The following is a 115,343-nucleotide window of genomic DNA, read 5'->3' on the forward strand; positions in this document are numbered from 1 at the left end:
TAATGACTAATATTCTTAATGAGCGGACATTTCTTTGGGGACTGCAAATATATCCAGAAAATGAAAATTTCATAAATATTATTGCTTACATTGTGGAAGATTTAGTTAAATAAATTAATTAATTAATATTATAGAAAGAAGGGATTTAAAATGGAAAGAAACAATATTTTTAATTTTGCAACGTCAGAGCTGTCACAGGATGCTTTTATATGTTGGTTATGTAACTGGGTAAATTTTGATGACAATAGTTTATCAGAAGATGAAAAAAAATTAAAATCACTTGCAACTGAATTTATTGAAAAAATGTTAGGTGAAAAGCTCGAAGATAGGAAAGTGAATATAAAAAGACAATATCAGAAAATAGACGTACTATTGGAAATTCAGAATAAAACAGAATTTATAACTAAAGGGAATAATATAAATCCAATAGTAGACATGTATGTAATAATAGAAGATAAAGTGGGAACAGGTTTACATAGCAATCAGATTGAGAAATATAGAGAATTAATATCTGAAAAAAATGAAAAAGATAATGGAAGTAGGGCTAAAATAAAAGTAGTTTATTATAAAATATACGATGAAGATAATATGGAAAGATTAAAAGAGAATGGTGTGAATGTAATATTAGGAAGAGAAAACATCCTAGAATTATTAAAAGAATACAAGGATAAGATTAATAATTCAATATTTGAAAATTATCATAATTATTTGAGCAATATAGAAACAGATGTAAATTCATATGAAAAAAAGAACTTGGAAGACTGGAATTCAAACTGTTATATCGGATTTTTTAAAGAATTAAAAAACGAAAAAAATTTATTAGAACATGCTATTGGAAGACAAAAAGATTGTAGTTGGGGTTATGTGAATAACTCATCAGGTGGATTTATGGGAATGTGGTGGTTTCCTTTAAGTGAAGAAAAAATTAATAAATTAACAGAAACTTCTGATGAAGATATTTATTTACAAATAGAACAATATAATCAGAAAAATATAATTGCAATAAAATATTCAGTTCCTAAAAAAAATAAAAATAATAAAGAACTTTCAAAAGAAGATTTCGAAAAGAAAGTAACAATTGCTTCCGAAAAACGTAAGGAACTTTTTTCTAAATTAAAAAATAAATTAGAAAATGAGTCGAAAGATATACTAAAATGCGAAAATAAACCAGAAAATATAAAAAAATTTGAAAATATACTAAAAAATGAAAAGTTTCAGAAAAAATATTTTAGAGCAGGTCAGTATATGACAGTAGGATATTTAGAATTTGAAAATATTGATGATTGTAAAGATAAAATAAAAATCCTTCAATATGCTTTAAATCTTTTGTTAAAAGGGTGTGTAAAAATTTTTGTGTAAACCTCTAAATAATATATGATAAAATAACTATATAATATTTGGAGTTTTTTGTTATGGCTAAAAAGAAAATTGACAATAAAATTTTGACTTCTTAACAGCAAATGAATAAAATTTAGTTTCTGTTTTTTAAAAGAAAGTTTACCTTTTACAAGTAAAAAATAAATAATAAAACCTGCTTTAGAATTTTTTTTAATAAAAGCAGGCTTTTTATTTTTGATATATCTAAATGTTTAGAAGAATGTTGCTAACAAGTAGTTCCGCCAGTTTCTTTAATATCTTTATCATTTTTTACAATAGCTTCAATTGCAGCAATTAAACCTTTTACAATAGTATTTAATTCCATTGATGGTGTATTTTTTTTATTAATAACTTGTTCTGGTAAAAATGGAATATGAATAAATCCAGATTTTTTGTTTTTGTATTTTTTATTTATTAAATAAAGTGTACCGTAAAGAACGTGATTACATATGAAAGTTCCTGCAGTGTACGAAACTGAAGCTGGAATTTTATTTTTTTGTATGTTTTTTACCATAGCTTTTACAGGCAGATCTACAAAATATGCGTTTTCTCCATCTGGAAAAATTGGCTTATCAATAGTTTGGTTTCCTTCGTTGTCAGGTATTCGGAAATCATCAAGATTTATTCCAACTCGTTCAACGGAAATATCAAATCTTCCGCCTGCTTGTCCGATTGACAAGATAACATCTGGATTGTGCTCTTCAATAGCTTTTTCAATTTTTTTAATAGATTTTCCTTTTACTGTCGGAATTTCCAATTTGATAATTTGTGCTCCTGCAATATTATCAGGCAATTTTTTAACTGATTCGATGGCAGGATTTATGGGCTCACCTCCAAAAGGGTCAAAGCCAGTAACTAATATTTTCATAGTATTTTTTGTATGATTTTATAAAAATAGATTTAATTTATAATTTCATACTCTCCTTTCTAGATTTTTTTTTAATTTACTTGTTTGTAAAAATTTAGAAATCTCAATAAACATAGTATTTTCAGTTTTATTTTACTCCAAATAACAGCAGCATAAGTATAATATGTGTTACAAGCAGTAATAAAGCCATTGGAGCTTGGACTTTTATAATTCCATATTTATCTTTTATTTCCAAAATTGAAGCAGGGACAATATTGAAGTTTGCTGCCATTGGAGTCATAAGAGTTCCGCAATAGCCGGCGGTCATTCCTAAAGCACCAATAACAGCTGGATTTCCACCATTTTTGATAATAAATGGGATTCCAATTCCTGCAGTTATTACTGAAAATGCAGCAAAGGCATTTCCCATAATCATAGTGAATATAACCATTCCAATAGCATAAATAACGATTCCTACAAAGATATTTCCAGTTGGAACAACAGATGAAATGCTGGCGGCTATTACTTTTCCAACTCCAGCTTTAGTGAATACAGCACCTAATGCAGCAAGAAGCTGTGGCAAAATGGCAGTTGCACCAATTTGCATAAGAAGTTTTGAAGTATCTTCATTTGTTTCGCTGAATTTTGGTTTTATGATAATTGCAGCTGCTAGAAGAGCGACAAGTGACCCTCCACCGATACCTAATGCGGGTGGTATAGCAGTTTTTCCAATTTTAAATTGAAGTATTAGAAAAGCGGCAATTCCAATTAATACAGCTGGGATGAAAATTTTATTTTTTAATTTTTCACTTTGTGCGATTTTGAATTGTGAAGAAATATTTTCAAATTTTCCAATATGTAATTGTTTTGTTACAGTAATTATGGCAAGAATTACAAGAAGTCCGCCAGTAACCTTATATGGAATAGCTTCTCCAAAAATAAATATTATCCCAAGAATAGTCCAAAACAAAAATGTTCCTATTTTTGCCTTTTCATTTTTCAATCCTCTAATTCCAGTACTTATACTGACAAGTCCGCAAAGAATATAAATAATTTGTGTCAAAAGTTTTAAAAGAACTTTTATTTCCATTATTTTTTACCTCCTTTGCTCAAAATTATTTTTTTGTCATAAATATATACTTGAATAAAAGTAAAGATTATTGCAATTATTCCAATTGGTATTGAAGATAGCGCCAATTGCTTCAAAGATACAGCATATCCATTTTCCTTCAGTGTAGTCTGAATCAAAAGAAGTCCCGATGCACCGACAAATATGTTTTGTGAAAAGAAATTTCCATAATTTTCAATTGCAGCACTTAAACTTTTTAATTCTTCAGTTTGCTTTTCTGATAAATCCTTATTTTTATGAGCTTTTGCAGCAGCTTCAGACATTGGGTAAATAAGAGGACGTATAAACTGAATATGCCCACCAATTCTAATTGACAATGCACTCGCAATCGAACGGATTACCATATAAAGTCCTAAGATTCTACCAGCAGTTGCATTTTTTAATTTTTCAATTAAAGCTGCACTTCTTTCTCTAAGTCCATATCTTTCAAGCACTGCAATAACTGGCAAACTAATCAAAAAAATTGACATAAGTCTATTATCCACAAAAGCCTTTCCAATAATTCCAAGAATTTCAAAAAAATTCATTTTTGCAGCAATTCCAGTAGCTATACCAGCAGTAAGCACCACAGCCAGCACATCTAGCTTCAAAGAAAATCCCGCTACAATAATAACAATACCAATAAGTATCCATAAATTCATAAGTATTCCTCCTAATAAAGTTTATTATTTTTTTAAAATTATCATATAATCTTAATATGATTTTACCTTGAAATAGTGAAAATGCAATAGTTTTAGAGAAAAAATAGATTTCTAATTTTATACTGCTTTTTAAGTTTTGAAAAATAGACAATAAAATTAGTTTTAAATATTTTAAAGGATTGCATAGTAAAATGGGAAAAAAAATCAATATTTAAAAAAAGTTTTGTACTGAAAATAAATTTTATGTGAAACTATGGTATAATATTAACAAAAAATAAATTATGAATAGATATAAGGAGAAAGAAGTGGCAAATACAAAAGAATCAAATGAAACGGCACAAAGAGCAGAATTGCATCGTAAAATCTGGGCAATTGCAGATAATGTGCGTGGAGCGGTGGATGGTTGGGATTTTAAGCAATATATTTTGGGAATATTATTTTATAGATTTATTTCGGAAAATATGACAGAGTTTTTTAACAAAGCAGAACATGAAGCTGGAGATTTGGAGTTTAATTATGCGGATATTTCTGATGAAGAAGCCGAAGAAGATTTTAGAGCTGGTACTGTGGAAGATAAAGGATTTTTTATTTTACCAAGTCAACTTTTTGAAAATATAGTAAAAACAGCGAGAACCAATGAAAATTTAAATACAGATTTAGCAAATATTTTTAAAGCTATTGAAGCAAGTGCTGTTGGATTTGAGTCGGAAGATGATATTAAAGGATTATTTGAAGATGTCGACACTACGAGTAACCGTTTAGGTGGAACAGTTGCTGAAAAAAATACAAGATTAGCAGATATTTTAACAGGAATTTCTGAAATTAATTTTGGGAGTTTTCAGCATAATGATATAGATGCTTTTGGAGATGCTTATGAGTATCTGATTTCAAATTATGCCAGCAATGCAGGTAAATCAGGAGGAGAATTTTTTACTCCACAAACTGTTTCAAAACTTTTGGCACGGCTTGTGATGGAAGGAAAAGACAGCATAAATAAAGTTTATGATCCAACATGTGGAAGTGGTTCGTTGCTACTACAAATGAAAAAGCAGTTTGAGGAACATATTATTGATGAGGGATTTTTTGGACAGGAAATAAACATGACTAACTTTAACTTGGCTCGTATGAATATGTTTTTACACAATGTAAACTACAATAATTTTTCAATAAAACGTGGAGATACTTTACTTAAGCCGTTGCATAATGATGAAAAACCTTTTGATGCAATTGTTTCAAATCCGCCATATTCGATTAAATGGATAGGAGACGGAGATCCGACACTTATTAATGATGAACGATTTGCACCAGCAGGAAAACTTGCACCAAAATCTTATGCAGATTATGCGTTTATAATGCATTCATTAAGTTATTTGTCAAGCAAAGGAAGAGCAGCAATAGTATGTTTTCCAGGTATTTTTTATAGAAAAGGCGCAGAAAAAATTATTCGTAAATATTTAATAGACAACAATTTTGTAGATTGTGTAATACAGCTTCCAGAAAACCTGTTTTTTGGAACATCAATAGCGACTTGTATTTTAGTAATGGCAAAGAATAAGACAGAAAATAAAACGTTATTTATTGATGCAAGTAAGGAATTTAAAAAAGAAACGAATAATAATATTTTACAACCTGAAAATATTGAAAAAATAGTAAGTGAATTTAGAGAAAAAACTGATGTAGAATATTTTGCAAGATTGGTTGATAATAGTGAAATAGCTGAAAATGACTATAATTTGTCAGTTTCAACTTATGTGGAAAAGGAAGATACTCGTGAAAAAATAGACATCGATGTGTTGAATAAGGAAATTGAGGAAACAGTAAAAAGAATAGATGAATTAAGGGCTTCTATAAATGAGATAGTGAAGGAGCTTGAAAGCGAATAAGTAAGCAATATTGTGGGTGGGAATTTGTAAAATGTGGTAAAAGACTCTTCTGTTGATTGCCACTCGACAAAATAAAATTGAGGGAAAACGACTAAAAGAGGGAGAGAAATAATGAAATTTATGGAAAAACTTTTAGTGGGGGAAAAGGTTGAGTGGAAGAAACTGGGAGAAGTTTGTTTAGAAAAATTTTGGATAATGCCGGCAACTCCTAAATTTTTAGATAAAGGAATTCCTTATATAACAGGTAAAAATATAAAAAATGGTGAGATTGATTATAAAAATGTCAAATATATATCAAAAGAAATTTATCATTTGATAGCACAAAATAGAAATATAAGAAGTGGAGATATATTAGTTAGTATGATAGGAACTATTGGAGAAATAGGGATAGTGAAAAAGAATACAGATTTTTATGGTCAAAATTTATATCTGCTTAGATTAAATGAAAATTTTATATTAAATAAATATTTCTTTTATTATTTCACACAAATACATATAAAAGATAAACTTATTTCTAAAAAAAATTCATCAAGTCAAGGATATATTAGAGCAGGGCAATTAGAAGAATTAAAAATCCCAATTCCATCAATAGAAACACAAGAAAAAATTGTAAAAATACTTGACAATTTCACAAAATGTGTTACAGAATTACAGGCAGAATTACAGGCAAGAAATAAGCAGTATAACTATTATAGAGATATGTTGTTAAGTGAAGATTACTTGAATAAAATTTCTGAAAAATTTACAGAAAACCAATTTATAGAATGGAAAATATTAGGAGAACTTTTTGAATTTAAAAATGGTTTGAATAAAGGAAAGGATTTTTTTGGAAAAGGAACACCAATTATAAATTATATGGATGTCTATAAAAGGAATAAAATTTATTCAAATGATTTGATAGGTTTAGTAGAAACAACAGAAAATGAACAAAAAAGATATAGTATAAAAAGAGGAGATGTTTTTTTTACTAGAACTTCTGAAACAAAAGAAGAAATAGGAAAAACATCAGTTTTATTAGATGATGTTGAAAAGGGAGTTTTTAGTGGATTTGTATTAAGAGCAAGACCAATTACAGAATTATTATTACCAGAATATTGTGCTTATTGTTTTGAAACATATGAATTTAGAAAAAATGTTATCAGATATAGCACGTATACAACTAGAGCATTAACAAATGGGACAACACTTTCAAATTTAAAAATACCAGTCCCTTCAATAGAAATCCAAAATAAAATTGTAAAAATTTTAGATAGATTTCAGGAACTTCTTTCTGATACAAAAGGATTATTGCCTTTGGAAATAGAACAAAGAAGAAAACAATATGAATATTATCGAGAAAAACTCTTGACATTTGAAAGTGAAGAAGTGTATGCTCTAAGAACAGAACAGAACAGAACAGAACAGAACAGAACAGAACAGAACAGAACAGAACAGAACAGAACAGAACAGAACAGAACAGAACAGCGACAAATAACGAGTGAATTTTTTGAATTACTTAAAGAAGCAGCAAAAATTGCTGGAGTTGATATAAGTGATAAAGTTGAGTGGAAAACATTGAGAGAAATAGCAAAATATTCAAAAGATAGAATATCATTTGAATATTTAAATAAAAAAAACTATGTTGGAGTAGAAAATTTATTAAAAAATAGATTAGGCAAAATAGATTCAAATAATGTTCCCGCAGAGGGGACTTTAATAAAATTCAATATTGGAGATATTCTAATTGGAAATATAAGACCATATTTAAGAAAAATATGGTTTGCTGATGTTGAAGGAGGAACAAATGGAGATGTTTTAGCAATCAAGGTAAAAAATAAGAATAAAATATTATCTGAATTTCTTTATCAACTTTTATCAGATGAGAAGTTTTTTGATTATAACATCAAATATTCAAAAGGAGCAAAAATGCCACGTGGGGACAAAGAAAAAATAATGGAATATAAAATCCCGCTACCTCCACTGCCAGTACAAGAATATATCGTATCAATTCTGGATAAATTTGATGCTTTAGTCAATGATTTATCACAGGGATTACCAAAAGAAATAGAATTAAGACAGAAACAGTATGAATATTACAGGGAAAAATTATTGGATTTTGAAAAATAGACATTTAAAAGGGGGAAGATAAAGGAAGTGAGTTTAAATGTCGGAAAAAAATGCGATTTATGAAACATTAACTATTGCTGAGATGACGAATGGAATTATTTTGGCTAATTATGAAGAAATACTTCAAGTTCAAGATACATATCAGAGTGAAAAAGAACTTGAAGATGGGATGATAAGGGATTTAGAAAGTCAAGGGTATGAAAGATTTTATGGGAAGACATCGGAGGAACTTTATAAAAATTTGAAGATTCAAATTGAAAGATTAAATAAAGTTGCTTTTACAGATAAAGAATGGGAAAGATTTTTAGTGGAATATCTTGATTGTCCAAATGACGGAATGATTGAGAAAACTAGAAAGATTCAGGAAAATTATATCTATGATTTTATTTTTGATGACGGACATTTGAAAAATATAAAAATTATTGATAAAAAAAATATACATAATAATATTTTACAGGTTTGTAATCAAATTAAGCAAAAAGGTAAGCATAAAAATCGTTATGATGTAACAGTATTGGTTAATGGATTGCCGCTTGTTCATATAGAATTGAAAAAACGTGGAGTAAGTCTTCATGAGGCATTTAGTCAGATTGATAGATACGGCAAGGAAAGTTTTAATACTGAAAATTCACTTTATAAATTTGTTCAGATTTTTGTAATTTCAAATGGAACGTATACTCGTTATTTTGCAAATACTACGGCACAGAATAAAAATCATTATGAATTTACATGTGAGTGGGCAGATGCGAAAAATAAAGTTATTAGAGATCTTAAAGATTTTACAGCAACATTTTTTGAAAAGCGAACTATTTTAGAAGTTTTGACAAAATATTGTGTTTTTGATTCAAATGATAATTTGCTAATAATGCGACCGTATCAAATAGCAGCAACTGAACGAATTTTGTGGAAGATAGAATCTAGTTATCAAAATAAGAAATGTGGAAAAATTGAAGCTGGAGGATTTATTTGGCATACTACAGGTTCAGGAAAAACTTTGACTTCTTTTAAAACGGCAAAACTTGCTACAGAGCTTGAATATATTGATAAAGTGTTTTTTGTGGTTGATAGAAAAGACTTGGATTATCAGACAATGAAGGAATATCAGAAATTTCAGCCTGATAGCGTAAATGGAAGTAGGGATACAAAGGAACTTAAACGAAGTATAGAAAAACAGGACAATAAAATAGTTGTTACAACAATTCAGAAATTGAATGAATTTGTCAAAAAAAATCCAAGCCATGAAATTTACGATAAACATTGTGTCATAATTTACGATGAATGTCATCGTTCACAATTTGGAGATGCACAAAAAAATATTAGAAAATCTTTTAAAAATTATTATCAGTTTGGATTTACAGGGACACCAATTTTTCCTGAAAATGCTCTTGGAAGTGATACAACAGCTGGAATTTTTGGAGCTCAATTACATAGTTATGTTATAACAGATGCTATTCGTGATAAAAAAGTTTTAAAATTTAAAGTGGATTATAATGATATTAGGGCAAAATTTAAAGCGGCTGAAACAGAAACAGATGATAAAAAGCTCAAGGAACTTGAAAAAAGAATGTTGTTACATCCTGAGAGAATTTCTAAAATAGTAGAATATATTTTAAAAGTATATAATACAAAAACTCATAGAAATGAATATTATAATATAAAACAGAAACGGCTAAACGGATTTAATGCTATATTTGCTGTTCAAAGTGTAGAAGCGGCAAAACTTTATTATGAAGAATTTCAAAAACAGCAAGAAAATTTTCCTGAAGAAAAAAGACTGAAAGTAATGACAATTTATAGTTTTGCTGCGAATGAAGAGCGAAATGCGATAGGAGATATTCCTGATGAAAATTTTGAGCCAAGTGCAATGGAATCGACAGCGAAAGAATTTTTGGATAAAGTGATATCTGATTACAACGATTATTTTAAAACAAATTTTTCAACAAATGGAAACGAATTTCAGAATTATTATAAAGATTTGTCTAAAAAGGTTAAGGATAAAAAAATTGATATTTTAATTGTTGTGGGAATGTTTTTGACAGGATTTGATGCACCAACATTAAATACTTTGTTTGTTGATAAAAATTTGAGATACCATGGATTAATTCAAGCGTTTTCAAGAACAAACCGTATTTTGAATAAAGTCAAAACTTTTGGAAATATTGTATGTTTTAGAGATTTGGAAAAGGCTACAAAAAATGCTATTAAAACTTTTGGAGATGATAATAGTGTAAATATAATTCTTGAAAAAAGTTATAACGATTATATAAATGGATTTAAAGACGAGGAAACAGGGAAATCAGTAAAAGGATATATAAATTTGTGTAATGAAATAGTTGAAAAATTTCCAAAGCCTGTTGAAATTGAAAAAAATCAAGATAAAAAGGAATTTGCAGAATTATTTGGAGAATTACTTAAAACAGAAAATATACTTAAGAATTTCGATGAATTTGAAAATTTTGAGAAAATAATATCAGATAGACAAATGCAGGATATGAAGAGTGTTTATGTGGATATTTGTGAAGACATAAGAAATACTGGAAAAAATGATGAAAATAAAAATGGAGAAGAAGAAATCGATTTTTCTGATATTGAATTTCAAATTGATTTGCTTAAAACAGATGAAATTAATTTAGATTATATTTTAGAGTTAATTTTAGAAAAGACAAAAGAACATGATGATATTGAAACATTGAAATCTGAAATAAGAAGAATTATACGTACAAGTTTAGGAACTAGAGCTAAAGAGAATTTAGTTATAAATTTTATTAACAAAACAGATTTAAAAAAATTGAAAAATAATGGAGAAATTCTTGACGCTTTTTATAAATATGCAAAAGAAGAAAAGAAGGAAAAAATTGATGAATTAGTTAAAGATGAGAATTTAAAGGAAGATTCTAGAAGATTTATTGAAAAATCTATAAATAAAGGTTTTGTTGATTATGCTGGTTCTGAATTAGATAGTATTCTTCCGCCGACTTCACGAAGAAAAGGGGCAAGAGAGGTTAAAAAAAGGACAATATTGCAGAAAATGCAGAGAATAGTAGAAATTTTTATAGGGATTTAAAATAACAAATTCATTGATTATATTAGATATTTATTATTTAAGTTATGATAAATTTAGGGAGAAAATTGCATCAATAGATTGGTGCAATTTATGTTATAAAAAAATTTTTAATTCTTTATTTTTCTCTAATATATTGTATCTCAAAAATTGTTGTTGTCAAGATAAAAAGAATGCTGTATTTAATATTACAATTTATGATGGATAACTTTATAGTATGCGTTTTAGTTATAGTGAATTTGCAGAATTAATATTGGACTTCAGGAAAAAAAATTGATAGAATAAGTTCAAGAAGAATAAACGTACAACTGTAATTAAAAAATGATATATAAAATTAGGAGGGAATATTATGAAATATGTAACTTTAAACAATGGAGTAAAAATGCCAATATTAGGATTTGGAGTATTTCAAATTGATGATATGAAAGAATGTGAGGAAGCAGTCTATAATGCGTTAAAAGCAGGATATAGATTAATTGATACAGCAGCAGCATACGGAAATGAAGAGGCAGTGGGAAGAGCTATAAAAAAAAGTGGTATACCGAGAGAAGAAATTTTTGTTACAACAAAATTATGGGTAAGTGATGTAAATTATGAAAAGGCAAAATTAGCATTTGAAACATCTTTAAAAAAATTGGATTTGGAATATATTGATTTATATTTGATACATCAGCCATTTAATGATGTTTATGGAGCTTGGAGAGCGATGACAGAGCTGTATAAGGAAGGGAAAATAAAGGCGATTGGTGTAAGTAATTTTTATCCTGACAGACTTGTTGATTTTATTTTGAATAATGAAGTAGTGCCAGCTGTAAATCAGGTGGAAACACATCCTTTCAATCAGCAGGTCAAAGCAAATGAAATAATGAAGGAATATGGAGTTCAAATAGAATCATGGGGACCTTTTGCAGAAGGGAAAAATGGAATATTTACAAATGAAATTTTATCTAAAATTGGTAAAAAATACAATAAATCTGTGGCTCAGGTAGTTTTAAGATGGTTAATTCAGAGAAATATAATTGCAATACCTAAATCAACAAGAAAAGACAGAATTGAAGAAAATTTCAATGTATTTGACTTTGAATTGAACAGTGAGGATATGGGAAAAATATCTGAACTTGATAAAAAGGAAAGTTTATTTTTAAACCATGATGATGTAGAAATAGTAAAATGGCTTAATGGAAGGAAATAATAAAAATACGAGGGAGATTTCTTCCCTCTTATTTTTTAAAAATTTTTACTAAAACTATCAAAAAGTTTCTCAATTTCATTTTTTATATTTTTCTTACAGACACAGTAGAAAGTCATTTTTGCTTCCTTGTCAGCAATAGGAATTGAAATATTATTTTTGAAATTGTCTTCACGTTCAAGCGTGAAATTTGAACGGAAATGCAGTAGATTTTGCATTTCAGCTAATTCCTGATAAATAATCCTGTCATTTTGAATAAGGAAGTTCATATTAGGCATTTTTTCTAAAACTACATCCTTCCATATTCCTATTGGATTGAATAAGAGCATTCTGTCATCTGTAATATCTGAAAAATGTATTTTCTTCTTTTTAGCCAGCGGATGACTTAGAGGAACTGATAAAAATAATTGTTCAGTTTTATATTTTATGCAGAAAAATTCAGAATTATTAATAGGCTCAGAAAGTATAATCATCTGATAAATGTCATTTTTAAGTTTTTCAAATAGCTGAAGATTATTTTCTATTTTATGAAGAATATATTTTTCAGGATAAAATCTTCCAAATAATGAAATCATATCCCACAATGGAGCGGGAGCACATGAACCAATTGAAAAATTATTTTGAATCTGATTATTTTTATTAACTTTTTCTTCCATTTCATCTACAAGATTCAATATTTTTTCTGCATACTGGATAACAGTTTTTCCATTTTCATTTAATTCCATCTTATTTTTTTTCCTGTCAAAAAGTTCAACCCCTAAAGTTTTTTCTAGCTTTTGTATCGAACGGGAAAGTGCAGGCTGTGAAATATACAACTTTTCAGCAGCTTTTGATAATGTTCCATATGTTGCAAACGCAATAAGCTGTTTAAGTTGTTCCAATTCTATCATATTAATCACCTCATATAATTTTTATTTCTAGTATGCATTTTAATTATAGCACATTTTCTAAACGGTATTGTACTTTTATCTTAAATTTTAGTATTATAACTACATGAAGATAAGGAAATAAAAATAAGAAAATGAAGGAGATTATATATGAAAAAAAATTTAATATTATTAATGGCAATAGGGATATTATCAGCAACTGCAAGTTTTGGATTTCAGAAGCCTGTAACAATTAAAGAACAGGGAAGTTTTATGGCAGGGGGAACAGTTGTAACATCACCGGGAGAATATAAAGATTCGGAGCCTATGAATTTTGATGGGGAAACATTACATGGAGATCATGCTTATGTATTTTATCAAAAGCCAGTAAAAACAAAAAAGAATAGTATTGTATTTTTACATGGGTATGGACAGTCAGGAAAAAGTTGGGAAAGTACACCAGATGGAAGAGATGGATTTCAAAATATATTTTTGGAAAAAGGATACAGCACATATATTGTTGACCAGCCTAGACGTGGTAGAGCTGGACAGTCAACAGTTCCAAGAAATTTAACAGCAAGACCGGATGACCAGCTTTGGTATAACAATTTTCGTATAGGGCAATGGCCAGGAATATATGATAATGTTTCTGTACCAAGAGATAATGAATCTCGTGAGCAATTTTTTAGACAAATGACTCCTGATACTGGAGATTTTGACCAAAAAGTTATAAGTGATGCGATGGTAAAAGTTTTTGAAAAATCAGGAAATGGAGTTTTAGTAACTCATTCTGCTGGTGGAGGACCTGGTTGGGACACTGCCATAGCTTCTGACAAAGTAAAAGGAGTAATTGCATTAGAACCTGGAACTTTCCCATTTCCAAAAGGAAAATTACCAGAAGTTGAAAAAACAACAAGTCCATTTCCAGCTAGTGGCTATGAAGTGTCTGATGCTGAATTTAAAAAATTAACTAAAATTCCAATAGTTGTATATTTTGGTGATAATATTCCAACTGAATTAACTGATAACTGGGGTTTAGATAATTGGAGAATAAGAGTAAATTTAGCTAAAAAATGGGAAAAAATGATGAATGAAGCAGGTGGAGATGTAAAAGTTGTAATGCTACCTGATATAGGAATAAAAGGAAGTACACACTTTATGATGGCAGATTTAAATAATAGAGAAGTAGCAAATGCCATGGAAAAATGGATGAAAGAAAAAGGATTAGCAAAATAAAAATAGCAGAGTAATAAAAGCACATGAAAATCTTGATAAAGTTCATGTGGAATTAAAAAATGCTAAAATAAATAATTTTGACTCTTAAAATAAAATTTGGAAAGAAAAGAATGAAAAAAATAAAAAAATATATATTAACTTTTATAATTTTTTTACTGGGAGGAAATTTAATTATGGCAAATTCAGTAAATAATCTAAGTATTACTAAAAAAGAAAATTTAAAATATATCAAAGCAGATCCAAAATATTTTTCAGGAGAAGCAGAGTTTGCAATCTTACCACAAATTGATATATCTAAGGATAGTGTTGCAATAGTAGATTTTGAAGTTGGAGTAGTTAACAATTGGCATTCACATTCAAAAGGGCAATATTTATATATAACTGAGGGAGAAGGTAGAGTTCAAGAATGGGGTAAGGAAATTCAATATGTAAAGAAAGGTGATGTTGTATGGATACCAGCAGATGTAAAACATTGGCATGGAGCTGGGGAAACAACTTCAATGTCCCACTTAGTAATAACACCTGATACTGAAAATAATACAACTACTTGGTTTGAAAAAGTTGAATTAAATGAAAAACCAACAGAAGAAAGATTGAAAATTTCTATTGAGAAACATAAACAAAATACTTCTTTGACAGAAAAACAACTAGCTATTGTTTCAATAGCAGCTAATACGGCAAAAGGAGATTTAAATAAATTAAAAGTAGCTTTGAATAAGGGATTAGATAAAGGTTTAACTATTAATGAAATAAGAGAAATTTTAAATCATCAATATGCTTATATAGGTTTTCCAAGAGCACTAAATGGAATGCTTACTTTAAATAAAGTGTTAGAAGAAAGAAAAGTTAATGGTAAAAAAGATATTGAAGGGAAAGTTCCTACAAATAAGGGGGATATAAATTACTATGAATATGGAACAGAAACTTTAAGTATTTTATCTCAAAGAGATAGCAGTGGATTATTACAAAATTTTGATGGAGTTGACTATGCTTTAAAGGCACATTTATTTGGTTATTTATTTAGTAGAGATAATTTAAACTATGTAAATAGAGAATTAACAACAGTTTCAACCATTTCCACAATATCAGGTGGAGAGGCACAATTAGCTTCACATGTTAATTTAATAAGTAATCTAGGAATTAAAAAAAGTGATTTAGAAAAAGTTGTAAATATTTTAAATAAAGAAGTTGATAGTGATTCATCTAATAGATTAAAAGGAGTTGTTGAAAAATGAAAAAAATGTTATTAGTAGCTTTATTTTTATTACAAATTGGAACTGGAAATTTATTATTTTCTGAAACAAATGAAAATAAAAATGTAGTTAAAAAAATTGAAAATACTGTAAATCAAAATACTAATACAATAGCTACAACAGAAAGTGGAAAAATACAAGGATTTATTCAAGATGAAATATATACTTACTTAGGCGTACCTTATGCAAGAGCCGAAAGATTTATGGCACCTAAAAAAGTAGAAAAATGGAATGGTATTAAACAAACTGTAACTTTTGGAACATATTTTTCACAAGGTGAGAGTATGGTTTCAAGTGGAGGTTGGTTTGCAGGACCTAAATTAGAGATGAGTGAAAATTCTCATAACTTAAATATATGGACTCCTGGTATAAAAGATGGAAAGAAAAGACCAGTAATGGTATGGTTACATGGTGGAGGTTTTAGAAGCGGTTCATCTGCTGAAAATTATATTTTTGATGGAAAAAATTTAAGTAAAAAAGGAGATGTAGTAGTAGTTTCTGTAAATCATAGATTAAATTCACTAGGTTTCTTAGATTTATCAGCTTATGGAGAAAAATATAAAAATTCTGCCAATGCTGGAATTATGGATTTAGTTGCTTCTCTTGAATGGATAAGAGATAACATAGAAGAATTTGGAGGAGATCCTAATAATGTAACTATATTTGGAGAGTCAGGAGGAGGAGCAAAAGTTTTAACTCTTATGGCAACACCAGCTGCAAAAGGTTTATTCCACAAAGCTATATCTGAAAGTGGTGCAGTGGAAGAAATGGGTATGACACTTTTACCTGAAAAAACAACTAGAAGAGTTGCAGAATTAACTCTTGAAAATTTAGGATTAAATGCAAAAAATGTAGATGAAATTCAAAAAATACCTTATGAAAAAGTTATGGAAGCAACAGAAAAAGCCTTAGCAAAAACAGCTGAGGAACAAGGTTATAAAAATGTTTTAACTGGACAACCAGGACTTGATTGGGCACCTAAATTAGATAGCTATATTCCAGTAGAACCTGTAGGAGAAAAATATTCAGAACAATCAAGAGATATTCCTTTATTAATAGGTACTAACTTAACAGAATGGGAAACAATGCCATTTGTATTATCAAATAATAAAGTTGAAAATAAAAATACTTTTACTAATGCAGAAATAAAAAAGAAAATGCAAGAAAAATATGGTGATAGAGCAGAAGCAATAGCGAAAGAATTTAAAAAGGCTTATCCAGAAAGAAAAGCAGTAGATGCACTTTATGTTGATGCTTTATTAAGAAAACAAACATTGAAAACAACAAGATTAAAAGCAGATCAAAATGGAGCACCAGTATATAGTTATATTTTTGCTTGGGATAATCCTATGATTGATGGTATGGCAATGTCTTTTCATACAGCAGAAATTCCATTTGTATTTAATAATATAGATAAAGTTGAAGGAACTTTAAAAGGTAGAGGAAAGGATGCCTATAAATTAGCAGGAAAAATTAGTCAAGCTTGGATAAATTTTGCAAGAACAGGGAATCCTAATGCAGAAGGTTTACCAAAATGGTTACCATATAATACTAAAAATGGAGCAGTTATGATTTTTGATGATAAGTCAGAAGTTAAATATAAACATGATGAGGAGTTAATGAAATTATTAGCACCTGACTATAATTTCTAAAATATTATGAGAAGACTGAGTATATTAATTTTAATTATTATTAACTTTTTCTATATAAAAACTATAGAAGCAAGTGTTGGAGGAGAAAAAATGTTAAAAAAAGAATACTTAAATAAAGATAGTACAATAAAAGAACTTTTAACTTATCCAAGTATAAAAGAGTTTTCAAAATTTATTTTACCTCTTGAACATGGTTACAATCCAAACTCAAAATTAAAAGATATAGCTTATTTATTACCATATCATAATAATATAAATACTGATACAACTTTAAAGAGTATTAATTATATAATTGATAGAAGTGAAAAGGGTGAAGAGATATTCTATAAAATTTATACCGATAAAGAAATAAAAGAAGATAAGAGCAAAGCAAATACAGGAATATTTTTCTTTAAAGGAAATAAAAATGCACCTTTTGCTATAATCAATGCGGGTGGAGGATTTTCCTATGTTGGTTCTATACATGAGGGTTTTCCTTATGCAATAGAATTAAATAAAAGAGGTTATAATGCTTTTGTTTTACAATATAGAGTTGAAGATGGTTATAGGGCAACTCAGGACCTAGCAAGAGCAATATCATATATAATTGAAAATAAAGATTTATTTGAAGTTGATATAAATAATTACTCTTTATGGGGAAGTTCAGCAGGAGCTAGGATGGTTGCAGCAATTGGCTCAAGAGGTTTAGTTTCTTTTGGAGAAAAAAATTATACTAAACCCAATACAATAGTTATGCTTTACACAGGATTAGCTAGTTTTACACTAAATGATCCTCCTACATTTATGGCAGTTGGTGACAGAGATGGAATTGCTAATCCAAGAGTTGTTGAAAATAGATTTAATGAAATGAAAAAAGCAGGCTTAAAAGTAGAATTTCATAAATATAAAAATGTAGAGCATGGCTTTGGATTAGGCATTGGAACTTCAGCAGAAAATTGGATAGATAGTGCTATAAAATTTTGGGAAAAGCAAAGTGTAAGATATGAAAAGTGACTAACTTATGGTTGAGGGTATGGCAATGTCTTTCCACACAGCAGAAATTCCATTTGTATTTAATAATATAGATAAGATTGAAGGACTTATAAAAGGTAGAGGAAAGGATGCCTATAAATTAGCAGGAAAAATTAGTCAAGTTTGGATAAATTTTGCAAGAACAGGGAATCCTAATGCAGAAGGTTTACCAAAATGGGAACCATATAATCGTAAAAATGGGACAATTATGATTTTTAACGATAAGTCAGAAATAAAACATAAACATGATGAAGAGTTAATGAGATTATTAGCACCTGGCTATAATTTCTAAAATTATTATCAATTATGACATTTTTAATAGGAGGTATGGCAATGGCAAATTATAGAAATAATCCTTTTACATTTGTATATGATGGAGCGATTACAAAAAATGAAAAAGGAAAGGTAAATGTAGAAAAAGTAAGTTATAAAATTAATGGAATTGATATTGCAGCTAATGTATACAAACCTGCAAGTTATACTCCAAATGGTAAATTTCCAGCAATAGTAGTGGCACACCCAAATGGTGGAGTTAAAGAACAAGTTGCAGGGTTATATGCACAAAAATTAGCAGAACAAGGATATGTTACAATAGCTTTTGATGCTGCTTATCAAGGAGCAAGTGGAGGAAAACCTCGTTATGTAGATAAACCTGCAAATCGTATGGAAGATATAAGAGCTGCAGCTGATTTCATAACTCAATATCCTGGTGTAGATAAAAATAGATTAGGTTTATTAGGAATTTGTGGTGGAGGTGGCTACTCAATAAAAGTAGCACAAACAGATAAGAGATTTAAAACTGTAGCGACTGTAAGTATGTTTAATACAGGTGATGTTAGACGTAATGGATATAATCGTACACAAATGGATACTATACAAACTCGTTTAAAAGATGCTTCAGATGCAAGAGCACAAGAAGCAGCAGGTGGAGAAGTTAGATACACACCAGCTTTTGCAGATGGAATGACAAAAGAAGAAATAGCAGCATTACCATTTGAACTATATAGAGAAGGTTATGAATATTATGGAATAACTCATAAACATCCAAATTCTCAAACTAATAATACAGTTAGTAGCTTATTAGATTTAATGTCTTTTGATGTTAACACTAATGTAGATTTGATAAATCAACCATTATTAATGATAGCTGGAGATAAGGCTGATAGTTTATATATGACAGAAGAAGTTTTTAAAAATGCAACTGGAACAAATAATAAAGAATTATTTTTAGTAAAAGGTGCAACTCATATTCAAACTTACTGGAAGCCTGAGTTTGTGAAAGAAATTAGTGGAAAATTGACACAGTTTTATAATAAAAATTTATAAAACAAAGAATATAGAGTATATTTAAAAATAAAACAGGAGGCAAAAAAATGAAAAATTTTGTAAATAGAAATAGATTTTGTAAAGTAATTTTAAATATGGCGGTATTATTTGGATTTATTGCATGTGGAAATAATTCTTCATCAGTAAATAACCAAAATTCAAGAAAAAACGGAAATGCAAAAAAAGGGAACGGAAAAGTCTTAGTTGTATATTATTCACAGACAGGTACAACTGAAGGAGTTGCTAAAATTATTGCGAGAGAAACGAATGCAGATTTGGTTAAATTGGAAGTAAAAAACGAGTATACAAGTGATGATTTGAATTGGACTGATGAAAATAGTAGAGTTAACAGAGAACATGATAACCCAAATAGTAGAAATGTAGAATTGAAAAATGCGGTTATTCCTGATTTTTCTTCATATGATACCGTATTTATCAGGTATCCGATTTGGTGGAGAGAGGCTTCCTGGGTTCTGGATGATTTTGTTAAGAAAAATGATTTTACTGGAAAAACTGTAATTCCGTTTGGTACATCAATGTCAACAGGAGATGGGACTAGCGGAAACAGATTGAAAAAATTGACAAAAACAGGAAACTGGGTTGATGGACAAAGATTTTCCAGCAGTTATAATGAATCTGAGGTTGTAGATTGGGTGAAAAGCTTAAAATACTGAATAGAAACTGGAGATGCAGAGTGGTTTGAAGAAGTTTCAGATAAAGAATATGAAAAACTGAAAATTGAATTTTCTACTGATTTATGATACAATTGTACTATTATTATAAAATCATGGAATGGAGTTTGATTATGAATAAGGAAAGACTTGCAGCTTTTATGGATGCCGTACTTGCAATTATTATGACAATTCTTATATTAGAACTGAAAAAACCTGAAACAGCAACTTTAAAAGCACTTTGGAATCTGAGAGTAGATTTTTTTGCATATACGCTTTCATTTTTCTGGCTTGGAACAATGTGGGTAAATCTGCATAATGAATGGCATAAAATAAAATATATTACACCGTTAATTGTCTGGGTAAATGTAGTACTACTTTTCTTTTCCTCATTTTTTCCATATGTGACTTCTTTTGTCACTTCATATTATAACAGTAGTGTAGCGCAAGGATTTTATGGCATAATAGTTTTGGCTGTTACATTCTGCAACATAATCTCGTTGTATCTGATAGAAAAGGTGAATAAACATGATAAAGAATTGCAGGAATCATTAAAAACAATGATAAGATGGATAAAAGTTGATATAAGTATAAAAATAATTGGGTTAATAATATCGTGTATATTTTATCCGCCAGCAATGATGATAAGTGTTTATATTACTTTATTTGGAATTGCATTTCCGGAACAGTATAAGGCAATAAAAAGAAGAAGGGATTAATAGGAAAATCTAATACTGATCATGAAAATGTAAAGCATTGGCATGGAGCAACGAAAGACAGCTGGTTTTCACATATTGCCATTACAGCTGGAGATGCAGAGTGGTTTGAAGAAGTTTCAGATGAAGAATATGAAAAACTGAAAATTGAATTTTCTACTGATTTATGATACAATTGTACTATTATTATAAAATCATGGAATGGAGTTTGATTATGAATAAGGAAAGACTTGCAGCTTTTATGGATGCCGTACTTGCAATTATTATGACAATTCTCATATTAGAGCTAAAAAAGCCTGAAACAGCAACTTTAAAAGTCCTTTGGAATTTAAGAGTAAATTTTTTTGCATATACGATTTCATTTTTCTGGCTTGGAACAATGTGGGTAAATCTGCATAATGAATGGCATAAAATAAAATACATTACACCGGCAGTTGTCTGGGCAAACGTAGTTTTACTGTTTTTTTCTTCGTTTTTTCCTTATGTGACTTCTTTTGTCACTTCATATTACAACAGTAGTGTAGCACAAGGATTTTACGGGATAATAGTTCTGGCTGTTACATTTTGTAATATAATTTCTGGGCATTTGATAGGAAAAGCAAATAGAAACGATGAGAAACTACAGGAATCATTAAAAATAAGGATGAGATGGTTAAGTATTGATACAATTATAAAAATTATAGGGTTAATAATATCGTGCACCTTTTATCCGCCTGCAATGATGACAAGTGTTTATATTACTTTACTTGGAATTGTACTTCCCGCACAATATAAGGCGGCAAAAAGAAGAAAATAAACAATAGTATTCTTCTTCTTGACTTCACTTTGAAACAAGGATATACTTTATTGAGTAGAAATTAACAAAATGAAGCTGGAATAGATATTATGAGAAAATTACGTAAAGAATGAGGAATGACCTATCCTGAAGAAGAATAGAAAAGGAGATATTTTGTTATGAGAAAAATAACGAATTTTGTATTGTTTATGGTATGTTTTTTTCATTCAATACTGCTGTGTATGCTGTAGCTAAGGTAAATTCTGTAATACAGGAAATAAGAAATGAAAATGATTCACAGATGAGAGAAGAAGATGAAGAGATTAGGAGATTTAAATTGAATTTTTTAGGAAATAGGTTATAAGTTTAAAATAAAAGTGATATTAGCTTAAAATTTGTAATATCACTTTATAGGGTGTGTACAAAATTTTTGGTGCAGTATACTTATTTTTTCTTATATTTATTTCCATATTCGTTCATTAAATCAAAAATAGGTTTTAGTTCACTACCTTTCTTTGTAAGAGAATATTCTACTTTTGGTGGAACAACTGGATATACTTTTCTTGTAACTATTCCATCACTTTCAAGTTGTCTTAAGTTTTCAGTTAAAACTTTTGCACTGATTCCAACTATAGATTTTGTTAATTCATTATATCTTTTTGTACCAGTTAATAAATCCCTCAATATTAGTATTTTCCATTTATTAGCTATCATTGAAGCAGTATATTCAACTGGACATTCTGTATATATTTTTCTCATAAAATCACCTCTTGCATTCATTATACCATCATATGGTACTTTAAGTAAGTACAAAAAAAAGAGCTGTCTCAAAATAGTAAAATTTTAAATAATTCAAAAATACAGCTCCCACATTATTTTTTAAATTTTCTTTTTGAGACAAACCCTATTAATATATAATACCATCATTTTCAGTATATGAAGTTAATGAATTTTCTTTTACTTGAACACATACATAGCTGATACCTTCATCATCTGCGGCTGCAAATTGTCTTTTACCATTAGGGGATATTTTAATTACATTTCCTTTTTTTATTTTAACAACTTCACCATCTATTGTCAGAGTACCTTTACCCTCTGTAATTATGTATATTTCCTCATTTTCTTTATGCGAATGAACAAATGGTACGCTTACACCTGCAGGTAAACTGTTAAAACTTACTTCCGCTCCTGTTAATCCTAATGTTTGATGGAATTCTGTTCTTGCTCCATCCGCAATTCCTATTGAATAATTTTTCATATATGATTCCTCCTTTTTCTTTTGTATGTTTATTTTATAACATAATGAAACAAATGGCAAGAATGCACTTTTTTGTTATATAGTTACCTTTTGGTATAAATTGTGGAAATATAAAGAAAAATGATTGAATAAATCTTAAAAATAGCTCTATACACAGATTATATAATATATTACGACAAATAAAAAATGGAACGAAAAGATTTTCGTTGCAAAAAAAGTAGAAATGAAGTATAATTAATTTATAAAATGTTATTTTAAATTAAATATATGGATTGCAGTTATTTTTATGAATTTAAATAAAGTTATGATTAGAAGAATGGATGGTTTAAATGAGAAAAGATTATGAGGCAATTGAAATAGAAAATGAGAAATTAGAATTTAAGTTTTTAGAAAAGAAAATGAAAGAAGTAGTAGGAATAAAAGAACTAAATTTAGATATATTAAAAACATTGAATTTATATGAAAATAAAAAATTTAATATAGCTGCTGAACTTTTTGCAGACAATAATAATAGAAAATTTTCTGGAATCGATATAGTAGTTTTAGGTGAGAATATAGCAGAGAAAAATAGAAATAGGATATTATTTAGGAAAAATATTGAAAAAAAGTCAATACTTGAACAATATTTTGAAGTTATTAGTATATTTGAAAGAGGTTATGAATATGAAGAGATAGAAGGTGCTGAGTGTATAAAAAAAGAAAAAATTTCAAAAGAGGCTTTCAAGGAATCTGTTGCAAGTGCGATAGTTCATAGACTGTGGGATATAAAAGCAAATATAAAAATAGTAATGTCAAATGATAAAATAGAGATTATATTACCAGGAAATTTATCATCGGGAATGTCTGAAGATGAATATATGAGAGGATATACCTCAACTTTGACAAATCCCATAATAGCAAATATTTTTTATCAGCTAAGAATAATTGAAAAATTTGGAATAGGAATAAAAAAAATAAAATATGAATATCGAGAAAATATTGTAAAACCATCTTTTGAGACACATAAAAATAGCATAAGGATAACTTTGCCAATAATTAAAACAGTTCTAAGTAATTTAGTTAATAGAGAAGTAAAAGTTTTTGAAATTCTTAAAAAATATGAAAAATTAAGTAGGAAAGAAATCGAATATTTAAGTGGATATAGCAAATCAAAAGTCATAAGATCAGTAAATAGCTTAATTGAAAAAAGTATTGCTGAACAAGTGTGAAAAGGACGTTCAGTAAAATATCAATTAAAAAAATAGGACAAAAATTAATTTTTTCGTTGCAAAATGAAACGTAAAATGGAATGAAAAACTTTTCGTTGCAAAAATATTATAAAAAAACTTCTACTGAGGAATATTATTTATTTTTCCTAAATTTCAATATTAAATGCAATATTTTTTAAATTTCCTTAAATTTAATTTCATGTAAAAATTTTTCAAATGGTGTTACATAGTTTAAACATTATTTTTATTTTAGAAAAATTTTATGTAAATCTATTAATAGAGATAAATTATCCATAATTAATTTTTAAATATTTCATTTTAAATCAATATTCTAATTAAAAAAATGGACAAATAAAATTTTGTTTGGTATACTTTAAATATAGAAAATAAAAATATCTTAAAGTTTATTTACATGCATCTCATAGAGAAAATGAAACGGAAATGGGAATAGTAGTGTATGAAGATATTCCTGAGATTAAAGGGATAATCGCATATTCTGATGATGTTAATTCAGCATTGTATTATCGAGGATATACTTATACAATTAACCGATTCATTGCAGATTACGCAGGAGATATAGATGGAGAATCTTATGATTGTAGTACAGAATCTTCAAGAGCCTATGTAGAGTTATTAAGTAAAGGAGAGTATTGTAAATAATAGTTATAATAGGAAAGGAAAATTATGTTATACGAAATAGATAAAAATAAAACACTTCAACCACTTGAATTTTATGGTGTTGGGGATTTAAATAAAAATGAAAAAGATTTAGAAAATTTATTGGTAAAAAATCTTGAAATTTTATTTACTGAAAATAATCAATTAATGCCAATTTTTCAGGAAAGACAATATCAAGAAGAACCAGATTTATACGCTATAGATAAATATGGGGATTTAGTGATTTTTGAGTTAAAGATAGGTAATATCAAGAAAAATACAGTTAATCAAATTATGAGATATGCTCAAAAATTTGGAAAAATGAAATACAAGAAACTTAATGAATATTTTAAAAAATTTAATAAGAAATTTGATAATGATTTACAAAAGAGTCATCAGGATAATTTTGGACTTGATGAACCTTTATCTATTGAAAGATTTAATTTACATCAGAAAATGTATATTATTGGAAATTCATCAGATTTAGAATTAATTGAAACTATAGACTATTGGAAAAATAGAAAAGTAGATATTGATTTTCTTCCTTATAGAATTTATAAGATTAATAATAAAAACTATTTTGAATTTTTTGCTAAACCCTATGATTATAATCAAAATATAAAAGATAGAAAAGGAATAATATTTGACACTAATAAAACATACAATACTAAAGCTGTTTTTGATATGATGAAAAATGAGAAAATAAGTGCTTATGGAGATGCAAGAAAATTTATAGATTGTTTTAGAAAAAATGATTATGTTCTGTATTATCATAAAGGTTTCGGAATAATAGTAATTGGACAGATAATTTCTGAAAAACCACAAGAAAACGAAGAAAATAAAGAAAGATTTCATAAAGTAAGAATTTTAACGACAAAAATTGAAAATGAAAAGGAAATGAAATTTTTAAAACCTAGTGAAATTACTCAAATTCTTGAAAAAAATTTTTATTATGCTTCTACTGTTAAAAAGCCATATCTTACAATAGAAGAAGTGAAAGTTCTTGAAGATGAGTTATTAAGAAAATATCAAGAAAATGAATAACGAATAAAAAGCTGTTTCATAAAATAATTCCTATGAGACAGCTTTTAATTCAATAAAAATCTAATTTTCAAATTTCTAACTTTTTATAATTTTTCAATTTTTTATTTATCTTCATTTACTTTCGGAATGCTCTTCATTTCCCCTTTCAAAACAATCACAGATACAACAAAAGCTATGAAATCTGCTATTGGGAATGCGAACATAATTCCATCAATACCCATAAAATATGGTAAAATTATTAGTAATGGTAAAAGTGATATAATTTGTCTTACAAGTGACAAAAAAGCTCCTTTTGAGGCTCTTCCAATTGATGTTAAAAACATTGTAATAGCACCTTGAATACCATTTAGGAATATGAAGAATAAAAATACTCGCATATATTTTGTTCCGTATTGAAAGTAGAGTTTACTTCCGTTACCAAAGACAGAAATTATTTGAACAGGGAAAAGTTCAGCGATTGCAAATGCTACTAAAGAAATAATAAAAGCCACTTTTAGAGATAATTTTAAAATTTCTCGAACCCTTGCAAATTTTTTTGCTCCATAATTAAATCCAGCAATAGGCTGAGCTCCTTGCGTCAATCCCAATAAAATCGCTATAAATATGACATTTATTTTCATAACAATTCCAGCAACGGCAATAGGAATTTCACTTCCATAAATAGATTTCGCACCATAAATTTTCAATAAATTATTTGTCACAATTTGAACAATTAGTGCAGAACATTGGAAAATCAAAGGCGATGTTCCCAACATAAACAAAATCCAAATTTCTCGTATTTTTATCTTAAAATCCTTCAATTCAAATTTTACACTTTTAAATCTGAAAAAATATAGCCCTAACATAACTGCCGAGATAAATTGCCCAATTACAGTCGCCCAAGCGGCACCGTCCATTCCCATATCAAATCCAAACATAAACAGCGGATCAAGAATCGTATTTGTAATAGCTCCAACAACTATTGCAAGCATTGAATAAAAGGAATTTCCATCAGCTCTAACCATAGGATTTGCTCCTATCGAAAATAGTAAAAACGGTATTCCAAGAGATGTAATTTGAGTATATTCAATCGCATAATCAAAAATTTGATCAGTAGCTCCAAAGGCCGTCAACATTGGTCTTAAAAAAATATTAATTAATATGCACAAAATAATCCCGCTTAAAAGTAGCATTGTAGCCGCAGTTCCAGCCACGCTTTTTGCCCTTTTCGGACGCTTTCTTCCCAATTCCAAATTAAAATTAGTCGCAGCTCCAACTCCAGTCATAAGCCCAATTGCAAGACAAATCGTCGTAAGCGGAAAAGCCACATTTGTAGCCGCATTCCCAAGAAACCCAATTTTTTGCCCAATAAAAATCTGATCCACAACATTGTAAAGAGCATTGACCAAGTTAGCAATGATAGCAGGAACCGCAAGTGAAACCAGCAATTTTCCAACTGGTTCTGTACCAAATTTAGTTTTTTGTTCATTTATTGCTTTCGTTTTTCCCATTTTTCCTTCCTTTCCAAAATTTTTAAATATGATAAAATTCTCTTTAATAAAAAGAGAAAAATATTTTTTGTAACAAGAAAACTGAGACAAAATCCCAGTTTTAAGTCATCATATTAGCATGGTAAAAAATAATAACTTATGAGTATTTTACTACATTTGGTAAAGGTTTTCAAATTTTTTTATTTAATTCTGAATATTATGGTGAATTTTAGAATAAAAGAATTTATTGTAGCATAAACTGACTTTAAAAATAAAAAAAATTGATATAAAATATGTAGATTTTTTGTCAAAAATATTGTACAATAAGTAGAGGTGATTAGTATGATAGCTACAAATTATTCAAATGTGAGAAATAATTTAAAAAAATATTGTGATAAGGCAACTGATGATTATGAAACAGTCATTATAACAAGAAAAAACGATAAAAATGTGGTACTGATGAGTGAAGAGGAATATAATAATTTGATGGAAAATCTTTACATCATGTCAAATAAGAAATACTATAATGAACTGTTAAAAAGTAAAGCGGAAGCGGAAGCGGGGAATGTACAAATACATGATATAATTGAGGTGGAATAATGAATTTAACATGGACAGATATTGCATGGGGGCAATATGAAGAATGGCAGAGACAGGATAAAAAAATAGTCAAAAAAATAAATGAAATAATAAAAGACATCAAAAGAAACGGAAATGAAGGGATAGGGAAACCTGAGCCTTTAAAGCATGAACTGAATGGATACTGGAGCAGAAGAATTACTGATAAACACAGGTTTATATATAAACTAACAGAAACAAGTATACTAGTTATTGCCTGTGCAAATCATCATAAATAATAGAAATTACGAAAAATAAAGGCATGATTAAAAAAACAGACTTCTTTAAAATTGAGAGAAAATCTTAATTTAAGTGGTCTTTTTTTTGTTTTTTTGAAATTTATATAACAAAATTTGTAAATATTATTGTGTAGAGTCATTTTTAAGAAAAATTCTATTTAAAGAAAATTTATGAAAAAATAGGGTATAATATTACTATATAAAATTTAAAATATAAATTTTGTTAATATTGAAAAAATATAGAAAGGGCAAGTTATGAAAAAGATAATTTTAATTTTGGTAAGTATATTATTTTTAGTGAGCTGTAGTGGGAATATTCCTTTCTCGGAGGAGGAAAAAGGAGCTTTAAAAAAGGCAAAAATGGAAATTGCTGAAATGAAGAAAAATCCGACAATGGCAGAAAAGGAAAGAATTTTGCAAAAGGGGATAGAAGTTCAGAGAAAATATTTACGGATTGGGGTAGTGTATTTTAAAAGTGTGGAAAAGGATATTCCAATAGCAGATTATTATCTGGCAAGAAATTATAGTGCGAGAGGGGAAAATGAAGAGGCATTGAAATGGGCAAGAAAAGGCTCGGACAGAGGAGTGAAGGAAGCAAGTGCATTTGCAGGACATATTTATGCTAATCAGAGAGATGAAATGAATGCAAGAAAATATTATATAAAAGCAATGAATCAGGGAGATTATAGGGGAGATACCTTGTTTAGAGTGTGGGTATATGGAGAAAGGAAAGAAATTAATAGCGAAGTGGTGGAAGCATTTAAAAGAAATTTAAATAAAAATATTGAGGTAAAAAATGCTTTGGCTTTTTATTATCAGAGGCACGATCACTTTGATGAAGCTGAAAAACTGTACAAGGAGCTTGTCAATGAAAAATATCCGAATGCAGAAAGACTTTTAGGGGAACTTTATATATCAAAAAAAGATTATGGTAAAGCTGAAGAATGGTTATTAAAGGAATCGGAAAAATTATTTTCACATTCAGAAGACAATGTAAAACGGATTGAAGAAAAAAGAGCAAGATTATTACGTCTGTTAGCAAAAGTTTATGAAATGAAAGGAGATTACGGTAAGGCTGAAAATAACCTTTTAAAATCAAAAGAACTTGCACATAAGGAGCTTGCGTTAACGAGCTTGGCAGCGCTGTATGAAAAGCAAGGGAAATATAATCAAGCTATAAAAATAAATGAAGAATTAGAAGAATTGAAAAAAACAAAGAACAGAAAAAATTAAATCATAAAAGAAATAAAAAATAGAGAGTTTTATGAGAATAGAAAAAAACGAAAAAGAAATATTTTTAGAATTGCAAATATCTGAGAAAGAATAATTATTTTTTAATGAGGAATATTTTTTATAGGGTTTGGAATAGAGCAAGAAACATCATCTTTAGTTGATAATAAAATAGAAAAGAACAAAGGTAAAAAACCAAGAGAACAAACCTATGACAGCATCCGTGAATGGCTACTATTGTAACTGTAATTTTTAAAAATAAAAAATAAATAATTAGAATAAAAAAATTTAAAATTAGAAAATGAGAGAGAAAATTATGAATTTATGGAAAATAAGGAACCTTTATATGAAATATTTACCAATACTTTTACTTATAGCAACATTAAATATAGCTATAAAAAAATGTTCTTTACCCGAAGCAGAAGTAAAGAATAATGAAAGAAGCAGTGATTACAAAAAATATATTGAATTGTCAAATTTGGGAGACGGGGAAATAAAGAAAAAGAATTATAAAAAAGCACTAGAGTATTATGAAAGAGCTAGAGATTATGATAGTAATATGGCAGATGTAAGCATAGCAAATATATATTATAAATTTATAGATAAAGAAGAAGGTGAGAGACGATACAGAAAAGCATACAATAATGGAATTTTTGAAGTTGCTTATACATTAGGGAATATAGCTTATAGAAAAGGAAACTTTAATTTGGCGAAAGAATGGTATTTAAAAGGAAGTGAAAAAGGGAATGAAAAATCAAGTATAGAACTAGCAAAATTATTAATAAGTGAAAATAATGAAATAGAAGCTAAAAGATTTTTATTGAAAGTTGAAAATGGAAACGAAGCTGAAGGATTTTATTATTTAATGACCATTTATTATAAAGAAGGTAATAAAGAAAAAATTTATGAATTGAAAAACAAAATGCTTGGAAAAAAAGAAATGAATCAAATATCCGATGAAATGATGCTTAAAATAGGTTTGATGTTAGGAGACAAAAGACAAAATAGGTTATTTGAATCAATTAATAACGCGGATAGTTTAATAAGAATAAAAAAATATGAAGAAGCTAAAAGAGAGTATGAAAAAAGTTTAGAATATGGTTTTGAAGGGAATTATTTTTTAGGTAATATGTATAGTGAGTTAAATAAAGAGGCAGAAGCATTAAAATATTATAAAATAGCTTGTGAAAAAGGAAAAATAGGAATTGCTGCATACAAAATAGGCAATATTTATGAAGAAAATAATAATTTTATAGAAGCTAAAAAATGGTATCAAATAGGGATTGATTTAGGTGATTCACAATCATTAGTTTCATTAGGAACGTTAGAAATGAAAGAAGGGAATGATAAGGAAGCTAAAGAATTATTTTTAAAAGACACTAATAAAAAAAATGCGGAAGCTATACTTGGGATGATAGCATATTATCAAAAAAATAATGATGTTCAAAAAGCTAAAGAAATGAAAGAAAAAATAATAACAGAGAAAGGGTTATACTATAATGATTCAGATATACAGTATGCAGCATTACTAGCCATTTTACCTTATAATTAATCAGGAATGGAGTTTATTATGGAAACAATAAAAAGAATTAAACGATTTAAATGTTTAAAAAATGAAATTTATGAAATTAAAGATAAATCAAAAAAAATTGGAAATAGAAATTTTGTTATAATGGCATGTCGTTCTGGAAGTAAAGAAAAATCGAAAAAATTTGTAGAAGATAATTTAGTAGAAAATTTAGGAGAAAATATTAAAATTGGTGATGTTATAGGTGTAAGAAGAAATAAGGAGACAAGTGTCTGTATGACCTAAATGTCAAGGAAATTATTCAAAAGATAAGTTTATAGAAGGAATTTTATATGAAGCAGGAGGTCCGTGGGATGAAAAATATAAATGATGAAAAATTATTAAGTTTTGTAGAAAATGAAATTTTAAAGCATAAAGAGGATTATTCAGAAAAGGAAATAAAAAAATTATTAGAGATTTTCAATGAAATTATGAATGTTGTTCCTAAAAAAGCAAATAGCATAGGAGACATGTATATAAATTTCATAGGAAGTGATCATATGGCGGTGTATTATTTTGAATATATATGGACTATGGAATTATTAATTAAAATTTTAGAAAATTCATCAAAAAACAGGGCAAGAATTATATTTTGTTTATCTGTATTAAATGATTTGTATTATTTTGTACTTGATGATTCAGATAAATTTAGTAAAGACGAGTACTGGTCTGAATTTAGAAAAGTAAAAAAATTATTATATCCCTATTCAGATAAATTTTATGATGGATTACTTGAAAAAAATGTTGGGAATTGTTGTTGAAGATGAAGTTGTGGAAAAGATGGAGGAAAAAGAAGTAGAAGAAGAAAAGAAACTTACACCACAGCAGTTGAGAAAAAAATATTTTATTAAAAGAATGAAAAGGGAAGATAAGAAAGCGTGGATAAATGGAAATAGAGAGATGGGAATCAGTAACGTTTCAAGAATTTTCATAATGAATTATATTAGATATTGACAATAAAGGAAATCAGATATTTTCTGAATTTCTAAATGATTATATGGTAGAGTTTATGGAAGATGAGAAGACTTTGGATATTTTAGTTATTAAGGGGGATTGAAAAAATAATAAAATTTGTAAACACAAATACTCTTGTTTTTTTACAAAAAATGTGGTACTCTTATAATATAAAAATTAATTTTATAATAAATACAATTATGTAACTATAATTGTATAAAATGGAAAGGACGAAGAAAATGAAAAAATACGATGCAATAATAATTGGATTTGGAAAAGGTGGAAAAACTTTGGCAGGATTTTTGGCTGGGAAAGGTCAAAATGTGGCTTTGATTGAGAAATCGGATAAGATGTATGGAGGAACTTGTATAAATATTGGATGTATTCCTACGAAAAAGCTTGTTGACAGTACAAAAGTTCTTAAAAATAAAGGGTTAAATGGTATTGGGGAAAAGGAAAGATTTTATACAGAAAGTATAAATAATAAAAATACATTAATTGGTGCATTACGTGGAAAAAATTATGAAATGCTGGCTACAAAGGAAAATATTGATATTTACGATGGATTTGGAAGTTTTGCTTCAAAAAATGTAGTTAATATTGAAAGTAATGGGGAAAATGTTCAGATTGAAGGGGAAAAAATATTTATAAATACAGGTTCGACTACAATAATTCCTGGTATAAAAGGGCTCAAAGAAAGTAATCATGTATATACAAGCACTTCAATTATGGAACTAAAAGAACTTCCTAAAAAATTGACTATTTTGGGAGCAGGGTACATTGGACTGGAATTTGCTTCGATGTATGCTGATTTTGGGTCAGAAGTTACGGTTATTGATTTGGCACAAAGACTTATGCCTAGAGAAGATGAAGAAATTGCTGAAAGGGCAAAGGCTATATTTGAGGCAAAAGGGGTTAAATTTTTACTGGAATCAAAAATTGAGGAAATTGTTGATAAAAATGGAAAAGGATATGTGCAAATTTCGCAAGGAGCAAGCAAGAGTGAAATTGAATCAGACGCAATTCTTGTGGCAATTGGAAGAAAGCCTAATACAGAAGGTCTTAATTTAGAAGCGGCAGGAGTAAAAACCGACGAAAAAGGTGCGGTTGTAGTTGATGAAACATTGAAAACAACAGCTGATAATATTTGGGCAATGGGAGATGTGAAAGGCGGACTTCAATTTACGTATATTTCTCTTGATGACTTTAGAATAATAAGGGATAATCTTTACAATGGAGGAAACAGAACGGTAAACGACAGAAATGTAATTCCATACGGTGTATTTGTAAATCCGCCATTATCAAGAGTTGGAATGACTGAAAGCGAAGCGATTGCCAAAGGATATGAAGTAAAAACAGGAAGACTTGAAGCAATGGCAATTCCAAAAGCAAAAATAGAAGGTGTAACAGATGGACTGCTTAAAGCAGTTATAGATGCAAAAACAGATAAAATATTGGGATGTACTTTACTATGTAACACTTCCCACGAAATGATAAACATTGTTGCGGCGGCTATGAAAGCTGAACAAAAATATACATTCTTAAAAGATATGATATTTACTCATCCGACAATGAGCGAAGCTTTGAATGATTTATTTGGAAGCGTGAAATAAATTGAAAGAATTGATTGTGCTTATATTTTTGAATTTATTGATGCTTTATAGCTTATTTAGATTATTTTTTGGTTTTCATAAATTACAATATTGAAATTAAGGGAATTTTAGAAAAAAATAACATTTGAAATTATATAAAAATTTTGATACAATAAATTTAAATTATTTTGTATCAATTGTTTCTATTTTATGAACTATAAAAATAGAAAAGGAGGAGATGTTAAAATATGGAATTTTATAATTTTACTTATTTAGAAAACCAAAAATTTGTAACAGATAAATTTTTTCTTGTTATAATAATTTTAGTGATAGCGTTTATATTGTTTGCATTTTGGAAATGGTTTAAAGGAAGCATTTCGCTTAGAGATAAACAGCTTAGTTTGCTTGGATTGATGTTTATTTTCTTATTTGCATTATATCATTATGATAATTATAGAGCTAGAAATAATGAAGAAAAAGTTTATAAAAATTCGGCAAGTGTTATAAAAAAATTATCTGAAAAATTTAAAGTTAGCGAAAATGATATTTTTATAAACACGCCTGAAATAACAGAGGACACTGTTTATAAAATAAAAGACAAATATTATCAAATTCACTGGGTAGGAACTAATATTTTAGTTGAACAAATGACAGTTCCTTATGTGGATGAAGTAAAAATGCTTAAAGAATAATAGCATGGAAAAAAATATAAAAGAAAGGAAGATGATGTAATTTTGGATTTCATAATTCTTGTAGCAATAAAACTTACAATTGGATTTATTGCGTTAGTTTTGTTCATGAATTTAAATGGACGGAGCCAATTGGCACCAACATCAACAGAAGATCAAATAGGTAACTATGTTCTTGGGGGAATTATCGGTGGTGTAATTTATAGTCCAAGTATATCAATAGTTCAATTTTTGATAGTTCTTTTAATATGGGGACTTTTAATGACAGTAACTGATTTTCTAAAAAATACAAATAAACGCGTAAAAAAAATGATAGATGGACAAGTTGTGTATTTAATAAGAGATGGAAAAATGCTGACAGAAAATTTCGCACAAGCGACACTTTCAATTCCTGATTTTTACACAAAATTGAGAACAAAAGGAGTTACACAAATATCAGATATAGAAGAAGCTTTTATGGAATCAAATGGACAGCTTATCATTATACAAAAAGGTGAAAATGGTTACTCAAATTTATTGGTTTCAGAAGGAAATATACAGGAAGATAACCTGAAACATATTGGAAAAGATGAGAAGTGGTTAAAGGATGAATTAGCTAATTATAATGTTACAGATCTTAGTGAACTTTTCATTGTTGAATATGGTAGTGATGGGAAATTATTTATTGTTAAAAAGTAATGGATAATCAAAAGAAGAAAAATACTCAAACAGCGATGGAATTTGCTATCTGAGTATTTTTTATTTATTTTGTTAAAAAAATTAAATTTATTTGACAATAATTGACTCGTTTGATAAAATTTTATAGATAAGAAGCTTTAAATAAAAATTTATAATTTGGAGGTGGATGTTTTGAACGAGGAAGTCCCGGAAGAGAGATTTGAAAATTTAAATAATTTAAAATTTATGAATTTATGCAAATATGGATAAAGGGAATATCTTCGTATTGTTATTCTCCTGATTTTTATTTGCATATAAAGTTAAAAAATTGAAAATGCAAAAGAGAAAGGAGATTTAATGATGGAAAACAACATTATTCAAAAACTTATAGATGAAAAAAAATATTTTGAAATTAGAAAATATTTAAACGATTTAAACATTGTGGAAGTTTCAGAGCTGCTAAATCAGTTTGAATCTTCTGAATTAATAATGATTTTTAGGTTACTTTCCAAAAATAGGGCAGCTGATGTATTTTCGTATCTGGACAGTGAACATCAGGAAATGATTATTAAAACCATGACAGATGTGGAAACAAAAAATATATTTGATGAGCTTTATTTTGACGATATTGTCGATATTATCGAGGAGATGCCATCAAATGTGGTCAAAAAGATACTAAAGAATACCGATGCAAAAGATAGACACACAATAAATCTTTTGTTAAAATATCCTGAAAATTCAGCTGGAAGCATTATGACAACTGAATACATGGATTTGAAAAAGAATATGACAGCTTCTTCTGCAATTTTTAAAATTAGGGATGTTATGGAAGATATGGCAAATGTCTATACCTGCTATGTGATTGACGAAGGTAGAAGGCTGGAAGGAGTAATTTCCCTAAAAGAACTTATTACGAGCAAGGATGATGAACCGATTCAAAATCTTATGAATAAAAATGTGATAAGTGTTCATGCAAATGATGATCAGGAAAAGGTTGCGGAAATAATAAAAAAATATAATCTTATCGTACTTCCTGTGACTGATGATGAAAATAGACTCTTAGGAATCATTACGATTGATGATGTAATGGATGTTGTGGAACAGGAAGCGACAGAGGATTTTCATAGAATGGCTGGGATTTCGCCTGTGGAGGAGTCTTATTTAAAAACAAGCGCCTTTACAATGGCAAGACAAAGAATTAGCTGGCTTATTGTGCTTATGATTTCTGCTACATTTACTGGAAGAATTATAAGTAAATATGAAGATGTGCTGCAGTCTGTAGTTATACTTTCTTCATTTATTCCTATGCTAATGGATACTGGAGGAAATGCAGGTGCACAGTCTTCGACAATTGTAGTCCGTGCTTTGGCATTGGGGGAAGTTGATACAAAAGATACTTTTAAAATATTAAAAAAAGAATTTCTTATTTCATTTATAGTAGCTATTGTTTTGGCGGCAATAAATTTTTTAAGAATTATAACTTTGACAAAAACACCTTTAAATGTTGCAATGACAGTTTCAGTAACTTTAATTTTTGTAGTTATAATTTCTAAAATAATAGGTGCTTTTTTACCTGTTATCGCTAAAGCCTTTAAAATGGATCCGGCAATAATGGCAGGACCTTTAATAACTACGATTTTAGATGCGCTTACTCTTACTATTTACTTTAGATTTGCAACTATGTTTTTAAGTAATGTTATAAAGTAAATATTTTTATAAAATAATGTTTTATAAAATTTAAGAATATAAAAATTGATTGTCTAATCGAAGTTATATGATAACTAATATAGGAAAAATGAGGTGAGAAAAAAATGAAAAAAATAAAAAGAATAATTGAAGATCTTTTGAAAGAAAAAAAATATTTTGAGATAAAAAAAGAATTAGATAAATTAAATGCAGTTGAAATTTCAGATGTGATAAATTTATTTAAACTGCCAGAGCTTGTAATAATGATTTTTAGACTTTTAAAAAAGGATAAAGCAGCCGATGTATTTTCATATTTGGACAGCGAACATCAGGAAATGATTATTCACGCTTCAACTGATGTTGAAACACGAGAAATATTTGATGAACTGTATTTTGATGATATTGTCGACATTATCGAGGAAATGCCGTCGGATATTGTAAAAAAAATCTTGAAAAATACAGATAGAAAAGATAGACACTTGATAAATCAGCTTCTAAAATATCCAGATAATTCAGCTGGAAGCATTATGACGACTGAATATGTGGATTTTCAGAAAAATATGACAGTTCAAGAGGCGATAGGACAGCTTAAAAAAACTGGGAAAGACAAGGAAAATATTTATACTTGCTATGTTACTGACAAAAGCGGGAAATTGGAAGGCGTACTTTCATTAAAGGAATTAATTTCTAAAAAGGACAGTGCTGTAATTGAAGATATTATGAATACAAATTTTGTAAGTGTAAATACACATGATGATCAGGAAAAAGTTGCAGATTTATTTAAAAAGTACGATTTTATCGTTATGCCAGTTGTTGACCATGAAAATAGGCTTTTGGGAATAATTACGGTGGATGACGTTTTGGATGTTGTGGATCAGGAAGTTACGGAAGATTTTCACAAAATGGCTGGAATTACTTCACCTACTGATGATTCTTATTTAAAGACAAGTGTCTTTACGATGGCAAGACAAAGAATTGGGTGGCTTGCAGTTCTTATGATTTCTGACACAATTTCTGGAAATATAATACAAGGCTATGAAAAAGTTTTGGCAAAGTCAATAATTTTAACGGCATTTATTCCAATGCTTATGTCAAGCGGTGGAAATGTCGGTTCACAATCTTCAACGGTTGTAATCCGTTCACTTGCACTTGGGGAAATTTCTCCAAAAGATGCCTTTAAAGTGATTAAAAAGGAATTTTCAATTGGAATAATGGTTTCAATAGTTTTGGCGATATTAAATTTTATAAGACTTGTAACACTTGAAAAAACTAATTTTATAATTGCTTTTGTCGTTTCATTGACACTTGTATTTACAGTAATAGTTTCAAAGCTAGTAGGAGCACTGCTTCCACTTGGGGCAAAAATTGTGAAGGCTGATCCGGCGGTTATGGCAACACCTTTGATAACAACGATTTCTGATGCTGTAACACTTATAATTTATTTTAATTTTGCAACAATGTTTTTGAAACTTTAGTAAATTACGGAAATTAAATGTTTTAAAAATATAATTAAGTTTACAAAGCAGAAAAAATGTAGTATAATAAAAAAGTGAGTTTATTGGTATAGTACAATATAAAAATAAGCATATTTCAAATCGTGCAAAAATAAAATTAACTATTGATAAAGTGCGATAAATGTGTTATATTTAGATTGTAGGTATGTTATAAACTTATAGGTAAAATTAACATTTTGAAAGTTGGTTTTATTACAAATTTATGAGAGGAAATAAATGATGAAAATAGGTAGAGAGTTTTCTGATAAAAAAAGCACCGGGAGGAATATTTTAATACTGATAGTCATAATAATTATACTATTCGCACTAAAAAATAGAATTTCCAGTTCATTTTCCTTTTTGGACGGGATTACTAAAGAAATAGATTTTAAGCTTGTAAAAGTTAAAAGTATGTTATATACTCAAACTTTAAAATTAAAATCTAGAGTACAGGACATCAGTTACATCGAAGAATATGTAAAAAACAATAAGACAAGAGATTTTGAACTGCAAAAAAATAAGGTTCAAAACACAGAATTAGCATATTTAAAAGTTGAAAATGAAAATTTGAGAAAAATGCTTGATATGCGTCAAAAAAATCCCGCTGAGTTTATTGCGGCAGATGTTGCATTAGTGGAAAATATAAATTATTCAGAGAAGTTTTTTATCAATAAAGGTCAAAATCAAGGAGTAAAATTAAATTTACCAGTTATGTACAATGGTTATTTAATCGGAAAAATCTCAAAAGTTGATGCGGAATATTCAGAAGTTACTCTTTTGACAAGTAAAAACTCAAAATTAAGCGTAACTTTGAATGGTACGAATTTACAGATTTTGCGTGGAAATGGAGATGGAACCTTTTCAGTACAAAACTTTAATGAAGGTTCAGTTAACGAAAAGACATTATTTAACATAGAAACTTCAGGTGTGAGTGATGTTTTTCCAAAAGGAATAAAAGTGGGGACGTTTAAATTAAAAGATTTAAATGCGTTCAAAAAAATAAAAGAAATCAGATTTACACCAGAATATGATATTTTTCAAATCCAAAATGTAATGGTTTATAAATGGAGCAGAAACGATGTAATTGACAGTCAAATTCAGACTCAGGTAAATTTGGAAAAAGAACAGGATTCAGAGAAATCTCACGATTCAGTGCAATAAAACTTAGTTTAACTTTTAAAATAATTTTTGGAGGATAAAAGATGTTTAAAAAATTAACAATGAGTAAATTAGTAATATTAATGACAATTTTTATTTCAGTTTTTTCTTTTTCAAAAGATTTTTGGGAAAAGAGAAATTTTACCGTAAATGTGACTGAAGATGTGACAATTAATGGTCAAAATAGAAGCAAAAGATATATAATGAGCTACAATTCAGGAACATTAAAATTGCAAATTACAGCTCCTAGCGTGAATCGAGGTGAAATTTACACATTTAGCGGAAACACAAAAACTGTTTATTATCCTTCTTTAAAACAAACTGTTAAACAAAAAGTTGAAAAAGATGAAGCAAATATTTTGGCAGTATTTAACAAAATAGCGAGAATAAATGGTAAAAAAACGCAGACTAAAAATGGAGATACATTTCATTTTTCAGGAAATTGGCTAACTTCAATTACTAGCAAAGGATATACAGTAAATTTCAGCGATTATAAGTTGTCAAATGGCTATTATTTCCCAACAAAAATTTCTGTAAAAGACGGAAATTCACAAGTGATTTACAGATTATCAAATTTTAAATAAAGGTTTTTATGAAAATTTTTAAAATAAATGGAATAATTTTAAAAAAAAAGGAATATGGAGAAAATAATTTATTAGTTACTATTTTTTCTAAAGAAATTGGTAAAATTGTGGCAATGTCATTTGGAATAACAAAGTCCAAAAAAAGAAATTTAGCCGCATATAATCCGATGAATGTTGTCGAATTTACCATTTCTAAAAGAAATAATTTTTATTCAATAAAAGAGGCAAATATAACAAAAGTTTTTAAAAATATTTTGATTGACATTGAAAAATTGGAAATTTCGTTATATATTCTAGATAGTATAGATAAAATTTATGATGAAGTTGTGGAAAATGAAAGATTTTTTTTAAAATTGATAAATATTTTGAACTATATAAACGAAGCGATTAATCTAAAAAGAGGATATAAATATTATATTGTTTTGGCGTTCTTGCATAGAATTATGACTGAACACGGAATTTATGAAATTAGTGAAGTAAAATCACTATTAAAAAAAGAATTGTTTTTAGAATATAAAAAAATATTAGCTTTAAATAAAGATTTAAATTTTCAGAAAAAAGTTGAAGAGCATAAAAAAAATTTAAAAAAAATAGTTATTATTTTTGAAAAATACATAAATATGCAGTTGCAAGTGGAACTAAATGTACAAAAATTTATTTTGGAGGGAATTTATGGAAAATAAAAAGATAGCTGATTATATTCAGACGGACACGATTTGTTTGAATTTAAAATCAACCAGTAAGAATTCGGTTATAAAAGAACTTTTTGAAAATTTAAAGAAATGTGGTTTGGTAAAAGATGAAGAATTGGCGCTAAATGATATTTTTTTGCGTGAAAAAATGGGAACCACGGGAATTGGAAGGAAAATTGCTCTGCCTCATGCTAAAACTAAAGCTGTCAATGAGTTAATAATAACTTTGGGGATTTCTAAGGATGGAATTGAATATGAATCACTTGACGAAGATAAAGTAAATATTTTCTTTATGTTCTTATGTCCTGAAAATCAAACTCAGGAATACTTGAGAATACTTGCGAGAATCTCTAGATTTATTAGGGAAACAAGGTTTGTTGATTCTTTGTTAAGAGCAAGGTCAAATGAAGAAATTGAAAAAATAATAAGAGAAGAAGAAAATTAGGTGAAATTATGAGATGTCCGTTTTGTGGGAATGAAAATACTAAAGTAGTTGACAGTCGTGCATATTTTGAGGGGAATTCAATCAAAAGAAGAAGAGAGTGCGAAAAATGCGGTAAAAGATTTACTACACACGAAAAGGTGGCAGAGTTGTCGCTAAAGGTGATAAAAAAGAGCGGAGAAAAGCAAGTTTATTCTCGAGAGAAAGTCTATAATGGAATTATTCGTGCATTTGAAAAGAGATATTGCAATACTGAAAAAATTGAAGAAATTATAGATAGGATTGAAAGAGAAATTTTGACAGAGTATTCTGGTGAAATAAAATCGAGCATCTTGGGCGATAAAATACTTTCATATTTGATTGATCTGGATGAAATAGCGTATGTTAGATTTGCTTCTGTCTATAAAAAGTTTGATAGTTTGGACAGTTTTATTTTTGAAATTGAAAAAATTAGAAACGACAAAAAAATAAAAAATATAAAAAGTTGGGAGAGTAAATGAAAAGATTGATTTTTTTGTGGAATATTATTTTTGGATTGATTGTAGCGTATCAACTTTATGATAGTATAATAAGATATTCTGGTAGAAAAGAAATACAAAAAAATATTGCATCAGTTAACAAGGATATAAAAAAAGCTACTGAGCAAAAGAATAAAATTATCCAAAATACAAATGATCTTACAGATGAAGATAAATTTGAAAGATATGCGAGAGATAATTTGAATTTTAAGAAAAAAGGAGAAGTTGCTTACAAATATTAAGTAATATTGCGAAATATGGGAAATTTATTTGATTCAAAAAGTTTAAGTGAAGAAGTGGAAAAATATAAAATAGAAGATGAAAAGAAAAAATATATTTTTAGAGCCAATACAAAATATATATTTTCATCGTCTATTTTTTTATAGTAATTGTATTTATTGCATCAAATTCATTGTATAAAGGAATTACAGGAATTGAAAAATTATCAGGATTAAAAATTATTTTGATTTTAATTTTGTTTTTGTATGTTTTTATTTCTATTTTTTTGATATTTAGCTATAAAATCGTATTTGAAAATGGCGCTATTTTTGTAAAAAATTTGAAAATAGAAGTTTCAAATATAGAAAGCGCAACTGTAAAAGTGGCAAAAGTGAGTGCAGCAAAAATTGATAAAGTCTTGGAAATAATAACTTTTGATAATAAAAGAGTACAAATTAGATTAAATATAAAAAACGAAATACTGTTATTAAAATTATTAAAAAATCGAATTGGTAATAAATTGATTTTTAAAATATAAAAAATAAAAAAATAAAAAAATAAATTTTAAAAATATAAAATAAAAATCAAAAAAATTAAAAAAAAATAAGAAAAATATTTAAAAGAAAGGAAAGTGAGAAAGAAAAAATGGTGGAATTTTTTATTGCGTTTAGGCATATTGTGGAGAGAAAATTTCAAAGTATATTTTCCACGCTTGGGATTGCGATTGCTGTGACAGTTTTTATTGTGTCCCTGACAGTTTCAAATGGACTTGGAAGAAATATGATTAGTTCACTTCTTACAATGAGTCCGCATATTCTGATAAAGCACAAGCAAAAGAATTTTTTTGAAAATTATGACGAAGCAGTGGAGAATCTAAAAAAAGTTGACGGCGTAAAAGCGGTTATTCCAAAAATAAACAGTCAATCGATTATAAAGTCGCAAGGATTTGCAAGAGGAGTTTTGGCTTACGGGATTATGCCAAATAATGTAAAAAATGACTTAGATTTGAGAATAATTTCTGGAAATAATAATATTGAAGAACTAAATTCAATTTTGGTCGGAGAAGAGTTGGCAAAAGGAATGGGACTTAAAGTCGGTCAAGAAGTAAGTCTTGTTTCAGCGGAAAATAAAGAGATAAAGTTAATTGTACGTGGAATTTTTAAAACAGGATTTTTGGAGTATGATACAAATCTTGCCATTGTACCAATGAAAACTATGCAAATATTGGCAGAACAAGGAGAAGTGGCAACGGATATTTGGTTAAAAACGATTAATCCGCAGAAAGTTGAAAATGTTGAGAAAAAAATAATCTCAAATAATGTAATTCCTCATTCAGAATATGGAATTATGGATTGGAAAATGATTAATCAAAGTCTTTTGAATGCAGTTAGATTTGAAAAATTTGTTTTGGTCGCCATTTTAAGTCTTTTGCTGTTAATCGCAAGTTTCGCCGTATCGGTTATTTTAAATATGGTTGTCAGGGAAAAAATTAAAGATATTGGAATTTTAAAATCAATTGGCTATACAAATAAAAATATTCGTAGAATTTTTATGATAGAAGGACTTTTGTTAGGATTTTTTGGAATGGTAATGGGGAGCATACTTTCACCGATTGTTTTATTTATACTAAAAATATTGTTTAAAGTGTTTATGAGAAATGGAACTTATTATTTGGAAGAGTTGCCACTTTATATTTCAGCAAATGAATTAATTATAATATATGTCGTTACAGTCATAGTAATATTTATTTCAACTATTTTTCCAGCGTCAAGAGCAGCAAAATTAAAACCTGTGGAGGCTTTAAAATATGAATAAAATAATAGAATTAAAAAATATTAATAAAATTTATAAGACGAAAGTTGAAGAAATTCACGTATTAAAAGATATTAGTTTAACATTTAATAAAGGAGATTTTGTTTCCATTCAAGGAAAATCTGGAAGTGGAAAAACTTCACTTTTGAACATCGTGGGACTTTTGGATGAGCCGACAAATGGTGAGATTATAATTCATGGTGAAAAGGTTGACTATAAAAATGAAAATATGAAAAATATCATAAGAAATGAAAAAATAGGTTTTGTCTTTCAATTTCACTATTTATTAAATGAGTTTACAGCACTGGAAAATGTCATGATGCCGTCTTTAATAAATAAAAATATGACTCACGAAAAAGCTAAAAAGAAAGCGAAAGAGCTTTTGTCCCTTGTAAATTTGTCAAATAGAACTAAACACAAGCCAATGGAGCTATCTGGCGGAGAAAAGCAAAGAGTTGCTATAGCTAGAGCTATGATGAATGATCCAGACATAATTTTGGCGGATGAACCGACAGGAAATCTGGACACGGAAACGAGTAATATAATAAATGACTTGTTTATCAAAATAAATAAAGAAAGACAGCAGTCAATAATAATTGTAACTCACAGCTTGGAACTTGCAAATTTGGCAAAATATAAATATAAAATTGAAAATGGTAAATTTAATATGATTTTGCCGACGATAAAATTATAAAAAATGGTAGCTGATTATGAATAACAAGATATATCTTCATTATGATATGGACGCATTTTTTGCTTCAATTGAGCAGAGGGATAATCCAAATTTACGTGGGAAAGCGATTGCAGTGGGAAGTGGCGTTGTCACAACGGCAAGTTATGAAGCTAGAAAGTTTGGAATAAAATCGGCTATGGCGATGGCAAATGCAAGAAAATTGTGTCCACATTTAAAAGTAGTTTATCCCAGAAAAAATTTCTATTTTGCTGAAGGAAAAAAAATACAGGATTTAATAAGAAAAATCATTAAAATTTATGAATTTACTTCGGTAGATGAAGGTTATTTGGATATTACACAATTCATTTTTGCAGAAAATCAGACGGAAATAAAAAAAATTTCCAAAATTAAAAGATTTATAAAAAAATTTAAGGAATATATATACAAAAATGTGAATTTAACTTGTTCAGTTGGAATAGGTTTTAGCAAAGTTAGTGCGAAAATTGCAAGTGACGCTAACAAACCAAACGGATTTTTTATTTTTAAAAATAAAAATCATTTTATGAATTATATTTCTGAAAAAGATTTTTCAATAATTCCTGGAATTGGAAAAAAAACGAAAGAAATTTTAAACTTTCATTTTGGAGTGACAAAAGTTTCGCAACTTTATGAAATCTCAAAAGATGAATTAATTAAAAAATTTGGTGCAAGTAAAGGCGAATATATTTATGATGTCATTCGGGGAGAACATTTTGCTAAAATTAATGTTGACAGAAAGAGAAAGTCTTATGGCTATGAGATAACTTTTAGTCAAAATGTTGATGAAATTTATGAGTTGCAGGAAGAAATAAAAGCGCAAGTAAAAAAGATTTGTCAAAAGTTAAAAGAGCAAAAAGAATTCGTAAAAACGGTTACAGTAAAAATAAAATACTCTGATTTTGCTGTTCACACTCGTTCAAAGACACTGGAAAATGTAACAAATGATGAAAAATTAATGTATAAAATTGCGCTTGAAAATTTTAATTATCTTATAAAAAAAGATGAAGTGAGACTCATCGGAATTTATGTGAGCAACATTTTTAAAAGAAGCTATATCCAGTTAAAACTGATTGATGCAACTTGACAAAACATAAAAAAACTGATAGTATTATAAGAGTGGTTAATGACTTTTTGGTCATAAATAAACATTAAAATATCATAATTTTGAAAATGAAATGTTTTAATGATTTTTTTAAAAAGAAGGAGGTTACATCTTGGCAAGAGAAATTTTAGAAAAAATAAAAAATGCTGAAAGAGAAGCTGACAGTATTATTTTAAACTCCAATGAAGCTGCAAAAGATATTTTAAAAAATATTGACGCGAAAATAAAAGCTGATAGTGAAAAAATACTTTTGGAAGCATCAAAAGAAGCGGAAAGCATAAAAAAATCTTCAGTGGAAAAAGCCGAAGAAAAAGTTAAGTTTCTTTTAGACAGCGAAGCGGAAAACATAAAAAAAATTCTTGAAATTGATGACATAAAAATAGACAAAGTCGTTGATTTATTGGCAGAGAGGATTGTAAAATAATGGCAATAGTAAAGATGAGTAAATTTGATTTGGTCATTTTTAATTCTAAGAGAGCGGAAATACTAAAAAGACTTCAGAGATTTAAAGAAGTCAATTTTGTCGATATAAATTTAAGTGACAGTGAAGATGAAAATGATGAAATCAACGAAAATAAAATTGAAGATGTAACAAAATATGTGAACAATGAAGAATTGACACATATTGAAGAAAGACTTCATCAAGTGAGAAGTGCAATTTCTCTGATAAAAAAATATGATGTGAAAAAGACTCGTTTAAGAGATGTTATTAAGGGAAATGAAAATTACACATTTGATGAATTGTATAAAAAAGTTTTGTCGTATGACTGGAAAAAAGTATCTTCTGAATTAAATGATATTGGAGCTCAATATGCCAATATTAAGAGCAGAATTTCTAAAAAATACAGCAAGTACGATGAAATTGATTTATGGGAAAGACTTGATGTCAATCCGAAAGAATTAAAGCAATTAAAAAAAGTTAATTCTTATTTAGGAACTGTACCGTTAAAATTAAAAGGCACATTTATTGAGCAAATTTCAAAATTGAATAATACTTATTATGAAGAATTGAAAATTGTAAAAGATGAAGTTTATTATCTTGTAATCTCACTTATTGAAGAAAATGAAGCCAAAAAACTGTCTGAAGTATTTAGAGATAGCAGTTTTACTGTGGCAAATCTTGATATAGATGCAGTTCCTCAGGATTACAAAGATAAGCTGCAAAAAGAAATTTCTGAACTAAAAAAGAAAAAAGAAAATTAAAATCAAAAATCAAATCATATGGTGAAGATTTAACAGATTTGGAAGCAATCTATGAATATTTACAAAATAAAAAATTGAGAATCACCGAATCTGAAAAATTGGCACAAACAGAAAATACTAATATTATTAATGGTTGGATACCAACAGCAAAAAAAGATGAATTTGAAAAATTGATAAGAGAAGAAACAGATGGAAATTATTATTTAAGTTTTGAAGAAGCTAAAAAAGACGACGAAACGGTTCCAATCAAATTAAAGAATGGAAAAATTTCAACTAATTTTGAAACTCTTACACAGATGTATGCTTATCCGAGATACAATGAAATTGATCCAACGCCGTTATTTACACCATTTTACATCTTGTTCTTCGGTATGATGGGAGCTGATGTCGGATATGGATTAGTTCTTTTACTTGCAACAGCCATCACTTTAAAAATTGTTAATTTAAATGACAGTATGAAAAAATCAGTTAAATTTTTCTTTTACTTGAGTTTTTCAGTTATCTTTTGGGGATTTTTATACGGTTCGTATTTTGGTGCAACAATACCAAAAATGTGGCGTTTAATTGATCCTTCCAGCGAATATAATACACTTCTTATAGGTTCTATTGCATTTGGAGTTGTCCATATTTTTGTAGGACTTGGAATAAAAGCGTATATGTTGATTCGTGATGGAAAATCGCTTGAAGCAGTTTATGATGTATTATTTTGGTATATGGCACTTGCAGGTGGAATTGTATTTTTAATTTTCAAATTAAAGAATTTGTCGCCTGTCGTAACTCAAGTTTCAATGTGGGTAATGATTTTAGGAATGGCTGGAATTATACTTACGGGTGGAAGAGAAGCTAAAAGTGTCGGTGCAAAACTAGGTGGCGGACTATACAGTCTTTATGGAATCTCAAGTTATATCGGGGATTTCGTATCTTATTCAAGACTTATGGCGCTAGGGCTTTCTGGTGGATTTATCGCTTCAGCAATTAATATGATTGCAGGAATGATTGCGGGAAATTGGGCTGGAATGATATTTGTGCCTGTGATTTTGGTATTTGGACATCTATTTAATATGTTTTTATCATTCTTAGGTGCATATGTTCATACATCAAGACTTATGTATGTAGAATATTTTGGAAAATTTTACGAAGGTGGAGGAAGACCTTTTAAAGATTTTAGAACAGAAACTAAAAAAATAAATTTAAAAGACTAAAAAATTAGAGAATTAATCTATAAATAAAAATAATAAATAATTTTAGGAGGAAATAAAATGAATTTGAATTTATCACAATTTTTAGCACAAAATGGGGGTGCAATATTTGCAACATTAGGAGCGGCATTAGCAACATTGCTAGCAGGAATTGGTTCTGCTAAAGGAGTAGGATTAGTTGGTGAAGTGGCAACAGGGCTTATGAGTGAAGAACCAGAAAAATTTGGTAAATCACTAGTATTACAATTGTTACCAGGTACACAAGGGTTGTACGGTTTCGTTATTGGACTTATGGTTTTAGGAAAAATAACTAAAGATCTTACTGTTGCAAATGGTTTAGGAATTTTAATGGCTTGTCTTCCAATCGCAATCGCAGGATATGGTTCAGCAATCGCACAAGGTAGAGTAGCGGCATCAGGAATTAGCTTACTTGCAAAAAATGAAGAACAAAATACAAAAGGTATCATTTATGCGGTAATGGTTGAAACTTATGCGCTACTTGCATTCGTAGTATCTATTATGTTGTTAGGTAAATTTTAATTAAAGAAAAAAGTTAATTAAAAAATTTGCAAAAAAAGGAGGCAGACAATGTCTAACATTGACAATTTGACATCGAAGATTTTAAGTGATGCGAAAGCTGCTGGAGAGCAGATTGTGAGTGAAGCACAAGAAAAAGCTGATGAAAAATATGAAAAAAGCATGAAACAAGTTTCACAAAAAAAAGAAAAAATTCTTGAATCAGCAAAAAAAGAACAAGTACTTTTAACTGACAGAATAAAATCAAGTGCAAATTTGAAAATAAGAAATGAAAAATTAAAAGCAAAACAAATAGTAATTGATAAAGTTATAGAAAAGTTAAAAGAAAAATTAGCAAATATGAAAAAAGAAGATTATATGGCATATTTAAATAAAAATATTGATAAAAATTCGATTTCTTCAAAAGAATTAATTGTAAAAAAAGAGTTTTTACAAGATGTGAAAAAAGAATTTAAAAACGCTAAAATTAAAGAAAATGAATTTGTAAGTTCAGGATTTATCATTGAGGAAAATGGTGTTCAAAAGAATTATACTTTTGAAGTAAAAATAGATTTTATGAGAGACGAATTGGAAGTTGAAATTTCAAAACTTCTTTTCTCATAAAAAGTAAACTTAGCTATGAATTACTTTAAAATTGCAAATTTAAAATATTTTTGCAATTTTAAGTAAAATTAAGGGAGAAAAAAATATGGATAGAATGGATTACGGTCAAAGTGTCGTAACTATTAGGGTATTAGAAAAAAGACTCTTAACTAAAAATAGGATTGAGCGAATGATAGAATCTGAAACTTGCGAAGAGGTTTTAAAATTATTGTCAGAAACTGAGTATTCTCAAGATATGACGGACATTCAAAATAGCAGAGATTATGAAAAAATTTTAAAAAGAGAAACAGAAAGAGTTTTTTCACTAGTTCGCAATATGTCTAAAAATAAAGAAGTTGTTGATATTTTGTCACTAAAATACGACTATCACAATTTGAAAGTATTGATAAAAAGCAAAGTTTTTGAAAAAGATAACACAAATTTATTGATGAATGCTGGAACGATTGATATAACAAAATTTAAGACAAAATCTGAAACTCAAAGTTTAGATTTGCCAGAAGAAATTTTAGAAGCAATTGCAGAAATAAAAAAAGAGGAAAATCTTACTCCGCAAAAAATTGATATTATTGTAGAAAAATATTATTTCAAAAATTTAGTAAATTTATCAAAAAAAATTGATGTGAAAGTTATAACAGATTATGTCAAAGGACTTATTGATTTTCAAAATATAATAACCTTATTTAGAGTTCAAAAACAAAATAGAGATGCAAAATTTCTGGACAGCGTAATATTTGAGGGCGGAACAATTTCAAAAGATAAAATTGTGGCGTCATTAAATGACAGTTCAGAAACAATTTTGAATAAATTTAAAAAAGAAAAATTGGGACCATATTTAGTAAAAGGTGTAGAAGTTTTTAACGAAACAAAAAGATTATCGGAATTTGAAAAAATATCGGATAATTACTTGATGGAATTAAATAAAGAATCTAAATACATTGTATTTGGACCTGAACCGCTATTTACATATCTTGTTGCAAAAGAGAGGGAAATTAATGCAATTAGACTTATTATGGTCAGCAAAATTAATAATATAAGTTCAGAGAAAATAAGGGAAAGGCTGCGTGATACATATGCATAAAATAGGTGTTGTTGGAGATAAAGATACAATTTTACCATTTAAAGCACTAGGACTTTGCGTGTATCCTGTAATAACTAAAGAAGAGGCAAGACATTCCATAGATGAAATGGCAAAAAATAACTTTGGTATTATTTTTGTAACTGAGCAGACAGCCATTTTGGTAAAAGAAACGATTGAAAGATATACAGATAAAATAGTACCGGCGATTATTGTCATTCCTAATAATCAAGGAACACTTGGATTAGGATTAAATAAAATAGATGAATATGTAGAAAAAGCAATAGGCTCTAACATATTTTAATTTTTTGAATAGTTAAATTAAAATAGTTTTCAAAATTTAAAGAAAGAAGGTAGATTAGTTGAAAACAGGAAAAATTATTAGAGTATCAGGACCTCTTGTGGTTGCAGAAGGTATGGAAAACGCCAATGTTTATGATGTGGTAAGAGTTTCTGATAGTAAACTTATAGGTGAAATTATCGAAATGAGAGGGGACAAGGCCTCTATTCAAGTATATGAAGAAACAGTAGGAATAGGTCCAGGAGAGCCTGTTTATACAACAGGAGAACCTTTGAGCGTGGAGTTGGGACCAGGATTACTGGAAGCGATGTTTGATGGGATTCAAAGACCGTTAAAAGAATATCAAAATATTGCTGGAGATTTTTTGACTAAAGGAGTGGAAGTTGCTCCATTAAACAGAACGAAAAAATGGGAATTTGAGCCGGTGCTAAAAGTTGGAGAAAAAGTGCAAGAAGGAGATATTTTAGGAGCTGTTCAAGAGACATCGGTTGTAAGTCATAAAATAATGGTGCCATTTGGAATAAAAGGGACGCTAAAATCAATAAAAGCAGGAAATTTCACAGTAACTGAAACAGTTGCAGTAATTGAAACTGAAAAAGGTGATGTAGAAGTTCAAATGATGCAAAAATGGCCAGTTAGAAGAGGTAGAAAATACGCAAAAAAATTAAATCCAGAAGCTCCATTGATAACAGGACAAAGAGTAATTGATACATTTTTTCCTGTAACAAAAGGTGGAACTGCTTGTGTACCAGGACCATTTGGTTCAGGGAAAACAGTTGTGCAGCACCAGATGGCAAAATGGGCGGATGCTGAAATTATTGTCTATGTAGGTTGTGGGGAACGTGGAAACGAAATGACAGATGTTCTTATGGAATTTCCAGAAATTGTCGACCCTAAAACAGGGGAATCACTTATGAAAAGAACAGTACTTATAGCAAATACTTCAAATATGCCAGTTGCAGCAAGGGAAGCTAGTATTTATACTGGAATTACGATTGCTGAGTACTTTAGGGATATGGGATATTCAGTTGCAATAATGGCGGATTCTACATCGAGATGGGCAGAAGCGCTAAGAGAAATGTCAGGGCGTCTTGAAGAAATGCCGGGAGATGAAGGTTACCCAGCATATCTTGGTTCGAGGGCTGCTGAATTTTATGAAAGAGCTGGACATGTCGTTTGTTTAGGAAAAGATGGAAGAGAAGGTGCGCTAACTGTAATTGGTGCGGTATCGCCTCCAGGTGGAGATATTTCTGAACCAGTATCACAGGCAACTTTGAGAATCGTTAAAGTGTTCTGGGGGCTTGACGCAAACCTAGCTTACAGAAGACATTTCCCAGCGATTAACTGGTTAAATTCTTATACTTTGTATCAAACAAAAGTCGATGGATGGATGGACAAAAATGTAGGACCTGAATTTTCTAAAAATAGATCAAAAGCTATGTCGTTACTTCAAGAAGAATCTAGTTTGCAAGAAATTGTAAGACTTGTAGGAAAAGATACTTTGTCAGAGAAAGATCAATTGAAACTGGAAGTTGCAAAATCAATAAGAGAAGATTATTTGCAGCAAAATGCATTTATGGAATCTGACACTTATACTTCTCTTGAAAAACAAGATAAAATGTTAGCATTAGTTTTAAAATTTTATGATGAAGGAATAAGAGGTTTGGATAACGGAGCGTATCTAAACGAAATTTCAGAGTTAGCAGTAAGAGAAAGAATTGCCAGAGCAAAATATTTGCCAGAATCTGAATTAAATAAAATTGACGAAATTTCAAAAGAGTTGACTGAACAAATTGATAATTTAATTAACAAAGGAGGTGCATTAAATGCTTAAAGAATACAAAACTATAAAAGAAATAGTGGGACCGCTTATGGTAGTTGAGGGAGTTGAAGGAATTACTTATGAAGAATTGGTAGAAATTCAAACTCAAACTGGAGAACTTCGTCGTGGTAGGGTCTTGGAAGTTAGTGGAGATAAAGCGGTTGTGCAATTATTTGAAAATTCAGCCGGAATTAACTTAAAAGACTCAAAAGTTAGATTTTTGGGAAGACCATTATCCCTTGGAGTTTCTGAAGATATGATAGGACGTGTATTTGATGGGCTTGGAAGACCAAAAGACAACGGTCCTAAAATTATACCAGAACAGACACTAGATATTAACGGAGTTGCGATAAATCCAGTTGCTCGTGATTATCCATCAGAGTTCATTCAAACTGGAGTTTCAGCAATTGACGGGTTAAATACGCTTGTAAGAGGGCAAAAATTGCCGATATTCTCTGGTTCAGGTCTGCCACACGCTGATTTGGCGCTGCAAATTGCAAGACAGGCGAAAGTTTTAGGAAAAGATGAAAAATTTGCGGTTGTATTTGGTGCAATTGGGATTACATTTGAAGAAGCGCAGTTCTTTATTGATGACTTTACAAAAACGGGTGCGATTGATAGAGCGGTGTTATTTATGAACTTGGCAAACGATCCTGCGATTGAAAGACTTGCAACTCCTAAAATGGCTCTTACTTGTGCTGAATATTTGGCATTTGAAAAGGGAATGCATGTGTTGGTAATACTTACTGACTTAACTAACTATTGTGAAGCGTTAAGGGAAGTTTCGGCTGCAAGAAAAGAAGTTCCAGGTCGTCGTGGTTATCCAGGATACCTTTATACCGATTTATCGACAATTTATGAAAGAGCTGGAAGAATTAAAGGAAGAAAAGGTTCAATTACACAAATTCCTATTTTGACAATGCCTGAAGATGATAAGACTCACCCAATTCCAGATTTAACTGGATATATTACAGAAGGACAGATTATTTTATCAAGAGATTTGTATAAGCAAAATTTGATGCCTCCAATTGATGTTTTACCGTCACTTTCGAGATTGAAAGATAAAGGGATTGGAAAGGGGAAAACTAGAGAAGATCACGCTGATACGATGAATCAATTATTCGCAGCTTATGCGACTGGAAAAGAAGCTAAAGAACTTGCGGTAATTTTGGGAGAATCGGCGCTATCTGAAACGGATAAAGCGTTTGTTAAATTTACAAATGCGTTTGAGTCGCAATACGTGGCACAAGGATTTGAAAATAATAGATCAATTGAAGATACACTAAATTTAGGATGGGATTTGTTAAAAATATTACCAAGAACAGAGCTTAAGAGAATTAGAGACGAATATTTGGAAAAATATTTACCAAAAGGTGATGAATAATTATGGCAAAATTAAATGTAAATCCCACTAGAATGGAGTTATCAAAACTAAAAGTCCGTCTAAAAACTGCAACAAGTGGACACAAACTTTTAAAAGATAAGCAAGATGAACTTATGCGGCAATTCATAGGCTTAGTGAAAGAAAATAGAAAATTGAGGTTAAAAGTTGAAGGTAAATTACAGGATTCGTTCAGGGACTTTTTATTAGCTCGTGGAGTTATGTCAGATGAGATGCTGGAAGATGCGATTACTTTTTCACAGCAGGAATTAGGTGTAGATATTAAGACTAAAAATGTGATGAGTGTAAATGTACCTAAAATGACTTTTAATCAAACTGAATCTGAAGAAATTGCCTACCCTTATGGATATGCACAGACTTCGGCGGATTTAGATGATGCAATTGAAGGTTTAAGTAAAGTTATGAGAAATTTACTGGAGTTAGCAGAAGTGGAAAAAGCGTGTCAATTGATGGCGGATGAAGTTGAAAAGACAAGACGGCGTGTTAATGCGCTAGAATATATGACAATTCCGCAATTAAAAGAAACTATCAGATTTATCCAAATGAAACTGGATGAGAATGAAAGAGGAAGCATAACAAGACTTATGAAAGTCAAAGATATGATGGCAAAAGATAAAGAAGCATAATTTTATTAAATGCGCTAAAATATTAAAATTATAAAAATAATATTTTAGCGTAATTTTTAAATATAAAAAATAAATATTATCGGACTTATTTTGTAATTTTACAAAAAAATTTTTTAAAATAATTAATTTTGATTTCTTTAATTTAAGAAATTATTTAAATTAATAAATTAATTGACTAAAAAAGAAGAAATGAAAAAATATAAAATATAAAAAATAATAGAATAGAATAAAAAGAAAAGAAAAAAAGAAAGGAAAGAAAAAATAAAATGGTAAAGTTAATAGCGATAGATATGGATGGAACTTTATTAAGTGAAAAAAAACACATTGAAGAACCGCAAAAAAAAGCAATTCACAAAGCGATAGAAGCTGGAGTGAAGGTCGTTCTTTGTACAGGAAGACCACTTTTTGGGATATTGCCACCTTATAAGGAATTGGAGCTGGAAAAATATAATTTGGATGAATATGTGCTTTTAAACAATGGATGTTCAGTTCATAAAACTACAGATTGGGAATTACTTGCTTTTGAAGAAATTACAAAAGAAGATGTCGTATATTTGAATGAGTTGAGAAAAGGTTATGATTTGGATTTTACGGTTTCAAATGATAAAGATTACTTTGTAATTGGCGAGAGAGCAAATGAATATACAAAAGAAGATGGAAAATTAGTGTATGTTGAAGTTCAGCCAATTTCAATTGAAGAAGCGACAAGTGGAAAGCATACATTTTTTAAATCAATGTTTTTAGGTAATGAAAATGAAATCACAAGATTTGTAAAAGACAAGGGAGAATTGATAAATAGCAGATACAGTGGCGTATTAAGCCAAAAATATATTTATGAAACATTGCCAAAAGGTGCAAATAAAGGTGTGGCATTAAAAAAATTAGCAGAAAAGTTAAATATTCCAAGAGAAGAAGTTATGGCAATTGGAGATGGAAATAATGACATTGAAATGCTAAAATTTGCTGGAGTTGGAGTTGCTATGGGAAATGGAACTAAAATGGCTAAAGATGCGGCAAATTATATAACTGACACAAATGAAAATAATGGAGTGGCGAAAGCTATAGAAAAATTTTTGGGGGAATAATCCCCCAACTTTATTTAGATTTATTAAAGTTCAAAAATTCATTTATAAATAAGTCAATATCCCCGTCCATAACTTTTTCAATATTTCCTTCCTCAGCTTTTGTTCGGTGGTCTTTAACCATTTTATAAGGCTGAAATACATACGAACGAATTTGGCTTCCCCATTCAATTTTTGATTCTGCGCCTTTTATATCGGAAATTTCTTTTTCCCGTTTTTCCATTTCCAGTTCAAATAGTTTCGCTTTTAATATTTTCATCGCCGTCTCTTTATTTTTTAGTTGAGAACGCTCATTTTGGCAAGTTACGACTGTATTTGTGGGAAGATGTGTGATTCTAACAGCTGAATCAGTTGTATTTACATGCTGTCCTCCAGCACCACTTGCACGATAAGTATCAATTTTCAAATCTTCACTGCGAATATCAATTTCCACCTCGTCGTCAATTTCTGGAATGACATTTACAGCGGCAAATGAAGTGTGTCTTCGAGCATTTGAATCAAATGGCGAGATTCTAACAAGTCTGTGAACTCCTTTTTCTCCTTTTAAATAACCATATGCGTAATTTCCTTTAATATTTAGCGTGATACTTTTAATTCCAGCTTCTTCTCCAGCAAGTGAGTCTAAAATTTCAACTTTAAATTTATGATGGTTCGCCCATCTGTCGTACATTCTGTAGAGCATTTGTGCCCAATCACATGCTTCAGTTCCACCAGCACCAGCATTTATCGTAAGAATTGCACTGTTCATATCATATTCTTCGTTTAAAAGTAATTTTGTCTTAAAATTTTTTATTTCTTTGTCTAAATCCAATATTTTAGGTTCTAACTCGGTTTCAAAAGAGTTGTCGCCCATCTCAAGAAATTCTACAATTGTATCAATTTCTTCGTAAGCATTTTTTAGAATATCGTATTCTTCCAATAATTTTTTTTATTATTTAAATTTTTTAATATTTCTTTACTATCTTTTCTATTCCAAAAATCATTTTCAAAAGTCTTTTTTTCCAAGTTATCAATTTCGTTTTTTAAATTTTCTGGGTCAAAGATGCCTCCTAATTTCTTCAATATCAATATTATTTTGTTCCTGTTGTTTTTTTATTTCAAACAAATCCATATTTTTACCTCTCTTTTTTCTTTTTTATTAATAAAATTGTTAAAAAAACATAAATCATGTTTTATTTACTGACAAGAGCTCAAGACTTCTTATTGGGAAAATATAAATATTAAAAGAAGCTGCTCTTCCAAAAAAACAGCCTCTCATTAATTTCTTAAAAAATTGAATAATAATTATTTTCTCAAACCTTCAACAACTTTACCAGTTTCTTCGTTGTACCAAACTTCGTTTACTAATGGTTCTTCTTTAACGTAAGATAAAATATTGTTAAATGTTGCTTCAGCAATGTTATCTAGTGCTTCTTTTGTCAAGAATGCTTGGTGAGAAGTTAGTACAACATTGTTAAATGACAACAATCTAGCTAATAAATCATCTTCTAACACACTTGCTGATTCATCTTCAAAGAAATAGCTACTTTCATTTTCGTAAACATCAAGTCCTGCTCCACCGACTTTTTTATCTTTTAATCCTTCGACTAGTGCTTCTGTGTCAATTAATCCACCTCTGGCAGCATTAATTATGATAACACCGTCTTTCATCTTAGCAATAGTTTCTTTGTTAATTGTGTGTCTTGTTTCAGGGAATAATGGGCAATGTAATGAAATTACATCAGATTTTGCAAATATTTCATCTAATGTCACATAAGTGAAATTTCCTTCTTTTGCAGCTTGTTCATTAGGGAATTTATCATAACCAATAACTTTCATTCCTAATCCATTCAAAATTCTTATGAAAATTCTTGCTATTCTACCAGTTCCAATAATTCCAGCAGTTTTTCCGTTTAAATCCATTCCAGTTAATCCTGCTAGGCTGAAGTTTCCTTCTCTTGTTCTGTTATAAGCTTTGTGAGTTTTTCTATTTACTGACATAAGTAGAGCTAGTGCATGTTCAGCAACAGCATATGGAGAGTAAGCTGGTACTCTTAAAACAGTAATTCTATTTTCACGAGCTGCTTTTAAATTAATGTTGTTGTAACCAGCACATCTTGCTGCAACCACTCTTACTCCATTTTTTGAAAGTATGTTTAATACTTTTTCGTTTAAATCATCATTTACAAATGTACAAACAACATCTTGGTATTTTGTAAGCATTACATTTTTTAAACTTAATTTTTCTTCAAAATATGTAATTTGCGCACCAAATTCTTTGTTCCATTTGTTAAAAAACTCAATGTCATATGGTTTTGCATCGAAAACTACAATTTTCATCTTAAATTCCTCCTAAATATTATTATAATATTATTATAGTAGAAAAAATCGATTAAGTCAAATAATTTTTAGGCTTTAATAAAATAAAAAAATTTTTATAAATATAAAGTTTGAAATAAAAAAATTTTAGTGATATAATTAAAATTATAAAAAAATATAGAAAGCGAGGATTTTTTATGCTAAACGATTATCATATGCACTTTGAATATGGAAGTTACAAGGATGAATTCGCAAATCCTTTTTTTGAACAGGCTAAAAAAATGGGACTTAATGAAATTGGAATAACGGAGCATACACACGGGTTTAAAGAGTTTAAGGACTTGTATTATGAAGAGTTGATTCTAGATGACAGTGAAGTTGGAAATTTTCAGAAAAAATGGCTTGAGCAGAAGACGAAGTTTGTTCACACGCTCGATGAATACAAAGATTACATAGATTCGTTAAAAAAACGAGGTTATCCTGTAAAATGGGGGATTGAAGTTTGTAATTTCAAAAATCAAAAAAAAGCTCAAGAAATTTTGTCAAAATATGAATTTGATTATTTAATAGTCTCAATTCATTTTATAAAAGGCTGGGGATTTGATTTTAGCGCGTTAAAACATAAATTTACAGATGAAAATCTAACTCAAATTTGGCGTGATTATGCAAAAGAGATTGAAAATGTGGTAAATACTGGATATTACGATGTTTTAGGACATCCTTTTAATTTGAGATTATTTAAAAATATTCCAAATCCAAATGAAGTTGAAGATTTACTTGAAAATACAGCAAAAGTTTTGAAAAAAAATAATATGATTGTGGATGTGAATACGGGGACTTCTTATCGTTATCCAATAAAAGAAATTACACCATATGAAGATTTTATGAAATATGTGAAAGAATATGATATTCCAGTGATTTTGTCAAGTGACGCTCATTACAGCGAACATGTTGGAATGAATATAAAGGAAGCGGCAGAATATGTAAAAAAATTTGGAATAGATGAAATTGTAACATTTGATAGGAGAAAAAGAACTTTGGAAAAGATATAAAAATAAAATTTTTTAGTATTTCAATTTAAATATTTAGCAAGGGGATATTTCCCCTTGTTATTAAACAAAATTTATTTTTTATTTCAAAAGTCCCCAATTTTTAGCAATATTCCCATTTGCTTTTAACGGCACTTTTTCAAATTTTACTGTGTTTTCCATAATATCTTTAATTTTTGTCATATAAGTTTCTTCAAATCCATCTTTTACTTCAAAAATTAATTCATCGTGAACTTGCAGCAGCATTTTTATATTTTCATCGTTTTTCAATTCTTCGTGAAGTTTTATCATGACAATTTTTATAACATTTGCCGCAGTCCCTTGAACGACAGTATTTACAGCCATTCTAATTGCCTGTGCCAAAATATTTTTATTTTGTGAGTCAATTCCCTTTATATATCTTCTCGTTCCGAAAAAAGTTTCTACAAAACTATGAAGTTTAGCAGTTTCAGTCACAATATCCAAAAATTTCTGAACTCTTGGATATTCTTCAAAATAAGTTTTTATATATTGTGCGGCATCTCCAACTGAAATATTTAGCTCTTTGGACAATCCAAAGTTAGTTTTTCCATAAAGAATACTAAAATTAATAACTTTTGCAATACTTCTCTCTTCTCTTGAAACTTTCTCGCCGTCATTTTTTAAAAATATTTTTCTTGCAGTTAAATCATGTAAATCTTTGTCTTCTTTGTAAGCGAAAATTAAATTTTTATCTTTTGAAAGTTCAGCAAGGACTCTTAACTCAATTTGCGAATAGTCAAATGAAATCAAGCTATGTCCACTTTTTGCAACAAATCCAGTTCTGATTCTAATTCCATCATCGGTTCTCACAGGAATGTTTTGCAAATTTGGATTAGCCGAAGAAAGTCTTCCAGTTGCAGTTCCATTTTGATTAAAAGTCGTGTGAATGCGGTCGTCTTTGTCGGCATACTGCGGAATAGGCTCAATGTAAGTTGAAAGTAGCTTTTTAAATGCTCTGTATTCCAGCAAATTTTTTGCAATTTCCCGTTTTTCATCGCTTAGTTCTTCATTATTTGCAATTTTCTCCAAAACTTCAACATCGGTTGAATATCTCGTCTTTGTCTTTTTCACGACTGGAATTTGCATTTTTTCAAATAAGATTTCTCCTAGCTGTTGCGAAGAATCTATGTTAAATTCTTCATTTGCGATCTTGTGAATATTTGAAATCAATTTATCAATTTTTTCATTTAGTTCATTTTCAAAATCTTTAAAATATTTTTTATCAATTTTAATTCCATTTTCTTCCATTTGTGCAAGTACGGGAATTAGCTTACTTTCCAAATGTTCGTACACATCAAATAATCCGTTGTTTTTAAGTTCAATTTTTAATATCTTTTCAAGATGATAGATGTAAAATCCACGAATTACTAAAAAATTAGCTTTTATTTCATCGCTCAGTTCACTAAAATTTCTTTTTCTTCTCTCTTTTTGAAATTCAGTTTCAAATGGCATAATTTCAACTTCTATCTCATTTTTTATGATATTTTCAATTTCATTTTCTCCTTCAGTTTGAAGGACATACGAAGCAATCATAATATCAAAATAATTTTCACATCTAATTGTGTAGTCAATTTCAGTATCTTTATTCCTTAAAGGCGAAAAAGAATAACTTTTTCCAGAAATAATGACATCAAAATAATTTGAGTGCTTTTTCATATATTCTTTTATATTGTAAGCGATAATTTCTTTTTTATTCAGTTCTTCATAAATTTTAAAAACATTTTCAGAATCGTTATTCTCCATTTTTTCAAACAAATTAATTTGAACAGTTTTTTCGCCGTTTAAAACTTTTTCTAAATCGCTGTTTAAAAGAACAATATTTTCGCTTCCGTCAGAAATTGAAAGTCCAAATATATTTTCAAAAATAGAAACTTTGTTTTCCATTTTTTTTATTATTTCGTGGGCTTCATTCCAATTCACAATTTTATAGTCTATATTTTTTTGCGAAATTTCTTTTTTTATATCCAAAATATTCAAAATATCAAATTTTTCTGAATTATTTTTATTTGAATAAAAACTTGAAATTCCATTGTAAATAGGATTTTCTCTGTCATATTTAGCTTCTTCTTCCAAAATTCTTTTTTTCTTTTCTTTCATTTCTTCAAGTTCTTTTTGTAATTTAAGCTGAATTTCTTTTTCTTCTTCACTGATTTTATCAGAATTTTTTAAATTTTGGTTTAAAACTTTTTTTCTTTCTTCTTCTAGATTTGCACTAAATTTTTTAAATTCCATTTTTTTGTAAATTTCCAAAAGTTTTTCAAAATTTTTAGTCTCAAATTTTAGTTTGTTTTTGTCATATTCTATTTCAAGTTCTTTTTTTACAGTCGCAAGATCTCTACTTAAAAAGGCTTTTTCTTTATCGTTTATAAGATTTTCTTTCTGTTTTCCTTTTAAATCTTCAATATTTTTATAAAGATTTTCCAAATTTTGGTAAGCTGTTATAAGTTTTACACCGTTTTTAGGCCCAATTCCTGTAACGCCTGGAATACCGTCGGACTTGTCTCCCATAAGTCCAAATAAATCAGGAATTTTATCAGGAGTAACTCCCAAATAGTCGACGACATCGTTATCATTTCTTATATATTTAAAATTCGAGTCCTTACCATTACCTTTGCCGAGTAGAGCAATGTTTATTTTCCCATTTACAAGCTGAGCTAGATCTTTATCTCCTGTTACGATAAAAGTTTCTATCGGTTCCTCATCTTTTGAAAAATGTGTTGCAAACGTCGCAATTACATCGTCAGCCTCCTGTCCTCTTTTTTTATATTTTGGAATGTTGTAGCCGTCCAAAACTTCCATTATAATATCCAGTTGTGCGACAATTTCTTCTGGCATACTTTCTCTATTTGCTTTGTATGTCTCAAGCTCATCACTTCTTTCAAGCTCCTCTCTTTTCACATCAAGACAAGCAACCAGATAGTCGGGGCTAAATTCTTTTATGACATTTTCTAATGTATTGATAAATCCAAATGTAGCTCCTGTTGGAAGACCTTTAGAGTTTCTCATTCCCATCAGTGCAAAGTGGCTTCTGTAAATAATTGCACTCGTATCTAATATTACTGCTTTTTTCAAGTTAAAACCTCATTTCTAAATTTCCATTTCTAGTTTAATCATTTTAATATTTTTTCTAAGCGGATTATTTTTAAAATCTTCTGTCTTTTTAAATCCAATTTTTTCATAAAATTTTATCTCATTTTCCAAATCGTCTGAAACATAAGTAAAAATTTTCTCAAATCCTTTTTTGTAGCAAAATTCCAGAATCTTAGTGAGAAGTAATTTTTCTAATTCTTTTGCACGGTAATTTGGGTGCAAAATAAACCATCTAAGCTCGGCTTCTTTATAATCGTTTACCATAATGCAAGAAAATCCTATGATTTCGTTATTATATTCGACAATCCAGATTTTGTCACTTTTTTCATCATAAGTTTTAAAAAAATTTGAAAAAGAATTAACAATATTTGCTTCAAACGACAGCGGAAAATTATACTTTTGGATGTAAATTAAGCTATAAATATAAATTAGATAACTTATATCACCATACATCAAAGTATCTCTAATAAAAATATTTTCCAAGTCAATTTTTTCGTTCACATCCAAAATCATTTTTATTGAAGACATATCTTTTACAAGTCTTTCACGATCATAAATATCCAAATTAGAAAATATTTCTTTAGTTTTTTTGTCAGACATTCTGTTAAAATTTTTTAATTTATTTTTTCCTTCTTTAGTCAAATCGAAATAATAAAGCCTTTTATCTAAAAGCGACAATTTCTTTTTAACCAAGTTAAATTTTTGAAATTTTCTCAAAGTTCTGTTTACAAAATTGCTTTCCAAATATAAATTCCTGCAAATTTTTTTGGAAGTACAATCTCTTAAATTATTAATTTCATTTAATATTCGATATTCATTTAAAGAAAAATTATAATTTACAATATCTTTATAGAAATTTTTTATAATATTGATGTAATAAAAATTAAAATTTCTCATAGTTTCAATTTTCTTTTTTTCGTATTCCATCTAAAAATTTCACCACCCAAAAAATTATACCTTTAGTTATAATTTTTAATGTTTTAACACAGAGATTATACAATTATTTTACATAATATGCAAATTTTTAATTTAGAAGTGACTTATAAGAAATATTTTTAAAAAAATTGTAAAAAAAATTGAAAAATGGTATAATTATATTGATTTTAAGAAGTTTGGGGAGTAAGTAATTGTAAAGATTTTTGTTTTTGTAAAAGTTTTTACTATTATTTGCTTCTCTTCTTAAAAAAATAAAAAAATTAGGAGGAAAAATGTTTGACGAAAAAATATGTGAATTTGATTTAGGAAGACAGAAAATAAAAATAAGTACAGGAAAAATAGCTAGACAAGCGGGAGGTTCTGTAGTTGTTAGTTGTGGCGGAACGATGCTTCTAGTCACAGCTACTCGAAGTAAAGATGTGAAAGAAGGACAAGATTTTTTCCCGCTTACTGTGGATTATATCGAAAAATTTTACGCTTCCGGGAAATTTCCTGGTGGATTTATAAAAAGAGAAACTAAGCCAGGGACTGATGAAATCTTGATTTCAAGACTTATTGACAGACCGATTAGGCCACTGTTTCCAGAAGGATTTTTAAATGCAGTGCATATTGTAATTACAGTTATTTCTTATGATGAAATTAATTTTCCAGAAAATTTGGCGACTATTGGAGTGTCAGCGGCGCTTGGATTATCGGATATACCATTTGCAGGGACAGTTGCTGGAGTTACAGTTGGGTACATTGATGGCGAATATATTTTAAATCCGACGGCAGAAGAACTTTTACAGAGTGAAATTCAACTTTCTGTTGCTGGAACTAAAGAAGCCGTTACAATGGTAGAAGCAGGAGCAAAAGAAGTTAGTGAAGAAGTGATGTTAGAAGCGATAATATTTGGGCACGAAAAGATTAAAGAAATTTGTCTTGAGCAAGAAAAATTTTTGTCTCAATTTGATGTGAAAAAATACGAATTTGAGAAAAAAGAAGTTCCATCTGAAATAAAAGAATTTATTGACTCATTTGAAAATGAAGTGGAAAATGCGATTATGACTCCTGGAAAACTGGAAAAATATGAAGCAATTGACAATTTGGAAACTGAATTATTTGAAAGATATTTAGAAAAATTGGAAAATGATGGAAATGAAAATCTGAAAGATAAAGACTTTTTAAAAGATTTGGAAAAGACTTTTAAAGGATATTACAGAGATGTTGAGAAAAAATTGGTAAGAAACGCTATTTTATATAAAAATATAGAGCGGATGGAAGAACTACGACACAGATCAGGCCGCTTGATGTGGAAATCGATACACTTCCTGTTCCACACGGTTCAGCTTTGTTTACAAGAGGAGAAACACAGGCGCTTGTCGTTGCAACGCTTGGAAGTAAGGAAGACGAGCAAATTATAGATGGAATGGAAGATGAGAGCAGAAAAAAATTCTTCTTGCATTACAATTTCCCACCGTATTCAGTTGGAGAAGCAGGATTTATGAGAGCACCTGGTCGGCGTGAATTGGGACACGGAAACTTGGCTGAAAGAGCACTAAAATATGTGATACCAGATGAAGAAACATTCCCTTATACAGTAAGATTAGTTTCAGAAATTACAGAATCTAACGGTTCATCTTCGCAAGCAACTATTTGCGGCGGTTCACTTGCACTGATGGCAGCTGGAGTTCCAATAAAATCAACAGTTGCAGGAATTGCGATGGGACTTATAAAAGAAGGGGAAACATTTACTGTATTAACTGATATTCAAGGTTTGGAAGATCACTTGGGAGACATGGACTTTAAAGTCGCTGGAACTAAAAATGGAATTACAGCAATTCAAATGGATATAAAAATCGAAGGAATTACTAGAGAAATAATGGAAATTGCGCTAAAACAGGCTTTGGATGGAAGAATGTTCATTATTGATAAGATGGAGCAGGTGATTTCCGAACCAAGACCAGAAGTTGCTAAAAATGCTCCAAAAATAGAAATATTTAAAATTAATCCTGATAAAATTGCAGGACTTATCGGGCCTGGAGGAAAAAATATAAGGGCAATTATTGATGAAACTGGAGTTTCTATTGATATTGAAGATGATGGAAAAGTATCAATTTTTGGAAATGATACTGAAAAAATGGCAAGAGCTTTGGAACTTGTCAAACTTCAAACTCAGTCAGTTGAATTGAATTCAATTTATGAGGGAAAAGTTACAAAAATTATGAAATTTGGTGCTTTTGTAGAAGTTTTACCAGGAAAAGAAGGACTTCTTCATATTTCTGAAATTAGCGATAAAAGAATTGCAAAAACTGAAGATGCGCTAAAAGAAGGTGATATTGTAAGAGTAAAAGTAATTTCAATTGAAAATGAAGATAAATTTAATTTGAGTATCAAAGCGTTAAATAATTAATAAAATTTAAATTAAAGTTAAGGAGTGATGTTTATGAATTTACCTAATAAATTAGCAACATTAAGAATTATTTTAGTTATTCCCTTTGTCATGGTTTTGACATTGGCATTAAAAGCTGAAAATTCAGTATTTGAAATAACTATGAGAATTTTGGCGACAATTATTTTTGCAGCGGCTTCTATTACAGATTACTACGATGGGAAAATTGCCAGAAAATATAATTTAGTCACAAATTTGGGAAAACTTTTGGATCCGCTTGCCGATAAAATTCTTGTAATTTCAGCTTTGGTAACACTTACAAAGTTTGACGAAATAAGTCTTTGGTTTGTACTTATAATCATTTTTAGAGAATTATTAATAACAGGGCTTCGTTCGATTGTAGCGGCGGAAGGTGTTGTAATTGCAGCGGGAAATTTAGGAAAATGGAAGACATTTGTTCAAATGGTCGTTTTGGTAATTATAATTTTATTTCCATTAAGTTTTAAAATAAATAATATATTGCTTTTAATTCCTGTTATTTTAACAGTTGTGTCAGGAGCAGAATATCTTTTGAAATGTAAAAAAATTTTAAATAAATAAGGAGAATTTAAAAATTGAATTTTTTTCTAATTGCTGATATAATTAGCGTGTTGTTAGATATATATGAAACCATCATCGTTCTTAATGTTTTAGGCTCTTGGATTGATCCTTTTAATAATATGGCTTTTTTTAGAATTATTAAAAAAATTTCTGATCCATATCTTAAAATATTTAAGGTTAATATATTCATTGGAGGAAGAGGTTTTGATTTTTCAGCTATTATAGGATTGATGGTTTTAGAATTTATCAGAAGCCTTTTTGGTATGGCTTTTTAAAAAATAGTTTTTTTATAAAAATATTACATTTTTGAAAGTGACGTAAAAATAAAATTTTGAAATGGTAATTTTTTTAGTTGCCATTTCTTTGTGTAAAAACTTTTTAAGGAGGGAAATTTTGCAAAGAAAATATAAAAAAGTTTATTTGGATATAAAAGGAAAAATTATAGATGGAACTTTTAAGTCGGGAGAATTTCTGAAAAGCGAAATGGAACTTGCAAAAAGTTATTCATATTCCAAAGATACAATAAGAAAGGCACTTTCAATGCTTGAATTTGACGGTTACATTCAAAAAATAAAAGGAAAAAATTCTCGTGTTTTGGAGTATGGGCGATTTAAAAATAGTCTGTCGAATTTGCAGACTTCGCAAGAATTAAATAAAATTGAAAAAATTGACATAAAAACAAATGTTATAAGTCTTTATGTAGTACAAGGTGAAGAAGAAATTATGGAAATTTTTGGAGTGGATGAAAAAATTGATTTTTACAAGGTTGTGAGAAACAGAGTTTTAGATGGGGAATCCTTGGAGTACGAAGTTGCATATTTTGATAGGAGAATTGTGAGATTTTTAAATAGGGAAATTGTGCAAAATTCTATTTACAATTATTTAGAAAATGAATTGCAACTTAAAATTTCACATTCTAGAAGGGAGATAAAATTTCGCAATGCAACTTGCCATGAAAAAAAATATTTGGATTTAGGGGATTATAATATGGTTGTTTCAATAGAAAATTATGTTTATCTTTCAAATGGTACGTTGTTTCAATATGGCATAACTTCTTATAAACCTGATAAATTTGTATTTTCAACTATGGCAAAAAGATAGCTATAAAAAATTTAAAATTAGGAGGACAAAATGAAAAAATTTTTAAGTTTAGTTATAATATTTTTATCTATTTCTTCACTAAATTTTTCAAAACCAAGTATTTTTAATAAAAAGGAACTTGCACCGATAAAAGTAAAAGAAATAGTGCTTTCAAAAATTCCAGGCGCAACATTTGCAAATATTTTGGAATTTGACAAGGAAAATGACTTTTACAGAGGTGAAGTAAAATATCGAAATATGACTTACAATTTTAAGATTAATCCTTATAATGGAAAGATTATTGAGTGGGAAGAAAATGAGATAAAGATAAATTAATAAAAATAAAAAAACCCAAGTTTCTCTGAGTAGAAATTTGAGTTTTTTTTAATTATCCTTGCATTCCTAAATATGCAGCTCCTAAAATTCCAGCATCATTTCCAAGTTTTGCTGTAACGATTTTCAATGTTTCAAGAGTTGAAGGGAAAGCCACTTCTTTTATTTTTTCTTTAACTTTGTCGAATAAGAAATCTCCACTAAGTGCAACTCCACCACCAATTACAACAATTTCAGGATCCAAAATATTTAATAAATTACCAATTCCAAGTGCTAATTTTTCTGCTTCATAGTCGACGATGCCAAGTGAAAATTTATCACCTTGTTTTGCAGCGTCAAATACATCTTTTGCTTCTAAATCTCTTCCCTTTGTCATTTTGTACAGCAGATTCTGTTTATTCACTGCAAGACGGCTTTGAGCCTCACGGATTATTCCCGTAGCTGAAGCATAGGCTTCCCAACAGCCTTTTTGTCCGCAACCGCATAATTTTCCATTATGTTCAATTTTTATATGTCCAACTTCTCCACCAGCACCATTTAGTCCGCTTATAAGTTTGCCATCTACGATAATTCCGCCACCGATTCCAGTTCCAATAGCTAGCCCTAAAACATTTTTATAGCCTTGTCCAGCACCTTGCCACATCTCACCTAGTGTTATAACATTTACATCGTTGTCAGCCTTCACTGGAATTCCAAGATTTTTTTCAAATTCAAGTGCCAAGTCAACACCGTTTTTCCATGGAAAATTTGCCCAGAATTTTACTATCCTATTGTTTAACACGGGTCCGGGAACACCGATTCCAACTGATTTTACGTCACTAAAACTGACATTACTAGTTTCAATTTGTGCTTTTAAAATATTTGAAAGTCTTTTTATTGTTTCTGAGAAACCTTCAATGGAATCTGTTTTTGCAATTGTGGTAAAAATGATATTTCCACTTTCATCAACTAAACCTAATTTTGTGTTAGTTCCACCTAAATCAATTCCAACATAATATTTCATATTTTCTTCTCCTCAAATTTTTATTAAATAATTTACTTTACTTATAGTTTACCTCATTTTTTTTTGATTTGCAAGTCTAAAAATTATTAACTTTTTATTCAATTATTTTTTTAATTGTAAAATACTTTTAAAAATGAAAAATATAGACTTTTTTTCCAAAGATGAATAGTTAGATTAGAATTTTAAACTGAGTAAATTAAGGTAAAAAAAAATAAAAATATTGGAATTTCTAAGAGAAAAATAGTATAATAAAAAATAAAAAATTATTCAAAATTATTGAAAGGACTTAAAAGAATGAAATTTAAAAATATATTAACGTCATCATTTTTAGCGGCAGCTCTTGCTAGTGGAACAACTATGGCAGAAACATCAGTTTTGCAAAATAAACAAGTTGTTCAAAATACGAATGTATCTAGTGACATGTACAGAGCGCAAGATGCATTTGCAGCTGTTTATGACAAAGCAAAAGATTCGGTTGTAAATATTAGAACAAAATCGACAATCGTGGTGGAAACTTATAATCCATTGGAAGCTTTCTTGTTTGGAACTTCAGGAAGAAGACGTGAAAAAAAAGAAACAGGAAGTTTGGGATCAGGATTTATTATTTCAAGTGATGGTTATATTATGACAAATAACCATGTTATCAATGGTGCGGATGAAATTTATGTAAAAATGTCAGATGGACAAGAATATTTGGCAAAACTTGTGGGAACTTCTCCAGAAGTTGACATCGCCATATTGAAAGTTATGGCAAATAGAACATTTAAACCGCTTAAATTTGCAAATTCAGACAATATAAAAATAGGACACTGGGCTATTGCGTTCGGAAATCCTTTAGGATTAAACAGTTCGATGACAGTTGGAGTGATTGGTGCATCTGGAAGAAGTTCACTTGGAATTGAGCAAGTCGAAAACTTTATCCAGACAGATGCTGCAATTAACCAAGGAAATAGTGGAGGTCCTCTGCTTAACATCAATGGAGATGTAATTGGAGTAAATACGGCAATTTATTCAACAAATGGTGGAAGTGTTGGACTTAGTTTTGCGATTCCATCAAACCTTGCATCAAATGTAAGAGATTCAATTCTAAAATCTGGAAGATATGAAAGACCTTATATTGGAATTTCTGTGCTAGATTTGACGCAGGAAATAAAAAAACAAAGAAATATTCCATATTCAACAGGAATCATGGTTCAGCAGGTTTATTCAGGTTCTCCGGCTGCAAAATATGGACTAAAAGTGGGGGACATCATTCTTGAAATAAATGGAAAAACAGTGACTTCTGCGGGAGCGTTTATTGGAGAATTGGCAGCTAAAAAAGTAGGAGAAACTGTAAATTTAAAAGTTTTCTCAGGTGGAAAAGAAAAAAATATATCGATGAAATTGGAATCATTTAGTTATTCTAATCAACAGACAAATACTCGAAGAAGATAATTTGAAAAATAAAAAAAGATTCTCTCAAAATTGAGGGGATTTTTTTATTTATTTAAAAAAGTTTGAAAATACTAAAATAATTCTTGATTTTTATATAAAAAAAGGTATAATACAAGTGATGAAAAAAAACAAATTAAAATTAAAATTAAAAATTAAAAAAATTATTAATAAATTATCACTTATTTACTCATCTTAAAACTATTTTTAAATATTTTTTTGATTTTTATTTAAAAAAAAGTGAGGTACAGTTATGACTAGTAACTTAAAGGAAATAAAAAAACAATTAAAATCTTTTGCAAAAAGAGTTAAAGATTTTAAATATACTGATTCAGCAGTTATTACATTTTTACTTACTGGAATGATAGCAATCAGCGGTATTTCATTTAATCTTTATTCAGCTCAGGATGAAATAAAAGTACAGACACAAGCGATAAACACGTCGGTTATGCAACTTAAAAGAGACTTTAAGCGAGCAAGACAAGAAAATAATAAACTTCTAAGAAACACAAATTTGGAATTAATTCAATTAATGGAACAGGGAGATCACGTAGTTAAATCACCTTGGAGCTCTTGGCAATATGGAATGAATTATGTGTATAACGACTGGCAAGGAACTTATAAAGGTCGTGGAGATAAAAAGGCAAAATATCCTTATGAAGGGGTTTATCAGAGAAGTTTGGACATTTACGAGAGATCAGTTTCGCCAGACAGTGACAAATACGGACTGTTAAGCAGAAACAGAAGACCAAATTTTGCCTTGGGTTCAGCCGCTGGATACGGTATAGGAAGTTTCAAACCTGTTAAGGAGCCAATTGTACCATTTGAGGTAAATGCAGGGATACGTCCAAGAAGCATAAATAAATCAGCAATAAGAATAGCAGATAAGACGGCAGTTACACCTACATTGCCAGAAGCAATTAGCTTTACTCCGCCAAAACCAGTTATTGGATTGCCAGAATTACCAAATTTACCATCACCACCGAGTTTTAATATACAGTTAGGTTCTTATTGTAATACAATGAGATCGACAAATTGTGGTGGTATGGGCACTAATGGGGGAGCATACAATGGAGTGTATCAAAATTATGCTGTATCTATAGTTGGCTCAACAGTTTCGGGAATACTTACAGATGGTCATCCTTCATTAAGATATTCTTGGAGTGATAGTCGTAGAGGATCTATGAATCCATCAGTTTTATTAAAATCATATTTCGATCTTCAAGGTACATATACATTAAGCACTAGTTTGACAATCTCCTCTATAAATCCAGTGGCAAATGACAATACATTGTCTACTGATAATCGTCAAGTTTTTTTAGTAGGAGGTTCAAGAATAGCAACATTGGATAATGCTCCAGCAGGATCAACTCTTACCAACGCTACGACAATAAACCTAGAAGGTCCATTAACAGTAGGATTCGAAGCACAAACAGATAATCTCGGAAGTGGTTCTAAACATAATACTACCGCAGATAATAGAAGTTTGGTTAATTCAGGAACTATAACAGATGCTAATGAAACAACTTCAACTGAACTAGACAGCAAACTTGCTAAAGGCGGGCAGATAACATTAACAGGTAATAATGCAACAACAGTAACAAGAACTGCAGAGGGGTACACGGGATATAAAATAGGATTAATATTAACTCGTGAAGATGAAGAACAGTATGATATATATAATTTGATTAATAATAGTGGTGGTATGATAAATTTTCAGGGAGAAAATTCAATTGGAATTCAAATATATGCTCCATATGATCTTAATACTAACTTTGCAGCTAATGTTGTAGTTTCTAATAATACTGGTGGAACTATAAAGATGGGCGGGAAAAAAAGTTATGGTATGAAATGGTCTTCCCGTGTATCAAATAGTAGCACAATGGAGAATAACGGAACGATTATTGTAAGTGGAGATGCAGGAGTTGATAATGATGGAAAACCAATAAATTCATTATCATCAGGAATTGCCGTTATAGAAAATCAAAACTTTACTAATGAAAGATCAATAAGAGCATGGAATGGTAAAGTCAAGAATAATGGAACAATCAATGTTTCTGGTGGTAAAGGTAACACAGGTATGGTATTGATTGTAAATGCTCCTGATGATATAACGAATGATGCAAATGGAACAATTACTGTTAGCAGTATAGCTAAAAGGCAAAATATAGCTATGAGAGTAGATAAAGGAACTAAAGCAGATACGGATGCAATGGGAAATCCTCCAAAAGCAATAAACAATGGAACAATCAATTTAGACGGCGACTCATCAATAGGGATGGTTGGGACAAATGCTGATGTTGTAAATAATGCCAATAAAACAATAGGAACTACTAGTGGTAAGACAATCATTAATGGAATTGGAATGGCAACATCTGGTGGATCTCTTACAAATAATGGAAGAATTACATTGGAGGGAACAGGAGTTTCAAGTAATGTAGGAGCATATATGACCAAAGGAACTGGAAATCCTACTGGAACTTTTGGTTCGGGAAGTGCTATTACAGTAAAAGGTACTGATTCAACTGGTGTATTGATTACAAACGGTACATTAAGTTATCAAGGAACTACAGAAGCACAAGGAGATGGAGTGACAGGTCTGTTAGTTGGAGACAATGGCTCTAATACAGCTGCTGTAACTGCTGCTGGTTCAGGAACTGTAACAGTAAATGGTGGTGCTGCAACATCTGCTGGAGTTTATGAAAATGCTACAACTAAGGTTAAAAAAGGATCTTATGGTATTGTTGTAGGGAAGGGGTCAAGCCTTGTAAGCAGTGGATCTAATAATGTTAATGTAATTGCCAATGTTAAAGGAGCGGAATCAATCGGATTATATTCTGGAGAAAGTGCAACATTGGAAGTTGGGGATCATGATGTAAAAGCATACGATGGTGCTGTAAACTATGATGCTGATAAAAATTCAACTATAACATTAAAAGGAACAGGAACTGCAACTACAGGGCAAAAGTCATTGCTGTTCTATACAGGGTCAGATAATGCAAACCAAGGAAAAGTTTTAATAAATGGAACTATGACAGCAACTGTTGAAGGTGGAACAACTCCTAACACTAGAGGTAACGCTTTTCTTTATGTAGGAAATGGTGGAGATTTTGGGAAATCTCAAATTGAAAACTGGGCAAAGAATAACTTTGGAGATGGAACAAATTCAACTTTAGGGCATTTAACATTAAATATGAACAGCGGTTCAAGACTGTTCATTGCACAAAATGTTAAGATGGACCTGTCTGATACGACTGGAAATACAGTTTCAACTGCTACAGGTGCACATATAAATGGAACTGACTATAAGACATTCATGCTGTATTTAAGCAAACTTGCAATCAACCAGGATGTAAATTTAGATGATGCAACTGACGCATATAACCAGCTTGAAATTTCAAATTCATCAATAACAAATGCAAATACTAAGACTATCACAGGAACAAAGGCTAATCAGGTTGCAATGGCTCAGGAAAATAATAAGGGTCTGTATGCAAGAAATAAGGTTACATTATCAAATGAAGGGACAATTAACTTAAGTGGTGCAGGTTCTACAGGAATGTATGCCAAGTTTGGAGAATTGTATAATAAAGCAACAGGAGTTATGACAATAGGTGACAAATCAACTGCTATTTATGGTATTGATGATTCATTAATTGAAAATGCAGGTAAGATCACAATAGGTTCTAATTCTACAGGACTGTATTCAGAAGGTTCCACATCACAGACAATAAAAAATACAGGAACTATAGAAACGTCTGGAAATGATTCGGTTGCGATTTCCTACAAGCCAGATGCGGGACTTGGTTCAGGAACAGTGCTTGAAAATACAGGAAAAATCACAATGACAGGTGACAGAAATACAGCAGTTTATGCAACAGGAACACCAGGATATACAGCTAAAAACAGCGGAACAATCACATTGGGAGATTCGGCATCAATTACAAGTCCTAATGTCGGGCTTTACACAGATCATAATAGTGTACCATTGCAAAATACAGGAAAAATAGAATCTGGAAACAATACAATTGGAGTATATGGACACAATGTAGAAAATTCAGGTGACTTGAAGATAGGAAATGCTGCAATTGGAATTTACTCTCAAAGCGGAAATGTTAATTTAACAGGAGGAACAATTACAACTGGAACAGATGAGGCAGTTGGAGTTTACACAGTGGGAAGCGGACAAACTGTTACAAACAGCGGAACAGCATTCAACATTGGAAACAACTCGTTTGGATTTGTAAACGTCGGGACAGGAAATACAATAACTTCAAGCATTTCAAATGTAGGGCTTGGGGACAACAATGTGTACATGTATTCAAATGATACGGCAGGAACTGTGACAAACTCTACAAAAATAACTTCTACTGGAGAACAGAACTATGGAATCTATTCAGCAGGAACAGTAACAAATAATGCAGATATTAATTTGTCAAGCGGAAAAGGAAGTGTGGCAGTTTACAGTATAAAAGGTGGAACTGCGACAAATAATGCGACAATTACGGTAGGAGAGTCAGATGTTGCAAGCAGCCTTTACTCAATAGGTATGGGTGCAGGATATTCTACAACTGATACAGGAAACATTGTAAATAAAGGAACAATTAATGTAAATGGAAAACACAGCATAGGTATGTATGCAAGTGGAGCAGGAAGTACGGCGACAAATGATGGAAACATTGTATTGAATGCAAGCAACACGACAGGTATCTACGTTGACAATGGAGCGACAGCAATTAATAACAAATCAATTACGACTGGTTCAGGAACTTACACAAATGCAGTAGGGGTATATCTTGGAAAAGATTCTAAATTGATAAATAACAAAGGCGCAACAATTAACATAAATGCTAAAAATGGTGTGGGAGTTTACTTGAAAGGTGGAATAGTAGCAAACTACGGAACAATCACAGTAAATGGTGCTTCTAAAACAAATAACAATGATGTGGACGGAAACATAATATACCAATTTACAGTGCCTGAAACAGGAAAAGGAGTAGGCGGAGTAGCAATCGACGCACCAGCAGGAGCGCAAACAGCTACAATCACAGTAAATGGAGTGCCACAAACACCAGTGGTAGTAAATACAAAAGGTAGAAACCCGATAACAGTATCAGCTTCAAGTATTGGACTGTATGTAAATACATCAGGAGTTGACTACACAAGATCAATAGACGGATTGCAAAACTTGACAAGTGAAGCAGACTTAATTATTGGTAATGAAGCGGCTGAGTCAACAAACAGCAAATATATATTAGTAAACGATCCTAATATAATAAATCCGTATAAAACAGCAATGCTAAGCAATCCAAACATTAAGTGGAATGTGTACTCAGGTTCAATAAGTTGGATAGCTACTCCAACACTAGATCCGAATGACGGTTCAATAACAAGCCTATATATGGCAAAAATACCGTATACAGAATGGGCAGGAAGACAGGCTACGCCAGTAGACAGCACAGATACATACAACTTTGCAGACGGGCTTGAGCAAAGATACGGAGTTGAAGCTTTAGGAACTAGGGAAAGACAGGTATTCAGCAAATTGAATGGAATTGGAAACAACGAGGAAGTATTACTGTACCAAGCATTCGACGAAATGATGGGACACCAATATGGAAATGTTCAACAGAGAATAAATTCCACAGGAAATGCTTTGGACAAGGAATTTACTTATTTGCATGATAACTGGAAAAATTCATCTAAACAAAGCAACAAAATTAAAGTATTTGGTCAAAGAGATGAATACAAGACTGATACAGCAGGAATAATTGATTATACAAGTAACGCCTACGGTGTGGCTTACGTTCATGAAGATGAAACTGTAAGATTGGGAAATTCTTCTGGATGGTATGCAGGAGCAGTAAACAACAGATTTAAATTCAAAGATATAGGAAAATCAAGAGAAAATCAAACTATGATAAAAGCGGGAGTCTTTAAAACAATGTCTCCATCTTTTGACCACAATGGTTCACTTAGATGGACAATAGCAGGAGATGTATTTGCAGGAAGAAATGAAATGAAACGTAGATTCCTGGTAGTTGATGACATCTTTAATGCAAAAGCTGACTACACATCATATGGTGCGGCATTCAAGACAGATTTGGGATATGATGTCCGTTTAAGTGAAAGAGCACACCTAAGACCATATGGAGCGTTGAAGATGGAATATGGAAGATTTACTGATATTAAAGAAGATTCAGGGGAAATCAGACTAGAAGTTGACGGAAACGACTATTTCTCAGTAAAACCGGAAGTTGGATTGGAATTTAAGTATGTACAGCCAATGGCATTAAAAACAAACTTGTCAGTAGGACTTGCAGCAGCGTATGAAAATGAATTGGGAAGAGTTGCAAACGGTAAGAACAAGGCAAGAGTAAGATACACAGAGGCCGACTGGTTTGGAGTTAGAGGAGAAAAGGAAAATAGACGAGGAAACGGTAAATTTGACCTTAATGTCGGAATTGACAACACAAGATTCGGAGTAACAGTAAATGCTGGATATGACACTAAGGGAGAAAATATTAGAGGTGGACTTGGATTTAGATTGATTTATTAGTTAAATTTTTGAAAATACAGTAAAATAAAAAAATAAAGTAAGAAAAAATAGTGGAACTGAAAAAAGTTCCATTATTTTTTTGTTTGAAAAATTGTATATATCTTTTTTAAAATTATTGGAAAAAATTGATTAATTTGATATAATATAAATAAAATAAATTTTTATGGAGAGAAAATGAAGTGATTAAAAAAAATAATAAATTAAATATTTTAGCACCAGCTGGAAATTATGAAAAACTTGTTGCGGCGGTAAAGGCTGGAGCAAATGAAGTTTTTTTTGGTCTGAAAGGATTTAGTGCCAGAAGAAATAATGAAAATTTAGATATGAAAGAAGTTTTTAGCGCCATTGACTATGCGCATTTACACGGTGTTAAAGCGATTATGGCTTTTAATACGATTTTAAAAGATAGTGAAATCAAAAGTATGTATAACAATATAAAAAGAGTGTATGAATACGGTGTAGATGCGGTTATTGTGCAGGATTTGGGATTGGTCAAATTTTTAAAAGAAAATTTTCCAAATTTAAAACTTCATGCAAGTACGCAAATGACAGTTGCTAATCATATTGAAGCCAATAGGTTAAAAGAAATGGGACTTGGCAGAGTTTGTCTTGCAAGAGAATTATCTTTTGAGGAAATTAAGGAAATTAGAAAAAATACTGATATTGAGCTAGAAATTTTTGTGTCGGGCTCGCTTTGTATCTCGTATTCAGGAAATTGCTATATAAGCAGTTTTATTGGCGGTAGAAGCGGAAATCGTGGACTTTGTGCTTATTCTTGCAGAAAAAAGTTTACCGATGAAAGTGGGAAAAGTGCGTATTTTTTGAGTCCAAATGATCAGCTTTTGCAGGAAAAAGAGATTAATTTATTAAAAAAAATTGGAGTTGATGCGCTAAAAGTTGAAGGGCGGAAAAAATCTAGCGAGTATGTCTTTGAAACGGTAAGTTACTATGATAATATTTTAAAGGGGACTCCAAGGCCGACAGAAAGCTATAAACTTTTTAATAGAGGATATTCCAAAGGTTATTTTTATTTGGATGACAAGCTTATGAATCAAAAGTATTCTTCAAATTTTGGGTATTTTTTGGGAGTTAGATTAGGTAGTTCGAATAATTTTAAAATTGACGATGAATTAATTTTAGGTGATGGAGTTCAATTTGTTGATGAAAATTTTGAAAAAATTTCAGGAGAATATGTCAATAAAATTATTTTTAACGGCGAAAAAGTTCAAAAGGCTAAAAAAAATGACACGATTTCGATTGGAAAACTTCCAAAAGGGACAAAATATATTTATAAAAATTATTCTAAAGAACTCAATGACAAAATTATTCACAATATAAAAGTTTCCAAAAGATTTTCTGCCATTGATGCAGAATTTGTTGCCGAAAAAGGTAAAAAATTGAAACTTACTTTTGAGATTAAAAATTTGAAAAATGAAAAAATAACGGTCACAAAAGAAAGTGATTTTGTTTTGGATGAAATTGCAAAAAAAATGATTTCAAAAGAACAAATTGCTGAGAAAATTGCGGAACTTGGCGATACATCATTTGAACTTGCAAATGTTAAAATAATTTATGATGGAAATTCGTTTATTCCATTTAGTGAACTTAAAAACTTAAAAAGATTGTGCACACAAGAGCTTTCTAAAGAGCTTTTAGCGTCTTACAAAAGAGTTGCACCTGAAAAGAAAGAATATGAATTTTTGCAGGAAAAAGTTGTAAAAAATCCTATTTTTTCTGTGCTTGTTTCAAATGAACGGCAAGAAAAAGTCTGTCGTGAGCTTGGAATTGCTAAAATTTATAAAAAGCAGTTTGATGTGGCAAAAGAGAAGAATCTTGATAAAATAGAAATAAACACAAATTTGGCATCAAATCTTTATCAAGTTGTGATGGGCGAGAAAAATGGATTAAAAGGGCAATCACTTGATTGGAACTTAAATGTTTTTAACAATTTTACAGTAGAAGTTTTTTCTCAATTTCCAAATTTGGAAACCATATTTTTGTCGCCTGAACTAAGCTATCGGCAATTGAAAGTTATAAAAAGTGATAAGATAAAAAAGGGACTTGTAATTTATGGACATCTGAAAGGAATGTATATTGAACATAAAATTTTTAATGAAAAGTATAAAGAGCTTGAGGGAGAGTTTTATGACAAATATAAAATTGTAAAAAATGATTTGGATAATATCGAACTTTATTTAAATAAGCCTATGAATTTGATTCCTAAACTGGACGAAATTTTGGAGCTGGGGCTTGATGAATTGAGGCTCGATTTTACTTTTGAGACAGAGAAGGAAATTAAAAAAGTTATTGAAAGTTTGACGACAAAAAGTGGGAAATATACTCCGTATGCTTTTGAACAGGGGGTTTTATAAAAATTAAAATTTTAAGGAGAAAAAGTGGAAATTATAAAAAAACAAAAATATTTAGGAAAATTATATTTGTTATTGGGAGCTTCTATTTTTATTCATTATATTTTAGTAATTTTATTCAGTATTTTAATACTATTTGAAATTTTTATTTCAAAGGATTACAAAAAAATATTGAAAGACAGAACATTAATTACAGTTGGAGTTGTTTTAGGATTTTCGATAATGACTTCCGTCTTTTATAAAAATATTTTAGGGCTTGTGGCAATTCCAATATTTTTGTTCCTAGTGGTTGGAAGATATTATACTTTGGCAGTTGATGTGGAATTAAAGCAAAAAGTTTTGCAAATAATTTCAAAATTTTCGATAGTTCCATTTTTTGTTGGGATTGTTGAATTTATTTTGACAAAAGGTAGAATTGGATATTTCGCATTTTTTAATCCGAATTATTTGGGAAGCGTTATGATGATGGGGGCGATTGTGAATTTATATTTATTTTTTGAAAAAAGAAATAAAAAAAATATTTTGTTTTTTTTATTAAATATGGCGACACTTTTTTTAAGTGGCTCTCGCTCATCGTTAATTGCAGTAATTTTAGGAATTTTTGTACTATTATTCTATTTTTTGGATAAAAGATATTTTATTTTTGGAACTTTAGTGCTTTTAGTCTATATTTTGGGAGTTTATCTTCATGTTTTCCCTTTCTTGCGAATGGACACTTTTGTGGAATATTTTTGGCTGAGGGTGGAAATTGTGCAAATGGCAATTGTTGCTTTTAAAAGGACAAATTTTTTGTACGGACACGGAAACTTTTTTTACTACAAGTTTACAAATCATGTCTATCCGCACTCGCACAATGCAATTGTGGAATTTCTTTTAAGTTATGGGCTTATTGGAACAGTTTTGCTTGCGACAGTTTTTTTTAGATATTTATATGAAATTTTGAAAAAAGATAGAAACAATATTTTAAAGATTGCTTTGATAGTCGGAGTGATTTTTCACAATTTGACGGATTTTACAATTTTCTGGGTTCAGACGGTACTTTTGTTTATAATGATTTCGTCGTATGAAGAAGATAATAAAATGATAAAGGGTTATAGAAAAATAAAAAATGAAGAATCAGAAAATTAATTTAAAGAATTAAAAAATTAAAGAGTTATTGAAAAAACTAAAAAAAACTAAAATTATAAAATTTTTAAATAAAAAAATAAAAAAAAGAATAAAAAAGAAAATAACAATATTTAAGATAATAAAATAAAAATAAAATTAGAATTTAAAGAAAGGAAATAAAATAAGAAATGAGAAATAATATTTATGTGGGATTGGTTCATTATCCTGTATATAATAAAAATAGCGATGTGGTTGCGACTTCAGTTACAAATTTTGATATACACGATATTTCAAGAACTTGTAGAACTTACGATATAAAAAAATATTTTATTATAACGCCTGTTGATGCTCAAAAGGAGCTGACAAGTAGAATTATCGGTTTTTGGACTGAAGGCGATGGAATAGAATTTAATAAAAATAGGAACGAAGCGTTTGAAAATACGGAACTTGAAGATTCCGTGCAAAGTTCGGTTGAGACAATTGAAAAACTTGAAGGGAGAAAGCCAAAAATTATAACAACTTCTGCGAGAATCTTTTCAAATTCAGTTGATTACGATGTTTTAGGAAAAGAGATAATAGAAGACGAGTCGCCATACCTTATTTTATTTGGGACAGGATGGGGACTTACCGATGAAATTATGGATTTGTCTTATAAAATTTTAAAACCTATTCGTGGAAAAACAAAATATAATCATTTGTGCGTCAGAAGTGCAGTGTCAATTATTTTGGACAGATTGCTGGGAGAAAACTAAAAAAATTAAATATTTTAATATTTTTTAAGAAAGGAAAAATTAAAGGGAAAACTATGGAAAGTAAAAATATAAAAAATAAAAATTTAGTTGGAATTGTTGTTGCGAGTCACAATAACAAACTTGCTGAAGAAATTATCAATTTTGCAAAGGTTTTAAGACAGGAAGATTTTCCAATTGTGAATGGTGGAGATGTTGAAAGGGAAGTTTATGGTACAAATGTAGAAAATATGAAAAATGCAGTGATTTCCGCTGATAATGGCGCTGGAGTATTAATTTTCGTAGATATGGGAAGCTCTATTTTTAATGCAATGCAAGTGGTAAAAGAGTTAAAAGGAAAAATTAATGCAAAAATCGTTGATGCTCCGATTGTGGAGGGGGTGCTTTCAGCAGCTGCCGCAAATTCTTCAGATATGGATTTGGAAGATTTGAGATTGATTGCTGAAGAAAGTAGAAATTTTACGAAATTAAGAAAAAAACTATAATTAATATAATTTAAGAAAGTGAGAATTTTTTGAAAAAATGGAAAATTTAATTAATATCGGGACAATTGTGGGAACGCACCATTTGCGGGGAAGTGTGAAAATTAATTCGATTTTTGAGGAAATTGAGTTAATTAAGGGTGAGAGAGTTTTGATTGAAAAAGAAGAAATTAAAAAAATTCTTTGTGTAAAAAATGTAAAACGGTTAAATGAAAAAAAAGCAATTTTAGATTTTGAAGAAATAAAAAATATTGATGAAGCTCAGAAGTTAAATGGATTTAAACTAAAAATAAGAAGAGATTTGCTGCCACAAAAGACGGAAGATGAATTTTACATAAAAGACTTGCTTGGAATAGAAGTTTTTTTAGACAATGAAAAAGTTGGGGAAATTACAGATGTGATGGAAACTGCTGCACATGAAATTTTGATAGTTGAAGATATAAAAACTAAAAAAGAAATTATGATTCCGTTGATTGACGAATTTGTCAAAAAAATAGATTTTGAAAACGGAAGAGTCGAAGTAAATTTGATTGACGGAATGAGATAGAAAGCGAGAAATAATAAAATGAAATTTAATGTGTTAACTTTATTTCCCGAGTTATTTGAGCAGTATCTATCACAAACTATTTTAAAACGGGCAGTCGATAAAAACATAGTAGATTACAAAATTATAAACATTCGTGATTATGCAAGAAACAAACACAGTCAAATGGACGACATCCCTTTCGGTGGCGGTGCTGGAATGGTTTTAAAGCCAGAAGCCTACTGGAATTATTTCTATGAAAATTTTGAATATTTTAAAAATGAAAATTCAGAATTAAAAAAACCATATGTGATATTTTTATCTCCGCAAGGAAAGCAATTGACGCACAAAAAAGTTACAGAACTTTCTCAAAAAGATGAAATTGTGCTGATTTCAGGTAGGTATGAGGGCCTTGACCAAAGAGTTATTGATAAATTTGTCGACGAAGAAATTTCAATTGGAGATTATGTTTTAAGCAGTGGCGATTTGCCGTCGCTAGTTTTGATGGATTCTGTCATTCGGATAAAAAATGGTGTAATAAAAAAAGAATCTTTTGAAACAGACTCTTTTTACAATGGACTTTTGGGTTTTCCGCAATATACAAGACCTGTAGAAATTGATGGAATGGAAGTGCCAGAGGTTCTAAGAAGTGGAAATCACGCAAAAATAGATGAGTTTAGGCAGATGAAGTCGATTGAGAAAACTATTCAAAATCGAGAAGATTTATTTGAGAAAAAGTTGGAACATATTGAGGAAGATTTAGAGTTTAAAAAGGTTTATAAAAAATATTTGAAAAGTAAATAAATATTATGAAGTTAAGAACATAAATTTCAAAAAAATAATTTTGAAAATATGTTCTTTTTATTTATTTGAGGGTTTTTACTTTGAAACTTAGAATCTCAAGTATATAATCTATTATCCGTTTTTTTGTATAAATTATACTACTTTCTAACGACATTCCTTTTTTTAGATTTAAGGTATTTACATTATTATTAGAATATTTCCTGTTAATCCTACAACACCCGATAAAAAAGTTAGTAAATTATAAATTTTACTTCTCTTAAATGAAGATTTTATAACTTTTAAATATTTAAATTCTGTTTCATCCTGTATACTTTTTTCAAGATTATACGCTTTTATAGTTTCTATTCCATTTATACTTTGAATTATAAAAGAAGTTAATTGAGAGTTATTTTCTAAAACTTCATTATTTATCTTTTTTAGAATTTCTTTAAACGAAAATACAATCACAAGATAAAATGATAGTACAGCCATTGAAACAAAAAACAAATATTGATTTTGAATATAGACAATAATTCCACCTGTAATAGCTGTTATGACGTCCAGCATTAATGTCAATACCGTTTCAGCTACTGCATCGTTTATATTATCCGCATCGGAAAATCTTGATGTTATCTCTCCTGTTTTTCTTGTTGAAAAAAAACTCATTGGCAATTTTATTACATGATTATAATATCCAAGCAATACTGCTATATCAATCCGTTGTCCTAAAAATATTAGCAAATATCCCCTAAATATGCTAAGCAGCATTTGGATTATTTCAAGTATTACCATTCCCACAACCATTACAGTTAATGTAGTCATAAGCTTATCTTTTAAAATATAGTCTATTAGAAATTTCGAACTGAATGAAGTTACTATGCCAAGCACAGTATAAAGTATTGAGGCTAGAAATATATTAAACAAAAGACTTTTTTGATTTTTCAAAACATAAAAAAACCTACTCAAAGAATTATCTTTCTCATTCCTCTTCTGAAAATCTTTCTTAGGCTCAATTAAAAGCAGGATTCCAGTCCAAATTTCAGAAAATTCTTTGTGGGAAACTTTTTTTATCCCACTTTCAGAATCAGAAATAATAATTCTTTTCTTATCTACATCATGAACAACCACATAGTGTAAAAAATTATTTGTGGTCTGAATATGTGCTATTATAGGAAAAGACACACTATTATCAATTTTTTTATCCTCAACTTTCACAGCCTTTGAATCAAATCCCAAATAATCCAGTCCTTTTATCATTCCTGCAAGATTAGTTCCGTTTCTATCTGTTCCTGATATTTGCCGTAACTTGGCAATTGAAAAATTGGAATTATACTGCTTGGCTATTGTTAATATACAGGCAGGTCCACAATCCTTCTCATCCTTTTGTAAAACACAGCAATATCTTTTAAACATCGAAAAAATCTTTTTCCACCTCTCTTTCTTTAAAAATAAAGAGTTCCTAGAAACTAGAAACTCTCTATTTAATTTAAAATAATTTATAATTAAATAACAAGTTAGAAATTATAATAACAAGTATTACAAATAAATACAACACATTATTCTTTACAAATTTAATAATATTTTTTCTATCTCCACTACTTAATTTAAATATTGAAAAAATTTCTTTATATTTTTTTCTTATTAGGCCTATAATAAAAATTATAATAAGAACAACTGTAAAGATTCCCATAGCTATCATTATACAATCATTATAATATAAATACTTTCCTAAATTTGCAATTATATTTAAAATTATATGTAATTTTATAGAATATTTTAGCGAATATTTGTAAGTAATATATGAAAGAATAATTCCTGCTAAAATTGTTCTTCCTATAGCGTTTACGTTAATATGATAAAATCCAAATAGAACTGAATTCGTTATTATAGCTACTTTATATCCATACTTCATTAAGTTATTCATTAATATTCCACGAAATATAATTTCTTCTAATATGGGAGCTATTAAAGAACTTAATATAATATTAGTAATTATATAATAAGTTGTACTTTCATAATTATATATAATTTTGCTCTCATTATTATAACCAATTCGGGCATTTACCATTATAAAGTTTATAAATATCATTATACCCAAGTAAAATATAAAATTATTAAACCTTAAATTCTTTCGTTCAAAAAAATATTGATTTTCTTTCATAGTTTTTTTAAAATAAAATATTACTGGAAAAAATGACAGCAAATATGTTATAGTGTCTACAATATAATATACTTTTGAACTTTCAAAATATACAATACATTTTTTATTTATAATTTTAAATACGATGTAAAAAAAACTTATTAAACATAAAAATAATGGTATATTTTTAATTTTTTTCATAAATTTATCCTTTTTAAACCTAAAAATATTATTTTTAGTTCTTAATTTTATTTATATTTTCAATAACTAATATATAATATTTAAATTATTTAATTAATGTCTTTTACAACTATTCCAACTTTTACTTATTTGTTTTATGGCTTTCGACTTGTGATAGTCTTCTGCCTCTGATCTAACTGCTGCAATTGCAGGACGTTCTCCATTGGTTGGTCCAAATAAATAGTGAGCACCTGCATATTGTCCAACTCCTTTAAGTACTCCAGCCCAATCCCTTTTACATGTCTTTTTCTTTGCTCCACCATCGATTGTCATTAGTTCCATTTCATTTAATTCCGTGATTTTCATGTTTACCACCTCGTAAAATAAATTTTAATAATTTTTTTAATTATTAATGAATGCATTATACCCTCCCCATATTTTATCAAGTTAATTTTTGTTCAATTTTAAAATAGTTTAAAATTATAATTAAAAATCAAAAAAGTTTAATTTTTTGTTTAAAATATCTTTAATATTAACATTTATAATAAATTTTTCTTTTTCAAAATTTAAAAACAAATTTACTTCCCTAATAAAAAAATAAAGAGCTCCTAAAAACCAGAAACTCTCTATTTAATTTAAAATAATTTATAATTAAATAACAAGTTAGAAATTACAATAACAAATATTACAAATAAGTACAATAAATTATTTTTTGTAAAAGTAACTAGACTTTTTCTATCTTCAATGTCTAATTTTAAGATTGAAAACATTTCCTTGTATTTTCCTTTTCCAAGTCCGATTACCAAAAATATTAGTAAAAAAATAATTAAAAATATGAAAAATAAACCAATTGACACTATAAGTATTTCAATTTTGAAAAATATTACAACCTGCGATATCTTTGTTAACGTATTTAATAAGAAGTGTAGCAAGATAGAATATTTTAATGAATATTTGTAAGCAATATAAGAAAAAATAATTCCTGTTAAGATTGCTGGAATAATCATATTTATATTAGAATGAGATACTCCAAAGAGAATCGAATTTACAATTATTGCTATTTTAATGCCATACTTTTTCAAATTATTCATTATAACTCCACGGAATACCATTTCTTCTAGTATAGGTGCCACACACAACGTCATTATTATATCAATATACAAAGGTCCTTCCACTAAAGTTGTCCGTTCTTTAAATTTAAATGTTAATGTAGTTAGTATATGGGAAATGTTTCCTACCCAAAAAGCCAATGCAAAATATATAATAAAATTTCTTATATTTAATTTTTCGTCTGTTTTAAAATATTTATATTTTTTATAAGTTTTTACAAAATAATATATTATTGGAAAACTGAGCATCCATCTATGTATTCTAAATATGAATACATATTGAAGTATTTTATTATCTGTAATTAGCGTTTTATTATTTACAAAAATCATAAAGACGAGATGAAATATATAAACTATAAATAGAACTAGAATACTCTCTTTTTTTGTATCTACTTTTAAATTTATTCTTTTTTTCAATTGCTACTGCCTCCAACTGCTTTTTTGTGATGTAGAGTTTACTTTAAAACCAGATTTAAGAATTATACTTGCTATATAATTAAAAAAGTTATAAAACTAATGTTAGATTCAAAAATTACAAAATCTAAAAAGACACTTAATTTTCAAAATTAAATTTATTCAAACGAAATCACCAATTTTTTCCGAAATGCAGCTGCCAATTTTTTTAATGTTTTTAGTGAAAGATTTGCATTTCCGTTTTCGATTTTACTTATATCTCCTTGTGTTATTCCAGTTAAGTCTGACAATTCCTTTTGTGTGATATTTTTATCCTTTCTTGCTTCAACAATTTCTTTTATAATTTGAAACTCTGCTTCAAGGCTTTCATGTTCTTTTCTAAATTCTTCATCTTTTAATTGTTCATCCAAAAAATTTTTGAAATATTTACTCATATCTTTCATTCCTTGTTATATTTTATACGATATAACTATATTTTCAAGAATTTTTAATAACTTTTTTTCATAATTCCAACAACATCTCTAACTTCATCAACCTTTTTAGTTGCAATTTCTCTCGCTTTTAATGCACCTTTTTTCAATATTTCGTTTACATAATCCATATTTTGCAAAAGTTCTTCTCTTTTTTTCTGAAATGGCGCAAAATAATCCATAAATTTGTCAAATAATTCAGTTTTAGCGTGTCCGTAACCAAAATTTCCAGCTAAAAATTTTTCTTTTAATGTATTTACTTCTTCTTCAGTCGCAAATAACGAATATAGTTTTGTTATGTTGTTATCTGGATTTTTAGGCTCTTCTAATGGTGTAGAATCTGTTACTATGTTCATTATTTGTTTTTTTAGCTGTTTTTTTGAGCCAAACATATTTATTACATTTCCGTATGATTTACTCATTTTATCTCCGTCTGTTCCTGGAACTGTTGCCACATTTTCAACTATTTTTTCTTTTGGCAATTTAAAAACTTCTTTTCCGTAAGTTTCGTTAAATTTTGTTGCTATGTCCCTTGTTATTTCAACATGCTGCTTTTGATCTTTTCCAACAGGAACTATATCTGGCGAATAAATTAGAATGTCACTTGCCATAAGTACAGGATAAGTAAATAATCCAACATTTGGTTTTATTCCTTTGGCAGTTTTATCTTTATAAGAATGAGCTCTTTCTAAAAGTCCCATCGGTGTTACATTTGATAAAATCCAAGAAAGTTCTGTGTGCTCAGGCACATCTGATTGTAAAAACAATGTCGATTTTTCAGGGTCAAGTCCCAAAGCTAAATAATCCAAAATGACATTTATTGTATTATTTTTCAAATCTTCTCCTTTTGGCGAAGATGTAAGTGCATGATAATTTGCCAAAAAATAAAAACCTTCATATTCATTTTGCAATTCCACAAACTGTTTTATCGCACCAAAATAGTTTCCTATATGCAATACTCCGCTGGGCTGAATCCCAGATAAACTTCTTTTCATAAAAACCTCCGTAATTATTTTTTATTTTATAAAATATTATAACATTAAAAAATTTTTTTGTAAAATATTTAAAAATAATATTTTTTACATATTTTTTGTGATTTATTTTTTTTTGTATTTTGAAAAAGTATTAAAAAATGTTATACTGTTTTTAAGAATAAAAATAAATTTTAATATTTTAAAGAAAGGAGATTTTTAATTTTGAAAAGAAAAAATATGATTTATTTTTTTATATTTTTTATTTTTCTTTTACTTACAAATTTAAGTTTTTCTGATGAAAAAGGAATTTTTTTAGAAAATCCGAAAGAAAATCTTGAGAAAATTTCTGATGAAAATGATAAAGATATTAAAGATATAAAAAAAGGTGATTTAAAAAAATTTGAGAAGAAAAATTTTTTGAAAAAAGAAGATAAAAATATAGATAAAAAAAGTGAAAATAAAAAAAATGAAATACCTCAAAAAGACAAGAAGATAGGTCTTGCACTTAGCGGTGGAACTGCAAAAGGACTTGCTCACATTGGAATTTTAAAAGTTTTGGACGAGGAAAAAGTTCCTGTGGAATTTATGACAGGAACGAGCATGGGAAGTATTATTGCAGGAATGTATAGTGTTGGCTATACTCCCAAAGAAATTGAAGAAATTGCAGAAAATATGGACTGGATGAAATTATTTAACGATAAAATTGAGCGACGGAATAAGGGAATTACAAGAAATATGATTGAAGATCAAAATTCAATTGTCTTGCCGCTTGGGAAAAAAGCAATGCCTAAACTACCAGTTGGCGTAGTTGGAGGAAAAACTGCAAGTCAGCAATTAAATGAACTTTTTTATGGTGCAATTGGAACTGATGACTTTACGAAATTTCCAAGAAAATTTGCGGCTGTTGCGACAGATTTAAATTCTGGAGAAGGAGTTATGATTACAAAAGGTTCGATTGCAACGGCTATTCGTGCGAGTTTGTCGCTCCCTTCAATATTTGCGCCAGTTAGAAGTGGCGATAGACTTTACATTGATGGAGGAGTTGTAAGAAATTTACCTGTGCAGGATTTAAAAGTTCTGGGAGCTGATTATACGATTGGAGTTAATGTCGGAGATGGATTTGTAAAAAGAGATGAGAATAAAATGAACTTGATTGATGTAATAACAGATTCATCAACAATTGCGGGTAGACAGGAAGTTGAGCGTCAAATTAGAATGCTTGATTTGTATATGAAACCAGATTTGGAAAAATTTGAGGCGTATGATTTTTCAAAAGTTAAGGAAATTATTGCAGCTGGTGAAAAAATTGCAAGAGATAATATTGATAAAATAAGAGAATTATCAAATCCTAAACTTTATGATGAGCTTGAAGAGAAAAGAAAAGAGTTTAGAAAAACTTGGACTGATGAATATAAAATAACGAGTATTGACATTGAAGGAAATAAAAAATATAAAGATAGTTATTTTAAAAAATTTTTACCGAAAAAACTTGGAAATATGAATCGGCTTGAAATGGAAGAAATTGTAAATGAAATTTATCAAAATGGGAATTTTACAACGGCATATTATGAAGTGAAAAATGACAAACTTGTGATTAATGTTCAAGAAAAGCCGAGCGATTATGTAACTTTGACTGGAAATGTGAACAACGAGGACAAAGCAACTATTAATTTTGGATTTCAAGGAAATAAAGTTTTAGGAGATATGAATGCCAGATATTCTTTAAACACAACAGTGGCGAATGAATACGGAGTTAATAACAGCGTAATTTTAGGAATTGGGAAAGACGATAAGGTATTAATCTTAGGAAAATTGGATTATAAAAGAGATATGATCTATAATCAAAATTCTGGAAATGGATATTATGACTTTGTAAATAAAAAATTTAGTGTGGAAACTGGGGTTGGATTTCAAATTTCAAAAAATTTATTACTTTTTGCTGGTGGAGGTTATCAAACTTCAAAAGTTGAAAAAAATCAAGACCCAAGCAAAAATGGAAAAAAGAGATTTCCTTTCTTTGAGACAAGTTTGACTTATGACACGAGAGATTCAGTTGAATCGCCTACGAGAGGAGTTTATTTGACTTCAAAATACACTTTTTCAAATTCAAAAGATGCAGATTTTAATGCATTATATCAAACAGGGGAAATAAATATTCCAATTGGTGAAAAAATAACAGTAACTCCAAAAGTTTCATATTTGACGGTAAAAGGGGAAAACATACCTGAAACATATGAGCCTAAATTGGGGGGAATAAAGACAGAAGATAATTCGCTTGAATTTTTTGGACTTCCTGCGGATAAAGTCAGAGGAGAGAGCATATTCGTCGGAAGTGTGAAACTGCAATATAATATTTCTAAAATTTTGTATGCGGATACAATGTATTCACGGGCTTACATTTCAAATGAAGGGTTTGATTTCGGAAGTCGGAAAAGAGAAAGTTATAAATTTGGATTTGGGATAAAAACACCGCTTGGACCTGGTTATTTTGGAATAGCGAAAGTTCCTGGAGAAACTTTGCGATACATTTTGAATTTTGGGTATAAACCTCAATAGTAAAAAATTTGAATTTTAATACAATTTTGGAGAAATAAAAAATGGGAAATTATGTATATTTTAACGGCAAAAATTGTGATTAAATCTTTTGAAAAGGCGAGTAAATTGGCAAATTATAAAGAGAAATTTGGAATGAATGCTGTGATTTTGAAAAAATAAAAAAAGGTTAAAAGTTTTTGTAATAAAAAGAAGGTTTTTAACAAAATAAAAAAATTAAATGTAAGAAGTGGAGAGAAAATGTATCATATAAAAGATAAGGAATTTATCAGAGGAAAAGTGCCGATGACAAAAGAAGAGATAAGAGCGGTAAGTATTGCAAAAATGGAAATTTCTGATGAAGATGTGTGTATTGATATTGGTGGCGGAACTGGCTCTGTGAGTATTGAAATGGCTAGATTTGCTAAAAATGGGCATGTTTACACGATTGAGCAAAAAGAGGAAGCTGTTGATTTAATAAAACAGAATATGGAAAAATTTGAGATAAAAAATATGACTGTAATTTCTGGGAAAGCACCAAAAGATTTACCACAAGGAATAACTTTTGATAAAGTGTTTATCGGTGGTTCAGGTGGAAATTTATCAGAAATTATCAATTATTCTTATGAAAATTTAAAAGAAGGTGGAATAATCGCTTTAAATTTTATCGTTTTAGAAAACACATTTGAAGCACTTGAATGCTTAAAAAAATCAAATTTTGAGGATATTGATATTTCTCAAATAATTGTGGCAAAAAATAGAAAAGTAAAGGATTTTAACATGATGATGTCAGAAAATCCGATTTATGTGATTTCTGCGAGAAAATAATATATAAAAAAATATTAAAAGGTAGTTTTTTATGAAATAGTCCAAGAACACTCGCAACTTTAGTTGTGAGATGAATTGCACGAAAATTTAGTAAGCATTATGGAAAAATTTTAGTAGATAAAATGTAGAATATATAATATAATATCTTTGATTGAAGACTGTAATGGAGTATTAATATTCTAAAGAAAAGTAAAGTTGTGGACTTAAATGTTGTCCTATACAATAGGGGCGAGCTGAACACGCCTAAAAGAATAAGGATAGTTGTTGTACTATCAAACTTCTTAGAAAATTTTTAAATATTTTTAAAGATTTTAGAACCCTGCGACTTTAGTCGTGGGAGGTTCAGTATGTTACAATATTGTTATCTCATTATGTTATTATGAATAATCAAAAATTTAAAATATGATGATTCATGAAACAAATGAAAAAATATTGGCTAAACTTTTCTAAATGTTATGATGAATGAACATTAAGATTGGTTAAGTGTATTAGTTAAAGTTGTGAAGGGAGAAATAAAATAATGGCTAAAATAGGTTGGATAGGATTGGGGCAAATGGGGACTCCTATGGTAGAAAATTTATTAAAAGCTTCTGTTGATGTGACAGTTTACAATAGAAGTTTTGATAAAACTTTACCACTTGTAGAAAAAGGAGCTAAAAACACAAAAAATGTGGAAGAAATTTTTGAATAAAATGACATTATATTCTTTATGATTTCAAATTACAGTGCGGCATTAGAAATTTTAAATGAAAATGTTTTATCAAAAATAAAGGGTAAAAAAATAGTAAATATGAGTACAATTTCACCTACTGAAAAGTAAAGCTGTAGGAAAACTTGTTATTGAAAATAATGGAAAATATATTGAAGCACCAGTATCTGGATCAGTAGGAGCTGCTACTGCTGGAGTTCTATTAATATTAGTTGGAGGAAATGAAGCTGATACCAAAGATTTATATTCAATTTTTGATATTTTAGGAAGTAAAACATATTATTTTGGAGAATTAGGAAAAGCAACTGGAGCAAAATTAGTATTAAATTCTTTACTTGGAATATTTGGAGAAGCTTATAGTGAAGTATTATTATTAGCACAAAATTTTGGAATAATACAGAAACTATTGTAAATGCTATTTTAGATTCTAGAATGAGTTCGGCACTATTTCAGGAAAAAAAAGATATGTTTACAAACAGAAAATATCCTGCGGCATTTATGTTAAAACATATAACAAAAGACTTAAAATTATCAAATGAAGAAATTGAAAATAGAAAATTATCATTACCGTTAATTGAAGATACAACTAAAAATTATTCAGAAGCTTTAGAACAAGGGTATGGAGAACAAGATATGGCGGCTATTTTTGAAATTTTAAGCAAGAAAAATGATTAAGCTAAAATAAGGAGATAAAATATATATTAAAAAATATCAGGAATATTTGCCTAATATTTTTAATTTTAATGGCTTGATTTTGGTTTTTATAAATACTATTTAAAAATGAAAAGATAGACTTCTTATTGCCTTTTTTAATAGATGTGTATACTGGATATAGATACTATAATCAAAATATGCAAAACTTTTTCTATAAAATTTTTAAGATATTAATTGTTTTTTTCTTATTTTATGGTATAATTAAATGAATGAATAAATTGTAATAATTATAAAAATATAAATATTTAAATTTAAAAAAAGAAAGGAGGCGCTACTTTTTAGAGTAATTTGACAAATATATGAAAATTTATTGTCAGTGCAATATGATAAATTAAAATTAAGTAGCGAAAAAAATGAAAAAAACACTACTATTAATCAGTTTGATTACCGTGTTATCTAGCTGTGGCGGAGGTGGAGGCGGAAGTTCGCAGACATCTCAAGCAACCCCAACGACACCACATTCAACTCAACCATCTCAAAATCCAGATCAGACTACTGGAAATATTGGAAGTAACGAAAGTTCAAGCATAGGACAAAATGCAGGAAACATTGGTGGAACAAATAATGGAAATAATAACAGACAGGTTGTACAACCACAGAATCCTGCATCGGAACCTCAGACACCTACAGTTGATAACCGTTTTCCAAAACCTGTTGATTCAAGAGAGATTACAGGGAAAGGAGTTAAGGTCGGAGTTTTAGATAGTGATTTTTTAAGCGGAAAAAATGCAAAAACAGAAAATTTTCATATAAAGGTAATTAATAGTTTTGGAATAGGAGATACTTTTGATAAAGTAATTGAAGAGGAATTTGGCGACAGAATGACAACACTTGCAAAAAATAATACAAAATCAACTGATAAAAGTGATCATGGTCTTATTGTTGCAACTATTTTAGCTGGAAATAATGGAAAAGGAGCAAAAAAATCAGAAGTATACGGAGCAAGTATTTCAAATGGTCCAGCATACCAAGTTGATATAGAATATTATAGACAAATGTATAATAATGGTGTAAGGATATACAACCAGTCGTTGGGGCACGAAAATGTTCAATTTGATAAGCCTCAAGGGATTTATATAGCACCTGATAAAACTAATGAATTTGACTATAAAAAACAATTTCAGCAAACGGTTTATATTCCTGATGGAAGTTACTCTGAGGAGCAATTAAAAAATAAAGCAGATGAAATTATAAAATTTTATGAAGAAGCAATAGAAAATGGATCGTTATTTGTATGGGCTGCAGGGAATAAGCCATTTTATGGTGTAGATTTTGAAGCGGGATTACCATATTATAATAGAAAACTTCAAAAAGGATGGATAGCAGTAGTAGGAGTAAAAGTTAACCCAGATGGAACAATAACTGATTATCCTAGTAGATTGGCACACGCTGGAGGAGCAGCTTACTGGTCTATTGCAGCAAATGGTGATTGCGAACTTCCTGGATGTAATAAACATGGTTCCTCTTTTGCTGCACCTAAAGTAACGGCAACTGCAGTAAAATTAAAAGAAAAGTTCCCTTGGATGACAGGGCATGAAATACAGCAGACAATACTTACTACTGCAGATAGAATATATGACTCAATGAATGAAGATGGTAAACTTAGTTTGAACTTTGGTTGGGGATTACTTAATGAAAAGAAAGCTCTAAAAGGTCCTGCTGAGTTTAATAACATACTTATTGTAGGTCCAAATGCTAATGCAGGAGGATTAAAAGGACAATTCAATGCTAATGTTGGAAATTCAATGACGTCCATTTTTGAAAATGATATTACAGGTGATGCAGGATTGAAAAAATCTGGTAATGGAACATTAATTCTAACAGGGAATAATAGTTATGCTGGAGATACTACCATAGATGAAGGAAAATTAGAAATATATGGAAATAATACTTCTGATATAACAATAAGTTCACAAGGGACGCTAGTAACGTATCCAACAGCTATAATAAATAAAAAGGATGGTGTTCCAAAAAGTGTTTACAATAATGGAGGAACTTTTGAAAACAGAGGTTCAGGAGCGATTATAACAGGAAATTACATAGCAACAGCTGGTTCTATAACAAAAGCAGAAATAGGTTCTAAACTTATAGTTAATGGAACAGTGAATTTAAATGGAGAGAGTGCAACATTACAAACTTTAAGTAATGGAAGATATATTACAGCAAAACCATTATCGATGACTGTGATTGAAGCAGAAAAAGGAATTGAAGGTAATTTTGGGAAAGTGGAAACACCTGAATTGGTTAATGGTACGACTGAAGTAAAAGGAAATAAATTAAGTGTGAAATTGAGTAGAAAAAATGTGTTAGATTATGTGAAAAAAATAGCAGGAACTGACGAGATGCAAGAAAATACGGCGCAAAATATTGAAACAGCTTTTCAAACATTAGATAAAAAAATTGAGAATGGAACATTGGAAAATGTTTCGCAGTTTGAGAAAAAAGCTGCAAAATTACAATCGCTTTCTTCTACAGCAAGAGCAGCAGTTTTAGACAGTTTATCAGGACAAATTTACGCATCAGCTCAAGCGTTGACTTTCGGGCATTCACAAACTGTAAATAAAGATTTGTCAAATAGACTTGTAATGCTTGGAACACTTGACAATGTCGGGGATAAATTTGGACTTTGGGTATCAGGTTTTGGTGCAAATGGTAAACTAAAACAAGACGGATATGGAACAGGAGACACAAAAGTATTTGGTGGACAAGTTGGAATTGACAAACAATTTGGTGAAAATTTAATTTTAGGGACAGCGTTATCTTATTCAAAAGCCGATGTTAAGTTTGACAGATACGGAGGAAAATCCGATGCAAATAATTTTGGTTTTTCGTTGTACGGAAGATTAGGTAACAAAAATAATCCGTTATATTTGCAAGGTCGTTTGGGAGCAGGATTTGTTGACAGTGATGTTGAAAGGGACATCATTTTAGGTAGTAATGATTATTCCCAAGCAAAGATTAATCATAATGACAAAGTCTATTCAGGGTACTTGGAAACAGGATATGATATAAAAAATAAAAATGGAGATTTTGTCGTAACACCATTTGTTGGGTTGACTCACGACACGGTTCAAAGAGGTTCATTTTCTGAAAAAGACAGCCAATTTGGACTTACAGCGGAGAAAAAAACTTATAATCAAACCGCAGCATTAGTAGGACTTAGAGTCGGAAAATCTGTAAATTGGAATAGTGAAAGCAAAACGACTTTCCAGGGATATGTAACACACCAAAAAGCTTTTAAAGATGAGGATTTGAGCTTTGATGCAAGATATACTGGACTTCCAGGAGCAAAATTCAAAGTAAAAGGTATTGGACTTTCAAAAAATAAAACTTGGGTAGGAGCAGGTGCACTAACTGAAGTAAATAAAAGTTTTGGATGGTATGTAAACTATGATGGCTCTATGGATAGCGGAAAAGGTAAAGGAAGTAACAATGTTTACACAACAGGAGTTAGAATTAATTTTTGATATGTTAAATTAAAAAAAATAATTGTAAGAAGTGAAGGCTTCTTGTTAAAAATTTAGAAAAAAGGAGAAATTTATGATTATAAAAAATGCAAAAATTTTTGACGGAGAAAAATTTATTGAAAAAAATACAGTTCTTTTAGAAAAAACACTTATAAAAAAAGTATTGAATTTTAACGAATTGACTGAAAAAGAATTGGTAGAAAATGAAATAGTCGATATAGAAGGAATGGTTTTGTCGCCAGGATTTATTGATTTGCAGATAAATGGATGTGGTGGAGTGCTGTTTAATGATGATATTTCTGAAAAAGGTTTAAAAATAATGAATGAAACTAACAAAAGATTTGGATGCACTTCGTTTTTGCCAACGCTAATCACTTCTCCTGATGAAAAAATTTTAAGTGCGATAAAAACTTTGGAAAGCATAAAAGACTTGGAAGAAATTGGAGTTTTAGGGCTTCATATTGAGGGACCTTATATAAGTGTGGAAAAAAAAGGGATTCATAGACCTGAATATATAAGGGTTCTTTCAGATGAAATTGTCCAAAAAATTTCAGACGCTGGAAGGAAAATAACAAGAATTATTACAATTGCACCTGAAAAAGCTAAAATAAAGCATTTGGAAATTTTAAGAAAAGCTGGAATTAAAATAAATATGGGACATTCTAATGCAACTTATGATGAATGTGAAGAAAAAAAAGAGTATTATGACGGAGCAACTCATTTATACAATGCAATGAGTCCACTAGAATCAAGAAATCCAGGAGTCGTGGGATTTTTATTCAATGACGATAAACTTAGCGCTGGAATTATTGTGGATGGGCTTCATTCAAAGTTTTGTGCTGTTGAAATTGCTAAAAAAATTATGAAAGAGCGATTATATTTGGTAACTGATGCAGTTAGTCCAGCTGGAACAACTGATATGAAAGAATTTATGTTTGAAGGTAACAAAGTTTTGTGCGTCGATGGCAAATGGGTTTCACCTAGTGGAACTTTGGGTGGATCAACTCTTGTTATGATTGATGGAGTTAAAAATTTAGTAAAATATGTGAATCAGCCTTTGGAAGAAGCACTAAAAATGGCAACTTCCTATCCAGCTAAATTTATTTCGGTAAACGATAGATATGGTTATATAAAAGAAGGATACATTGCTGATCTGACTTATTTTGACAATAATTTTAATATAAAAGGAACAATTTCTAAAGGAAATATCCAAAAATATTAAAAAATTTTTTAGTTTACTGTTGATTTTTTTTAAATTAAAGGTATAATTAAATTGTCGAAAGATTTTTATAAAATTAAAATGAAGAAGGAGGTAAAAAAATGGTAGGAATTATCATTGCCAGTCACGGAGAATTTGCTGCGGGTATTAAGCAGTCTGCTTCAATGATTCTGGGAGAGACAGAAGGTCTTGAATCAGTTGTGTTTATGCCAAGCGAAGGGCCTGATGACTTGTATGGAAATATTCAAAAAGCTATTGAGAAATTAGGAACAGAAGAAGTTTTATTCCTAGTTGATTTATGGGGAGGAAGTCCTTTTAACCAATCAAACAGATTTTTTGAAGAAAATCCTGAAAAAAGGGCAATCGTTGCGGGACTTAATTTACCAATGTTACTTGCGGCGTTGTCAGAAAGAGAAGATTATGATACAGCTCATGAAGTAGCCAAAGCCATTATTTCAGAAGCAAAAGACCAAGTAAAGGTGCGTCCTGAAGAGTTAGAGCCAAAGAGCGAAGGAAAAGCAGTGGCAGCATCTCAAGATGACACACCAAAAGGTGCGATTCCAGAAGGAACGGTTATTGGAGATGGGAAAATCAAGTTTGTATTGGCTCGTATCGACACTCGTTTGCTTCATGGACAAGTTGCGACAAGTTGGACAAAGGCAACAAATCCAAATAGAATAATCGTAGTTTCAGATTCAGTTTCAAAAGACAACATGCGTAAAAAACTTATAGAACAGGCTGCACCTCCAGGGGTAAAAGCCCATGTCATTCCGCTAAAAAAATTAGTGGAAGTTTCAAAAGATCCAAGATTTGGAAATACAAAAGCGCTACTTTTATTTGAAAATCCTCAAGATGCGCTAAAAGTAATTGAAGAAGGAGTTCCAATCAAAGAATTGAATATTGGTTCAATGGCTCATTCTGTTGGAAAAATTCAAATTAATAATGTACTTTCAGTAGATCAAAATGATGTGGAAACATATAAGAGATTAAAAGAATTAGGCGTAAAATTTGATGTCCGTAAAGTGGCAGCAGATAAGCCAGTTGATTTGTTTAAATTGATAAAAGAAAAAGAAAGTGAAGGTTTAAAACTTTAAAATTTTAAAATTATTAGGAGGGTATTATGAATTTCGGTATAATATCAATTGTATTAATATTGATTGTTGCATTTTTAGCTGGAATGGAAGGTATTCTTGACCAATTTCAATTCCATCAACCAATTGTTGCGTGTTCATTAATTGGGATTGCGACTGGGCATCCAACTGAATGTATCATGCTAGGTGGAACATTACAGCTTATGGCTATGGGTTGGGCAAATGTCGGAGCAGCAGTTTCGCCAGATGCGGCTCTAGCTTCAGTAGCTTCAGCGATAATATTTGTAAAAGCTGGAGAGTTTAATCAAGGTGGTATAAGTAATGCCATTGGAATTGCAGTAGCACTTGCAACTGTAGGTTTAGTATTAACAATGTTAGTTCGTACATTATCAGTAGTTATCGTTCACCAAGCTGATCGTGCAGCTGAAAATGGAAATTTTGCTGGAGTTGAGTTTTGGCATATAGTGGCACTTATTTGTCAAGGTTTACGTATTGCAATTCCTGCAATGTTATTGTTATTTATTCCGTCTTCTGCTGTTCAAGGTGCTCTAGGTTCATTGCCAAAATGGTTTACAGATGGAATGACAATAGGTGGAGGATTTGTAGTGGCGGTAGGTTATGCGATGGTAATTAACTTGATGGCTACTAAAGAAGTATGGCCATTCTTCTTCTTAGGATTTGCATTAGCTCCAGTAAAAGAATTAACTTTGATTGCAACAGGAATAATTGGAGTTTGCGCTGCAATTATTTACTTGAATGTAACTCAAAATAACAATGGTGGAGGAGGAAGTGGCGACAGTGGTTCAAAAGCTTCAGGAGATCCATTAGGAGACATACTAAATGATTATTAATTAGGAGGAGAATAAAATGGCAGAAAAAATAAAATTAACAAAAGCTGATCGTCGTAAAGTTATGCTTCGTTCACAATTTTTGCAAGGTTCTTGGAACTATGAAAGAATGCAAAATGGTGGTTGGGCTTTTGCGTTAATACCAGCATTAAAAAAACTATATCCAAATAAAGAAGATGCGTCAGCAGCATTAAAAAGACATTTGGAATTCTTTAATACGCATCCATATATAGCGGCACCAATTTTAGGAGTTACTTTGGCTTTGGAAGAAGAAAAAGCAAATGGAGCAGATATTAACGATGCGGCTATTCAAGGGGTAAAAGTAGGAATGATGGGACCTCTTGCAGGAATAGGAGATCCAGTGTTCTGGTTTACTGTTCGTCCAATATTGGGAGCGGTTGCGGCTTCTCTTGCAGTTGCTAGTGGTTCGATTGTAGGACCTTTGTTATTCTTTATTTTATGGAATGTAATTCGTATAGCATTCTTATGGTACACACAAGAATTTGGTTACCAGAAAGGAACAGAAATTACACAGGATTTGTCAGGTGGAATGTTACAAAAAATAACAAAAGGTGCATCTATTCTAGGGATGTTTGTAATGGGAATTTTGGTTCAAAGATGGATTACAATTAAATTTCCTATGATAGTTGCGAGTGCAAAATTATCTAAAGGTGCGTTTATCGAATTTCCAAAAGGAATGGTAGATGGAACTCAGTTGCAAAAAATATTGACAGATTTAGCTGCAGGGCTTTCAATTTCGCCTGAAAAAGTTACAACTTTGCAGGATAACTTGGATCAGCTTGTTCCTGGACTTGCAGCATTACTTCTTACATTTTTATGTATGTGGCTTTTGAAGAAGAAAGTTAGTCCAATTTTGATAATTTTTGCATTGTTTATAGTTGGAATAGCAGGACATTTCATTGGAATATTCTAAAGAAATTAAAAAAATTATAGAATACAAAAAAATAAAAGGAACTGTTGCTATAAATAGTTCCTTTTTTGAATAATAATCTAGTTAATTTTCTGAAATTAAAAGTTTTTCTGAATATTATAAAAAAAATTATTTAATATTAAATATTAAGAAAGGTAAAAGATGGCAATTTCAAAAAATACAAAAGTTTTGTTTAATACAAAGGCAAATTTATTGAGCGGAATGATTGGGAATAAAAGAGGAGATATTTTAGTTGGAGATAGGGCGTTTGAGTTTTATAATGAGAAAAATCCTGAAGATTATTTACAGATTCCTTGGGAAGAGATAATTAGAGTAAGGGCACAGCTGTTTTTTCGGGATAAATATATTCGTGGATTTTTTATTGATACAAAAAGTGCAGGGACATTTAACTTTGTTGTAAAAAATGCTGGAAAAACTTTGAAAACTATGCGAGATTTTCTTGGAAATGAAAAAATAGTTAGAAATAAACCTGTGTTTTCTATCAAAAATTTATTTAAAAAGAAAAATTAATTTTTAATTTATTTTATGATTGAATTTTTGTTGATAGATATAAAAAAATGTGATAAAATGAATTATAAGATAAATTGTAAAATAAAATTTAGGAGGATTATTATGAAAAAAATACCTGAAGCAGTAGGACCATATTCAGCATTTAGAAAAGCGGGTGATTTTTTATATATTTCGGGGCAAATTGCCATTAATCCTGAAAATCAAAAAATAGAAGCAATCACAGTGGAAGAACAAGCAAAACAAGTTTTGGAAAATATAAAAGCCATTTTGGAAAATAATGGGCTAACTACTCAAAATGTTATAAAGACGACAGTTTTGTTAGATAATATTGCAGATTTTGGAGCAGTTAATGAAATTTATGCAAATTATTTTGTAGAGCCATTTCCAGCTCGTTCTGCATTCGCTGTGGATAAATTACCCAAAAATGTTTTAGTAGAAATAGAAGCAATTGCTTATTGTGGCAAATAAATTTCACTTTTATGCAAGTAAACCTAAAACAAATTAGGTTTACTTTTTTTAATTAAATTTTAAAATTTTTTATTAAAGGAGAAATGATGTTCGATTTATTTGGTTTAATTTTGAATTATACAGTTTTTTTTGAGAGGATGCACTATTTACTTGTAATAATTTTCATAATAGTAATTTTATTATCGGACAGATCACCAAATAATATGCTTGCGTGGATATTTACAATTTATGTTTTCCCTGTTGGAGGAATAATTTTATATTTTCTTTTTGGGATAAACTGGAGAAAAAATAGAATTGTTTCAAATAAGATGAAAGGTGAAGAAAAAAAAATATTTTCCAGATTATTTAATTTTTTGCAAAGGGATACTTCGGAAATTTTTCGCTCAAAAGATTTTTTTTATTATAACAAGGTTGTAGGTACAAAAAATGAAAATTTTGAGAAAATAACGCCTCAAGAAAGAGAAAAGAAAATAAATAAACAAATTGATGTGATGTTGCAAAATATAAATATGAATGAAAGAGAGCAGGAAATTGTAAAAATGCTCTACAAATCTGAAGGGACATTTTTGACTAATAATACGAGCTATAGATTGTTTTACAATGGAAAAGATGCATTTGATTCGATTTTGGAAGATATAAAAGGCGCAAAACACAGTATTTATATGGAATATTTTATTTGGAAATCAGACGAGCTGGGAGAAAAAATTAAAAATTTACTTTTGAAAAAGGCAAAAGAAGGTGTAAAAATAAAATTGCTTTTTGATGGTGTGGGGGCGTTTAATTTGTCAAGAAAATACAAAAAAGAATTGAAAATGGCTGGAATTGAAGCAAGGTTCTTTTTAGATGTAAAATTTTCAATAACAAAATTGAATTATAGAAATCATAGAAAAATGACGATTGTTGACAATGAAATTTTACATACTGGCGGAATGAATGTAGGTCAAGAATATATTGACGGTGGAAAGAGGTTTTCTAGCTGGAGAGATACGAATGCAAGATTTATTGGGGAAATAACTGCGCAATATTTAGCCATTTTTGTAACAGATTGGTTAAACAGCGGTGGAAAAAATGACGATTTTTCACGGATTATAAAATCGGAGGCGGTTAAAGAAATAAAAGAGCAAGAACCGATTGATAAGCAAAAGTTGAAATATGTCATGCAAGTTTCTTCAAGTGGACCTGATACCGAGTGGACAACATTAAAATACCTGTACTCAAAGATGATTTCTGTCGCAAAAAAAGAGATAATCATACAAAGTCCGTATTTTGTACCTGACACGAGTCTTGTTTCACAGCTAAAAATAATGGCACTCTCAGGAGTTAAAATAAAAATAATGATGACGGGAGTTCCCGATAAAAAAATTCCGTATTGGATTGCAGAAACTTATTTTGAGGAATTAATTGATGTTGGAGTGAAAATATATCGATATAAAGCTGGATTTTTGCACTGTAAAAATATAATTGTGGATGAAAAGATGTCGACAATGGGAACTTGTAATTTTGATATGCGAAGTTTTGAGATAAATTATGAAGTAAATTCGGTGTTTTTTAATGAAGAAATTAGCCGTGATTTGAAAAAGCAGTTTTTATGCGATTTGGAATTATGTGAAAAATTTGATGAAGCGAGATTGAAAAAAGTTGGTTTTTTTAAAAGACTGAGAAATTCTGGATTTAAATTGATTTCGCCGATTATGTAATTTTATTAATTTATTAAATTTAAAAGGAGTAAAATGAAAAATAATTTTGAAAAAGATGGAATAGTTTTATTAAATAAAGTTAAAGGAGTTAGTTCGTTTGGAGCAATCAATCATTTGAAGAGAATTGTTGGTGCAAAGAAGGTAGGGCATACAGGAACACTTGACCCAATGGCAGAAGGAGTTATAATGGTGTTGATAAATAATGCTACAAAATTTTCAGATGATTTGATGAAAAGAGATAAAGAATATTATGTGGAAATGGAATTAGGTTATGAAACGGACAGTTATGATTTGGAAGGTACGATTGTAAAAGAATTTACTGGAAAAATCGAAATAGATGATGAGAAAATAAAAGAAGTCATAAATAGTTTTTTGGGAAAAATCGAACAGATTCCGCCGATGTATTCTGCAATAAAAATTGATGGAAAAAAATTATATGATTTGGCAAGAAAAGGAATTGAACTTGAAAGAAAACCTAGAAAAGTAGAAGTTAAAAAATTAAGAGAAATAAAAATTTTGAGAAATGAAAAGATAAAAATATCGTTTTTTGTGGAAGTTTCAAGTGGGACTTATATAAGATCACTTGTGCGGGATATAGGTGAAAAATTGGGAGTTTTTGCAACAATGACAAGACTTGTTAGAACAAAAATTGACCAGTTTGTTATAGAAGATGCTGTGACGATTGATGAGTTAGAACAAAAATTTTTAAAATTTGACAAAAATGAAGAAAAAAATTTGGAAAAACTGGAAAAGTTGGAAAATCTTGGATATTTTGCGGAAATTGAATATGTGTTGGAATATTTGGGAATTAATGTTTCTAATGAAAAATATGAAAAGTTAAAAAATGGAATGACAGTACTAACTTCTCATAAAAAATTTGAAAATATAAGTAAAAAATTTGGTAAAAAAATAATAGTCTTGCCAGAGCAAAAATATAAGATTTATGTAAGGGATAGAAGGACTCAAGCTAAAGTTTTCCGTGGAATTGTAAAGGTTGTAAAGGTTACAGAGGATAGAATTTATTTGAAAAGAGATAAATATTTTTTATAAAAGGAGAATTTTTGTTCTATGAAAAAGGCTAGAAAATACGTATTTGATATTGAAGTATTTCCGAATTATTTTTGTGTCGTAGCAAAGCAGTTAAATGGCAAAGATATTTTTGTCATTGACTCAGATAACTTTAATCAGCAAAAAAAAAGGCTTTATGATATTGTGTCAAAAAACGTGATGATTTCATATGCAGGACATGGATTTGATGATTTGATTATAAATGAACTTTTGAGATATAAAAATAGAGTGGCAAAAAGATTTTTATTGAATAAAAATATCAATGAAATCCAAAATTTGTATAAAGAAAAATATAAAAACGGGAAATGTGAATTCTATTCTTATGATATTGCCGATGAATATGACTTAAAGCTGGGCGTAAAAGGATTTGAATTTAATTTGGGTGAAAATATTGAAGAGCAGGATTTTGCAAATTTTAATAAGAGTATAAAAAAGGACAACTATGATGAAATAGTTGAAAAAGTTGTGGATTATTGTTTAAAAGATGTCTTGGCTACAGAGAAGATGTACAATTATGTCTCTAAGAATAAAAATAATTGGGAAGAAAAAGAAAATTTATTAAATATTATAACAACTGGAAATTATAAAAACAGTATGAAGTTAAAAACTAAAATAAAATATCTTTATTATAACAATGATAAACTTTTATCGTTAATTTTGAAAAATAATTTAAATATTGAACAACCTAAAATGATTCCTAAAAAAGTTTTTAAAACAGTAGAAGAAAGTTACTATTTGAACGACAATGTGTACAAACTGTCAATAAAAGATGATTTTTTGTATAATAGTCTTTTGGAAAATAAAATGTTTAAAAAAAATGATTTGAATATTTTAGAGAAAATTTCAAAAAATTTACTTTTACAATCTTCATATTTAAAAGGAATCACAAAAAAATATGAAAGAATAATTTTAAAAAAATTAAAAAAATATTTTAGAAAAAAGAATATTAAAGTGCTAGAAGTCTTTAAAAATGAAGTTTTTTTATTGATTGATAAAAATGTGGAAGAGTTAAAAACTAAAATGGAAAATAAATATAGCAATATTTTAGAAATAAATTATATAAGTAATTTTTTAAAAGATAAAAAATCGCTGCTTTATGAAATTGATAAAAAGATTACTGGAACAAATGAGTTTGATTATGGTAATTTAATTATACCAAGGCAGCACATTTGGCTGATAAAAGTGCTTAAAAATTACTTTTTTGACAAGAAAAACATTGAAACCGAAATAAAAGAATTATTTTTAAAAAATCCTGATGTATTTTTTTTGTATGCTTCTATCTACGAAAATATTTATGCGTGTGATAACGATGGTAAAGTGCTTTATGAAGATAACGACAGACTTAGAAAAAATAGAAAATACCGATTATATTTTTCAAAAACTGGGAATTATAAAGTTGTAATTCAAGAGAAAAATAAATATTATAAAAAATTTGGATTTGGAGATGTAAATAGCAATTTATATAAAGTAAAAAAAGTGGAAACGAATGTAAGTGAATTTGAGAATTATGAAGATATGGATTTATGCAGTTATATTGACTATGCTAAAAATTATATAGATGAAAATTTTAGTGAAAAAAGCAATTCATAAAATTTAAAAATATAGAATTTTTAGAATAAAAAATCAAAGAATAAAAAATTAAAAAAAAGTATTAGGAGAAAAAATGAAAGTTTTGGGAATTGATCCAGGAACAGCTATTGTTGGTTATTCGATTATTGATTATTCAAAGAAAAGATTAGATGTCTTGGATTACGGTTGTATTTTTACTGAAAAAGATGAAGATATGCCAATTAGATTGGAGAAAATTTATAATTCATTAGATGAAATTATAAATCGTTATAAACCAACTGATATGGCGATAGAAGATTTATTCTTTTTTAAAAATCAGAAAACGGTTATAAAAGTGGGACAGGCAAGAGGCGTGATCACACTTGCTGGACAAAAAAATAAATTAAATTTATTTAGCTATACTCCACTTCAAGTAAAAATGGGGATTGCAGGATACGGTCGTGCAGATAAAAAACAAATTCAGCAAATGGTAAAAATAATTTTGCATTTAGATAAAATTCCAAAACCAGATGATGCAGCAGATGCACTCGCAATTGCAATTACTCATATCAATTCAAAAAACGGATTTGGCGGATTTGAGCGAGGAGACAACATAACAAAAAAATTAGAAAAATTAAATTCGGATAAAATAAAGTTATCAGATTATAAAAAATTATTGAATAGTAAATAAAAACAAGAAAGGCGGTAAAAAAATGAATATAGTTTTATTAAATCCAGAAATTCATGTAAATACAGGAAATATTGGAAGAACTTGTGTTTTGACAAATACAAAATTACATCTAATAAAACCATTGGGATTTGAATTAGGTGATAAAAAAATAAAAAGAGCGGGACTGGATTATTGGAAAGATGTTCAGCTTTTTGTCTGGGAAAGCTTGGAGGATTTTTGGAGCAAAAATATTGAAGGTAATGACAGTGCTAAAATTTATATGGCGACTACAAAAACTAAACAAAAATATACAGATGTAAAATTTCAAAAAGATGATTACATAATGTTTGGACCTGAGTCGAGAGGAATCCCAGAAGATTTTTTAAATGCTCACAAAGAAAAAAATATAACAATTCCAATGTTACCAATAGGGCGTTCACTAAATTTATCAAATGCAGTTGCGATTATTTTATATGAAGCGTTAAAACAAGTTAATTTTGAATTTGAATAATAAAAAATTTTTTTTGAGTTATATTAAACTATGTGATATAATAAGAAATAGAGAAATTTAAATGATGAAAGGAGAGCATCTTAGAATACAAAATGAATTTATTTTGAAATGAATTTATTTTCAATTTTGTAAATTTAAGGGTTATAAAGATTAAAATATGAAACAATATTTGGATATGGTAAAGTATGTGTTAGATAACGGAACAAGAAAAAAAAATCGAACAGGAGTGGACACTATTTCAACATTTGCTTATTTTTACAAAGTTGATTTAAGTTGTGGTTATCCGTTATTGACTACTAAAAAGATGTACTTTAACTCGATGCTGTATGAGTTATTCTGGTATTTGTCGGGCGATGAGCATATAAAAAATTTAAGAAAAAAAACAAAAATTTGGGACGCTTGGGCTGACAAGGAAGGTAGGCTTGAAACAGCTTACGGAAGATTTTGGAGAAGGTATCCTGTGCCAGAAATTTCACTGGATGGGGAACTTTTTGCAGATGAAAGTAATCCTTGGACAACACAGGAAGAAAATGGACAGCTTGTATTTGATCAAATCCAATACATCATTGATACATTAAAGGAAATGAAAGTAAACCCGCAGACAAAAAATGGACGAAGAATGGTAGTTGTCGCTTGGAATCCAGGAAATGCCACTATTAGTAAATTGCCACCATGTCATTACACTTTTGCGTTTAATGTTTCAGGAAATAAATTAAATTGTCATTTGACTCAAAGAAGTGGAGATATTGCGTTAGGAATTCCTTTTAATTTGGCTTGTTATTCGTTACTTACAATGATGATTGCAAAAGAGTGCGGGTATGAACCTGGAGAATTTGCTCATACGATAATTGATGCTCACATTTATGAAAATCACATTGACGGCCTTCATGAGCAGCTTAAAAGAGAGCCAATGAAATTAGCTAAAATTAAAATTGCTGATAAACCGTTTAATGAATTGACATTTGAAGATATTACACTTGAAGATTACAAAAGCCATCCTGCAATAAAATTTGAAGTGGCAGTATAACTTTGGAGGTGGAAAATATGTATAGCTTGATTGTTGCGATCGGTAAAAATAATGAGATTGGAAAAGAAAATAAGCTTCTTTGGCATATTAGCGAAGATTTAAAAAATTTTAAGAAAGTAACTTCTGGAAAAAAGATTATAATGGGGAGAAAAACTTTTGAGAGCATTGGCAGACCACTTCCAAATCGTGAAAATATTGTGCTTTCAAAGACAATAAAAAATGATGATAATTCTATTTTGATTTTTGACGATTTTTATAAATTAATAGAAAAATTTAAAGATTCAGACGAAGAAATTTTTATAATTGGTGGCGAAAAAGTTTATAAAAAGTCTTTGGAACTAGGAATTGTAGATAAAATGTATATAAGTTATATAAATTTTGAAGATGAAATGGCTGATGCTTATTTTCCTAAAATAGATTTCAAAAATTGGGAAAAAGTTTTTGAGAAAAAATATGAAAATTGGAAGTTTTGTATTTTTGATAAAGTTAAAAAGGAGAAAAGTTAAATATGCCAAAGTTGAAGTTTACAAAGGAAATTATAGTTAATGCGGCTTATGATATTTTAAAAGAAGAAGGATTTGAAAATATAAGTGCCAGAAAAATTGCAAAGAAGTTGAATTGTTCCACAGCGCCTATTTACTTTAATTTTGAAACAGTTGAAGAAGTGAAGAAAGAAGTTATTAATCTGTGTGAAAAAAAACTAAATAAATATTTATATGGAAATTATTCACAAAGGAAAATATTAAACGCTTCAATTGGATTTATAATTTTTGCAAGAGAAGAAAAAGAATTATTTAAAACGATATTTTTAAATATTACGGAAAGATTTAAAAAATTGTATAACGAAACGTTGGATTACCTTTTGACTCAGGAAAGTCTTTTACTAAGTTTTCCAAATTTAACTTTTGAAGAAGGAAAAGAAATAATAAACAAATTGTGGTATTTTATATTTGGATATGCAACATTGGTTTGCACAAGTTTTAGCAATGAAGAAAAAAAGAACGAAACTAATAAAGTTATTGAAGAGAAAATAATCGGAATGTCAAAGTATTTTAAAATGGAAAATTTTAAATAAAAAATGGAGATATAAATTTATGAATAAATACAAATTTTTAGGAATAATTTTACATTTTTTTTACAGAATTTTAAGCTTTATGACAAGGAAAGAATATTTCTATGCGAAAAATATGAAAATGATGAATAACCCTAATATAATAGTTTTTTGGCACAGAAAAATTTTTACAGTTTGCAATGCGACTAGAATAATAAAAAAGAAAGCATCAATTGTCAGTGCTTCCAAAGATGGAGAGATACTTGCGGAAGTTTTAAAGCGAGAGGGAAATGAGTTAATTCGAGGGTCATCAAATAGAGATAACATAAAAAGTTTAAAAGAGGCTGTGAGATATGCTAAAAAAAATTATACATTGGGGATTGCAATTGATGGGCCTAGTGGACCAATTTTTGAGCCTAAGGCTGGAGCAGTTTTTATAGCACAAAAAACTGGAATGCCAATAGTTCCAGTAAGTTCTTATTGCAGTAAAAAGTGGATTTTTAAAAATATGTGGGATAAACTGGAAATTCCAAAGCCATTTTCTAAATGTGTTCATTATGTTGGAGAAGAGTTTTATTTATCAAAAGAAGTAAAAATGGAAGATGCAATAAAAATAGTAAAAGAAAAAATACATAGTGCTGGCTACAAAGCGTTTGAAATTTATGAAAAAAAATATAATAAAAATTCAAAAACACTTGAATTTAACGAAGAAAAGTTTTAAAATGAAATATAATATAATTAAAATTAAACTAAAATATACATCAATTAAATTTTAAGGAGGAATAAAAAATATGTCAAAATCGTTTTATATAACAACACCAATTTATTATCCGAATGCGGCACCACATGTTGGGACGGCATATACGACAATTATTTGTGATGTTGTTGCAAGATATAAAAGGTTATTAGGCTATGATGTAACTTTTTTAACTGGAGTAGATGAACATGGGCAAAAAATTCAGCAGGCTGCTGAAAAAAACGGATTTACACCACAGCAATGGGTTGATAAAATGTCACTAAATTTTACAACACTTTGGGAAAAATTAAACATTTCAAATACTGATTTTATGAGAACGACTCAACAAAGGCATATAAATAGTGTAAAAGAAATAGTAAAAACAGTAAATGAAAAAGGCGATATTTATCGTGGGGAATACAGCGGGAAATATTGTGTTTCAGAGGAGACTTTTGTTCCTGAAAATCAACTGGTAGACGGAAAATACATGGGAAAAGAAGTTATTGACGTAAAAGAAACTTCATATTTTTTTAAATTGTCAAAATATGGGGACAAATTATTAAAGTACATTGAAGAAAATCCTAATTTTATCAAGCCTGAAAGTAAAAAAAATGAAGTGATTGCATTTATAAAACAAGGGTTGCAAGATTTATCAATTTCAAGAACGGTATTTGACTGGGGAATTCCGTTAGAATTGGAGGAAGGGCATGTTATTTATGTCTGGTTTGATGCTTTGACTAATTATTTGACTGGAGCAAAATATTCAGAAGATAAAGGAAGATTTGAAGATATTTGGATAAATGGGGAAGTGAATCATGTAGTTGGAAAAGATATTTTGAGATTTCATGCTATAATTTGGCCTGCTATGCTTATGTCTGCTGGTATTCCATTGCCTCAAACAATAGCTGCACACGGATGGTGGACGGTCGAAGGAGAAAAGATGTCAAAATCTCTTGGAAATGTTATAGATCCAGCAAAAGAAGTGGATAAATATGGACTTGATGCCTTTAGATATTATTTGATGAGAGAAGCAACATTTGGACATGATGCGGATTATTCAAAAAAATCAATGATTCAAAGAATAAATTCTGATTTGGCAAATGACCTTGGAAATTTACTTAATAGAACAATTGGAATGCAAAAAAAATATTTTGATTTGGAAGTTGTGTTAAATGAAGATAATAAAGAAATTGATAACGAACTAAAAAATTTGTGGGATAAAACATTAAAAGAATTGGATAAACATATGAATGAATATCAATTTTCAGAAGCTCTAAAAGATATTTGGAAATTTATTTCAAGACTTAATAAATACATTGATGAATGTGAGCCTTGGAAATTGGCAAAGGAAGAAGATAAAAAGAATAGACTTTCAACAGTCATGTACAATCTGGTTGAAGGACTTTACAAAATTGCTATCATAATTTCACCATTTATGCCGCAGACAGCACAAAAAATGATAAATCAGCTAGGACTTATTGAAGATGTGACAAAAGTTAAATTGAAAAAGTTCAAAGAATGGGGAATTTATCCGATTGGAAATAAATTGAAGGAACCTGAACCTATTTTTCCGCGAATTGATTTGGAGGAAATTGAAGATGAAGAAAAAGAAGAGTTTAACTCAGATTTAGAAATTGAAAATTCAATTACAATTAATGACTTTGGTAAAATTGAAATGAAAGTTGTGCAAATTGAAAAAGTTTCCAAAGTTGAGAATACAGATAAACTTTTAAAATTTATCGTTAATACGGGAACTGAAAAAAGACAAATTGTTTCAGGAATTGCAAAATGGTATAAAAAAGAAGAAGAATTGATAGGGAAAAAGGTTATGGCTGTGCTAAACTTAGAACCAGTAAAATTAAAAGGAGAAATTTCACAGGGAATGCTTTTGACGACTGTGGAGAAAAAAAAGATAAAATTGATATTCATTGATGAAAATGTAAAACTTGGAGCGAATGTTAAATAGTGTTTAAAAAGGTTATGGGGGTTAATATTTAATTTTGAAAGACAGGATTGGTAAAATATGAGAAAATGGTTATATTATTTATTTTTTGTTCCATTTTTGTTTGTTTCGTGTTCCCATGACAAGGGATACGATTATTTGGAAAATTCTTTACTTGGAATTTTTTCAAAACAGGAAAATGACGAATATATATCAAAACAATTAGAAAAAGCGATAAAATTGAAAAATAAGGAAGCTTTCGCATTGTCGCTTGTATATTTGGAGGGAAATAGCGAGGAAATTTTTGACAAATACTTAAAAAAAAGTAACGGATATGCTGAATATTTTAAAGCACTTTTACTAAAAAAACAAAATGGCAGTGAAAATGAAATTTTAGAACTTTTGGAAAGCTCTGCCAAGCAGGGATTTAGTAAAGCTTATTATGTGATGGGGGATATTTACGAAAATAAATTGGAATTTTCAAAAGCTCAGGAATATTTTAAAAAAGGTAAAGAGGCTGGAGACTTTTTATCTTTACGTTCATATGAAGCTGGGAAAAATATGATGAGTTATTACGAAAGAATTGAAGCTTTGAATAAAAAAATGACTGCAGGAAATATTTCAAAAGATGAAAAAAAAGAATTAGGAACTCTTCTTGTGGAAAGAACACAGTATGCTGGAAAAGCTTATGATATTTTGAAAGATTTTTTAGCTGAAAATTATCCACCTGCACTTTATGCGAAAGCTAAAGTACTAGAAGGCGATGGAAAAAATGACGAAGCAATTAAATTATATCAAGACACATTGTTTAAAAACAAATATTATTTGTCAGCTTATGAAATAGCTAAAAAGTTAGCAGATGAAAACAAAAGTTATGAAACGGCGCTACTTCCTTTAGCAGATGTAAAAAGTGATGAAATATTGATAAATAGTTATATGGGATATTTATATGAAAATTTGGGAAATTTTAAAGAAGCTGAAAAGTATTATTTAAAAGCAGTTGCTAAAAACGATATAGATACGATGTATTATCTGGGAAAAATGTATGAAACACAAAATGAATTAAAAAAAGCCAAAAATATGTATACTAAAGCTTATTCACTTGGTTCATCAGAAGCGGGGGAAAGACTGGCGTTTATTTATGAAAATGAAGAGCAGAGTAAAAATACATCTCAATCGGAAACTTTAAAAAATAAGGAAGCTAAAAAAATATTAGAAAGATTGTCTAAAAATGACATAAGCAGTGCAACAGTAACTTTGAGTTCTTACTATCCAAAAAATAGCAATAAAGTCAGAATATTAAATTTAAAAGCGGCTGTGGATCAATATCCTGAAGCATATTATAATCTAGGAGTTTATTATTTTAATAAGAAAAAAAATAAAAAAGCTAAATTTTATTTTATAGCTGCTAAAAGTACAGGATTTGATATTGGGGAATTTTATGAAGCTTTTTTAAAAAATTAAATTAATAAAATAAAAATATAAGAAAAGAGGGAAAAATGAAAAAGTTTATTTTGATGTTGTCATTATTCTTAGTGTTTGTATTATCTTGTGGAAAAGGTAAGGAATTTGTTGTAAAACCATTAAATGGAGCGCAAGATTTAGCTGGAGCTGCACTTCCAGACTTTGAGTTAAAAGATTTAAATGGGAAAAAAATAAAAAGTACAAAAATTTTTAAAAATGGGAAAAAGACTCTATTTATAGTTGCAGCTGAATGGTGTCCACATTGTCGTGAAGAAATTCCTGAAGTACAAAGATTTTATGATAAAAATAAAGATAAAGTAAATGTAGTTATAGTATTTACTAATTCTAGATCAAGTTTGGGAAAAGCTCAAGCGTATATAAAAGAAAATGGATATACAGTACCAGCATATTATGATGAAGATGGAGAAATTTTAAGAGGATTTGATGTACAAGGATTTCCGTTTAATTTAAAAATTAATGGTGACAAAGTCGAAGAAGAATTGGAGTTGCCAGTGGATGAAGATTCACTTACAAAAACTTTTATGAATTAATTTCTTTACATAAAAAAAAATGTATGATATAATATTAAAGAATTTAAACTATGAATATCAGTTTGCCACTATATTCTTGGTTTAGATAATAAAATTAGGAGGAAATTATAAATGGCATTAACAGCGAAAAAAGAGATTATTGAAAAATTTGGAAAAAATGCTCAAGATACAGGTTCTGCTGAGGTTCAAATAGCTTTATTAACAGATAGAATCAGTCATTTGACAGGACACTTAAAAGTACATCCTAAAGATGTTCATTCAAGAGCGGGATTATTAAAATTAATTGGAAAAAGAAGAAGATTATTAAACTATGTTAAAAATAGAAATGTAGACGATTACAGAAACTTAATCGAAAAATTAGGAATCAGAAAATAGTAATAAATAAGAGCGTATTAAATATGCTCTTTTTTTAAAAAAGAATAAAAAAGATAAAAAAAGGAGAAAATATGTTAAAATTTTTTCTTGTGGCATTAAAAAATATTTTATCAATTTTTTCGTTGAAGTGGCGATACAAATTTTTTGAAAAAATGGGACTTTTAGCATATTTCTTAGTAAAAAAAAGACGAAAATTGACATTAGACAATATAAAAAATGCTTTTCCCCAAAAAAATGAAAAAGAAGTCAGAAGAATAGCCAAAGAGTCATATAAAACGATGGGAAAAATGATAATGACTTCGATTTTTTTGGAAGAAATTACAAAAGGGGAAAATACCTCTGTTGAAAATGAAGAGCTGATGAAAAAGGCGATAGAAGTGGCAAAGGATAAGGCAGTTTTGATTGTTTCATTGCATTTAGGCGGATTTGAAGCGGGAAGTAAAATGGAAAATTTGAGAAAATTTTATGCTGTTTTTAGAAAGCAAAAAAATGAGAAAATTAATGATTTAATGACTGAGTGGCGTGAAAAAGGCGGACTAAATTCAATTCCGCTGCATGAAAGTCAGCTTTTAAGCAAAGCTATAAACGAAAAATCGATAATTGCTTTGGCTTCGGATCATTATGGAAAAGATGTGGAGATTGATTTTTTTGGCAGAAAAACAACGGCGGTTGCTGGACCTGTGCTTTTGTCGATTAAGCATAAAGTTCCATTGGTAATGGCTTATGCGGTATTTGATAAAAACAATAAAATAATTGTAAAAAATAAAAAGATTATTGAGATAGAAAAGCAGAGCAAGTTAAAAGAAACTATGAAATTTAATATGCAAAAAATTTATAATGAATTTGAAGAAATAATTAGGGAATATCCAGAGCAATATATGTGGCAGCACAAAAGATGGAGAAAAAAGAAGTAAAAAAAGATTTAAAATGAGAAAAGAATATTTTTATTCAATTCAAAATTTTAAATCTTTTTATTTTTCCCGCTTTGATTTCACAAAATGTATAAAAGTGATAATTTCTTTTTTTTCAGAGTCGCTAAAGTTTTCAGAATTTAAAATATATTTGTCTAAGTCGTCAGTTGGCGCAATGTCATTTTGTTTATTTAAAAAATAAGTTGCGATTGTTCCTGTAATCATTCCGAAAGTTCCAATTCCAATGAGCATCAGAAAAATGGCGACAAATCTTCCAATATAAGTCTTAGGAGAAATATCTCCATAGCCAACTGTAGTCGCTGTAACAAATGCCCACCAAAGGCTGTCGCCATAATTCATTTTTTCCACATAGGAAATGACAAGAGCTGAGATTATAATTCCAAGTCCCGCCATAATTAATAAATAAATTAACCCATTTAATTTTAAAAATTTTTTTACTTTTTTGTATGTCTTTTTTGCAAAAAGATAAAATCGAGATAATTTTAAATGTCTAAAAATTTTTGCAAATTTTCTGATTTTAAAAATTCTAAATAATCTAAAAATTGAATAATATGGAATTATTGAAATTAAATCGGGGATATTGTTTTCAATAAAATCAGCTTTGTGTTTAGCAAATATAAATCTTATTATGTAGTCAATAGCAAAAATCAAATAAATCGAAAAATCAATAAAATTCAAGAGAGAATTTTCAGAAATATGAATATCGCCGTGTAAATCAAGTAGCGTCGTAGCAAAGCTGTAAATTGCAAGAAAAATAAAGAATATTTGATAATTTATTTTAAATTTTTTATTTTTATTAATATCACTTTTGATTTTATGTATCTTATTCTTCAAAAAAAACTCCCTTATTTAATAACTTTTCTATAAACTACAAGAAGTGGATTCCAAACACTCGCATTTGTTGGAGAATAAGCGAAATCAATTTCGATAAATTTTTCAATCGGTATTTCAAAAGTGATAACAATCGCAATTTGGTCGATAAATTGTGCGACAGCTTCAAAACCCACCATTGCTCCACCAAGAACAATTTTTCTATCTTTATCATAAACAATTTCAGCACTTGCAGGAAATGAATCTGCGAATCCAGAGTTTTTATACATCGCTTTCATTTTGACAACATCGGCATTGTAGCCAAGTTCAGTTGCTTCTTTTAGAGAAAGTCCAGTTTGTGCT

109 protein-coding genes and 2 pseudogenes (2 of these 111 only partly in view) are annotated in these 115,343 nt (G+C 29.3%); 91 read left to right on the forward strand and 20 right to left on the reverse strand.

The annotated features are described in order from the left end of the window. Window positions 1–113: the 3' end of a hypothetical protein gene (locus BCB68_RS07795; RefSeq protein WP_094080263.1), read on the forward strand. 595 nt of this gene lie to the left of the window's left edge; the window shows 113 of its 708 coding nt (coding positions 596–708); its start codon lies beyond the left edge, outside the window; its stop codon occupies window positions 111–113. Window positions 114–150: 37 nt separating this feature from the next. Then, window positions 151–1,359: a PD-(D/E)XK nuclease family protein gene (locus BCB68_RS07800; RefSeq protein WP_094080264.1), complete on the forward strand. Its 1,209-nt coding sequence runs from the start codon at window positions 151–153 to the stop codon at window positions 1,357–1,359. Window positions 1,360–1,603: 244 nt separating this feature from the next. Here the strand turns inward: BCB68_RS07800 and pcp are convergent, their stop codons facing one another. The 3 genes from pcp to BCB68_RS07815 form a co-directional block, all read right to left on the reverse strand. Continuing rightward, window positions 1,604–2,245, reverse strand: a complete 642-nt coding sequence (gene pcp / locus BCB68_RS07805) for a pyroglutamyl-peptidase I (RefSeq protein WP_094080265.1) — start codon at window positions 2,243–2,245, stop codon at window positions 1,604–1,606. 127 nt (window positions 2,246–2,372) lie between these two features. Continuing rightward, entirely contained in the window at window positions 2,373–3,314 is a 942-nt protein-coding gene (locus BCB68_RS07810; RefSeq protein ID WP_094080266.1) for a DUF979 domain-containing protein, read from the reverse strand. Beyond that, window positions 3,314–3,994, reverse strand: coding sequence for a DUF969 domain-containing protein (locus BCB68_RS07815; RefSeq protein WP_094080267.1), 681 nt, complete (start codon window positions 3,992–3,994; stop codon window positions 3,314–3,316). The genes BCB68_RS07810 and BCB68_RS07815 overlap by 1 nt, the downstream gene beginning before the upstream one ends. A gap of 305 nt (window positions 3,995–4,299) precedes the next feature. On the opposite strand from BCB68_RS07815, the gene BCB68_RS07820 reads away from it, so the two are divergent. The 4 genes from BCB68_RS07820 (at window position 4,300) to BCB68_RS07835 (ending at window position 12,236) form a co-directional block, all read left to right on the forward strand. Then, window positions 4,300–5,877: a type I restriction-modification system subunit M gene (locus tag BCB68_RS07820; protein ID WP_237048598.1), complete on the forward strand. Its 1,578-nt coding sequence runs from the start codon at window positions 4,300–4,302 to the stop codon at window positions 5,875–5,877. Between the two features lie 111 nt (window positions 5,878–5,988). Then, window positions 5,989–7,983, forward strand: coding sequence for a restriction endonuclease subunit S (locus BCB68_RS10720; RefSeq protein ID WP_216639343.1), 1,995 nt, complete (start codon window positions 5,989–5,991; stop codon window positions 7,981–7,983). Between the two features lie 37 nt (window positions 7,984–8,020). Then, window positions 8,021–11,047, forward strand: a complete 3,027-nt coding sequence (locus tag BCB68_RS07830) for a type I restriction endonuclease subunit R (protein WP_094080269.1) — start codon at window positions 8,021–8,023, stop codon at window positions 11,045–11,047. Between the two features lie 346 nt (window positions 11,048–11,393). Beyond that, window positions 11,394–12,236: an aldo/keto reductase gene (locus tag BCB68_RS07835; RefSeq protein WP_094080270.1), complete on the forward strand. Its 843-nt coding sequence runs from the start codon at window positions 11,394–11,396 to the stop codon at window positions 12,234–12,236. Window positions 12,237–12,271: 35 nt separating this feature from the next. On the opposite strand, the gene BCB68_RS07840 is transcribed toward BCB68_RS07835, so the two are convergent. Continuing rightward, on the reverse strand, window positions 12,272–13,123 hold the full coding sequence (locus tag BCB68_RS07840; RefSeq protein WP_094080271.1) for a LysR family transcriptional regulator: 852 nt from the start codon (window positions 13,121–13,123) through the stop codon (window positions 12,272–12,274). Window positions 13,124–13,270: 147 nt separating this feature from the next. On the opposite strand from BCB68_RS07840, the gene BCB68_RS07845 reads away from it, so the two are divergent. The 9 genes from BCB68_RS07845 (at window position 13,271) to BCB68_RS07885 (ending at window position 21,760) form a co-directional block, all read left to right on the forward strand. After that, window positions 13,271–14,335: an alpha/beta hydrolase gene (locus BCB68_RS07845; RefSeq protein WP_094080272.1), complete on the forward strand. Its 1,065-nt coding sequence runs from the start codon at window positions 13,271–13,273 to the stop codon at window positions 14,333–14,335. A 173-nt stretch (window positions 14,336–14,508) separates the two neighbouring features. Further along, window positions 14,509–15,570, forward strand: coding sequence for a cupin domain-containing carboxymuconolactone decarboxylase family protein (locus BCB68_RS07850; RefSeq protein ID WP_237048599.1), 1,062 nt, complete (start codon window positions 14,509–14,511; stop codon window positions 15,568–15,570). After that, entirely contained in the window at window positions 15,567–17,240 is a 1,674-nt protein-coding gene (locus BCB68_RS07855) for a carboxylesterase/lipase family protein (RefSeq protein WP_094080274.1), read from the forward strand. The genes BCB68_RS07850 and BCB68_RS07855 overlap by 4 nt, the downstream gene beginning before the upstream one ends. 90 nt (window positions 17,241–17,330) lie before the next feature. Further along, window positions 17,331–18,233 (forward strand): alpha/beta hydrolase, encoded by a 903-nt coding sequence (locus tag BCB68_RS07860; RefSeq protein ID WP_060918423.1) that lies wholly within the window; start codon window positions 17,331–17,333, stop codon window positions 18,231–18,233. A gap of 7 nt (window positions 18,234–18,240) precedes the next feature. Beyond that, window positions 18,241–18,543 (forward strand): carboxylesterase family protein, encoded by a 303-nt coding sequence (locus BCB68_RS07865; RefSeq protein WP_094080275.1) that lies wholly within the window; start codon window positions 18,241–18,243, stop codon window positions 18,541–18,543. A 41-nt stretch (window positions 18,544–18,584) separates the two neighbouring features. Then, a complete protein-coding gene (locus BCB68_RS07870) occupies window positions 18,585–19,577 on the forward strand; it encodes an alpha/beta hydrolase (RefSeq protein WP_094080276.1) in 993 nt (330 codons plus the stop codon). A 47-nt stretch (window positions 19,578–19,624) separates the two neighbouring features. Further along, window positions 19,625–20,251, forward strand: a complete 627-nt coding sequence (locus BCB68_RS07875) for a flavodoxin (protein WP_094080277.1) — start codon at window positions 19,625–19,627, stop codon at window positions 20,249–20,251. A gap of 131 nt (window positions 20,252–20,382) precedes the next feature. After that, complete coding sequence (locus BCB68_RS07880) at window positions 20,383–20,967, forward strand: TMEM175 family protein (protein ID WP_094080278.1); 585 nt, start codon at window positions 20,383–20,385, stop codon at window positions 20,965–20,967. Between the two features lie 211 nt (window positions 20,968–21,178). Next, window positions 21,179–21,760, forward strand: coding sequence for a TMEM175 family protein (locus BCB68_RS07885; protein WP_094080279.1), 582 nt, complete (start codon window positions 21,179–21,181; stop codon window positions 21,758–21,760). A 423-nt stretch (window positions 21,761–22,183) separates the two neighbouring features. Here the strand turns inward: BCB68_RS07885 and BCB68_RS07890 are convergent, their stop codons facing one another. Next, window positions 22,184–22,519, reverse strand: coding sequence for a winged helix-turn-helix transcriptional regulator (locus BCB68_RS07890; RefSeq protein WP_269466919.1), 336 nt, complete (start codon window positions 22,517–22,519; stop codon window positions 22,184–22,186). Window positions 22,520–22,646: 127 nt separating this feature from the next. Beyond that, window positions 22,647–22,997, reverse strand: coding sequence for a cupin domain-containing protein (locus BCB68_RS07895; RefSeq protein WP_094080280.1), 351 nt, complete (start codon window positions 22,995–22,997; stop codon window positions 22,647–22,649). 329 nt (window positions 22,998–23,326) lie between these two features. On the opposite strand from BCB68_RS07895, the gene BCB68_RS07900 reads away from it, so the two are divergent. The 3 genes from BCB68_RS07900 to BCB68_RS07910 all read left to right on the forward strand — a co-directional run bounded on the left by BCB68_RS07900 (window position 23,327) and on the right by BCB68_RS07910 (window position 25,906). Then, the gene (locus tag BCB68_RS07900; protein WP_094080281.1) at window positions 23,327–24,205 is read left to right on the forward strand and encodes an ATP-binding protein; all 879 of its coding nucleotides are present in this window, start codon (window positions 23,327–23,329) and stop codon (window positions 24,203–24,205) included. Between the two features lie 441 nt (window positions 24,206–24,646). Then, a complete protein-coding gene (locus tag BCB68_RS07905) occupies window positions 24,647–24,865 on the forward strand; it encodes a hypothetical protein (RefSeq protein ID WP_094080282.1) in 219 nt (72 codons plus the stop codon). A 24-nt stretch (window positions 24,866–24,889) separates the two neighbouring features. Further along, on the forward strand, window positions 24,890–25,906 hold the full coding sequence (locus BCB68_RS07910; protein ID WP_094080283.1) for a hypothetical protein: 1,017 nt from the start codon (window positions 24,890–24,892) through the stop codon (window positions 25,904–25,906). A 101-nt stretch (window positions 25,907–26,007) separates the two neighbouring features. Here BCB68_RS07910 and BCB68_RS07915 read toward each other — a convergent pair whose 3' ends face one another. Beyond that, window positions 26,008–27,396, reverse strand: a complete 1,389-nt coding sequence (locus BCB68_RS07915; RefSeq protein ID WP_094080284.1) for an MATE family efflux transporter — start codon at window positions 27,394–27,396, stop codon at window positions 26,008–26,010. Window positions 27,397–27,717: 321 nt separating this feature from the next. Between BCB68_RS07915 and BCB68_RS07920 the strand changes: the two genes are divergently transcribed. The 33 genes from BCB68_RS07920 to BCB68_RS08080 all read left to right on the forward strand — a co-directional run bounded on the left by BCB68_RS07920 (window position 27,718) and on the right by BCB68_RS08080 (window position 55,192). Continuing rightward, on the forward strand, window positions 27,718–27,975 hold the full coding sequence (locus tag BCB68_RS07920; RefSeq protein WP_021766441.1) for a type II toxin-antitoxin system Phd/YefM family antitoxin: 258 nt from the start codon (window positions 27,718–27,720) through the stop codon (window positions 27,973–27,975). After that, on the forward strand, window positions 27,975–28,232 hold the full coding sequence (locus BCB68_RS07925) for a Txe/YoeB family addiction module toxin (RefSeq protein ID WP_094080285.1): 258 nt from the start codon (window positions 27,975–27,977) through the stop codon (window positions 28,230–28,232). Before BCB68_RS07920 ends, BCB68_RS07925 begins: the two co-directional genes overlap by 1 nt. 255 nt (window positions 28,233–28,487) lie before the next feature. Continuing rightward, window positions 28,488–29,465 (forward strand): tetratricopeptide repeat protein, encoded by a 978-nt coding sequence (locus BCB68_RS07930; RefSeq protein ID WP_157697376.1) that lies wholly within the window; start codon window positions 28,488–28,490, stop codon window positions 29,463–29,465. A 343-nt stretch (window positions 29,466–29,808) separates the two neighbouring features. After that, on the forward strand, window positions 29,809–31,014 hold the full coding sequence (locus BCB68_RS07935; protein WP_094080286.1) for a tetratricopeptide repeat protein: 1,206 nt from the start codon (window positions 29,809–29,811) through the stop codon (window positions 31,012–31,014). Window positions 31,015–31,032: 18 nt separating this feature from the next. Next, on the forward strand, window positions 31,033–31,275 hold the full coding sequence (locus BCB68_RS07940; protein WP_094080287.1) for a hypothetical protein: 243 nt from the start codon (window positions 31,033–31,035) through the stop codon (window positions 31,273–31,275). A 68-nt stretch (window positions 31,276–31,343) separates the two neighbouring features. After that, window positions 31,344–31,790 carry a hypothetical protein gene (locus BCB68_RS07945; RefSeq protein WP_094080288.1) on the forward strand — a complete coding sequence of 149 codons (447 nt, stop codon included), beginning with the start codon at window positions 31,344–31,346 and terminating at the stop codon, window positions 31,788–31,790. After that, window positions 31,762–31,983, forward strand: coding sequence for a hypothetical protein (locus BCB68_RS07950; RefSeq protein WP_094080289.1), 222 nt, complete (start codon window positions 31,762–31,764; stop codon window positions 31,981–31,983). The genes BCB68_RS07945 and BCB68_RS07950 overlap by 29 nt, the downstream gene beginning before the upstream one ends. 239 nt (window positions 31,984–32,222) lie before the next feature. After that, window positions 32,223–33,596: an FAD-dependent oxidoreductase gene (locus BCB68_RS07960; protein WP_094080290.1), complete on the forward strand. Its 1,374-nt coding sequence runs from the start codon at window positions 32,223–32,225 to the stop codon at window positions 33,594–33,596. A gap of 227 nt (window positions 33,597–33,823) precedes the next feature. Further along, window positions 33,824–34,267: a DUF3290 family protein gene (locus tag BCB68_RS07965; protein WP_094080291.1), complete on the forward strand. Its 444-nt coding sequence runs from the start codon at window positions 33,824–33,826 to the stop codon at window positions 34,265–34,267. Between the two features lie 42 nt (window positions 34,268–34,309). Continuing rightward, the gene (locus BCB68_RS07970) at window positions 34,310–34,942 is read left to right on the forward strand and encodes a DUF421 domain-containing protein (RefSeq protein ID WP_094080292.1); all 633 of its coding nucleotides are present in this window, start codon (window positions 34,310–34,312) and stop codon (window positions 34,940–34,942) included. 339 nt (window positions 34,943–35,281) lie between these two features. Continuing rightward, window positions 35,282–36,628 carry a magnesium transporter gene (mgtE, locus tag BCB68_RS07975; RefSeq protein WP_094080293.1) on the forward strand — a complete coding sequence of 449 codons (1,347 nt, stop codon included), beginning with the start codon at window positions 35,282–35,284 and terminating at the stop codon, window positions 36,626–36,628. A gap of 104 nt (window positions 36,629–36,732) precedes the next feature. After that, on the forward strand, window positions 36,733–38,082 hold the full coding sequence (gene mgtE, locus BCB68_RS07980; protein ID WP_094080294.1) for a magnesium transporter: 1,350 nt from the start codon (window positions 36,733–36,735) through the stop codon (window positions 38,080–38,082). Window positions 38,083–38,337: 255 nt separating this feature from the next. Further along, entirely contained in the window at window positions 38,338–39,261 is a 924-nt protein-coding gene (gene mreC / locus BCB68_RS07985) for a rod shape-determining protein MreC (protein ID WP_237048600.1), read from the forward strand. 41 nt (window positions 39,262–39,302) lie between these two features. Continuing rightward, on the forward strand, window positions 39,303–39,842 hold the full coding sequence (locus tag BCB68_RS07990; RefSeq protein WP_094080296.1) for a hypothetical protein: 540 nt from the start codon (window positions 39,303–39,305) through the stop codon (window positions 39,840–39,842). Window positions 39,843–39,850: 8 nt separating this feature from the next. Then, complete coding sequence (recO, locus tag BCB68_RS07995) at window positions 39,851–40,525, forward strand: DNA repair protein RecO (RefSeq protein ID WP_094080297.1); 675 nt, start codon at window positions 39,851–39,853, stop codon at window positions 40,523–40,525. Further along, entirely contained in the window at window positions 40,515–40,979 is a 465-nt protein-coding gene (locus tag BCB68_RS08000) for a PTS sugar transporter subunit IIA (RefSeq protein ID WP_094080298.1), read from the forward strand. The genes recO and BCB68_RS08000 overlap by 11 nt, the downstream gene beginning before the upstream one ends. A gap of 8 nt (window positions 40,980–40,987) precedes the next feature. Beyond that, window positions 40,988–41,476, forward strand: coding sequence for a transcriptional regulator NrdR (gene nrdR / locus BCB68_RS08005; RefSeq protein ID WP_094080299.1), 489 nt, complete (start codon window positions 40,988–40,990; stop codon window positions 41,474–41,476). After that, window positions 41,473–41,736 (forward strand): FtsB family cell division protein, encoded by a 264-nt coding sequence (locus BCB68_RS08010; protein WP_094080300.1) that lies wholly within the window; start codon window positions 41,473–41,475, stop codon window positions 41,734–41,736. The genes nrdR and BCB68_RS08010 overlap by 4 nt, the downstream gene beginning before the upstream one ends. A 170-nt stretch (window positions 41,737–41,906) precedes the next feature. Further along, entirely contained in the window at window positions 41,907–42,251 is a 345-nt protein-coding gene (locus tag BCB68_RS08015) for a hypothetical protein (protein ID WP_237048601.1), read from the forward strand. A 107-nt stretch (window positions 42,252–42,358) separates the two neighbouring features. Then, window positions 42,359–43,528 (forward strand): ABC transporter permease, encoded by a 1,170-nt coding sequence (locus BCB68_RS08020; protein WP_094080301.1) that lies wholly within the window; start codon window positions 42,359–42,361, stop codon window positions 43,526–43,528. Next, window positions 43,521–44,219, forward strand: a complete 699-nt coding sequence (locus BCB68_RS08025; protein WP_094080302.1) for an ABC transporter ATP-binding protein — start codon at window positions 43,521–43,523, stop codon at window positions 44,217–44,219. Before BCB68_RS08020 ends, BCB68_RS08025 begins: the two co-directional genes overlap by 8 nt. Before the next feature lie 16 nt (window positions 44,220–44,235). Next, window positions 44,236–45,321 (forward strand): DNA polymerase IV, encoded by a 1,086-nt coding sequence (dinB, locus tag BCB68_RS08030; protein ID WP_237048602.1) that lies wholly within the window; start codon window positions 44,236–44,238, stop codon window positions 45,319–45,321. A 130-nt stretch (window positions 45,322–45,451) separates the two neighbouring features. Then, on the forward strand, window positions 45,452–45,763 hold the full coding sequence (locus BCB68_RS08035) for a hypothetical protein (RefSeq protein ID WP_094080304.1): 312 nt from the start codon (window positions 45,452–45,454) through the stop codon (window positions 45,761–45,763). Next, entirely contained in the window at window positions 45,763–46,542 is a 780-nt protein-coding gene (locus BCB68_RS10920; RefSeq protein ID WP_237048603.1) for a hypothetical protein, read from the forward strand. Before BCB68_RS08035 ends, BCB68_RS10920 begins: the two co-directional genes overlap by 1 nt. 38 nt (window positions 46,543–46,580) lie before the next feature. Further along, window positions 46,581–47,744 carry a V-type ATP synthase subunit I gene (locus BCB68_RS10925; protein WP_237048604.1) on the forward strand — a complete coding sequence of 388 codons (1,164 nt, stop codon included), beginning with the start codon at window positions 46,581–46,583 and terminating at the stop codon, window positions 47,742–47,744. 57 nt (window positions 47,745–47,801) lie between these two features. Then, entirely contained in the window at window positions 47,802–48,281 is a 480-nt protein-coding gene (locus BCB68_RS08045; RefSeq protein ID WP_172826468.1) for a V-type ATP synthase subunit K, read from the forward strand. A 48-nt stretch (window positions 48,282–48,329) separates the two neighbouring features. Further along, the gene (locus tag BCB68_RS08050) at window positions 48,330–48,881 is read left to right on the forward strand and encodes a V-type ATP synthase subunit E (RefSeq protein ID WP_094080305.1); all 552 of its coding nucleotides are present in this window, start codon (window positions 48,330–48,332) and stop codon (window positions 48,879–48,881) included. Window positions 48,882–48,966: 85 nt separating this feature from the next. Further along, window positions 48,967–49,959: a V-type ATP synthase subunit C gene (locus BCB68_RS08055; RefSeq protein ID WP_094080306.1), complete on the forward strand. Its 993-nt coding sequence runs from the start codon at window positions 48,967–48,969 to the stop codon at window positions 49,957–49,959. Further along, the gene (locus BCB68_RS08060; protein ID WP_094080307.1) at window positions 49,952–50,260 is read left to right on the forward strand and encodes a V-type ATP synthase subunit F; all 309 of its coding nucleotides are present in this window, start codon (window positions 49,952–49,954) and stop codon (window positions 50,258–50,260) included. The genes BCB68_RS08055 and BCB68_RS08060 overlap by 8 nt, the downstream gene beginning before the upstream one ends. A gap of 58 nt (window positions 50,261–50,318) precedes the next feature. Next, window positions 50,319–52,091, forward strand: coding sequence for a V-type ATP synthase subunit A (locus BCB68_RS08065; protein ID WP_094080308.1), 1,773 nt, complete (start codon window positions 50,319–50,321; stop codon window positions 52,089–52,091). Continuing rightward, window positions 52,084–53,463, forward strand: a complete 1,380-nt coding sequence (locus BCB68_RS08070; RefSeq protein ID WP_094080309.1) for a V-type ATP synthase subunit B — start codon at window positions 52,084–52,086, stop codon at window positions 53,461–53,463. Before BCB68_RS08065 ends, BCB68_RS08070 begins: the two co-directional genes overlap by 8 nt. Before the next feature lie 2 nt (window positions 53,464–53,465). Then, a complete protein-coding gene (locus BCB68_RS08075; protein WP_094080310.1) occupies window positions 53,466–54,107 on the forward strand; it encodes a V-type ATP synthase subunit D in 642 nt (213 codons plus the stop codon). Between the two features lie 266 nt (window positions 54,108–54,373). Next, a complete protein-coding gene (locus tag BCB68_RS08080) occupies window positions 54,374–55,192 on the forward strand; it encodes a Cof-type HAD-IIB family hydrolase (RefSeq protein ID WP_094080311.1) in 819 nt (272 codons plus the stop codon). A gap of 10 nt (window positions 55,193–55,202) precedes the next feature. Here the strand turns inward: BCB68_RS08080 and prfB are convergent. Both prfB and BCB68_RS08090 read right to left on the reverse strand, forming a co-directional pair. Then, a pseudogene (gene prfB, locus BCB68_RS08085) lies at window positions 55,203–56,300 on the reverse strand (peptide chain release factor 2). 173 nt (window positions 56,301–56,473) lie between these two features. Further along, window positions 56,474–57,508, reverse strand: a complete 1,035-nt coding sequence (locus BCB68_RS08090) for a 2-hydroxyacid dehydrogenase (protein WP_094080312.1) — start codon at window positions 57,506–57,508, stop codon at window positions 56,474–56,476. Window positions 57,509–57,684: 176 nt separating this feature from the next. On the opposite strand from BCB68_RS08090, the gene BCB68_RS08095 reads away from it, so the two are divergent. Beyond that, window positions 57,685–58,539, forward strand: a complete 855-nt coding sequence (locus BCB68_RS08095) for a histidinol-phosphatase HisJ family protein (protein ID WP_094080313.1) — start codon at window positions 57,685–57,687, stop codon at window positions 58,537–58,539. 78 nt (window positions 58,540–58,617) lie between these two features. Here the strand turns inward: BCB68_RS08095 and polA are convergent, their stop codons facing one another. Next, the gene (gene polA / locus BCB68_RS08100; RefSeq protein ID WP_094080314.1) at window positions 58,618–61,629 is read right to left on the reverse strand and encodes a DNA polymerase I; all 3,012 of its coding nucleotides are present in this window, start codon (window positions 61,627–61,629) and stop codon (window positions 58,618–58,620) included. Window positions 61,630–61,644: 15 nt separating this feature from the next. Beyond that, entirely contained in the window at window positions 61,645–62,574 is a 930-nt protein-coding gene (locus BCB68_RS08105) for a helix-turn-helix domain-containing GNAT family N-acetyltransferase (protein WP_094080315.1), read from the reverse strand. Between the two features lie 281 nt (window positions 62,575–62,855). On the opposite strand from BCB68_RS08105, the pseudogene pnp reads away from it, so the two are divergent. The 5 genes and pseudogenes from pnp (at window position 62,856) to BCB68_RS08130 (ending at window position 66,970) form a co-directional block, all read left to right on the forward strand. Next, window positions 62,856–64,975 (forward strand): annotated as a pseudogene (gene pnp / locus BCB68_RS08110) (polyribonucleotide nucleotidyltransferase). 33 nt (window positions 64,976–65,008) lie between these two features. Beyond that, window positions 65,009–65,554 carry a CDP-diacylglycerol--glycerol-3-phosphate 3-phosphatidyltransferase gene (pgsA, locus tag BCB68_RS08115; protein WP_172826469.1) on the forward strand — a complete coding sequence of 182 codons (546 nt, stop codon included), beginning with the start codon at window positions 65,009–65,011 and terminating at the stop codon, window positions 65,552–65,554. A 14-nt stretch (window positions 65,555–65,568) separates the two neighbouring features. Beyond that, window positions 65,569–65,829, forward strand: coding sequence for a YggT family protein (locus tag BCB68_RS08120; protein WP_094080317.1), 261 nt, complete (start codon window positions 65,569–65,571; stop codon window positions 65,827–65,829). Between the two features lie 118 nt (window positions 65,830–65,947). Beyond that, a complete protein-coding gene (locus tag BCB68_RS08125; RefSeq protein WP_172826470.1) occupies window positions 65,948–66,655 on the forward strand; it encodes a UTRA domain-containing protein in 708 nt (235 codons plus the stop codon). 30 nt (window positions 66,656–66,685) lie between these two features. Then, window positions 66,686–66,970 carry a PepSY domain-containing protein gene (locus tag BCB68_RS08130; protein ID WP_094080319.1) on the forward strand — a complete coding sequence of 95 codons (285 nt, stop codon included), beginning with the start codon at window positions 66,686–66,688 and terminating at the stop codon, window positions 66,968–66,970. Window positions 66,971–67,022: 52 nt separating this feature from the next. On the opposite strand, the gene BCB68_RS08135 is transcribed toward BCB68_RS08130, so the two are convergent. Then, a complete protein-coding gene (locus BCB68_RS08135; protein WP_094080320.1) occupies window positions 67,023–67,970 on the reverse strand; it encodes an ROK family protein in 948 nt (315 codons plus the stop codon). Between the two features lie 294 nt (window positions 67,971–68,264). Here BCB68_RS08135 and BCB68_RS08140 point away from each other — a divergent pair, with 294 nt between their 5' ends. The 8 genes from BCB68_RS08140 to trmD all read left to right on the forward strand — a co-directional run bounded on the left by BCB68_RS08140 (window position 68,265) and on the right by trmD (window position 81,994). After that, entirely contained in the window at window positions 68,265–69,404 is a 1,140-nt protein-coding gene (locus tag BCB68_RS08140; RefSeq protein ID WP_094080321.1) for a S1C family serine protease, read from the forward strand. Between the two features lie 250 nt (window positions 69,405–69,654). Beyond that, window positions 69,655–75,960 (forward strand): autotransporter-associated N-terminal domain-containing protein, encoded by a 6,306-nt coding sequence (locus BCB68_RS08145; RefSeq protein WP_094080322.1) that lies wholly within the window; start codon window positions 69,655–69,657, stop codon window positions 75,958–75,960. 179 nt (window positions 75,961–76,139) lie between these two features. Then, entirely contained in the window at window positions 76,140–78,332 is a 2,193-nt protein-coding gene (locus BCB68_RS08150) for a peptidase U32 family protein (protein WP_094080323.1), read from the forward strand. Between the two features lie 24 nt (window positions 78,333–78,356). After that, a complete protein-coding gene (locus BCB68_RS08155) occupies window positions 78,357–79,457 on the forward strand; it encodes an O-antigen ligase family protein (RefSeq protein ID WP_094080324.1) in 1,101 nt (366 codons plus the stop codon). Between the two features lie 167 nt (window positions 79,458–79,624). Further along, window positions 79,625–80,188, forward strand: a complete 564-nt coding sequence (locus BCB68_RS08160; RefSeq protein WP_094080325.1) for an RNA methyltransferase — start codon at window positions 79,625–79,627, stop codon at window positions 80,186–80,188. Window positions 80,189–80,241: 53 nt separating this feature from the next. After that, on the forward strand, window positions 80,242–80,670 hold the full coding sequence (locus BCB68_RS08165; RefSeq protein WP_094080326.1) for a PTS-dependent dihydroxyacetone kinase phosphotransferase subunit DhaM: 429 nt from the start codon (window positions 80,242–80,244) through the stop codon (window positions 80,668–80,670). A gap of 37 nt (window positions 80,671–80,707) precedes the next feature. Then, a complete protein-coding gene (gene rimM / locus BCB68_RS08170) occupies window positions 80,708–81,214 on the forward strand; it encodes a ribosome maturation factor RimM (RefSeq protein ID WP_094080327.1) in 507 nt (168 codons plus the stop codon). 18 nt (window positions 81,215–81,232) lie between these two features. Then, window positions 81,233–81,994: a tRNA (guanosine(37)-N1)-methyltransferase TrmD gene (gene trmD, locus BCB68_RS08175; protein WP_094080328.1), complete on the forward strand. Its 762-nt coding sequence runs from the start codon at window positions 81,233–81,235 to the stop codon at window positions 81,992–81,994. A 177-nt stretch (window positions 81,995–82,171) separates the two neighbouring features. Here trmD and BCB68_RS08180 read toward each other — a convergent pair whose 3' ends face one another. From BCB68_RS08180 to trpS, 6 genes are all read right to left on the reverse strand, one after another. Beyond that, window positions 82,172–83,386: a peptidase domain-containing ABC transporter gene (locus BCB68_RS08180; RefSeq protein WP_094080329.1), complete on the reverse strand. Its 1,215-nt coding sequence runs from the start codon at window positions 83,384–83,386 to the stop codon at window positions 82,172–82,174. Window positions 83,387–83,459: 73 nt separating this feature from the next. Then, window positions 83,460–84,314 carry a CPBP family intramembrane glutamic endopeptidase gene (locus BCB68_RS08185; protein ID WP_094080330.1) on the reverse strand — a complete coding sequence of 285 codons (855 nt, stop codon included), beginning with the start codon at window positions 84,312–84,314 and terminating at the stop codon, window positions 83,460–83,462. Between the two features lie 93 nt (window positions 84,315–84,407). Next, window positions 84,408–84,626: a hypothetical protein gene (locus tag BCB68_RS08190; RefSeq protein ID WP_157697377.1), complete on the reverse strand. Its 219-nt coding sequence runs from the start codon at window positions 84,624–84,626 to the stop codon at window positions 84,408–84,410. 302 nt (window positions 84,627–84,928) lie between these two features. After that, window positions 84,929–85,819: a CPBP family intramembrane glutamic endopeptidase gene (locus BCB68_RS08195; RefSeq protein ID WP_094080332.1), complete on the reverse strand. Its 891-nt coding sequence runs from the start codon at window positions 85,817–85,819 to the stop codon at window positions 84,929–84,931. 155 nt (window positions 85,820–85,974) lie between these two features. Then, entirely contained in the window at window positions 85,975–86,250 is a 276-nt protein-coding gene (locus BCB68_RS08200; RefSeq protein ID WP_094080333.1) for a helix-turn-helix domain-containing protein, read from the reverse strand. 53 nt (window positions 86,251–86,303) lie between these two features. Next, a complete protein-coding gene (trpS, locus tag BCB68_RS08205; RefSeq protein WP_094080334.1) occupies window positions 86,304–87,281 on the reverse strand; it encodes a tryptophan--tRNA ligase in 978 nt (325 codons plus the stop codon). Window positions 87,282–87,482: 201 nt separating this feature from the next. Here trpS and BCB68_RS08210 point away from each other — a divergent pair, with 201 nt between their 5' ends. From BCB68_RS08210 to BCB68_RS08325, 26 genes are all read left to right on the forward strand, one after another. Continuing rightward, window positions 87,483–89,816, forward strand: a complete 2,334-nt coding sequence (locus tag BCB68_RS08210; RefSeq protein ID WP_237048605.1) for a patatin-like phospholipase family protein — start codon at window positions 87,483–87,485, stop codon at window positions 89,814–89,816. 237 nt (window positions 89,817–90,053) lie between these two features. Further along, entirely contained in the window at window positions 90,054–90,620 is a 567-nt protein-coding gene (gene cbiT, locus BCB68_RS08215) for a precorrin-6Y C5,15-methyltransferase (decarboxylating) subunit CbiT (protein ID WP_094080335.1), read from the forward strand. A gap of 520 nt (window positions 90,621–91,140) precedes the next feature. Beyond that, window positions 91,141–91,311: an NAD(P)-binding domain-containing protein gene (locus BCB68_RS10725; protein WP_216639344.1), complete on the forward strand. Its 171-nt coding sequence runs from the start codon at window positions 91,141–91,143 to the stop codon at window positions 91,309–91,311. Window positions 91,312–91,480: 169 nt separating this feature from the next. Further along, window positions 91,481–91,741 (forward strand): NAD(P)-binding domain-containing protein, encoded by a 261-nt coding sequence (locus BCB68_RS11065; protein WP_442915280.1) that lies wholly within the window; start codon window positions 91,481–91,483, stop codon window positions 91,739–91,741. Between the two features lie 20 nt (window positions 91,742–91,761). Beyond that, window positions 91,762–92,004, forward strand: coding sequence for an NAD-binding protein (locus BCB68_RS10735; protein WP_216639345.1), 243 nt, complete (start codon window positions 91,762–91,764; stop codon window positions 92,002–92,004). A 392-nt stretch (window positions 92,005–92,396) separates the two neighbouring features. After that, on the forward strand, window positions 92,397–95,510 hold the full coding sequence (locus tag BCB68_RS08225; protein ID WP_094080336.1) for an autotransporter domain-containing protein: 3,114 nt from the start codon (window positions 92,397–92,399) through the stop codon (window positions 95,508–95,510). A 73-nt stretch (window positions 95,511–95,583) separates the two neighbouring features. After that, complete coding sequence (nagA, locus tag BCB68_RS08230) at window positions 95,584–96,732, forward strand: N-acetylglucosamine-6-phosphate deacetylase (protein ID WP_094080337.1); 1,149 nt, start codon at window positions 95,584–95,586, stop codon at window positions 96,730–96,732. Between the two features lie 98 nt (window positions 96,733–96,830). After that, entirely contained in the window at window positions 96,831–97,823 is a 993-nt protein-coding gene (locus BCB68_RS08235; RefSeq protein WP_094080338.1) for a mannose/fructose/sorbose PTS transporter subunit IIB, read from the forward strand. Window positions 97,824–97,849: 26 nt separating this feature from the next. After that, window positions 97,850–98,671 (forward strand): PTS mannose/fructose/sorbose transporter subunit IIC, encoded by an 822-nt coding sequence (locus tag BCB68_RS08240; RefSeq protein WP_094080339.1) that lies wholly within the window; start codon window positions 97,850–97,852, stop codon window positions 98,669–98,671. Between the two features lie 16 nt (window positions 98,672–98,687). Next, a complete protein-coding gene (locus tag BCB68_RS08245) occupies window positions 98,688–99,602 on the forward strand; it encodes a PTS system mannose/fructose/sorbose family transporter subunit IID (RefSeq protein WP_094080340.1) in 915 nt (304 codons plus the stop codon). Window positions 99,603–99,761: 159 nt separating this feature from the next. Next, a complete protein-coding gene (locus tag BCB68_RS08250; protein ID WP_094080341.1) occupies window positions 99,762–100,130 on the forward strand; it encodes a DUF956 family protein in 369 nt (122 codons plus the stop codon). Between the two features lie 102 nt (window positions 100,131–100,232). After that, window positions 100,233–100,598 carry a Rid family detoxifying hydrolase gene (locus BCB68_RS08255; RefSeq protein WP_094080342.1) on the forward strand — a complete coding sequence of 122 codons (366 nt, stop codon included), beginning with the start codon at window positions 100,233–100,235 and terminating at the stop codon, window positions 100,596–100,598. An 83-nt stretch (window positions 100,599–100,681) separates the two neighbouring features. Further along, window positions 100,682–102,295 (forward strand): cardiolipin synthase, encoded by a 1,614-nt coding sequence (gene cls / locus BCB68_RS08260; RefSeq protein ID WP_094080343.1) that lies wholly within the window; start codon window positions 100,682–100,684, stop codon window positions 102,293–102,295. Window positions 102,296–102,328: 33 nt separating this feature from the next. Beyond that, complete coding sequence (gene truB, locus BCB68_RS08265) at window positions 102,329–103,345, forward strand: tRNA pseudouridine(55) synthase TruB (protein WP_094080344.1); 1,017 nt, start codon at window positions 102,329–102,331, stop codon at window positions 103,343–103,345. A gap of 18 nt (window positions 103,346–103,363) precedes the next feature. Next, window positions 103,364–104,953, forward strand: coding sequence for a hypothetical protein (locus tag BCB68_RS08270; protein WP_094080345.1), 1,590 nt, complete (start codon window positions 103,364–103,366; stop codon window positions 104,951–104,953). Between the two features lie 73 nt (window positions 104,954–105,026). Continuing rightward, complete coding sequence (gene ruvC, locus BCB68_RS08275; RefSeq protein ID WP_094080346.1) at window positions 105,027–105,602, forward strand: crossover junction endodeoxyribonuclease RuvC; 576 nt, start codon at window positions 105,027–105,029, stop codon at window positions 105,600–105,602. A 22-nt stretch (window positions 105,603–105,624) separates the two neighbouring features. Further along, window positions 105,625–106,092 (forward strand): tRNA (cytidine(34)-2'-O)-methyltransferase, encoded by a 468-nt coding sequence (locus BCB68_RS08280; RefSeq protein WP_094080347.1) that lies wholly within the window; start codon window positions 105,625–105,627, stop codon window positions 106,090–106,092. 157 nt (window positions 106,093–106,249) lie between these two features. Then, the gene (thyA, locus tag BCB68_RS08285; RefSeq protein ID WP_094080348.1) at window positions 106,250–107,119 is read left to right on the forward strand and encodes a thymidylate synthase; all 870 of its coding nucleotides are present in this window, start codon (window positions 106,250–106,252) and stop codon (window positions 107,117–107,119) included. Between the two features lie 17 nt (window positions 107,120–107,136). After that, window positions 107,137–107,625, forward strand: a complete 489-nt coding sequence (locus BCB68_RS08290; RefSeq protein WP_094080349.1) for a dihydrofolate reductase — start codon at window positions 107,137–107,139, stop codon at window positions 107,623–107,625. A gap of 2 nt (window positions 107,626–107,627) precedes the next feature. Then, window positions 107,628–108,194 (forward strand): TetR/AcrR family transcriptional regulator, encoded by a 567-nt coding sequence (locus BCB68_RS08295; RefSeq protein WP_094080350.1) that lies wholly within the window; start codon window positions 107,628–107,630, stop codon window positions 108,192–108,194. Window positions 108,195–108,213: 19 nt separating this feature from the next. Next, a complete protein-coding gene (locus tag BCB68_RS08300) occupies window positions 108,214–108,891 on the forward strand; it encodes a lysophospholipid acyltransferase family protein (protein WP_094080351.1) in 678 nt (225 codons plus the stop codon). A 70-nt stretch (window positions 108,892–108,961) separates the two neighbouring features. Continuing rightward, window positions 108,962–110,872, forward strand: a complete 1,911-nt coding sequence (gene metG, locus BCB68_RS08305; RefSeq protein WP_094080352.1) for a methionine--tRNA ligase — start codon at window positions 108,962–108,964, stop codon at window positions 110,870–110,872. Window positions 110,873–110,929: 57 nt separating this feature from the next. Then, window positions 110,930–112,312, forward strand: a complete 1,383-nt coding sequence (locus BCB68_RS08310; protein WP_094080353.1) for a tetratricopeptide repeat protein — start codon at window positions 110,930–110,932, stop codon at window positions 112,310–112,312. A gap of 35 nt (window positions 112,313–112,347) precedes the next feature. Continuing rightward, window positions 112,348–112,863: a TlpA family protein disulfide reductase gene (locus BCB68_RS08315; RefSeq protein WP_094080354.1), complete on the forward strand. Its 516-nt coding sequence runs from the start codon at window positions 112,348–112,350 to the stop codon at window positions 112,861–112,863. A gap of 111 nt (window positions 112,864–112,974) precedes the next feature. Continuing rightward, window positions 112,975–113,238: a 30S ribosomal protein S15 gene (gene rpsO / locus BCB68_RS08320; RefSeq protein ID WP_094080355.1), complete on the forward strand. Its 264-nt coding sequence runs from the start codon at window positions 112,975–112,977 to the stop codon at window positions 113,236–113,238. 71 nt (window positions 113,239–113,309) lie between these two features. After that, on the forward strand, window positions 113,310–114,152 hold the full coding sequence (locus tag BCB68_RS08325) for a lysophospholipid acyltransferase family protein (RefSeq protein ID WP_094080356.1): 843 nt from the start codon (window positions 113,310–113,312) through the stop codon (window positions 114,150–114,152). 57 nt (window positions 114,153–114,209) lie between these two features. Here the strand turns inward: BCB68_RS08325 and BCB68_RS08330 are convergent, their stop codons facing one another. Together BCB68_RS08330 and BCB68_RS08335 are read right to left on the reverse strand one after the other, a co-directional pair. After that, on the reverse strand, window positions 114,210–115,004 hold the full coding sequence (locus BCB68_RS08330; protein ID WP_237048606.1) for a potassium channel family protein: 795 nt from the start codon (window positions 115,002–115,004) through the stop codon (window positions 114,210–114,212). Window positions 115,005–115,015: 11 nt separating this feature from the next. Beyond that, window positions 115,016–115,343, reverse strand: partial view of an FAD-dependent oxidoreductase gene (locus tag BCB68_RS08335; protein ID WP_094080357.1) — the final stretch only. It continues 1,010 nt past the right edge of the window; 328 of the gene's 1,338 nt are visible here — the last part of the coding sequence; its start codon lies off the right edge, out of view; its stop codon occupies window positions 115,016–115,018.

The sequence above is a fragment of the Leptotrichia sp. oral taxon 498 genome (genome assembly GCF_002240055.1).
Classification (GTDB): domain Bacteria; phylum Fusobacteriota; class Fusobacteriia; order Fusobacteriales; family Leptotrichiaceae; genus Leptotrichia; species Leptotrichia rugosa.

Bases quoted from the DNA above. Each gene is read 5' to 3' on its own strand.
- BCB68_RS07800 (WP_094080264.1), top strand. From the start codon at position 151: ATGGAAAGAAACAATATTTTTAATTTTGCAACGTCAGAGCTGTCACAG.
- pcp (WP_094080265.1), bottom strand. From the start codon at position 2,245: ATGAAAATATTAGTTACTGGCTTTGACCCTTTTGGAGGTGAGCCCATA.
- BCB68_RS07810 (WP_094080266.1), bottom strand. From the start codon at position 3,314: ATGGAAATAAAAGTTCTTTTAAAACTTTTGACACAAATTATTTATATT.
- BCB68_RS07815 (WP_094080267.1), bottom strand. From the start codon at position 3,994: ATGAATTTATGGATACTTATTGGTATTGTTATTATTGTAGCGGGATTT.
- BCB68_RS10720 (WP_216639343.1), top strand. From the start codon at position 5,989: ATGAAATTTATGGAAAAACTTTTAGTGGGGGAAAAGGTTGAGTGGAAG.
- BCB68_RS07830 (WP_094080269.1), top strand. From the start codon at position 8,021: ATGTCGGAAAAAAATGCGATTTATGAAACATTAACTATTGCTGAGATG.
- BCB68_RS07835 (WP_094080270.1), top strand. From the start codon at position 11,394: ATGAAATATGTAACTTTAAACAATGGAGTAAAAATGCCAATATTAGGA.
- BCB68_RS07840 (WP_094080271.1), bottom strand. From the start codon at position 13,123: ATGATAGAATTGGAACAACTTAAACAGCTTATTGCGTTTGCAACATAT.
- BCB68_RS07845 (WP_094080272.1), top strand. From the start codon at position 13,271: ATGAAAAAAAATTTAATATTATTAATGGCAATAGGGATATTATCAGCA.
- BCB68_RS07850 (WP_237048599.1), top strand. From the start codon at position 14,509: ATGGCAAATTCAGTAAATAATCTAAGTATTACTAAAAAAGAAAATTTA.
- BCB68_RS07855 (WP_094080274.1), top strand. From the start codon at position 15,567: ATGAAAAAAATGTTATTAGTAGCTTTATTTTTATTACAAATTGGAACT.
- BCB68_RS07860 (WP_060918423.1), top strand. From the start codon at position 17,331: ATGTTAAAAAAAGAATACTTAAATAAAGATAGTACAATAAAAGAACTT.
- BCB68_RS07865 (WP_094080275.1), top strand. From the start codon at position 18,241: ATGGTTGAGGGTATGGCAATGTCTTTCCACACAGCAGAAATTCCATTT.
- BCB68_RS07870 (WP_094080276.1), top strand. From the start codon at position 18,585: ATGGCAAATTATAGAAATAATCCTTTTACATTTGTATATGATGGAGCG.
- BCB68_RS07875 (WP_094080277.1), top strand. From the start codon at position 19,625: ATGAAAAATTTTGTAAATAGAAATAGATTTTGTAAAGTAATTTTAAAT.
- BCB68_RS07880 (WP_094080278.1), top strand. From the start codon at position 20,383: ATGAATAAGGAAAGACTTGCAGCTTTTATGGATGCCGTACTTGCAATT.
- BCB68_RS07885 (WP_094080279.1), top strand. From the start codon at position 21,179: ATGAATAAGGAAAGACTTGCAGCTTTTATGGATGCCGTACTTGCAATT.
- BCB68_RS07890 (WP_269466919.1), bottom strand. From the start codon at position 22,519: ATGAATGCAAGAGGTGATTTTATGAGAAAAATATATACAGAATGTCCA.
- BCB68_RS07895 (WP_094080280.1), bottom strand. From the start codon at position 22,997: ATGAAAAATTATTCAATAGGAATTGCGGATGGAGCAAGAACAGAATTC.
- BCB68_RS07900 (WP_094080281.1), top strand. From the start codon at position 23,327: ATGAGAAAAGATTATGAGGCAATTGAAATAGAAAATGAGAAATTAGAA.
- BCB68_RS07905 (WP_094080282.1), top strand. From the start codon at position 24,647: ATGGGAATAGTAGTGTATGAAGATATTCCTGAGATTAAAGGGATAATC.
- BCB68_RS07910 (WP_094080283.1), top strand. From the start codon at position 24,890: ATGTTATACGAAATAGATAAAAATAAAACACTTCAACCACTTGAATTT.
- BCB68_RS07915 (WP_094080284.1), bottom strand. From the start codon at position 27,396: ATGGGAAAAACGAAAGCAATAAATGAACAAAAAACTAAATTTGGTACA.
- BCB68_RS07920 (WP_021766441.1), top strand. From the start codon at position 27,718: ATGATAGCTACAAATTATTCAAATGTGAGAAATAATTTAAAAAAATAT.
- BCB68_RS07925 (WP_094080285.1), top strand. From the start codon at position 27,975: ATGAATTTAACATGGACAGATATTGCATGGGGGCAATATGAAGAATGG.
- BCB68_RS07930 (WP_157697376.1), top strand. From the start codon at position 28,488: ATGAAAAAGATAATTTTAATTTTGGTAAGTATATTATTTTTAGTGAGC.
- BCB68_RS07935 (WP_094080286.1), top strand. From the start codon at position 29,809: ATGAAATATTTACCAATACTTTTACTTATAGCAACATTAAATATAGCT.
- BCB68_RS07940 (WP_094080287.1), top strand. From the start codon at position 31,033: ATGGAAACAATAAAAAGAATTAAACGATTTAAATGTTTAAAAAATGAA.
- BCB68_RS07945 (WP_094080288.1), top strand. From the start codon at position 31,344: ATGAAAAATATAAATGATGAAAAATTATTAAGTTTTGTAGAAAATGAA.
- BCB68_RS07960 (WP_094080290.1), top strand. From the start codon at position 32,223: ATGAAAAAATACGATGCAATAATAATTGGATTTGGAAAAGGTGGAAAA.
- BCB68_RS07965 (WP_094080291.1), top strand. From the start codon at position 33,824: ATGGAATTTTATAATTTTACTTATTTAGAAAACCAAAAATTTGTAACA.
- mgtE (WP_094080293.1), top strand. From the start codon at position 35,282: ATGGAAAACAACATTATTCAAAAACTTATAGATGAAAAAAAATATTTT.
- mgtE (WP_094080294.1), top strand. From the start codon at position 36,733: ATGAAAAAAATAAAAAGAATAATTGAAGATCTTTTGAAAGAAAAAAAA.
- mreC (WP_237048600.1), top strand. From the start codon at position 38,338: ATGATGAAAATAGGTAGAGAGTTTTCTGATAAAAAAAGCACCGGGAGG.
- BCB68_RS07990 (WP_094080296.1), top strand. From the start codon at position 39,303: ATGTTTAAAAAATTAACAATGAGTAAATTAGTAATATTAATGACAATT.
- recO (WP_094080297.1), top strand. From the start codon at position 39,851: ATGAAAATTTTTAAAATAAATGGAATAATTTTAAAAAAAAAGGAATAT.
- BCB68_RS08000 (WP_094080298.1), top strand. From the start codon at position 40,515: ATGGAAAATAAAAAGATAGCTGATTATATTCAGACGGACACGATTTGT.
- nrdR (WP_094080299.1), top strand. From the start codon at position 40,988: ATGAGATGTCCGTTTTGTGGGAATGAAAATACTAAAGTAGTTGACAGT.
- BCB68_RS08010 (WP_094080300.1), top strand. From the start codon at position 41,473: ATGAAAAGATTGATTTTTTTGTGGAATATTATTTTTGGATTGATTGTA.
- BCB68_RS08020 (WP_094080301.1), top strand. From the start codon at position 42,359: ATGGTGGAATTTTTTATTGCGTTTAGGCATATTGTGGAGAGAAAATTT.
- BCB68_RS08025 (WP_094080302.1), top strand. From the start codon at position 43,521: ATGAATAAAATAATAGAATTAAAAAATATTAATAAAATTTATAAGACG.
- dinB (WP_237048602.1), top strand. From the start codon at position 44,236: ATGAATAACAAGATATATCTTCATTATGATATGGACGCATTTTTTGCT.
- BCB68_RS10920 (WP_237048603.1), top strand. From the start codon at position 45,763: ATGGCAATAGTAAAGATGAGTAAATTTGATTTGGTCATTTTTAATTCT.
- BCB68_RS08045 (WP_172826468.1), top strand. From the start codon at position 47,802: ATGAATTTGAATTTATCACAATTTTTAGCACAAAATGGGGGTGCAATA.
- BCB68_RS08050 (WP_094080305.1), top strand. From the start codon at position 48,330: ATGTCTAACATTGACAATTTGACATCGAAGATTTTAAGTGATGCGAAA.
- BCB68_RS08055 (WP_094080306.1), top strand. From the start codon at position 48,967: ATGGATAGAATGGATTACGGTCAAAGTGTCGTAACTATTAGGGTATTA.
- BCB68_RS08060 (WP_094080307.1), top strand. From the start codon at position 49,952: ATGCATAAAATAGGTGTTGTTGGAGATAAAGATACAATTTTACCATTT.
- BCB68_RS08070 (WP_094080309.1), top strand. From the start codon at position 52,084: ATGCTTAAAGAATACAAAACTATAAAAGAAATAGTGGGACCGCTTATG.
- BCB68_RS08075 (WP_094080310.1), top strand. From the start codon at position 53,466: ATGGCAAAATTAAATGTAAATCCCACTAGAATGGAGTTATCAAAACTA.
- BCB68_RS08080 (WP_094080311.1), top strand. From the start codon at position 54,374: ATGGTAAAGTTAATAGCGATAGATATGGATGGAACTTTATTAAGTGAA.
- BCB68_RS08090 (WP_094080312.1), bottom strand. From the start codon at position 57,508: ATGAAAATTGTAGTTTTCGATGCAAAACCATATGACATTGAGTTTTTT.
- BCB68_RS08095 (WP_094080313.1), top strand. From the start codon at position 57,685: ATGCTAAACGATTATCATATGCACTTTGAATATGGAAGTTACAAGGAT.
- BCB68_RS08105 (WP_094080315.1), bottom strand. From the start codon at position 62,574: ATGGAATACGAAAAAAAGAAAATTGAAACTATGAGAAATTTTAATTTT.
- pgsA (WP_172826469.1), top strand. From the start codon at position 65,009: ATGAATTTACCTAATAAATTAGCAACATTAAGAATTATTTTAGTTATT.
- BCB68_RS08130 (WP_094080319.1), top strand. From the start codon at position 66,686: ATGAAAAAATTTTTAAGTTTAGTTATAATATTTTTATCTATTTCTTCA.
- BCB68_RS08135 (WP_094080320.1), bottom strand. From the start codon at position 67,970: ATGAAATATTATGTTGGAATTGATTTAGGTGGAACTAACACAAAATTA.
- BCB68_RS08140 (WP_094080321.1), top strand. From the start codon at position 68,265: ATGAAATTTAAAAATATATTAACGTCATCATTTTTAGCGGCAGCTCTT.
- BCB68_RS08145 (WP_094080322.1), top strand. From the start codon at position 69,655: ATGACTAGTAACTTAAAGGAAATAAAAAAACAATTAAAATCTTTTGCA.
- BCB68_RS08160 (WP_094080325.1), top strand. From the start codon at position 79,625: ATGAGAAATAATATTTATGTGGGATTGGTTCATTATCCTGTATATAAT.
- BCB68_RS08165 (WP_094080326.1), top strand. From the start codon at position 80,242: ATGGAAAGTAAAAATATAAAAAATAAAAATTTAGTTGGAATTGTTGTT.
- rimM (WP_094080327.1), top strand. From the start codon at position 80,708: ATGGAAAATTTAATTAATATCGGGACAATTGTGGGAACGCACCATTTG.
- trmD (WP_094080328.1), top strand. From the start codon at position 81,233: ATGAAATTTAATGTGTTAACTTTATTTCCCGAGTTATTTGAGCAGTAT.
- BCB68_RS08180 (WP_094080329.1), bottom strand. From the start codon at position 83,386: ATGTTTAAAAGATATTGCTGTGTTTTACAAAAGGATGAGAAGGATTGT.
- BCB68_RS08185 (WP_094080330.1), bottom strand. From the start codon at position 84,314: ATGAAAAAAATTAAAAATATACCATTATTTTTATGTTTAATAAGTTTT.
- BCB68_RS08190 (WP_157697377.1), bottom strand. From the start codon at position 84,626: ATGACAATCGATGGTGGAGCAAAGAAAAAGACATGTAAAAGGGATTGG.
- BCB68_RS08200 (WP_094080333.1), bottom strand. From the start codon at position 86,250: ATGAGTAAATATTTCAAAAATTTTTTGGATGAACAATTAAAAGATGAA.
- trpS (WP_094080334.1), bottom strand. From the start codon at position 87,281: ATGAAAAGAAGTTTATCTGGGATTCAGCCCAGCGGAGTATTGCATATA.
- cbiT (WP_094080335.1), top strand. From the start codon at position 90,054: ATGTATCATATAAAAGATAAGGAATTTATCAGAGGAAAAGTGCCGATG.
- BCB68_RS10725 (WP_216639344.1), top strand. From the start codon at position 91,141: ATGGCTAAAATAGGTTGGATAGGATTGGGGCAAATGGGGACTCCTATG.
- BCB68_RS10735 (WP_216639345.1), top strand. From the start codon at position 91,762: ATGAGTTCGGCACTATTTCAGGAAAAAAAAGATATGTTTACAAACAGA.
- BCB68_RS08225 (WP_094080336.1), top strand. From the start codon at position 92,397: ATGAAAAAAACACTACTATTAATCAGTTTGATTACCGTGTTATCTAGC.
- nagA (WP_094080337.1), top strand. From the start codon at position 95,584: ATGATTATAAAAAATGCAAAAATTTTTGACGGAGAAAAATTTATTGAA.
- BCB68_RS08235 (WP_094080338.1), top strand. From the start codon at position 96,831: ATGGTAGGAATTATCATTGCCAGTCACGGAGAATTTGCTGCGGGTATT.
- BCB68_RS08240 (WP_094080339.1), top strand. From the start codon at position 97,850: ATGAATTTCGGTATAATATCAATTGTATTAATATTGATTGTTGCATTT.
- BCB68_RS08245 (WP_094080340.1), top strand. From the start codon at position 98,688: ATGGCAGAAAAAATAAAATTAACAAAAGCTGATCGTCGTAAAGTTATG.
- BCB68_RS08250 (WP_094080341.1), top strand. From the start codon at position 99,762: ATGGCAATTTCAAAAAATACAAAAGTTTTGTTTAATACAAAGGCAAAT.
- BCB68_RS08255 (WP_094080342.1), top strand. From the start codon at position 100,233: ATGAAAAAAATACCTGAAGCAGTAGGACCATATTCAGCATTTAGAAAA.
- cls (WP_094080343.1), top strand. From the start codon at position 100,682: ATGATGTTCGATTTATTTGGTTTAATTTTGAATTATACAGTTTTTTTT.
- truB (WP_094080344.1), top strand. From the start codon at position 102,329: ATGAAAAATAATTTTGAAAAAGATGGAATAGTTTTATTAAATAAAGTT.
- BCB68_RS08270 (WP_094080345.1), top strand. From the start codon at position 103,364: ATGAAAAAGGCTAGAAAATACGTATTTGATATTGAAGTATTTCCGAAT.
- ruvC (WP_094080346.1), top strand. From the start codon at position 105,027: ATGAAAGTTTTGGGAATTGATCCAGGAACAGCTATTGTTGGTTATTCG.
- BCB68_RS08280 (WP_094080347.1), top strand. From the start codon at position 105,625: ATGAATATAGTTTTATTAAATCCAGAAATTCATGTAAATACAGGAAAT.
- thyA (WP_094080348.1), top strand. From the start codon at position 106,250: ATGAAACAATATTTGGATATGGTAAAGTATGTGTTAGATAACGGAACA.
- BCB68_RS08290 (WP_094080349.1), top strand. From the start codon at position 107,137: ATGTATAGCTTGATTGTTGCGATCGGTAAAAATAATGAGATTGGAAAA.
- BCB68_RS08295 (WP_094080350.1), top strand. From the start codon at position 107,628: ATGCCAAAGTTGAAGTTTACAAAGGAAATTATAGTTAATGCGGCTTAT.
- BCB68_RS08300 (WP_094080351.1), top strand. From the start codon at position 108,214: ATGAATAAATACAAATTTTTAGGAATAATTTTACATTTTTTTTACAGA.
- metG (WP_094080352.1), top strand. From the start codon at position 108,962: ATGTCAAAATCGTTTTATATAACAACACCAATTTATTATCCGAATGCG.
- BCB68_RS08310 (WP_094080353.1), top strand. From the start codon at position 110,930: ATGAGAAAATGGTTATATTATTTATTTTTTGTTCCATTTTTGTTTGTT.
- BCB68_RS08315 (WP_094080354.1), top strand. From the start codon at position 112,348: ATGAAAAAGTTTATTTTGATGTTGTCATTATTCTTAGTGTTTGTATTA.
- rpsO (WP_094080355.1), top strand. From the start codon at position 112,975: ATGGCATTAACAGCGAAAAAAGAGATTATTGAAAAATTTGGAAAAAAT.
- BCB68_RS08325 (WP_094080356.1), top strand. From the start codon at position 113,310: ATGTTAAAATTTTTTCTTGTGGCATTAAAAAATATTTTATCAATTTTT.